The 82,294-nt window shown below is 70.0% G+C and carries 71 protein-coding genes and 1 pseudogene; 43 read left to right on the top strand and 29 right to left on the bottom strand.

Features of this window, described 5'->3' with window-relative positions:
• Positions 1 to 133: 133 nt before the first annotated feature.
• Entirely contained in the window at positions 134 to 541 is a 408-nt protein-coding gene (locus tag ACZ6YV_RS30445) for a Rid family hydrolase (RefSeq protein WP_465512871.1), read from the bottom strand.
• A 48-nt stretch (positions 542 to 589) separates the two neighbouring features.
• Between ACZ6YV_RS30445 and mtnA the strand changes: the two genes are divergently transcribed.
• On the top strand, positions 590 to 1,555 hold the full coding sequence (gene mtnA / locus ACZ6YV_RS30440; RefSeq protein WP_465512870.1) for an S-methyl-5-thioribose-1-phosphate isomerase: 966 nt from the start codon (positions 590 to 592) through the stop codon (positions 1,553 to 1,555).
• Here mtnA and ACZ6YV_RS30435 read toward each other — a convergent pair.
• Genes ACZ6YV_RS30435 through ACZ6YV_RS30425 form a run of 3 tightly spaced genes read right to left on the bottom strand, consistent with a single transcriptional unit; the run spans position 1,552 to position 4,235 of the window.
• Positions 1,552 to 2,772 (bottom strand): GNAT family N-acetyltransferase, encoded by a 1,221-nt coding sequence (locus ACZ6YV_RS30435; RefSeq protein ID WP_465512869.1) that lies wholly within the window; start codon positions 2,770 to 2,772, stop codon positions 1,552 to 1,554. The two genes, mtnA and ACZ6YV_RS30435, sit on opposite strands and share 4 nt — an antisense overlap.
• A 54-nt stretch (positions 2,773 to 2,826) precedes the next feature.
• Positions 2,827 to 3,042: a ferredoxin gene (locus tag ACZ6YV_RS30430; RefSeq protein ID WP_465512868.1), complete on the bottom strand. Its 216-nt coding sequence runs from the start codon at positions 3,040 to 3,042 to the stop codon at positions 2,827 to 2,829.
• Between the two features lie 2 nt (positions 3,043 to 3,044).
• A complete protein-coding gene (locus ACZ6YV_RS30425) occupies positions 3,045 to 4,235 on the bottom strand; it encodes a cytochrome P450 (protein ID WP_378241554.1) in 1,191 nt (396 codons plus the stop codon).
• A 127-nt stretch (positions 4,236 to 4,362) separates the two neighbouring features.
• Between ACZ6YV_RS30425 and ACZ6YV_RS30420 the strand changes: the two genes are divergently transcribed.
• On the top strand, positions 4,363 to 4,929 hold the full coding sequence (locus ACZ6YV_RS30420) for a TetR/AcrR family transcriptional regulator (RefSeq protein WP_378241555.1): 567 nt from the start codon (positions 4,363 to 4,365) through the stop codon (positions 4,927 to 4,929).
• Between the two features lie 41 nt (positions 4,930 to 4,970).
• Positions 4,971 to 5,885, top strand: coding sequence for a phosphotransferase (locus ACZ6YV_RS30415; RefSeq protein ID WP_465512867.1), 915 nt, complete (start codon positions 4,971 to 4,973; stop codon positions 5,883 to 5,885).
• 72 nt (positions 5,886 to 5,957) lie between these two features.
• Here the strand turns inward: ACZ6YV_RS30415 and ACZ6YV_RS30410 are convergent, their stop codons facing one another.
• A complete protein-coding gene (locus tag ACZ6YV_RS30410) occupies positions 5,958 to 8,747 on the bottom strand; it encodes an FAD-binding and (Fe-S)-binding domain-containing protein (RefSeq protein ID WP_465512866.1) in 2,790 nt (929 codons plus the stop codon).
• 309 nt (positions 8,748 to 9,056) lie between these two features.
• Here ACZ6YV_RS30410 and ACZ6YV_RS30405 point away from each other — a divergent pair, with 309 nt between their 5' ends.
• The 3 genes from ACZ6YV_RS30405 to ACZ6YV_RS30395 all read left to right on the top strand — a co-directional run bounded on the left by ACZ6YV_RS30405 (position 9,057) and on the right by ACZ6YV_RS30395 (position 10,544).
• The gene (locus tag ACZ6YV_RS30405; protein WP_465512865.1) at positions 9,057 to 9,536 is read left to right on the top strand and encodes an Lrp/AsnC family transcriptional regulator; all 480 of its coding nucleotides are present in this window, start codon (positions 9,057 to 9,059) and stop codon (positions 9,534 to 9,536) included.
• Between the two features lie 131 nt (positions 9,537 to 9,667).
• Positions 9,668 to 9,937, top strand: a complete 270-nt coding sequence (locus ACZ6YV_RS30400) for a hypothetical protein (protein ID WP_378241562.1) — start codon at positions 9,668 to 9,670, stop codon at positions 9,935 to 9,937.
• A 40-nt stretch (positions 9,938 to 9,977) separates the two neighbouring features.
• A complete protein-coding gene (locus ACZ6YV_RS30395) occupies positions 9,978 to 10,544 on the top strand; it encodes a GNAT family N-acetyltransferase (RefSeq protein WP_465512864.1) in 567 nt (188 codons plus the stop codon).
• A 125-nt stretch (positions 10,545 to 10,669) separates the two neighbouring features.
• On the opposite strand, the gene ACZ6YV_RS30390 is transcribed toward ACZ6YV_RS30395, so the two are convergent.
• Positions 10,670 to 11,338 carry a YigZ family protein gene (locus ACZ6YV_RS30390; RefSeq protein ID WP_465512863.1) on the bottom strand — a complete coding sequence of 223 codons (669 nt, stop codon included), beginning with the start codon at positions 11,336 to 11,338 and terminating at the stop codon, positions 10,670 to 10,672.
• Positions 11,339 to 11,897: 559 nt separating this feature from the next.
• Between ACZ6YV_RS30390 and gltB the strand changes: the two genes are divergently transcribed.
• The 4 genes from gltB to ACZ6YV_RS30370 all read left to right on the top strand — a co-directional run bounded on the left by gltB (position 11,898) and on the right by ACZ6YV_RS30370 (position 20,634).
• Positions 11,898 to 16,436: a glutamate synthase large subunit gene (gene gltB, locus ACZ6YV_RS30385; protein ID WP_465512862.1), complete on the top strand. Its 4,539-nt coding sequence runs from the start codon at positions 11,898 to 11,900 to the stop codon at positions 16,434 to 16,436.
• Entirely contained in the window at positions 16,429 to 17,880 is a 1,452-nt protein-coding gene (locus ACZ6YV_RS30380) for a glutamate synthase subunit beta (RefSeq protein WP_465512861.1), read from the top strand. Before gltB ends, ACZ6YV_RS30380 begins: the two co-directional genes overlap by 8 nt.
• Before the next feature lie 256 nt (positions 17,881 to 18,136).
• On the top strand, positions 18,137 to 19,549 hold the full coding sequence (locus ACZ6YV_RS30375) for a Dyp-type peroxidase (protein ID WP_465512860.1): 1,413 nt from the start codon (positions 18,137 to 18,139) through the stop codon (positions 19,547 to 19,549).
• Between the two features lie 299 nt (positions 19,550 to 19,848).
• Positions 19,849 to 20,634 carry a DeoR/GlpR family DNA-binding transcription regulator gene (locus ACZ6YV_RS30370; protein ID WP_465512859.1) on the top strand — a complete coding sequence of 262 codons (786 nt, stop codon included), beginning with the start codon at positions 19,849 to 19,851 and terminating at the stop codon, positions 20,632 to 20,634.
• Here ACZ6YV_RS30370 and ACZ6YV_RS30365 read toward each other — a convergent pair.
• On the bottom strand, positions 20,624 to 21,517 hold the full coding sequence (locus tag ACZ6YV_RS30365) for an ROK family protein (protein ID WP_378241595.1): 894 nt from the start codon (positions 21,515 to 21,517) through the stop codon (positions 20,624 to 20,626). The genes ACZ6YV_RS30370 and ACZ6YV_RS30365 overlap by 11 nt on opposite strands.
• 272 nt (positions 21,518 to 21,789) lie before the next feature.
• Between ACZ6YV_RS30365 and ACZ6YV_RS30360 the strand changes: the two genes are divergently transcribed.
• Together ACZ6YV_RS30360 and ACZ6YV_RS30355 are read left to right on the top strand one after the other, a co-directional pair.
• Positions 21,790 to 21,996 (top strand): CbtB domain-containing protein, encoded by a 207-nt coding sequence (locus ACZ6YV_RS30360; protein WP_005162643.1) that lies wholly within the window; start codon positions 21,790 to 21,792, stop codon positions 21,994 to 21,996.
• A 14-nt stretch (positions 21,997 to 22,010) separates the two neighbouring features.
• Entirely contained in the window at positions 22,011 to 22,793 is a 783-nt protein-coding gene (locus ACZ6YV_RS30355; protein WP_465512858.1) for a CbtA family protein, read from the top strand.
• Here the strand turns inward: ACZ6YV_RS30355 and ACZ6YV_RS30350 are convergent.
• The gene (locus ACZ6YV_RS30350) at positions 22,774 to 23,583 is read right to left on the bottom strand and encodes an SDR family NAD(P)-dependent oxidoreductase (protein ID WP_465512857.1); all 810 of its coding nucleotides are present in this window, start codon (positions 23,581 to 23,583) and stop codon (positions 22,774 to 22,776) included. The two genes, ACZ6YV_RS30355 and ACZ6YV_RS30350, sit on opposite strands and share 20 nt — an antisense overlap.
• A gap of 60 nt (positions 23,584 to 23,643) precedes the next feature.
• On the opposite strand from ACZ6YV_RS30350, the pseudogene ACZ6YV_RS30345 reads away from it, so the two are divergent.
• Positions 23,644 to 24,204: pseudogene (locus ACZ6YV_RS30345) on the top strand (TetR/AcrR family transcriptional regulator); the annotation flags it as partial.
• Between the two features lie 33 nt (positions 24,205 to 24,237).
• Here ACZ6YV_RS30345 and ACZ6YV_RS30340 read toward each other — a convergent pair.
• Positions 24,238 to 25,695: a cobyric acid synthase gene (locus ACZ6YV_RS30340; protein WP_465512856.1), complete on the bottom strand. Its 1,458-nt coding sequence runs from the start codon at positions 25,693 to 25,695 to the stop codon at positions 24,238 to 24,240.
• On the bottom strand, positions 25,692 to 26,624 hold the full coding sequence (locus tag ACZ6YV_RS30335) for a cobalamin biosynthesis protein (RefSeq protein WP_465512855.1): 933 nt from the start codon (positions 26,622 to 26,624) through the stop codon (positions 25,692 to 25,694). Before ACZ6YV_RS30335 ends, ACZ6YV_RS30340 begins: the two co-directional genes overlap by 4 nt.
• A gap of 36 nt (positions 26,625 to 26,660) precedes the next feature.
• Between ACZ6YV_RS30335 and ACZ6YV_RS30330 the strand changes: the two genes are divergently transcribed.
• Genes ACZ6YV_RS30330 through ACZ6YV_RS30320 form a run of 3 tightly spaced genes read left to right on the top strand, consistent with a single transcriptional unit; the run spans position 26,661 to position 29,032 of the window.
• Positions 26,661 to 27,266 carry a bifunctional adenosylcobinamide kinase/adenosylcobinamide-phosphate guanylyltransferase gene (locus ACZ6YV_RS30330; RefSeq protein ID WP_465512854.1) on the top strand — a complete coding sequence of 202 codons (606 nt, stop codon included), beginning with the start codon at positions 26,661 to 26,663 and terminating at the stop codon, positions 27,264 to 27,266.
• 9 nt (positions 27,267 to 27,275) lie between these two features.
• Positions 27,276 to 28,289, top strand: coding sequence for a nicotinate-nucleotide--dimethylbenzimidazole phosphoribosyltransferase (gene cobT / locus ACZ6YV_RS30325; protein ID WP_465512853.1), 1,014 nt, complete (start codon positions 27,276 to 27,278; stop codon positions 28,287 to 28,289).
• Positions 28,286 to 29,032 (top strand): adenosylcobinamide-GDP ribazoletransferase, encoded by a 747-nt coding sequence (locus ACZ6YV_RS30320; RefSeq protein ID WP_465512852.1) that lies wholly within the window; start codon positions 28,286 to 28,288, stop codon positions 29,030 to 29,032. Before cobT ends, ACZ6YV_RS30320 begins: the two co-directional genes overlap by 4 nt.
• 192 nt (positions 29,033 to 29,224) lie before the next feature.
• Here ACZ6YV_RS30320 and ACZ6YV_RS30315 read toward each other — a convergent pair whose 3' ends face one another.
• The 5 genes from ACZ6YV_RS30315 to ACZ6YV_RS30295 all read right to left on the bottom strand — a co-directional run bounded on the left by ACZ6YV_RS30315 (position 29,225) and on the right by ACZ6YV_RS30295 (position 34,844).
• Positions 29,225 to 29,857 carry a hypothetical protein gene (locus tag ACZ6YV_RS30315; protein ID WP_465512851.1) on the bottom strand — a complete coding sequence of 211 codons (633 nt, stop codon included), beginning with the start codon at positions 29,855 to 29,857 and terminating at the stop codon, positions 29,225 to 29,227.
• Between the two features lie 68 nt (positions 29,858 to 29,925).
• Positions 29,926 to 30,939 (bottom strand): Rv2231c family pyridoxal phosphate-dependent protein CobC, encoded by a 1,014-nt coding sequence (gene cobC / locus ACZ6YV_RS30310; RefSeq protein ID WP_465512850.1) that lies wholly within the window; start codon positions 30,937 to 30,939, stop codon positions 29,926 to 29,928.
• On the bottom strand, positions 30,932 to 32,266 hold the full coding sequence (locus ACZ6YV_RS30305) for a cobyrinate a,c-diamide synthase (RefSeq protein WP_465512849.1): 1,335 nt from the start codon (positions 32,264 to 32,266) through the stop codon (positions 30,932 to 30,934). The genes cobC and ACZ6YV_RS30305 overlap by 8 nt, the downstream gene beginning before the upstream one ends.
• The gene (cobO, locus tag ACZ6YV_RS30300; RefSeq protein WP_465512848.1) at positions 32,260 to 32,874 is read right to left on the bottom strand and encodes a cob(I)yrinic acid a,c-diamide adenosyltransferase; all 615 of its coding nucleotides are present in this window, start codon (positions 32,872 to 32,874) and stop codon (positions 32,260 to 32,262) included. The genes ACZ6YV_RS30305 and cobO overlap by 7 nt, the downstream gene beginning before the upstream one ends.
• Positions 32,874 to 34,844, bottom strand: a complete 1,971-nt coding sequence (locus ACZ6YV_RS30295) for a putative cobaltochelatase (protein ID WP_465512847.1) — start codon at positions 34,842 to 34,844, stop codon at positions 32,874 to 32,876. The genes cobO and ACZ6YV_RS30295 overlap by 1 nt, the downstream gene beginning before the upstream one ends.
• A gap of 60 nt (positions 34,845 to 34,904) precedes the next feature.
• On the opposite strand from ACZ6YV_RS30295, the gene cbiE reads away from it, so the two are divergent.
• Genes cbiE through ACZ6YV_RS30270 form a run of 5 tightly spaced genes read left to right on the top strand, consistent with a single transcriptional unit; the run spans position 34,905 to position 41,684 of the window.
• Positions 34,905 to 36,041 carry a precorrin-6y C5,15-methyltransferase (decarboxylating) subunit CbiE gene (cbiE, locus tag ACZ6YV_RS30290; RefSeq protein ID WP_465512846.1) on the top strand — a complete coding sequence of 379 codons (1,137 nt, stop codon included), beginning with the start codon at positions 34,905 to 34,907 and terminating at the stop codon, positions 36,039 to 36,041.
• Positions 36,038 to 36,799, top strand: a complete 762-nt coding sequence (gene cobM / locus ACZ6YV_RS30285; RefSeq protein WP_465512845.1) for a precorrin-4 C(11)-methyltransferase — start codon at positions 36,038 to 36,040, stop codon at positions 36,797 to 36,799. The genes cbiE and cobM overlap by 4 nt, the downstream gene beginning before the upstream one ends.
• Entirely contained in the window at positions 36,796 to 37,791 is a 996-nt protein-coding gene (locus tag ACZ6YV_RS30280) for a Gfo/Idh/MocA family protein (protein ID WP_465512844.1), read from the top strand. The genes cobM and ACZ6YV_RS30280 overlap by 4 nt, the downstream gene beginning before the upstream one ends.
• Positions 37,788 to 38,531: a cobalt-precorrin-6A reductase gene (locus ACZ6YV_RS30275; protein WP_465512961.1), complete on the top strand. Its 744-nt coding sequence runs from the start codon at positions 37,788 to 37,790 to the stop codon at positions 38,529 to 38,531. Before ACZ6YV_RS30280 ends, ACZ6YV_RS30275 begins: the two co-directional genes overlap by 4 nt.
• A gap of 33 nt (positions 38,532 to 38,564) precedes the next feature.
• A complete protein-coding gene (locus ACZ6YV_RS30270; protein ID WP_465512843.1) occupies positions 38,565 to 41,684 on the top strand; it encodes an arabinosyltransferase domain-containing protein in 3,120 nt (1,039 codons plus the stop codon).
• Positions 41,685 to 41,697: 13 nt separating this feature from the next.
• Here ACZ6YV_RS30270 and helR read toward each other — a convergent pair whose 3' ends face one another.
• Together helR and ACZ6YV_RS30260 are read right to left on the bottom strand one after the other, a co-directional pair.
• Positions 41,698 to 43,872, bottom strand: a complete 2,175-nt coding sequence (gene helR, locus ACZ6YV_RS30265; RefSeq protein WP_465512842.1) for an RNA polymerase recycling motor ATPase HelR — start codon at positions 43,870 to 43,872, stop codon at positions 41,698 to 41,700.
• A gap of 108 nt (positions 43,873 to 43,980) precedes the next feature.
• Entirely contained in the window at positions 43,981 to 47,649 is a 3,669-nt protein-coding gene (locus tag ACZ6YV_RS30260) for a WD40 repeat domain-containing protein (RefSeq protein WP_465512841.1), read from the bottom strand.
• A 93-nt stretch (positions 47,650 to 47,742) separates the two neighbouring features.
• On the opposite strand from ACZ6YV_RS30260, the gene ACZ6YV_RS30255 reads away from it, so the two are divergent.
• Positions 47,743 to 48,372: a LuxR C-terminal-related transcriptional regulator gene (locus ACZ6YV_RS30255; RefSeq protein WP_465512840.1), complete on the top strand. Its 630-nt coding sequence runs from the start codon at positions 47,743 to 47,745 to the stop codon at positions 48,370 to 48,372.
• Here the strand turns inward: ACZ6YV_RS30255 and ACZ6YV_RS30250 are convergent.
• Genes ACZ6YV_RS30250 through ACZ6YV_RS30240 form a run of 3 tightly spaced genes read right to left on the bottom strand, consistent with a single transcriptional unit; the run spans position 48,363 to position 51,573 of the window.
• A complete protein-coding gene (locus ACZ6YV_RS30250; protein ID WP_465512839.1) occupies positions 48,363 to 49,868 on the bottom strand; it encodes a precorrin-2 C(20)-methyltransferase in 1,506 nt (501 codons plus the stop codon). The two genes, ACZ6YV_RS30255 and ACZ6YV_RS30250, sit on opposite strands and share 10 nt — an antisense overlap.
• The gene (locus ACZ6YV_RS30245; RefSeq protein WP_378241590.1) at positions 49,865 to 50,488 is read right to left on the bottom strand and encodes a precorrin-8X methylmutase; all 624 of its coding nucleotides are present in this window, start codon (positions 50,486 to 50,488) and stop codon (positions 49,865 to 49,867) included. The genes ACZ6YV_RS30250 and ACZ6YV_RS30245 overlap by 4 nt, the downstream gene beginning before the upstream one ends.
• Positions 50,485 to 51,573, bottom strand: coding sequence for a precorrin-3B synthase (locus ACZ6YV_RS30240; RefSeq protein WP_465512838.1), 1,089 nt, complete (start codon positions 51,571 to 51,573; stop codon positions 50,485 to 50,487). Before ACZ6YV_RS30240 ends, ACZ6YV_RS30245 begins: the two co-directional genes overlap by 4 nt.
• Before the next feature lie 98 nt (positions 51,574 to 51,671).
• On the opposite strand from ACZ6YV_RS30240, the gene ACZ6YV_RS30235 reads away from it, so the two are divergent.
• The 5 genes from ACZ6YV_RS30235 to ACZ6YV_RS30215 all read left to right on the top strand — a co-directional run bounded on the left by ACZ6YV_RS30235 (position 51,672) and on the right by ACZ6YV_RS30215 (position 55,753).
• Positions 51,672 to 52,577, top strand: a complete 906-nt coding sequence (locus tag ACZ6YV_RS30235; protein ID WP_465512837.1) for an ABC transporter ATP-binding protein — start codon at positions 51,672 to 51,674, stop codon at positions 52,575 to 52,577.
• Positions 52,577 to 53,428: an ABC transporter permease gene (locus tag ACZ6YV_RS30230; RefSeq protein WP_465512836.1), complete on the top strand. Its 852-nt coding sequence runs from the start codon at positions 52,577 to 52,579 to the stop codon at positions 53,426 to 53,428. The genes ACZ6YV_RS30235 and ACZ6YV_RS30230 overlap by 1 nt, the downstream gene beginning before the upstream one ends.
• A 3-nt stretch (positions 53,429 to 53,431) precedes the next feature.
• Positions 53,432 to 53,674 carry a helix-turn-helix transcriptional regulator gene (locus ACZ6YV_RS30225; protein WP_465512835.1) on the top strand — a complete coding sequence of 81 codons (243 nt, stop codon included), beginning with the start codon at positions 53,432 to 53,434 and terminating at the stop codon, positions 53,672 to 53,674.
• Complete coding sequence (locus tag ACZ6YV_RS30220; RefSeq protein WP_465512834.1) at positions 53,671 to 54,342, top strand: hypothetical protein; 672 nt, start codon at positions 53,671 to 53,673, stop codon at positions 54,340 to 54,342. The genes ACZ6YV_RS30225 and ACZ6YV_RS30220 overlap by 4 nt, the downstream gene beginning before the upstream one ends.
• A 157-nt stretch (positions 54,343 to 54,499) precedes the next feature.
• A complete protein-coding gene (locus tag ACZ6YV_RS30215; protein ID WP_465512833.1) occupies positions 54,500 to 55,753 on the top strand; it encodes an HNH endonuclease signature motif containing protein in 1,254 nt (417 codons plus the stop codon).
• 738 nt (positions 55,754 to 56,491) lie between these two features.
• Here the strand turns inward: ACZ6YV_RS30215 and ACZ6YV_RS30210 are convergent.
• Genes ACZ6YV_RS30210 through ACZ6YV_RS30200 form a run of 3 tightly spaced genes read right to left on the bottom strand, consistent with a single transcriptional unit; the run spans position 56,492 to position 58,217 of the window.
• Positions 56,492 to 56,917, bottom strand: a complete 426-nt coding sequence (locus ACZ6YV_RS30210) for a hypothetical protein (protein WP_465512832.1) — start codon at positions 56,915 to 56,917, stop codon at positions 56,492 to 56,494.
• Positions 56,917 to 57,474 carry an RNA polymerase sigma factor gene (locus ACZ6YV_RS30205; protein ID WP_465512831.1) on the bottom strand — a complete coding sequence of 186 codons (558 nt, stop codon included), beginning with the start codon at positions 57,472 to 57,474 and terminating at the stop codon, positions 56,917 to 56,919. Before ACZ6YV_RS30205 ends, ACZ6YV_RS30210 begins: the two co-directional genes overlap by 1 nt.
• Positions 57,471 to 58,217 (bottom strand): pyrimidine reductase family protein, encoded by a 747-nt coding sequence (locus tag ACZ6YV_RS30200; RefSeq protein ID WP_465512830.1) that lies wholly within the window; start codon positions 58,215 to 58,217, stop codon positions 57,471 to 57,473. Before ACZ6YV_RS30200 ends, ACZ6YV_RS30205 begins: the two co-directional genes overlap by 4 nt.
• A gap of 98 nt (positions 58,218 to 58,315) precedes the next feature.
• Between ACZ6YV_RS30200 and zapE the strand changes: the two genes are divergently transcribed.
• Positions 58,316 to 59,350 carry a cell division protein ZapE gene (gene zapE / locus ACZ6YV_RS30195; protein ID WP_465512829.1) on the top strand — a complete coding sequence of 345 codons (1,035 nt, stop codon included), beginning with the start codon at positions 58,316 to 58,318 and terminating at the stop codon, positions 59,348 to 59,350.
• On the opposite strand, the gene ACZ6YV_RS30190 is transcribed toward zapE, so the two are convergent.
• Genes ACZ6YV_RS30190 through rocD form a run of 3 tightly spaced genes read right to left on the bottom strand, consistent with a single transcriptional unit; the run spans position 59,304 to position 62,539 of the window.
• Positions 59,304 to 59,912, bottom strand: a complete 609-nt coding sequence (locus tag ACZ6YV_RS30190; RefSeq protein ID WP_465512828.1) for a phosphatase PAP2 family protein — start codon at positions 59,910 to 59,912, stop codon at positions 59,304 to 59,306. The genes zapE and ACZ6YV_RS30190 overlap by 47 nt on opposite strands.
• Before the next feature lie 31 nt (positions 59,913 to 59,943).
• A complete protein-coding gene (locus tag ACZ6YV_RS30185) occupies positions 59,944 to 61,305 on the bottom strand; it encodes a DUF2252 domain-containing protein (RefSeq protein ID WP_465512827.1) in 1,362 nt (453 codons plus the stop codon).
• A 31-nt stretch (positions 61,306 to 61,336) separates the two neighbouring features.
• Positions 61,337 to 62,539: an ornithine--oxo-acid transaminase gene (rocD, locus tag ACZ6YV_RS30180; protein ID WP_465512826.1), complete on the bottom strand. Its 1,203-nt coding sequence runs from the start codon at positions 62,537 to 62,539 to the stop codon at positions 61,337 to 61,339.
• Positions 62,540 to 62,696: 157 nt separating this feature from the next.
• Here rocD and ACZ6YV_RS30175 point away from each other — a divergent pair, with 157 nt between their 5' ends.
• From ACZ6YV_RS30175 to ACZ6YV_RS30165, 3 genes are read left to right on the top strand one after another with little or no spacing between them, the layout of a single operon-like run.
• On the top strand, positions 62,697 to 63,551 hold the full coding sequence (locus ACZ6YV_RS30175) for a PPK2 family polyphosphate kinase (protein WP_465512825.1): 855 nt from the start codon (positions 62,697 to 62,699) through the stop codon (positions 63,549 to 63,551).
• Between the two features lie 20 nt (positions 63,552 to 63,571).
• Positions 63,572 to 65,686, top strand: a complete 2,115-nt coding sequence (locus ACZ6YV_RS30170) for a S9 family peptidase (RefSeq protein ID WP_465512824.1) — start codon at positions 63,572 to 63,574, stop codon at positions 65,684 to 65,686.
• A complete protein-coding gene (locus ACZ6YV_RS30165) occupies positions 65,683 to 66,633 on the top strand; it encodes an LLM class F420-dependent oxidoreductase (protein WP_465512823.1) in 951 nt (316 codons plus the stop codon). Before ACZ6YV_RS30170 ends, ACZ6YV_RS30165 begins: the two co-directional genes overlap by 4 nt.
• A 97-nt stretch (positions 66,634 to 66,730) precedes the next feature.
• On the opposite strand, the gene ACZ6YV_RS30160 is transcribed toward ACZ6YV_RS30165, so the two are convergent.
• Positions 66,731 to 67,816 (bottom strand): NAD(P)/FAD-dependent oxidoreductase, encoded by a 1,086-nt coding sequence (locus ACZ6YV_RS30160; RefSeq protein WP_465512822.1) that lies wholly within the window; start codon positions 67,814 to 67,816, stop codon positions 66,731 to 66,733.
• A gap of 86 nt (positions 67,817 to 67,902) precedes the next feature.
• Between ACZ6YV_RS30160 and ACZ6YV_RS30155 the strand changes: the two genes are divergently transcribed.
• A complete protein-coding gene (locus ACZ6YV_RS30155; protein ID WP_465512821.1) occupies positions 67,903 to 68,328 on the top strand; it encodes a MarR family winged helix-turn-helix transcriptional regulator in 426 nt (141 codons plus the stop codon).
• Position 68,329: 1 nt separating this feature from the next.
• Here ACZ6YV_RS30155 and crcB (ACZ6YV_RS30150) read toward each other — a convergent pair whose 3' ends face one another.
• Positions 68,330 to 68,704 carry a fluoride efflux transporter CrcB gene (gene crcB, locus ACZ6YV_RS30150; RefSeq protein ID WP_465512820.1) on the bottom strand — a complete coding sequence of 125 codons (375 nt, stop codon included), beginning with the start codon at positions 68,702 to 68,704 and terminating at the stop codon, positions 68,330 to 68,332.
• The gene (crcB, locus tag ACZ6YV_RS30145; protein WP_465512819.1) at positions 68,701 to 69,111 is read right to left on the bottom strand and encodes a fluoride efflux transporter CrcB; all 411 of its coding nucleotides are present in this window, start codon (positions 69,109 to 69,111) and stop codon (positions 68,701 to 68,703) included. Before crcB (ACZ6YV_RS30145) ends, crcB (ACZ6YV_RS30150) begins: the two co-directional genes overlap by 4 nt.
• 170 nt (positions 69,112 to 69,281) lie before the next feature.
• Here crcB (ACZ6YV_RS30145) and ACZ6YV_RS30140 point away from each other — a divergent pair, with 170 nt between their 5' ends.
• The 11 genes from ACZ6YV_RS30140 to ACZ6YV_RS30090 all read left to right on the top strand — a co-directional run bounded on the left by ACZ6YV_RS30140 (position 69,282) and on the right by ACZ6YV_RS30090 (position 82,107).
• Entirely contained in the window at positions 69,282 to 69,413 is a 132-nt protein-coding gene (locus ACZ6YV_RS30140) for a hypothetical protein (RefSeq protein ID WP_005157133.1), read from the top strand.
• The gene (locus ACZ6YV_RS30135; RefSeq protein ID WP_465512818.1) at positions 69,414 to 70,595 is read left to right on the top strand and encodes a cupin domain-containing protein; all 1,182 of its coding nucleotides are present in this window, start codon (positions 69,414 to 69,416) and stop codon (positions 70,593 to 70,595) included.
• Between the two features lie 85 nt (positions 70,596 to 70,680).
• Positions 70,681 to 71,643 carry a sucrase ferredoxin gene (locus ACZ6YV_RS30130; RefSeq protein ID WP_465512817.1) on the top strand — a complete coding sequence of 321 codons (963 nt, stop codon included), beginning with the start codon at positions 70,681 to 70,683 and terminating at the stop codon, positions 71,641 to 71,643.
• Between the two features lie 67 nt (positions 71,644 to 71,710).
• On the top strand, positions 71,711 to 73,621 hold the full coding sequence (locus ACZ6YV_RS30125) for an intein-containing Rv2578c family radical SAM protein (protein WP_465512816.1): 1,911 nt from the start codon (positions 71,711 to 71,713) through the stop codon (positions 73,619 to 73,621).
• A 213-nt stretch (positions 73,622 to 73,834) separates the two neighbouring features.
• On the top strand, positions 73,835 to 74,416 hold the full coding sequence (gene merB / locus ACZ6YV_RS30120; RefSeq protein WP_465512815.1) for an organomercurial lyase: 582 nt from the start codon (positions 73,835 to 73,837) through the stop codon (positions 74,414 to 74,416).
• A 130-nt stretch (positions 74,417 to 74,546) separates the two neighbouring features.
• Entirely contained in the window at positions 74,547 to 76,319 is a 1,773-nt protein-coding gene (gene aspS, locus ACZ6YV_RS30115) for an aspartate--tRNA ligase (RefSeq protein ID WP_465512814.1), read from the top strand.
• A complete protein-coding gene (locus ACZ6YV_RS30110) occupies positions 76,319 to 77,260 on the top strand; it encodes a DUF389 domain-containing protein (RefSeq protein ID WP_465512813.1) in 942 nt (313 codons plus the stop codon). The genes aspS and ACZ6YV_RS30110 overlap by 1 nt, the downstream gene beginning before the upstream one ends.
• 79 nt (positions 77,261 to 77,339) lie before the next feature.
• The gene (locus tag ACZ6YV_RS30105) at positions 77,340 to 78,527 is read left to right on the top strand and encodes a phosphotransferase (protein ID WP_465512812.1); all 1,188 of its coding nucleotides are present in this window, start codon (positions 77,340 to 77,342) and stop codon (positions 78,525 to 78,527) included.
• 75 nt (positions 78,528 to 78,602) lie between these two features.
• A complete protein-coding gene (locus ACZ6YV_RS30100) occupies positions 78,603 to 79,451 on the top strand; it encodes an SGNH/GDSL hydrolase family protein (RefSeq protein WP_465512811.1) in 849 nt (282 codons plus the stop codon).
• Between the two features lie 43 nt (positions 79,452 to 79,494).
• A complete protein-coding gene (locus tag ACZ6YV_RS30095) occupies positions 79,495 to 80,862 on the top strand; it encodes a replication-associated recombination protein A (protein WP_465512810.1) in 1,368 nt (455 codons plus the stop codon).
• A 168-nt stretch (positions 80,863 to 81,030) separates the two neighbouring features.
• The gene (locus ACZ6YV_RS30090) at positions 81,031 to 82,107 is read left to right on the top strand and encodes a hypothetical protein (RefSeq protein WP_465512809.1); all 1,077 of its coding nucleotides are present in this window, start codon (positions 81,031 to 81,033) and stop codon (positions 82,105 to 82,107) included.
• Positions 82,108 to 82,294: the final 187 nt, after the last annotated feature.

The following is an 82,294-nucleotide window of genomic DNA, read 5'->3' as shown; positions in this document are numbered from 1 at the left end:
CCCGGGGGCCCGCCGCCCCCCCCCCGCCCCGCGCGATCCCCCCACAACCCGCCGGGGGGGGGGGCCGGGGGGTCGGGTGGGGGGGCGGTGGGCCCCACCCCCCCCCCCCCCCCCCCCACGACCCACGGGACGGTCAGGCCGTGGCGGCGGTGACGTCGAGTTCGACGAGCTGCCCGGGGTAGCCGAGCTGCGCGACGCCGAGCAGGGTGCTCGCGGTCGTGAAGGCCTCCCCGATCTCCGACTCGACGAACCGGTCCCACACGGCCGAAAGCACGTCGGCGTCCGGCGTCACCACGTAGACCACCGTGCGCACGACGTCGGCCGGGGTCGCCTTGGCGAAGGCGAGCGCGGCGGCGGTGTTCGCGACGACCTGGTCGACCTGGGCGAGCACGTCACCCTCGACGACCTTGCCGTCTTCGGCGAGCGGGCACTGGCCGGCGAGGTGGACGTCCCGCCGCCCTTCGACGATGGTCACGTGGTGGTAGGTGGGCGTGGGGTGCAGTCCGGGCGGATGGTGGCGTTGAATGGTCACGAGCCGCATCCTGTCCGAGGCGGCCGCGGCCGGACAACCGGATTTCACGGGGGAGCCATGCGCAGGACGATCGACTGGACCGGCGACGCGGTCACGATCATCGACCAGACCGTGCTTCCCGCCGAGTATCGCGTACTCGAACTGCGCACGGTCGGCGAACTCGTCGGCGCCATCCAGCGGCTCGCGGTCCGCGGGGCACCGGCGCTCGGCGCGGCGGGCGCGCTCGGCGTGGTGCTCGCGACCCGCGCGAGAGGTGACGTCGAGGCCGAGGCGCACCGCGTCGCCCAGGCCCGCCCGACCGCGGTCAACCTGAGCTGGGGCGTCTCCCGTGCGCTCGCGAAGCTCCCGGAGGGGCCGGAAGCCGTCCTCGCCGAAGCGCTGGCGATCCTCGACGAGGACGAGCGGATCAACCACGAGGCTTCCCGGCTGGCGGCCGAAGTGGTGCTCGAACACTGCGAGCGGCGGCCGTTGCGGCTGCTCAGCCACTGCAACGCCGGCCACCTCGCGACGGTTTCCTGGGGCAGCGCGCTCGGCGTCGTCTGGCATCTGCAGACCCGCGGCCTGGTCGAATCCGTGCTGGTCGACGAGACCCGGCCGCTGCTGCAGGGGGCCCGCCTGACCGCCTGGGAACTGGCCGAAGCCGGTGTCCCGTACCGGATCCAGCCCGACGGCGCGGCCGCCGCCGCGATGAGTCGCGGCCTGGTCGACTGCGTGCTCGTCGGCGCCGACAGGATCGCCGCCAACGGCGACGTCGCCAACAAGATCGGCACCTACGGGCTGGCGATCGCGGCGAAGTACCACGGGGTCCCGTTCGTGGTCGTCGCCCCTTCGTCCACTGTGGACGCCGCGATGCCGGACGGCGCCGGGATCGTGATCGAGGAACGCGATCCCGGCGAGGTCCTGAGCTTCGGCGGTACGACGGTCGCCCCCGAAGGCGCCGAGGTGTTCAACCCGGCTTTCGACGTGACGCCGCACGAGCTGATCACCGCGGTGGTCACCGAGCAGGGAATCCTGAACGGCTAGAAGGATTCCAGGCAGGACGGCTCACGGTCGGTGGCGAAAGCCATCGTCGCCCGCGAAACCGCCCCCGCGGTCCGCTCCTTGATCCGGCCCGCCGCGGCCAGCGTGCTCGGCCGGGTGCCGCCGAGGAAGATCGCGCCGAGGTCGATCACGTCCAGTTCCAGATCCGGGGCGTCCTCCACCTTGGTCACCTCGGCGTTCCCGTCGGCGTCGGCGACGAGCCGCCAGTTCCCGGTGTTCCACGGGCAGAAGGCGTCGTGCACGCCGAACACCAGATCCACCGGAGCGCTGTAGCGGCGGGTGACCAGGGCGCGATCGACGTCGACGAGCCGCACCCACAGCGAGTCTCCGGCGGACCGGCTCATCTTGCGGGGATCGGCGAGGAGGTGGATGAGCGGTTCGTCGAGGGCGGCGAAAACCTCGATGGTGCCGATCAGGTCGTAGTCGAGCAGGAAGCGCCACAGAGTCGCGTACGCCTGAGGTGTGGTCGCGACGAGTTCTTGCAGGCTCAGCGTTCCGCGCGGACCTTCCTCGTCCCAGTCGCTCTTCACGCGATAGATCGCGTAACCGTCCGACAGCACGGCGAACTTCATCTCCGTCGCGCCGTCGCGCCGGATCTCCCGGTCGTCGAGGATGAACTCCCACGTCGATTCGGGCCGGTCGAGTGCGCCGACCCGCATCGGTGCCTCTTTGTCGTAGATCGCTTTGAGCAGCGGGATCGCCTCCTCCCGCCCGACTTCACGCACCCGCTCGGCCTCGAGTTCGACGCCGGGCCGGAACGCGGCCTTCGACCGGACCTTCGCCCGGTAGAACTGCGCCCCGAGGCCGTAGCCGAAGCGGGAGTAAATGACCGATTCGGACGCCCACAGCGCGGCGATCGCTTCACCGCCGTCCTCGTGCAGGCCGTGCAACTGCGCCCGCATGATCCGGGTGAGCACGCCCCGCCTGCGGTGGCCCGGGGCGACCCCGACCGAAGTCACCGCGGCGAGCGGCGTCTGCCCGGCGCCGGGAACGGTGATCTTGCGGGTGAGCAGTTCACCCGATCCGATGAGTTCGTCTCCGTCGAAGACGCCATGCGAACGCTCAGGCTCGAACACCAGCCCTTCGCGGTACTGCAGTCCTTCCGCGTTGTCCGAGAGGAACGCCCTCACGAGCACGGAGGAAAACGCGGGCAGGTCGTCGGTGGTCAGGGTTCGGATGGCCAAGCTGTCATCGCTCACCCCAGTCGTCCTACGCCGTTTCACCGACGACCGCCACGCATTAACGGGCGACGATCAGGGCCGCGGCCCGATCACCTCACCCTTTTCCAGCACCTCGATGGCCATGGCGGGGCAGGAGTCCGCCGCGTCCAGCACCATCTCGTCCGGACTCACCTCCCCCTCGGCCACCGTCGCCGTCGCGCCTTCGAGTTCGAAGACCTCCGGCATCAACGCGGCGCACATTCCCGAGCCGATGCACGTGTTGCCATCGACCTCGACTTTCCAGCTCATGCTCACCATCCGATCGGCATGGAGCGGGGCCCCCGCACCAGCATCTGCGTCTTCCACACGATATCGCCGTCAAGGCGCAGTCCGGGAAGATCTCGCAGCAAAGCCCGCAAGGCCTCCTGCAGTTCGAGCCTGGCGAGCGGGGCTCCGAGGCAGTGGTGCACACCGTGCCCGAAGCCGAGGTGGGGATTGGTTTCCCGGCCGAATTCGAGGGTTTCCGCCGAGGTGAACTGGAGCGCGTCCCGGTTGGCGGCACCGATCGCGACCATCACCGGCTCGCCTTCCTTCACCAGCACGTCACCCACCTGGATGTCTTCGGTGGCGTAGCGGGCGAACCCGGCTCCGGCGCCCAGCGGGATGAACCGCAGCAGTTCCTCGACCGCGGCCGGGATCAGGTCCAGGTCCGCGCGCAGGCGGGCGAGCTGCTCCGGCTGTTCGAGCAGGGCGTAGACGAAGTTGGGGATCTGACTGGCGGTGGTCTCGTGCCCGGCGACCAGGATGCCGATGCACATGTCGACCAGTTCCAGCTCGCTCAGCTTGTCGTGGACGTCGCGCGCTTCGATCAGCGCGGTCATCAGGTCGTCCTGAGGCTCGGCGCGGTGCTGCTCGACGAGCACGTGCATGTACGCCCGCAGCTCGTCCTGGTTGGCCATCATCTCTTCGGTGGTCAGCGGGCTGGTCGACAGCGCGGCGTCGCTCCACACGCGGAACTTCGGCCGGTCCTCGACGGGGACGCCGAGCAGTTCGCAGATCACCGCGACCGGGATCGGCAGCGCGTAGTCCTCGACCAGGTCGACAGGCTGCCCCTTGGCCTTCATGTCCTCGATCAGGCCGGCCGCCAGCTCGGCGACCCGCGGCCGCAGCGTTTCGACCCGGCGCATGGTGAACGCCTTCGCGACCAGCGTGCGCAGCCGGGTGTGATCGGGCGGGTCCATGCTCAGGATCCCGCCGGGCCGCCTGCCCGGCGCCATCCTCGGCTCGTCCTTGTCCACGGACATCGCGCGGGAGAAGCGCCGGTCGCCCAGCACGAGGCGCGCGTCGGCGTAGCGCACGGCGAGCCACGCCGGCTCACCGTGCGGGAGGCGGACACGGAGCATGCCCTCGGCGGCGCGGGCGGTGGCGTAGGCCGCGTCGAGTTCGAGTCCCGCGTCCTGGTTGAACGGATAGGTGACGAATTCGCTGTCAGTGGTGGTCATTTGTCCGGAAACCCCCCGGCTCGGCGGTTTGTAAGCAACTGCTTACAACGCTAACCATGATCACGGTGAGCGTCAATGCGCCTACCGTGCGACGTCCCGTTAGCCTGTGCGGACCCGGGGAGGCTCGATGACGGAAGAACCGCAGGTCCGCAAGCGCGACTCGGCCGCCACCAAGGCGGCCTTGCTCGACGCGGCGGCCTCCCTGTTCGCCGAGCGCGGCTTCGACCGGACGACGGTGCGAGACATCGCGAAGCTCGCCGGAGCCAACCAAGCGCTGCTGTTCCGCTACTTCGGCTCGAAGGACGCGCTCTTCGAAGAGGTCCTGGCGCGCGGCGGACGCGAGCAGATCGCCACCACACCACCGGACGAACTGCTCGGGACGGCGTTGCGCAGCATGCTGGAGTCCGACGCCAGGCGCGATCGCACCCTCGACGCCTACCTGCGCTCGACGGGGCACGACAGCGCCGCGGCCGCTGTCCGGCGGCAGCTCGGCGAGGAGTACGCGAAGGTGCTCGCCACGCTGACCGACTCCGACGACGCGGATCTGCGGGCCGACCTCATCCTGGCCTGGCTGCTCGGGATCGGCCTGGTCCGCGAGATCACCGGCAAGGAGCCGCTGGCCAGCGCGGATCCCGACGACGTCTGCCGCCTCGTGCTCGGCGCGGCGCGGACGCTGCTGGAGCGCAGCGGGTAATTGCGTCGCCGTCCCCGGCCCGCTGTTCTACGGTCGGTTCCGTGACCTCGTTCCCGCCCGCCGGCACCGAAGCCGAGTTCGACGCGCTGACCAGGCAAGACCTGCTTCCGGCGGTGACGTCGCTGACCGGGTCGCTCGGTCTCGGCGAGGTCGTCCCGTTCACCGAGGGCTCGCTGCCGGTGTACGCCGTCGGCGACGACCTGGTGCTCAAGCTGTTCCCGCCGGTGCACCTCGACGAACTCCCCACCGAACGGACGATGCTCGAGGTCCTGCACGGGAAGCTGCCGATCCCGACCCCCGCCGTGCACGGCGTCGGCGAGCGGGACGGCTGGGGCTACGTACTCATGGAACGCCTGCGCGGCGAAACGCTGAAGGACGCCTGGCCGAAACTGTCCACAGAGGACAAGACCCGGCTCGCTCCCGAGCTCGGCGAGGCGCTGGCCGCCCTGCACTCGCTGCGAGACCCGCGCCTGGACGTCCTCGATCCGCCGGACTGGGCCGCGTTCGTCGCCGAGCAGCGCGCGAACGTCGTCGAGCATCACCGCCGGACGGGTCTCGCCGAAAGCTGGATCGCACAGATCCCGGCGTTCCTCGACTCCGTCGAGCTGGGCAACCCACCCGTCGTCCCGCTGCACACCGAGTTCATGCGCGACCACGTCCTGGTCGCCCACGACGGCGAACGTCCGCGGCTGACCGGGCTCTTCGACTTCGAACCGGCGATGCGGGGCGCGGCCGAGTACGACTTCGTCGCCGTCGGCCTGTTCGTTTCCGGCGGGGACAAGGACTTCCTGCGGCGGCTGCTCGCCGGGTACGGCGCCGAACCGGACGAGGAGTTCTCCCGGCGCTGCCTGGCGTACGCGTTCTTGCACGTCTACAGCAATTTCACCTGGTATCTCAAGGTTCTTCCGGCGCCGGAAGAACCGACGCCGGAAGCCCTCGCTCGCGCTTGGTGGTGAGCTCACGCTGGTCGTGAGTGGTAAGTGTCGTTAGAACGACACTTACCACTCACGACCACCTCGACCGACGCCTCACTCGTCCCGCCAGTCAGGTAGCGCGCGTCGCAGCAGCTCGGCCAGGTGCAGTGCCCGCCGCCCGTCGAGCTGCTCGATCTGCGTCCGGCAGCTGAACCCGTCCGCGACCACTTCGGTGCCCTCGGCGGCGGCGCGGATCGCGGGCAGCATGCGATCTTCGGCGCAGGCGACGGAGACGTCGTAGTGCCCGCGTTCGAAACCGAAGTTTCCCGCCAGCCCACAGCAGCCGGAGTCCATTGTGGAATTGTGGACACCCGCGGCGCGCATCGCGGCCTCGTCGGCATCGAAGCCGAGCACGGCGTGCTGGTGGCAGTGCACCTGGCTGAGCGCTTCGACGTCCAGGGACCGGAATTCCAGCGGCGAGTCCTCGACGAGTTCGGCGAACGTGCGGGTGCGCTCGGCGAGCAGTGCCGCCACTGGGTCGCCAGGCAGGAGGGCCTCCAGGTCACCGCGGAAGAGCGCCGTGCAACTCGGCTCCAGCCCGGCCACCTGGTATCCCGCCCGCAGATACGGTTCGAGGACGGAAAGCGTGCGGCGCAACACGTTCTTCGCCACATCGAGCTGTCCGGTGGACACCCAGGTGAGGCCGCAGCAGACGCCTCGATCGGGCAGGACGACGTCGTAGCCCGCCGCGGTGAGCACCTCGGCGGCGGCGTCGAGGACATCCGGGGTGAGGTAGTTGTTGAAGGAGTCCGGCCACAGCACGACAGGCCGGGAACCGGTCGCCCAGCGCTTGAGATCCGCGCGGCGCCGCGTGAACGGCGTCTTCGCGAACGTCGGCAGGTCCCGCTCCGGCGCGATCCCGCCGAACTTCTTCAGCAGCCCGGAGAACCGGCGCGACATCGTGTTCGCCAGCCGCGGCGCCAGCGAGGCCGCGCGCAGCCACATCGGGAGCCAGCCCATCGAATAGTGCGAAGCCGGGCGCAGCCGCCCCTTGTGATGCTGGTGCAGGAATTCCGCCTTGTAGGTCGCCATGTCGACGTCGACCGGGCAATCGGACAGGCAGCCCTTGCACGACAGGCAGAGATCCAGCGCCTCGGCGACCTCCTCCGAGCGCCAGCCGTCGGTGATCAGCTCGCCGTTCACCATCTCGGCGAGCAGGTGCGCGCGGCCCCGCGTCGAGTGCTTCTCCTCGCGCGTGGCGCGGTAACTCGGGCACATCACGCCCGCTCCGGTGGTGTTGCGGCATTTCCCGACGCCGACGCAGCGCCGCATCGCCTGCCCGAAGCTCCCCTGATCCTCCGGGTACGCGAGCGCGGTGACGTCTTCGAGCTCCAGCGGCGCGCGCCGCACCCGGAGATCGGCGTCGACCGGCCGGGGGTTCACCAGGATGCCCGGGTTCATCATGCCCGCCGGATCGAAGATCCCCTTGAACCGCGCGAAAAGCGCGAGGATCTCGGGGCTGTACATCCGGGACAGCAGCTCCGAGCGGGCCTGGCCGTCACCGTGTTCGCCGGACAGTGAGCCGCCGTGCGCGGCGACCAGGTCGGCCGCTTCTTCAAGGAACGACCGGAACCCGGCGATCCCTTGCGGGGAAAGCAGATCGAAGTCCAATCGCAGGTGCAGGCAGCCTTCGCCGTAGTGGCCGTAGACCACGCTTTTGCGGCCGTGCTCGCGCATGAGCTGCTTGAATTCCCGCAAGTAGGCGCCCAAGCGCTCGGGCGGGACGGCCGCGTCCTCCCAGCCGGGCCAAGCCTCCTCGCCCCCGGCAAGCCGGGTCGCCAGGCCGGCGCCCTCTTCCCTGATCCGCCACAGCCGCTTCTGCGCGGCCGCGTCGTCCAGCAGCGCGGATCCGGTCAGCGCGCCGCGCAGTCCGTCGATCAGCCCGCGTGCCTGATCCGGATCGGCCATCTCGACGAACAACCAGGCACCGCCCGGCGGAAGCCCGTCGGCGCGGCCCGGCTCCAGCAGCGCGACGAGGTCCGCGTCGACCCCTTCCACGGTCAGCGGCGACCACGGCAGGATCGCCGGGACGGCGTCGGCGGCGGCGATGTCGGACTCGAAGCCGAGCACCGCGAGCACCTTGCGTTTCGGCATCTCGGCGAGGGAGACCGTCGCCTCCAGGATGGTGACGCAGGTGCCCTCGCTGCCGACCAGTGCCTTGGCGACGTCGAACCCGTTCTCCGGCAACAGGTGTTCCAGCCCGTACCCGGACACCCGCCTGCTGAAGGAGGACAGTTCGGTGCGCAGGAGCGCCAGGTTTTCGTGCACGAGAGCGCGGAGTTCCGAGAAGACGCGGCCTTCGGTTCCGGGCTTGGCCGCTCGTGCGTCCACTTCGGACGGTGAGGTCGGGCCGACGGTCATGCGGGTGCCGTCGTAGAGCAGCACGTCCAGCTCGCGGACGACGTCGACCGTGCGGCCGTAGGCGACCGAATGCGATCCGCAGGCGTTGTTGCCGATCATCCCGCCGATCGTGCAGCGCGAATGCGTCGACGGGTCGGGGCCGAACCGGAGCCCGTGCGGCGCGGCGAGCCCTTGGAGGTGGTCGAGGACGGTTCCGGGCTCGACCCTCGCCGTCCGCGCTTCGGGATCGAGGCCGAGGACGCCGCCGAGGTGACGCGACGTGTCGACCACGACGCCGGGCCCGCACGAGTTGCCCGCGACGCTGGTGCCGCCGCCGCGGGCGATCACCGGCAGCCCGGCCTCCCGGCAGGCGGCGACGGCCGCGATCACCTCGCCGGCACTCCTCGGCAGCACCACACCCTTCGGCACGTGCCGGTAGTTGGAGGCATCGGTCGTGTACAGCGCCAGTGTCGCGGCGTCGGCCAGGATCTCCACGGAGTCCATTCAAGACAACCGCGGGCCCCGCTGCATAGTCGCACCCTCTCCGGTCGGGTATGTCCGAAAGCCGCTCCGGTGTGCGATCGTGAGCGCGTGACGGCGAGATGGCAGGTCACCGAAGACCTCGCCGCCGAGCACAGCGCGGTGCTCGGCGGGCTTCTTCGCGACCGCGAAGAGCTGCTCGCGACCCTCCTGTACGGACATTTCGCTTCCTCCCACGCAATCTGTCGACTAATTGAGCTGAAGTTAGGCTGATCGTCAGGCTTGAAGGAGTCTTGCCGAACGATATTCGGCAGACCGGGGAAAGGGGTGGACATGGACGAACTCGATTCGGCGATCATCCGGGAACTCCAGGCGGATGCGCGGCAGTCGAACCGCGACATCGCCCGCAAGGTCGGCGTCGCGCCGTCGACCTGCCTGGAACGGACCCGGCTGCTGCGGGAACGCGGCGTCATCCGCGGGTATCACGCGGACATCGACCTGCGGAGCCTCAACCGTGGCGTGCAGGCGATGGTTTCGGCGCAGGTACGGCCGCTGAGCCGGGAGGTGATCGACTCCTTCCAGCGTTCGGTCTCCGAATTGCCGGAGGTCCTTTCGGTCTTCGTCACCGCCGGCAGCGACGATTTCCTGATCCACGTCGCCGCACAGGACGTCGAACAGCTCCACGCATTCCTGGTGGATCGTTTGTCGAAGCGCAAAGAGATCGTCGGTTTCCGGAGTTCGATCATTTTCCGGCATCTGCGCAAGACCGAGCTGGAACCGCTTCCGCGCCGAATACCAGGGGACAGCCCGTAGGGGGGCACCCCTGAATACGCGACTCGCCACCCCTAAGTCCGCCCGAAATCCAAGACTTCGCACCGGAGAAGACGGAAACTGTCGGGGGTGTGGGTTTGACTGTGAACAGCGAACCGGAAAGGAGGCGCGCCATGGACGTTCTGGCAGAGCTGAACCATCGTGAGCGGGCCACCCTGAGAGCCGTGGCCGAGGGCCACGCCGAGATCAGCTGCAGCTGCGAGCCGGACCTGTTCGTCGATGGTCTCGCCTGCTGCGACCAGCACACCGCGCACCGCCTCGCCCACCTCGGCCTGGTGGCGCCCGCCAGGGGTGGCAGGTGGGGCGAGCGTGTTCCCGCCCTGCTCACCGAGGCCGGAGTGGAGGCGCTGAAGGGTCTCACCAGCCCTGGGGTGGCCGCTTAAACAGGTTGCCCGGGCGTCCTCGCGGCGCCACGCTTTGGCGATGCGTGTCTTTCTGGAGACCGAGCGGCTCCTGTTGCGGCAGTTCACCGGCGCCGACGTCGACGACCTGTTCGCGCTCTATGACGACCCCGAAGTCATGCGCTATCTCAACGGGGGAGAACCAGCCGATCGGGTGGAGATCGAAAACCGTGACCTTCCCGCCTTTCTCGGTTACTACGAGCGTTTCCCCGGTTACGGGTTCTGGGCGGCGATCGAGAAATCCGGCGGGGCATTCCTGGGGTGGTTCCATTTCCGCCCGCTGCGCGGTCATCACACGGACGATCCCGAACTCGGGTACCGGCTGAACCGGTCTTCCTGGGGCAAGGGGTATGCGACAGAGGGGTCACTCGCGCTCTTGGAGAAGGGCTTCACCGAATTCGGGGCGACGCGGATCTGGGCGGCGACCATGGCGGTGAACCTGGGCTCCCGGCGGGTGATGGAGAAGATCGGGATGAGGCACGTCCGGACCTTCCACGAGCACTTCGACGACCCGATCCCCGGAACCGAGGAGGGCGAGGTCGAGTACGCCATCACCCTGGACGAGTGGCGGTCCCGCACTCGCCCGTGACCAGACACGTCACTCGCGTGATCAAGCACGTCACTCGCGTGATTGAAGCCGGAACTCACGTGTTCAGCGGCGTAACTCTCGAGTTCCGCCGCTGAACACGTGAGTTACGGCTCTGATCACGCGAGTCACGGGGTGGGGAGCCAGGTCTCGCCGATCTCCTCGGCGAGGGCCTCCCCGCCGGTCAGATCGGCGAGCCAGGCATGAAATGCCTCGCCCTGATCCGGCGCGAGCCCGACGTCGAAGTGCGCGACGTCCTCGAACCGCGTCGCGTGCAGCAGGTACGGCGACGAGCGGATGTCGTTCTCCAGCCGCCCGGCCCGGTCGTAGTCGACGACGACCTCCACCAGCCGCAGCCGCCGGTACTCCCGTACCCCGATCGCGTCGACGGCCTCCGAGACGGCCTGCCCGTACGCGCGGATCAGACCGCCGGCGCCGAGCAGGACCCCGCCGAAGTACCGGGTCACCACCGCGACGGTGTCGGTCAGCTCCCGGCGCCGGAGCACCTCCAGCATCGGGATACCCGCCGTCCCCGCCGGCTCGCCATCGTCACTGGACCGCTCGATTCGAGGCACTCTTTCCCGCCGAGAATCCATCGAGCCGGCGCGGCCGTCGGCGCCCAGCACGAACGCGTGACAGTGGTGCCGAGCCGCCGGATCGGCCTTCTTCCTGGCCGCGATCACCGCACGGGCGGCCTCCTCCGAGGTGACCGGGGCGAGCGCGCAGAGGAAGCGTGAACGCCGTATTTCGATCTCGTGGACCCCGGTGCCCGCCACGGTGAGATAACGATCCGCCATCGGCCAAGCCTCTCAAACCGGGCAGGTCGCTCTGCCGTTCGGGCGATACGACCGTCACCCCAGGTCACCGCGACACCGGTGAAACTCACCCCAATGCGCGATCCAGGTCACACTATCGGGCGAGGTGAGCGAGCGTTTACGCAGGTCAGCGCGCTAATGCACCACTCAGTGGACACATCATTCCAGCCAGTGGGCAGATGATGTTTGAAGTCAACGCCCGCGTGGCATTTCCCACCCCGACCAAGCGACGTATGTCGATAACAGCGATTTCACACTATCGTCATAAGACCGGCGAACCCGGGAGTAATACGTGCGCCCCGCCTGCCCTCCACCACAACGGTCCGGCGGCACCCGGCGCGCGGCAGTACACATGAGACACAAAAGCGCATCGGCCGCCCAGTGCAGTGCGGCTCTACGAGGCCTGTCCCCGTTTCGCGGGCAGGATCGTTCCCTCTCGACTGACCATCGCGGTCCCGGACCACTTCGTTAGCAGGTTCGCTTTCGAACCACTCGAACGGAGTGTTACCGGTCGCGCCGACGCCTTGGGAGGCGGCCAGCCGTGACCCACCATGCCAGCAACAAGGGCAGCAAGGCCCCCGAAGGCCTGTATGACCCGGAGTTCGAGCACGACGCCTGCGGTGTCGCGTTCGTCGCCGATCTCTCCGGGAAGCGCGATCACGGCATCGTCGCCAAAGCGCTGATAGCGCTGCGGAATCTGGAACATCGCGGAGCCCGCGGCGCGGATCCGGAAACCGGCGACGGCGCCGGGATCCTCATCCAGGTCCCCGACGAGTTCTATCGCGAGGTCGTCGACTTCGACCTGCCCGAGCCCGGCGCGTACGCCGTCGGCACGGCTTTCCTTCCGCAGGAGGAGATCCCGCGCGGCCGCGCGATGACGACCATCGAGCGCGTCGCCGCCGAAGAAGGCATGCGCGTGCTCGGCTGGCGCGACCTGCCCGTCCACACGGAACACGTCGGGACGGGCGCGGCTGAGACCATGCCGCACTTCAGCCAGCTGTTCCTGGCAGGACAGGACGCGCTGGAGGGCCTCACCCTGGAACGCGCCGCGTTCGTGGTGCGCAAACGCGCCGAGCACGAACTCGTCGAGGAAGACGTGTACTTCCCGAGCCTGTCGTCGCGGACGATCGTCTACAAAGGAATGCTCACCGAGCCGCAGGTCGAGAAGTTCTTCGCCGACCTCACCGACGAGCGCGTCACCAGCGCCATCGGCCTGGTGCACTCCCGCTTCTCCACCAACACCTTCCCGTCGTGGCCGCTGGCGCACCCGTACCGGTACGTCGCCCACAACGGCGAGATCAACACCCTGCGCGGCAACCGGAACTGGATGGACGCGCGTGAGGCGCTGCTCGAATCCGACCTGATCCCGGGTGACCTCAAGCGGGTCTACCCGATCATCACGCGCGGCGCGAGCGACTCGGCGTCCTTCGACGAGGTGCTGGAGCTGCTCCACCTCGGCGGCCGGTCGCTGCCGCACGCGGTACTGATGATGATCCCGGAGGCCTGGGAGAACCATCAGGAGATGGACCCCGCGCGCCGCGCGTTCTACGAGTTCCACTCGACGCTGATGGAACCGTGGGACGGCCCCGCGCTGGTCTCCTTCACCGACGGCACCCAGATCGGCGCGGTGCTCGACCGCAACGGCCTGCGCCCGGCGCGGTACTGGGTCACCGAAGACGGCCTCGTCGTCCTCGCCAGCGAGGTCGGCGTGTTGGAGCTGGAGCAGTCCACGATCGTCCGGAAAGGACGGCTGGAGCCGGGCCGCATGTTCCTCGTCGACACGGCCGCCGGCCGGATCGTCGAGGACGACGAGATCAAGAACCAGCTCGCCACCGAGCACCCGTACGACGAATGGGTCGAGGATGGCCTGCTCCCGCTCGAAGGGCTTCCCTCGCGGGAGCGCGAGATGCCGCCACACACGGCGCTCGTGCGCCGCCAGCAGGCTTTCGGCTACACCGAAGAGGAACTCGACGTCCTGCTCGAACCGATGGCCCGCACCGGTGCGGAGCCGATCGGCTCGATGGGCAACGACTCCCCCATCGCGTCGCTGTCCAGCCGCCCGCGGCTGCTCTTCGACTACTTCATCCAGCTCTTCGCCCAGGTGACCAACCCGCCGCTGGACGCGATCCGCGAGGAGCTGGTCACTTCGCTCGGCACCCAGCTGGGCGCGGAGCCGAACCTTCTGGAGGCCGGCGCGAAGTCGTGCCGCCGGATCGTGCTGCCGTTCCCGGTGCTGGACAACGACGAGTTCGCGAAGCTGGTGCACGTCAACGACGACGGCGACCTGCCGGAGTTCCAGGCGGTCACCGTTCAGGGCACCTACGACGTCCACGGCGGCGGCGAGGCGCTCGTGCGACGGCTCGCCGAGATCCGCGCCGAGGTGTCCGCGGCCATCGCCGAGGGCGCCCGGCTGCTCGTGCTGTCCGACCGCGGGATCGACGAAGACCACGCGGGCATCCCGTCGCTGCTGCTCACCGGCGCTGTCCACCACCACCTGGTGCGGGAGAAGACCCGCACGCAGGTCGGCCTCATCGTCGAGGCCGGTGACGCGCGCGAGGTGCACCACATCGCGCTGCTGATCGGCTACGGCGTCGCGGCGGTCAACCCGTACCTCGCGATGGCGACCGTCGAGGGGATGGCCGGCCGGGGCCTGTTCCCTGGTTCCACCGCCAAGCAGGCCACCGCGAACCTGATCAAGGCGCTGGGCAAGGGCGTCCGCAAGACGATGTCGAAGATGGGAGTGTCCACAGTGGCCTCCTACACCGGCGCGCAGATCTTCGAGGCGGTCGGGCTCGGCGACGAGGTCGTCCAGGACTGCTTCACCGGCACCACCTCCCGGCTCGGCGGCGTCGGCTTCGACACGCTGGCGCTGGAGGTCGCCGAGCGGCACCGCCGGGCGTTCCCGCGCGACGGGTTCCGCGCGAACCACCGTGAGCTGGAGACCGGCGCGGACTACCAGTGGCGTCGCGAGGGCGAGCCGCATCTGTTCAACCCGCAGACGGTGTTCAAGCTGCAGCACTCCACCCGCGCCGGGAAGTACGAGGTCTTCAAGGAGTACACGAAGTCCGTCGACGACCAGGCGCAGAAGCTGTACACGCTGCGTGGGCTGTTCGACTTCAAGGTCGGCAAGCGGCCCGCGGTGCCGATCGAAGAGGTCGAACCGGTCTCGGAGATCGTCAAGCGGTTCGCCACCGGCGCCATCTCCTACGGCTCGATCTCGTCGGAGATGCACGAAACCCTGGCCATCGCGATGAACCGGCTCGGCGGCAAGTCGAACACCGGTGAGGGCGGCGAGGATCCGGACCGGCTCTACGACCCCGAGCGCCGCAGCGCTGTCAAGCAGGTCGCGAGCGGCCGGTTCGGCGTCACCAGCGAATACCTGGTCAACGCCGACGACATCCAGATCAAGATGGCGCAGGGCGCGAAGCCCGGCGAGGGCGGCCAGCTGCCCGGCGCGAAGGTGTACCCGTGGATCGCGAAGACGCGGCACTCCACGCCGGGTGTCGGGCTCATCTCCCCGCCGCCGCACCACGACATCTACTCGATCGAGGATCTGGCGCAGCTGATCCACGACCTCAAGAACGCCAACCCGGCCGCGCGCATCCACGTGAAGCTCGTGTCCGAGGTCGGCGTCGGCACGGTCGCGGCCGGTGTCTCCAAGGCGCACGCGGACGTCGTGCTCATCTCCGGGCACGACGGCGGCACGGGCGCTTCCCCGCTGTCGTCGATCAAGCACGCGGGCGGACCGTGGGAACTCGGGCTCGCCGAGACGCAGCAGACGCTGCTGGCCAACCGGCTGCGCGACCGGATCGTCGTGCAGACCGACGGCCAGCTCAAGACCGGCCGTGACGTCGTCATCGCCGCGCTCCTCGGTGCCGAGGAGTTCGGTTTCGCGACCGCGCCGCTGGTGGTGTCGGGCTGCATCATGATGCGCGTGTGTCACCTCGACACCTGCCCGGTCGGCGTCGCGACGCAGAACCCCAAGCTGCGCGAGAAGTTCAGCGGCAAGGCCGAGTACGTGGTGAACTTCTTCGAGTTCATCGCCCAGGAGGTCCGGGAGTACCTGGCGGAGCTGGGTTTCCGGTCCATCGCCGAGGCCGTCGGCCACGCGGAGATGCTCGACAAGCGCAAGGCGATCGACCACTGGAAGGCCGCCGGTCTCGACCTGTCGCCGATCTTCCACGTGCCCGACTCGGCTCCCGCCGGGCTGCGCCATCAGCAGACTGTGCAGGACCACGGGCTGGAGAAGGCGCTGGACAACACGCTGATCCAGCTCGCCGAGGGCGCGCTGTCGTCCGGGGACAAGGTGCGGCTGGAGCTGCCTGTCCGCAACGTGAACCGGACCGTCGGCACCATGCTCGGCCACGAGCTCACCAAGCGGTGGGGCGGCGAGGGCCTGCCGGACAACACGATCGACGTCACCTTCACCGGGACCGCCGGTCAGTCGTTCGGCGCGTTCGTGCCCAAGGGCATCACCCTGCGGCTCTTCGGTGACGGCAACGACTACGTCGGCAAGGGCCTGTCCGGTGGACGGCTCGTCGTACGGCCGCCCGAGGTGGCGCGGTACAACGCCGAAGAGCACATCATCGCGGGCAACGTGATCGGTTACGGCGCGACCAGCGGCGAGATCTTCATCCGCGGCAAGGTCGGCGAGCGGTTCTGCGTGCGCAACTCGGGCGCGCTGGCCGTCGTCGAAGGCGTCGGCGACCACGGTTGCGAGTACATGACCGGCGGCCGCGTGGTCGTGCTCGGCAGCGTCGGCCGCAACTTCGCGGCCGGGATGTCGGGTGGCGTCGCCTACGTGCTGGATCTGCCGGCGCACCGGATGAACCCGGAGATGGTCGACATCGACCCGCTGGATTCGTCCGATGTGGACTTCCTGCGCGAGGCGCTCGAAAAGCATTACGACGAAACGGAGTCCGCGGTCGCGCGTGCGCTGCTCGCCGACTGGGACGCCGCCGTCGACCGGTTCGGCAAGGTCATGCCGAAGGACTACAAGCGGGTGCTCGCGGCGCAGGCTGAGGCCGAGCGCGACGGGCGTGACGTGAACGAGGCGATCATGGAGGCCGCACATGGCTGACCCCAAGGGCTTTCTGACCACCACCCGCGAGACGCCGACGAGCCGTCCCGTCGACCTGCGCCTGATGGACTGGCGCGAGGTGTACGAGGACTTCGCTACGTCGAAGCTGCAGAAGCAGGCCGGGCGCTGCATGGACTGCGGTATCCCGTTCTGCCATCAGGGCTGCCCGCTCGGGAACCTCATCCCCGAGTGGAACACCCTGACCTGGCGCGACGATTGGCGCGACGCGGCCGACCGGCTGCACGCGACCAACAACTTCCCGGAGTTCACCGGGACCCTTTGCCCGGCGCCGTGCGAGACGGCGTGTGTGCTCGGGATCAACGACGATCCCGTCACCATCAAGCGGGTCGAGATCTCGATCATCGACCGGGCCTTCGAAGAAGGCTGGGTCACGCCGCAGGAGCCGGTCACGCGGACCGGCAAGAAGGTGGCCGTGGTCGGGTCCGGGCCGTCGGGACTCGCCGCGGCGCAGCAGCTCACGCGCGCGGGCCACAGCGTCGTGGTCTTCGAGCGGGCCGACAAGATCGGCGGGCTGCTGCGCTACGGCATCCCCGAATTCAAGATGGAGAAGCACCGGCTCGACCGTCGTCTGGACCAGATGCGGGCCGAGGGCACGGAGTTCCGGACCTCGGTGAACGTCGGCGTCGATCTCACCGTCGAGGAGCTGAAGTCGTCCTACGACGCGGTGGTCCTCGCCGGCGGCGCGACGGCGTGGCGTGACCTGCCGATCGACGGCCGCGAGCACCGGGGCATCCACCAGGCGATGGAGTTCCTGCCGCCCGCCAACCGGGTCGCGGCCGGTGAGCTGGACGTGTCGCCGATCAGCGCCGAGGGCCTCGACGTCGTCGTCATCGGCGGTGGCGACACCGGCGCGGACTGCGTCGGGACCTCGCACCGCCAGGGCGCGAAGTCGGTCACGCAGCTGGAGATCATGCCGAAGCCGCCGCTTTCGCGGTCCGGCGCGCACCCGTGGCCGACGTACCCGATGATCTACCGCGTCTCGTCCGCGCACGAAGAGGGCGGCGAGCGGCTGTACTCGGTCAACACCCAGGAGTTCGCCGCCGACGCCGACGGCCGGGTGCGGGCCTTGAAACTCATCCAAGTACGCAATGAGGGCGGCAAGTTCGTCCCGGTCGAGGGCACCGAGAAGGAGCTTCCGGCGCAGCTGGTGCTGCTCGCGATGGGCTTCGTCGGCCCGGAGCGGGAAGGTCTGCTGGAGGCGCTCGGCGTCGAGCTGGACCAGCGCGGCAACGTGGCCCGGGACAAGGCGTTCAAGACCAGCGTCGACAACGTGTTCGTGGCGGGTGACATGGGCCGCGGCCAGTCGCTCATCGTGTGGGCGATCGCCGAAGGCCGCTCCGCCGCGGCCGGGGTGGACGCGTTCCTCACCGGACGGGACGTCCTGCCCGCTCCGATCGCTCCGACCGACCGGCCGCTCACGTAGGTCTCCCCTCTCACGCATTCAGTCCTCTGCTTGCGGTGGTTCGACGACGAACTATCGCAAGTAGAGGACTGATTGCGTTGCGTGATCGTTCACTGGTTCTTTCGGGTGATAAAAGCGCCGAAAGCGCATACTTGAGGGTGCTGTCAGCAGTCTTTCGGTATCGGTTGTATCAAGGAGTAAGCCCCGCCCGGCGGTGGGGACCGGCAAGACCTGCCGGGGCCGCCGGACAGGGTTCCCGAGGAGGGGGTTCCTTGTTATGCCCGTTGACCTGACTATTCCCTTGGAATGGAAGACGGCGTCCGGTGACGCCGCGAAGATGCTCGACGAACTTCAGCCGAATATCCTCAAAGCGCACGCCCGAGACCATTTCTCCGCGCTTTTCCTCCGTTTTTCGGAAGAAAAGACCGCGAAAAAGTTCCTCGCGTCGCTCGTCCCGCTGATGAAGTCGGCGAAGACCCACATGACCGAGATCGAGCGCTTCAAGGCAGAGGGGGTGAAGGGGTCTCCCTACGTCGGCGCCGGGCTGACCTCGGCAGGCTACCGATTCCTGAAAATCGAGGCACCGCAAGACGAATCCTTCCGCCGTGGCATGCGTACACAAGAGACCCGCGACAAGCTGGACGACCCGCCTCACTCCACGTTCGACAGTGGATACCACGACGAGATCCACGCCGTCGTCATCGTCGCCGACGGCGCCGACGCACCGATGACCGCGCGCCGGAACGCGGTTCTCGCGCTGGTTCCGTCGACGATTTCCGTCGTCGCCGAGGAAACCGGACTCGGCCGGGTTAATTCCCACGGCGAAGGCATCGAACATTTCGGCTACGTCGACGGGCGGAGCCAGCCGCTCTTCCTGGTCGAGGACATCCACGCGGAAAAGACGGCGACGGACGGAATCAGCGTCTGGGACCCGAGCGCGCCATTGAACCAGGTGCTCGTCCCCGATCGCGCCGCTCCCGATCCCGGGGTGCATTTCGGCAGCTACTTCGTTTTCCGCAAATTGGAACAGAATGTGCGGCGATTCAAGCAGGCCGAAGAGGCTCTGGCCGATCAACTGGGACTCTCCGGCGAAGACCGTGAACGCGCGGGGGCGATGATCGTCGGCCGGTTCGAGGACGGCACACCGCTGACCGCGCAACGGCAAGAAGGTGCGGAAAGCCCGGTACCGAACAACTTCGACTACGGAAGTGACATCTCCGGTGCCAAATGCCCGTTCCAGGCCCACATCCGGAAGACGAACCCGCGCGGCAGCGGCGGGGCGGAACTACCCCCGCGGGAACGCCTGCACCTGATGGCGCGGCGGGGCGTGCCCTACGGCGAGCGGGCCGACGACCCGAACGCCGATCTGCCGCCGTCGGCCCGGCCGAGCGGCGGGGTCGGCCTGCTGTTCATGGCGTTCAATTCGTCCCTGGGCAACCAGTTCGAGTTCACCCAGGAGACCTGGGCGAACAACCCGGGGTTCCCGATTCCCGCGGTCGGGGTCAAGCCGCCAGGTGTGGATCCGGTCATCGGACAGGGTCCGCGTCCGGAATCCGTCTACGCCAAGGACTGGGCGGGAACCCGGACGGTGACCGCGGATCCGTTCCCGCAGGCGGTGACACTGAAGGGCGGCGACTACTTCTTCATGCCGTCACTCGCGTTCCTGCGCGGACTGGGCGGCAGGGGCTGATTTCTCACGCACTGCGGCCGGTTCCGGTGATCGAATGGCGGGTTATCCGCTAAACGTCACCGGACCGGGCGCAATGCGGATATCAGCCCGGAACCCGCGGCGATAACCTCCGAAACAGGCCGGTCCTGGGCGTACCGGCCGTCGGGTGGGCGCCGATCACACTGGGGGTGACCGGCGCTCACTCTCCCGATTCCGCCTCCCCGGCGTCCCAAACCTGCCGCTTCCCGGCGACCGCATCGCGACGCGTAGTACTTTGTCCGGTGCGGTAAGCAACATCGCGCTTCGGGGAGGGAGCTCGGATGAACCGGCATGAACGGCTGACGGCTTTATTGGACATGGTGGGAGAGCGGGAAAAAGTCGACGTCGAGGTTTCGGCGGGCGAACTCGGTGTCTCCCCCGCGACGATCCGCCGGGACCTCGATCACCTGGCGGGTCGCAATCTCGTGGTCCGCACCCGCGGCGGCGCCGTCGCGAGCAACGTCGCCTACGACCTTCCGTTACGGCACAAAGCGGCGCGCAACGCGCCGGAACAGCAACGGATTTCCGCCGCCGCGGCCAAAATGGTCGACCCGGGCATGGTGGTCGGGCTCAACGGCGGCACCACGAGCACCGAGGTGGGCCGCGCGCTCGCGACCCGGCCGGACATGGGCGAGCCGAGCGGCGGGCCGTCGCTCACCGTGGTGACGAACGCACTCAACATCGCCCACGAACTCGCCGTCCGGCCCAACATCAAGATCGTGGTGACCGGCGGGGTCGCGCGGCAGCAGTCGTTCGACCTGTCCGGGCCGCTGTCGCATCTGTTCCTCGATCAGATCTCGCTGGATCTGGTGTTCCTCGGGGTGGACGCGTTCGACCCGGTGCACGGCGCGCAGGCGCACCACGAAGGCGACGCGAGCACGAACCGGCTGATGGCGGCCCGTGCCCGGCAGGTCGTCGTGCTGGCCGACAGCGGCAAGCTCGGCGGCCACGCCTTCGCGAAGATCTGCGCGACCGCCGACGTCGACGTTCTCGTCACCGACGGCCGCGCGGATCCCGAGCGGGTGCACGCCTTCGAAGAGGAAGGCGTGCGGGTGGTCAAGGCTTGAGCCGGTCCAGCGCCAGCAGGGCCGCGCCGAGCCTGCCCGCCTCGTCGCCGAGCTGCGCGATCCGCAGTTCCGGCATGCGCTGGAACTGCAGGTTCGCGCTCAGCCAGGCCCGCACCGGTTCGAGGACGTAGTCGCCCGCGGTGAACAGGCCGCCGCCGAGGACGACGACCTCGGGCGCGAGCAGGGTGACCAGGGTCTTGATGCCGTGGCCGAGCCCTTCGAGCGCGTCGTTGACCACGGAGATCGCGGCCTCGTCGCCGTGCCGCGCGGCGTCGACCACCTGCTCGGCGCCTTCGGCCGGGCGTCCGGTGTGCTCGCTGTAGCGGCGGGCGATGGCCGAAGCCGACGAGATCGCCTCGAGGCATCCTGTCGCGCCGCAACCGCACGGCAGCCGGTGGCCGACGTCGATATGCCCGATTTCGCCACCCTGCCCGCCTGCGGCGTACAGCTTCCCGTCGAGCTGGAGCGCGGCCGCGATCCCGGTACCGACCGGGATGAAGGCCGCGTCGGTGCAGCCCTTGCCCGCGCCGACGCGGAACTCCGCGAGCCCGCCCGCGCGGACGTCGTGCCCGAACGCGAACGGCAGCCCCAGCCGACTGTCGAGCATCTCGCCGAACGGGACGTTCCGGAAGTCGAGGTTCGCCGAGAACCGGGCCACTCGCTCGACGTCGTCGACGATGCCCGGGATGACCACGCCGACGGCGTCCGGCGTGCCGGTGCCTGCCTGCTTGCCCAGTGTCTCCACGATCCGCGCGACCTGGTCCGCGAGTGCCTCGCCGTCCGCTCCACGCGCCGTCGGCTCGCGCAAGCTGGCCAGGTCCTTCAGGTCCGCGTCGTACAAGGCCGCCTTGATGGACGTTCCGCCGACATCGAGTGCCGCCACCGCTGGAGTCATAGCTGGATTTTGGCATGCGCCCCGCCACCGACGGCAGGGATTCCGGCGGTAACGAGCCTGCGCCGACCGGTTCCGTCACATTGACCGGACGCTTCGCGGCGACCTACGCTCGACCGGCCAGACGACGGCACCCGGAACGCGGTGAGATTCCGCGCGGTCGCGCCACTGTGACCTCGAACCAGCCGGTTCGGGGAAGCCAGACCCGGAGCCGTCGTGTCACCCCTGAAGAGGCCGCGCTAGCCCGAGGAGGTCCCACCGCCATGTCCGAAGCGGTAGCCGCAGTACCCGTCCCCGTCCGGATCCCCGTCCGAGAGATCCTGCCCTGGGCGGTGCTCGTCATCCTCCTTTCGCTGATCACGCTGTACTTCATCAGCGCCGAGCAGGGTGCGGTGTCGGTGTTCGCGAACTCGTACGTCCACGAGTTCGTCCACGACGGCCGGCACCTGCTGGCCTTCCCCTGCCACTAGGCGGCACGCGCCCAATGATGAGGACCTTGCTGGTCCGCGGCATGCTCGCGGGCCTGGTCGCTGGTGTCTTGGCGACCCTTTTCGCCTACTTCCTCGGTGAGCCTTCGGTCGAGACCGCCATCGGTCTCGAAGGCACCTCCGCCCATTCGCACAGTGCTCCGGACGCGGCTCCGGGTGCCCACGAACACGCTCCCGCCGAGGCTGAGCCCGCGGAGGAAGAGCTCGTCACGCGCGGCGTGCAGAGCACAGTCGGCCTGCTGACCGGTGTGGGCCTGTACGGCGTCGCCGTCGGTGGGCTGTTCTCGCTCGCCTTCGCCTTCGTCTACGGGCGGCTCGGCACGCTGCGGCCGCGGATGACCGCGGCGCTTCTCGCCGGTGGCGCCTTCGTGGTCGTGTTCCTGGTGCCGTTCTTGAAGTACCCGGCGAATCCGCCCGCCGTCGGCCAGGCGGGCACGATCGGGAGCCGGACTTCGCTGTACTTCGGCTTCGTCGCGCTTTCGCTGCTGATCAGCCTCCTCGCGGCGGCGTTCGGCCGGAAGCTGGCCGACAAGCTCGGCGCCTGGCGCGGCGGCCTGATCGTCGCGGGCGGGTATGTCGTGCTGATCGGGGTGGCGGCGGCGCTGCTGCCCTCGATCGACGAAGTCCCCACCGGTTTCCCGGGTTCCACGCTGTGGACCTTCCGGCTGGCCTCTGTCGGCACCCAGCTGGTGCTCTGGACCGCGCTCGGCCTGACCTTCGGCGCCCTGGCCGAGAAGGCGTTGGCGCGCAAGGAAGTGGCTAGCCCGCAGCTCGGCTGACCGACTCCCACGAGCGCCATTCCGCGACGCGGTCCCGGTGCAGTTCCACGATGACGTCGAAGTCCCCGTCGCCGAGCAGCAGGCGGCGGGGCGGCGCCTCACTGGCCACCAGTTCGAGGACAGCCTCGGCGACCTTCACCGGGTCGCCGGGGACACCGTCGGCGTACTTCGCCATCAACGCCGCGCGCACCGGGTCGTAGGCCGGGCTCAGCGGTGACATCTTCAAGCTGGCACCCAGGAAGTCGGTGGCGTAGACCCGCGGCTCGACCAGTGTCACGTGGATTCCGAGACCCTCGACCTCTTGCGCGAGCGCGTCACTGAGTCCTTCGAGGGCGAACTTGCTCGCGTTGTAGAGGCCCATGGTCGGCACGGCCATCAGGCCGCTCACGCTCGACATCTGCAGGATCCGGCCCTCGCCCTGCTTCCGTAGCACGGGGAGCACGGCCTGGGTGACCCACAGCGCGCCGAAGAAGTTCGTCTCCATGATGGCCCGCGCGTCGGCCTCGCCGACCTCTTCGACCGCGCCCATCAGGCCGAAGCCCGCGTTGTTGACCACGACATCGATCCGCCCGAACACTTCGGCCGCCTTTTCGACCGTCGTGAAGACGGCGGGTCTCTCCGTGACGTCGAGAGGCAGGACGACCAATCTGCCCTCGCTCGCTTTGACGAGGTCTTCGAGGACCTCGGGGCGGCGGGCGGTGCCGACGACGTTGTCCCCCGCCCTCAGCGCGTGCTCGACGACGAGGCGGCCGAGGCCGCGACCTGCTCCGGTGATGAACCAAGTACGCATTCCGACTCCTTCGATTCAAGCGAGACGGACCGTCTCGTCTCGTGGTGCTACCATACCGGCATGGCTGGAAACGTCAAGTCCCCGGATCCGACCCGGCGCAGCGAACGCTCGCGGCAGGCGATCCTGACAGCGGCGACGGAACTGCTCGGGGAGGTGGGCTACCCGAAGCTGGCGGTGGAGGCGATCGCGTCACGGGCGGGAGTCGGGAAACAGACGATCTACCGCTGGTGGCCGGACAAGGGCGCGCTGGTGCTGGACGCGTATCTGACGCTGGTGGAGGGCGCCGGCGAACTGACGTTCCCGGACACCGGCGATTTCGAGGACGACCTGCGCACGGTGCTCCGGTCCACTGTGGACCCGCTGGCGGACAGCGGGTACGAGGCGTTCTACCGCGCGCTGCTGACAGCGATCCAGGGTGACGCGAAGTTGTCGGCGGAGCTGGACGAGCGGCTGATGCGGCCGTGGCTGGAGGCGACGAGGGCACGGTTCCGGCTGGCCGCGACGGCGGGGACGATCGACGGCACCGATCTCGAAACGGGGGTGGATCTGTTCTACGGGGCGGTGTACTACCGCTGGCTGCTGCGCACGGGCCCGCTCACCGCGGAGTTCGGCGAATCGGTGGTCCGGCTGGTGCTGCGCGCGCTGCGGCCGCGTTCAGGCGCCGGGCGGGACGAAGGGCAGGCCGGGCCGAGCGCCACCCTCGATCAGGTGCATGAGACCCACGGTGTCGACGTGGACCTCGACAGCGTCGGCGAGCCGTTCCAGCATGCTCTCCCGGAGCACGCCGAAACCCGGCGCACCGTCGACAGGTGACCAGTCCGCCACTTCGCCCAGCCAGGCGCGGCGGAACTCGTCGTTCTCGAAGGCGCCGTGCCACATCGTGCCCCACACCGCGCCCTGCCGGTAACCATCCAGAAAGGACTCGGCGGGGCCGGTGGCGGTCACGGCACCGTGGTGGATTTCGTACGCCTCGACGGGACGGCCGCGCCACTCCCCCGAGGGGCGCGCCAGCACCTTGTCCGCGCTGAACGAGACGCGCGTCGGCAGCAGGCCGAGACCGGGCACCGTCCCGGCGCCGGATTCGACGTCGTCCTCGATCTCGGCGGCCAGCATCTGGTAGCCGCCGCAGATCCCGAGTACCGGACGGCCCGCCTCGGCCCGCTCCCGGACGGCGTCGGCCAAGCCGCGGGCACGCAGCCATGCCAGGTCGTCCACGGTCGCGCGGGAACCGGGCAGGATCACCACGTCGGCGGACCGGACCGTGTCCGGATCGGCCGTCAGCGCGACCGAGACACCGGGCTCGGCGGCGAGCGCGTCGACGTCGGTCGCGTTCGAGGCGCGGGGAAACCGCACGACAGCGACGCGCAGGGATCCACCGGACGCTCCCCAGCCCGCGGCGGCCAGCGCGTCCTCCGAGTCGATCCACACCTGGTCGAGCCAGGGCAGCACCCCGAAGACCTCGCGGCCGGTGAGTTTCTCCAGCGTCTCCAGGCCGGGCCGCAGCAGGCCCACGTCACCGCGGAACTTGTTGACCAGCCAGCCCGAAACCAGCGCCTGGTCTTCGGCGGACAGGAGAGCGAGGGTGCCGAACATCGCGGCCATGACGCCGCCGCGGTCGATGTCGCCGACGACGACCACGGGCAGGCCGAAGCGTCGCGCCAGCCCCATGTTGACGTAGTCGCCCTCGCGCAGGTTGATCTCGGCGGGGCTGCCCGCACCCTCGCACAGCACGACGTCGAAGCGCTGTCGCAACGAAGAGAACGTGTCGAAGGCGATCTCCGCGAGCCCTGCCCGGCCCGTCGCGTACTCCCCCGCCTCCAGCGTGCCGAACGGTTTCCCGAGCGCGACGACGTGGCTGCGGCGGTCGCTCCCGGGTTTCAGCAGTACCGGGTTCATCGCGGCTTCGGGCTCGACCCTGGCCGCCCGCGCCTGCAGCCATTGCGCGCGGCCGATCTCGGCCCCGTCCGCGCACACCATCGAGTTGTTCGACATGTTCTGGGACTTGAACGGCGCCACCCGCACACCCTGTCGCGCGAGCCAGCGGCACAAGGCGGCCGTGACCAGGCTCTTGCCCGCGTCCGACGTCGTCCCCGCGACGAGCAGGCCGCTCACCGCGTGACCGCGACAGCGACGGCGAGCGCCGCGAGACCGACCGCTCGCGACAGCCGGACGGCGCGGCGCACGTCCACCGGCTCAGGCTCGCGGCCGTCGCCGAGGACGCCGCGGCGTTCGGTGCGACCGCCGTAGCTGTTCGTCCCGCCCAGCCGGACCCCGAGCGCGCCCGCGAAGGCGGCCTCGACCTGGCCGGCGTTGGGGCTCGGATGATGCTTCCCGTCCCGGCGCCAGATCCGGAACGCGGATTTGGCGAACCCGCCCGCGAGCGGGGCGGACACCACCGTCAGCGCCGCGCCGACACGGGAGGGCACCAGGTTGGCCAGGTCGTCCGTCCTGGCCGACGCCCAGCCGAAGTTGGCGTACTTCGGCGAGCGATAGCCGACCATCGCGTCGAGCGTGTTGAGCGCGCGGTAGCCCAGCAGACCGGGGATCCCGGCGACGGCTCCCCACAGCAACGGCGCGACGACGGCGTCCGAAGTGTTCTCGGCGATGGACTCGGTGGTCGCGCGCGCGAGCTGTTCGGTGTCGAGCCCGGTGGCGTCGCGGGCGCACAGATGCGACAGCCGCCGCCGCGCGCCGGGCAGATCGCCGTCGTCGAGCAGCCGGGCCATGCGAGTGCCCTCGGCCGCGAGCCCCTTGCCGCCCAAGACCACCCAAGTGGACGCCGCGGTGAGCGCGAACCGCGCGAACGGACGCTTCCGGGTCCAGAACTGGGCCGCGACCCCCAATCCGGTGACGGTGCCCGCGCAGACCGCGGTGTACGCCGCGCCCCGAACCTTCGAGTCGGCCCAAACCCGCTGTTCAAGGGCTTGCGCGGCGCGGCCGAAGCCCGCGACCGGATGCCTCTTTCGCGGATCTCCGAACACGGCGTCGGCGACGTAACCGGTAACGAGTCCGGCTGCGGTGGCGGCTTGTCGGAGTGGCACGTGGCGAACGGTAGCGCGTGCACGAGAATGCGGGGTATGACCAAGCTGACGCATCGCCTCGCGGGGGGTCTCGAGACCCTCGCGAGGGCACTTCGCCGCTATTCGCGCGACGACGGCAAGGTGCTGATACTGGGCGGCGTCCGCTCTGGGAAGTCACGCCACGCCGAGGGCCTCGCGTCCCGCCACCCGCACCTGACCTACGTCGCGCCCGGACTGCCGCCGAGCGCCGACGATCCCGAATGGGCCGCTCGCGTGGCCGCGCATCGCGCGCGGCGGCCGGCGAACTGGAAGACGATCGAGACCACCGACCTGGCCACGGTGCTGCGCACGGCGACGCATCCACTGCTCATCGACTGCCTCGGCACCTGGATCAGCCGGGTGCTCGACGAGGTCGGCGCCTGGGAGCAGCGCAAGGGCTGGGAACGGCGGCTCGACGACCGGCTGGAGGACTTCCTGGCGGCGTGGGCACAGGCCGACGTGCCGGTGATCGCGGTCAGCAACGAGGTCGGCAGCGGTGTGGTGCCCGCGACGGTGTCCGGACGCGTGTTCCGTGATGTGCTGGGCGCGTTGAACAACCGGGTGTCCGCCGAGTCCGACCGGACCGTGCTGGTCGTCGCCGGACGGATGCTCGACCTGCCTTAGGGAGCCGCCATGCGTATCGCCACCCCGGACGCCGCCGCCGAAGCCGCCGCGCGCGCCAGACTGGACGGTCTGGTCAAGCCGCTGGGTTCACTCGGGCGGCTCGAAGACCTGGCCGCCTGGCTCAGCGCGGCGCACGGCACCGTCCCGCCGCGGCCGCTCGACGACGTCCGGGTGGTCGTGTTCGCCGGGGACCACGGGGTTTCCGGGATGTCGGCGTATCCGCGCGAGGTCACCGCGGCGATGGTCCGCGTGTTCCTCGCCGGGAAGAGTGGTGTCGGTGTGCTGGCCGCGCTGGCCGGGGCGAAGGTGCGGGCGCTGGACATCGCCGTGGACTGGGACGGCGCGGACGTGCCCGCCGAGGTCACCGCGCACAAGGTCCGGCGGGGTTCCGGTTCGATCGATGTCGAGGACGCGCTCGCCGAGGGTGAGGCGCGGACGGCGTTCGAGCACGGGCTGGCGATCGCGGACGAGGAGATCGACGGCGGCGCGGATCTGCTCATCCCCGGCGACATGGGGATCGGCAACACGACGATCTGCGCGGCCGTGGTCGCTTCGGTGCTCGGCCTGGCGGCGGAAGAGGTCGTCGGCACAGGCACCGGCATCGACGAGGACGGGCGGGCGCGGAAGGTCGCCGTCGTCGAGGCCTCCTTGACCAGGGCCGGTGCGGTGAAGGACCCCTTCGCGGTGCTGACCGCTCTCGGCAGCGCTTGTCTCGCCGCGACGTCGGGCTTTCTCGTACAGGCCGCGGTCCGCGGGGTCCCGGTGCTGCTCGACGGCGTGTTCTCCGGTGCCGCGGCGCTCGTCGCGCGCGAGATCGCGCCGGGCGCCGAGCAGTGGTGGCTGGCCGGGCACCGGTCGACCGAACCGTCGCAGGCGTACGCGTTGAAGGCGCTCGGGCTGGAGCCGATCCTCGACCTCGGGCTGCGGCTCGGCGAGGGCAGCGGCGCGGTGCAGGCGGTGCCGACGCTGAGGGCCGCGCGGGCGATCCTCGCGGACATGGGCCTGCTGGCGGATCTGGCTTGATCTCCGACGCGCTGAAGATGGCCGTCGGAACCCTGACCACGGTCCGGGTTCCGGCTCCGTCGGTGATCGACCGGCGGGTGGCCGGTGGCGCGATGGTGCTCGCTCCGCCGGCCGTCTTGCCGCTCGCGGCCGTCGCCTCGGCGATCGTCTACCTGGGTGAACTGGTCGGCCTGCCCGCCTTCGCGTCGGCGGCGCTCGCACTGGGCGCGGTGGCGCTGGGCAGTCGAGGGCTCCATCTGGACGGACTCGCCGACACGGCCGACGGGCTCGGCGCTTCCTACGACCGCGCCCGCGCGCTGGAGGTCATGCGGCGCGGCGATTCCGGGCCGACCGGGATCGCGACCTTGGTGCTGGTGCTGCTCGTGCAGGTCGGCGCGCTGACCGGCGCGACCTCCGCCGGGCACGGAGTCGCCGCGGCCGCGATCGCCGTCGTCGCCGGACGCGGTGTGCTGTCCCTGTGCTGCGCGCGCGGGGTCCCCTCGGCCCGGCCGGAAGGCCTGGGCGCGACCGTCGCCGGTTCGGTGCCGGTGTGGACCGCCGCGGTGGTGTTCGCCGTGCTCGCGGGTGCGGCGGCGCTGGTGTTCCCGTGGCGGCAAGGGCTGATCGCGGTGGCGCTGGGGTATCTGGCCGCGTCGGCGCTGCTGGCGCGGTGCGTGCAGCGGCTGGGCGGGGTCACCGGGGACGTGCTCGGCGGCTGTGTCGAGGTGGCCGTGGCGGGGATTCTGCTCGGCTTGTCGTTCTGAGGGCTCGTGCTTCCACGCGGTCCGGTGCGTCGTGATGCCCCGAATGTGGCATTGGGGACATTGAACGTCCCCAATGCCACATTCGGGGCATCCCTTCCCGCTGGCCCATACGGTCCGGCGATGTCCTGAAGGCCCCCTTCAAGACGTTGATCGTCTCAAAGGGGTCCTTCAGGACATCCGGTGCATGTGGGGTCAGGAGGGTTCCGGGGCAGCCTCGTCCGCAGCCAGCTTCTCGTCGATTTCCGGGATCCAGAAGCACAGTTCGAGGGTCTTCATCCCGGCCCACAGGCTGAGCTTCCGGCCCTGCGAAACCAGCGTGAGCGACGCGAACAGGAGCAGCACCGCGAACCCTGCCGCGATGAACGGATGCTTCCCGGCGAAGATCTCGACGATCGCGGCGACGGCGCCGAACAGCAGCGGCGGCGCGCAGTTGCGCACCATGAGCCCGGACGCGCGCAGCCGCGTGATGTCGACCGCGACCTCCTTGTCGTGCAGTTGCAGCGCGCCGAGCAGGAGATGCGGGTTCTCCTTCAGGAACGCGCGGTCCTTGGCCGCGGGCGAGCGCTTGAGGAACACCTCGACCGGGTTCCGGTCCCGCCTCCGCGGCACGATCCGCTCCAGCGCGTCGCCTGCCGGATAGGCCAGGTAGCCCAGCAGGAAACTCAGCACCACGATCACGACGACCAGCACCACGGTCGGCACGCCGGCGACGCTCGCGGCCGTGAGGATGTGGAGTTTCGTCCCGAGGTAGCCGAAGAACGCGACGTACAGCGCGCCGGGGATGGTGTAGGCGAAGAGATCGAAGACGCCGATCACGAAGTTCACCGGCTCATCCAACCATCCCGGGGGGTGTGGTCGTGAGTGTTTTGGACGGTTCTAACCAGCCTTACCACTCACGACGACCTGACCTCGGCGAGCGCGGCCAGGAAACGGTCCACCGTCTCCCGATCCCGCACCGCGATCCGCAGGTACCGCGAGTCCAGCCCCGGGAACGTATCCCCACGCCGGACCGCGAAACCGTTCTCCCTCAACCGTTCCCGAACGCCGTCCGCACCGGGCAGCCGCACGAGCACGAACGGCCCTCGCGGCTCCCCCAGCACCTCGACACCCAGCGCCGTCAGCCCCGAAACCAGGTACTCCCGATCCGATTCCGCCGACACCGCGAGCTTCTCGGCCTCCTCCAGCGCCGACGGGCGGCAGCACGCCACCACGGCGACGGCGGCGAGGGAGGACACCGACCACGGCGGCTGGACCGCGCGCAGACTGTCCACAACGGACTCGTCCGCCAGCACGTATCCGGCGCGCAGCCCGGCGATCCCCCAGGTTTTCGTCAGGCTCCGGAGAACGGCGAACCCGGGTTGTCCCGCGACGCTTTCGGTCTCGCCGGGGACGGCGTCGAGGAAGGCCTCGTCGACGACGACCAGCCGGCCCGGGCGGCCCATGGCCAGCAGGTCCGCGGCCGGGTGCAGGACCGAAGTCGGGTTCGTGGGGTTCCCGACGAAGACCAGGTCCGCGTCGTCCGGAACGTCGCCCAGCCGGAAGCCGTCGTCGGCGGACAGCAGCACCCGGGTCACGGGATGCCCGGCCGCGCGCAAGGCGGCTTCGGGTTCGGTGAACTGCGGATGCACGACCACCGCGCGCGACGGCCGCAAAGCCGTGGCCAGCAGCGTGAAAGCCTCCGCCGCGCCCGAGGTCACCAGCACCTGGGACTCCGGTAGACCGTGCCGCCGGGCCACCGCCGCCGCAGCGGCGCGGACGTCCGGATAGGCGGCCAGATCGTCCAGGGCCGCCGCCAGTTCGGCGCGCAGCCAGGCGGGCGGCGCCGGGAGCCGGACGTTGACCGCCAGATCGACGAGCCCGTCGCCGACCTCGCGGTCTCCGTGGTGCCAGAGGTCGTAGTCAGCCATGGGCGCGTGCCGCGGCGGCGAACCGCTCGGCGAGTTCGGGGTAGCCCGCCCAGTGGACGTGCAGGTAGGACGCGTGCAGCGACGCCGACGCGAAGCCGTCGGGCGTGCGGTCCCAGCCCCAGGCCGGTGTCGGGCCGCTGCCGGGTTCGACGATCGTGCGGTGGAACTCGTGACCGGTGACGCGCTGCCCGGCGACGGTCAGCACGGTGTCCGCGGGTGAGAAAGCCTTGCGGTAGCCGAGTTTCCCGCGTTTGGTCATGGTGGCCGAGGCGTCGAGGACGCCGGTCATCGGCATCCCGTCGATGTCCTGGCAGAGATACAGCAGGCCCGCGCATTCGGCCACGACGGGCATTCCGTCGCCGATCGCCCGCGCCACCGCCGTCCGCAGCGGGACGTTCGCCGACAGCTCTTCGGCGTGCACCTCGGGAAAGCCGCCGCCGAAGTACAGTCCGGCGCAGCCTTCGGGAAGTTCCTTGTCCTGCAACGGGTCCACCTCGACGACGTCGATGCCGGCGGCGGCCAGCAGTTCGTCGGCCTCGGTGTAGCGGAAGGTGAATGCCGGACCGGCCGCGGCGGCGACCACCGTACGCGGGCCGTCATGGGAAAGCGGCGGCCGCCAAGGCTCGCCCGAAAGCCGGGAAGCCGATCGCGCGACCTGGACGACGGCGCCGAGATCTACTCCCTCGCTGATCCATCCGGCCAGTTCCGGCAGCAGCCGCTCCGACTCGCTCGCGCGTTCGGCAGCCGGGACAAGGCCGAGGTGACGGCTGGGCGCGTGGATCTCTTCGTTGCGGTACAACGTTCCCAGCAGCGGGACACCGGTCGCTTCCAGCGCGGTGACGATCTCGTCCGCGTGCCGTTGCGAGCCCAGCTTGTTGAGGATGACGCCGGCGAGCCGGACGCAAGTGTCGTACTGCGCGAACCCGAGCACGGTCGCGGCGACACTGCGCGACGCCGCCGAGGCGTCCACCACCAGCACGACCGGTGCGTCCAGCAGCCGCGCGACGTGCGCCGTCGACGCGTAGCCCTCGGTGCCCAGCGCGCCGTCGAACAGGCCCATCACGCCTTCGATGATCGCGATGTCGGCACCGGCGGAACCGTGCCGCAGCAACGGGATCAGCTGCTCCTCACCCTGCAGGAACGGGTCGAGGTTGCGCGGGGGCCGCCCGGTCGCGAGGGCGTGATAGCTCGGGTCGATGAAGTCGGGGCCGACCTTGTGCCCGGACACCCTCAGCCCCCGCGCGCGCAACGCCGCCATGAGGCCCGCGGCGATCGTGGTCTTGCCGTGCCCGGAACCGGGCGCGGCGATGACCACGCGATTCACCATTCGATGCCTCGCTGGCCTTTTTGCCCGGCGTCCATCGGATGCTTCACCTTGGTCATCTCGGTGACCAGGTCCGCCGCCTCGATCAGCTCCGGCGGCGCGTACCGGCCGGTGATCACCACGTGCTGGTGCCCGGGGCGCGACGTCAGCGTCGAGACGACGTCGTCGACTTCGAGCCAGCCCCATTTCAGCAGGTAGCTGAACTCGTCGAGGACGTAGAAGTCGTGGGTTTCGGCGGCGAGACGGCGTTTGATCTCGGCCCAGCCCTCGCGGGCGTTGACGGCGTGGTCCTCCTCGGACCCGGACTTGCGTGCCCAGCTCCAGCCCTCGCCCATCTTGTGCCACTCGACAGCGCCGCCCTGGCCGGTGTCTTCGTGCAGCTTGCCGAGCGCGCGGAACGCGGCTTCCTCCCCGACGCGCCATTTCGCCGACTTCACGAACTGGAACACGCCGATCGACCAGCCCTGGTTCCAGGCCCGCAACGCCATCCCGAACGCGGCCGTCGACTTCCCCTTCATCTCGCCGGTGTTCACGGCGAGCAGGGGCCGGTTGCGACGCTGGCGCGTGGTGAGCCCGTCGTTCGGCACCGTTTCCGGTTTGCCCTGTGGCATTACGCCGCCCTCCCGGAAATACGCGTGCGGACGGCGCCCGCGAGCGTGTCGGCGGCGACCTCGGTGACCGGAACATGTTCCGCGCCCAGGTGTTCCGCCAGTTCGGCGGCGAGCCCGAGGCGCATCTTGCCGCTCTCGCAGTCCATCACGATCGACGTCACGTTCCCGGCCAGCAGCCCGGCCGCCTGCCGCGCGCGCTGAACGGCGTCCGCGCCGCTGGTCGCGCGGCCGTCGGTGACGACGACGAGCAGCGGGCGCCGCTGCGGATCGCGGACCGCTTCGATCCGCAGAACCCGTACCGCTTCAAGGAGTCCCTCGGCCAGCGGCGTGCGGCCGCCGGTCGTGAGACCGTCCAAACGGGACGCGGCGGCGTCGACACTGATGGTCGGCGGAAGCGCGAGTTCGGCGCCGGAGGCACGGAAGGTCACCAGGCCCACCTTGTCGCGACGCTGGTAGGCGTCGAGCAGCAGCGACAGCACGGCCGTCTTGACCTCGCGCATCCGCTGGCGCGCGCCCATCGAGCCGGACGCGTCCACGCAGAACAGCACCAGATTGCCCTCGCGCCCTTCCCGCCGGGCGAACCGCAGATCCTGCGGCCGCACCACGAGTCCGGCGCCGCTGCGACCGCGGGACCGCTGATGCGGCGCGGCCGCGCGCACGGTCGCGAGCAGATGCGGATGCCCATCCTTGGTCCCGGCGGGCTGGACGCCGATGGTCCGCCCGTTGTCGGTGATCGCCCGCGACCGTCGTCCGGCGGCACCCTCTCCGGTGCCCTTCACCTCGAAACGCTTGGCACGAAAGGCTTCCCCGGCGCCGACCGGCTTCTGGTCGCCGCCGCTCTTGCCGCCGCCCGACGGCTCCTGGCCGCCTTCCTGCGGAGGCGCGTCGCCTTCCGCGGAAGGAGGCGGGGTGCCCGAACCGGGGCCGTCGTCGTCGGGGCCTTCCGGGCCGGGGTCTTCGGGCTGGGCGTCCTGGAGGGCCTGCTCCAGCTGTTCCTCGGAGATTCCGGGCGCGTCGAAGGGATTGCGGCGACGGCGGTGCGGCAGCGCGAGCCGGGCCGCGACCCGGACGTCCTCGGTGGTCACCTCGGTCCGCCCGGCCCAGGCGGCGTGCGCGACGGCGGTCCGCGCGGTCACGATGTCCGCGCGCATGCCGTCGACCTCGAACGAGGCGCAGACCTCGGCGATCTGCCGCAGCGCGTCGTCCGGCAGTTTGACCGAGGGCAGAAGTCGTTGCGCCGCCTCGATGTCGGCCGCCAGTTCGGCGTCGGCAGCGGCGTACTGGCCGGCGAAACCGTCGGGGTCCGCCTCGTAGGCGAGCCGCCGCCGGACGACCTCGACGCGCAGTTCGGGGTCCCGGCTGGACGCGACCTCGACGGTGAGCCCGAAGCGGTCCAGCAGCTGCGGCCGCAGTTCGCCTTCCTCGGGGTTCATCGTGCCGATCAGGACGAACCGGGCGGAGTGCGACACCGAGACGCCCTCGCGTTCGACGGTCGCGCGGCCCATGGCGGCGGCGTCGAGCAGCGTGTCGACCAGGTGATCGTGCAGGAGGTTGACCTCGTCCACGTACAGCAGGCCTCGATGCGCGGCCGCGAGCAGCCCGGGCTGGAAGTCGGTGACGCCGTCGGCGAGCGCGCGTTCCAGGTTCAGCGAGCCGATCACGCGGTCTTCGGCCGCGCCGACCGGCAGTTCCACCAGCCGCGCGGGACGGCGATGCGCGGCCGAGCCCTCGGCGTGCGGGCCGTCCGGGCAAGCGGCGTCGGGTTCGACGGGATCGCAGGAGAACCGGCACGCGTCCACGACGTCGACGCCCGGCAGCAGTCCGGCGAGCGCGCGCACCATGGTGGATTTCGCCGTGCCCTTCTCCCCGCGCACCAGCACTCCGCCGACGGCGGGCGAGATGGAGGAAAGCACCAGCGCCAGGCGCAGATCGGGCATCCCCACAACGGCGGTGAACGGGTACGGCTTCACAGCACTCCCTGTCGTAGACGACCTCTGGCCGATCATCGCACAGGAAATCCGTCGTCTAGCGTGACGAACGTGCGCGAAAAATCACCCCTGACCGTGGTCGGGATCGGGGCCGACGGCTGGCCCGGCCTGTCAGCGCAGGCCAGGGAAGCGGTGCTGCGCGCGGACGTCGTCGTCGGTGCTCCGCGCCAGCTCGCGTACCTGCCTGCCGGGGTGAAAACCGAGCCGTGGCCCAGCCCGCTCCTCCCTGCTCTGGACGACTTCCTAGCGGGCCGGAGCGGCGTCTGCGTCCTGGCCAGCGGTGACCCCTTGCTTTCCGGCATCGGCACGACGCTGATCCAGCGCGGCTACGACGTCGAGATCCTGCCCGCGCTCTCGTCCGTGACGCTCGCCCGCGCGAGGCTCGGCTGGTCGGCGGAGGAGACCGAGGTGGTCACGGTCGTCGGCCGCGCGATCGGCCGGGTGAGCCGGGCCCTGGCGCCCGGACGGAAGATCCTCGTCCTCGGAGCGAACGCCGAAGACCTGCTTGACCTGCTCAGAACCCGCCGGTACGAGAAGAGCCGCGTCACCGCGCTGTCCGACCTCGGCGGCCCCGACGAGCGGATCGGCCCCGGCTCGCTGACCGTGTTCGCCCTCGAGGCCGACGGACCCGCGCTGCCCCTCACCGGTCTGCCGGACGACGCCTTCGAGCACGACGGCCAGCTCACCAAACGCGACCTGCGCGCGTCCGCGCTGGCCAGGCTCGCGCCGTCGCCCGGCGAACTGCTGTGGGACGTCGGGGCGGGCGCGGGCAGCGTCGGGATCGAGTGGTCGCGGATGCATCCGCTGAACCGCGCGATCGCGATCGAACGTTCCCCGGAGCGAGCCGCCCGGATCACCCGGAACGCGCACGCGCTCGGCGTCCCCGAACTCGAAGTGGTGATCGGCGGCGCGCCAGACGCACTAGAAGGACTGACCAGGCCGCACGCGATCTTCATCGGCGGCGGGCTGACCGTGCCCGGTGTCCTGGACGCCTGCCTGTCGACCGGCGCGCGGATCGTCGCGCACGGCGTGACCCTCGAATCCGAGCAGGCCCTGGCCTGCGCGTACACCGAACACGGCGGCGAGCTGATCCGCGTCGGCGTCGAACAGGCGGCGCCGCTGGGTGGATTCACCGGCTGGACCCCGGCACGAGCCGTGACACAGTGGAGCAAACCTTGACAGTGCACTTCATCGGCGCCGGTCCCGGTGCCGCCGACCTCATCACCGTGCGAGGCCGTGACCAGCTGGGCCACTGCGGAACCTGCCTGTACCCCGGCAGCATGACGCCGACAGCCCTCCTGGAGTACTGCCCGGACGACGCGGTGCTCATCGACACCGCGAACCTCGACCTGCCCGCGATCGTCGAGCGCATGGTCGAGGCCCACGGGAACGGCCACGAGATCGCGCGGCTGTGCTCGGGCGATCCGTCGATCTACAGCGCTGTCGCCGAGCAGATGCGCCGCCTCGACGCGGCCGGTGTCCCCTACGACGTCACCCCCGGCGTCCCCGCGTTCGCCGCCGCGGCCGCGCTGCTCAACCGCGAGCTGACCGTGCCCGAGGTCGGCCAGAGCCTGGTCATCACGCGCGCCCAGGCGCGGTCCACGGCCATGCCGCCGGGTGAGACGCTGGCGAACTTCGCGCGGACCGGCACCACGCTCGCGCTGCACCTGGCGATCAACCGCATCGAGCAGGTAGTCGACGAACTGCGGCCGTTCTATCGGGAAGACTGCCCGGCGGCGGTCGTCGCGCTGGCGAGCCAGCCGGGTGAGCAGGTGCTGCGCGGCACGCTCGGCACCATCGCCGCGCGGTCGCGTGCGGCCGGGATCAGCCGCGCGGCGATGATCTTCGTCGGGGAAGTCCTTGCGGCCGAAGGATTTCCCGATAGCTTCTTGTATTCGGCCACCAGGGATCGCGCCAACCAACCGGAGTCCTTGTGAAGAACCTACGCTGGGGCCTGCTGGCCGCCGGGACCATCGCCGCCGAGTTCGCGGCGGGCGTCGAAGAGAGCAAGCACGGCGTGCTCGAAGCCGTCGCGGCGCGGTCCGGTGACCGGGCGGCCGAGTTCGCGAACCGCTTCGAGATCCCGAAATGCTATGGCTCCTATGAGGATCTGCTCGCCGATCCGGACGTCGACGCGGTCTACATCTCGACGCCGCATCCCCTGCACGGCGAGTGGGCGATCCGCGCGGCCGAGGCGGGCAAGCACATCCTGTGCGAGAAACCGCTGACCGTGTCGGTCAGCGAGGCCGAGAAGGTCATCGAAGCGGCCCGCGTCAACGACGTCTTCCTCATGGAGGCGTTCATGTACCGGCTGCACCCGCAGATCCGGCGGCTGGCCGAGCTGATCTCCTGCGGCGCCATCGGCGAGGTCCGCGCGGTGGACGTCGCCTTCAGCTACAACTTCGCCGTCCCCCGGCTCACCGATCCCGCGCTGGGCGGCGGCGGGATCTTCGACGTCGGCTGTTACTGCACCTCGCTCGCGCGGCTGGTCTCGCAGGCCGCGACCGGGCAGGACGTCGTCGAGCCCGACGAGGTGCTCGGGATGGCGAGGCTCGACCAGAACGGTGTCGACGAGTTCGCGTCCGGGCTGCTGCGGCTGCCCGGCGGGATCATCGCGCAGGTGTCCTGCGGGTTTCAGCTGACGCAGGACGACCACATCCGCGTGTACGGCTCGCAAGGACAGCTGTACGTGCCGAAACCGGCGTGGATCCACGAAATGCGCAAGCCGAAGACCTCGCAGATCGTCCTCACCCCGGAAGGTGGCGAGCCCGAGGTGATCGAGGTCGAAGCGACTCAAGGCCTCTTCGCTCGCGAGGCCGACCACGTCGCCACGCATCTCGCCGACCGGCAGGCACCCGAGCTCACCTGGGCCGAAACGCTCGCCAACCTGCGCACGCTGGAACGGTGGCGCGCGGCCGTGGCGCGATGACGCTGCTGATCCTGGGCGGCACCGGCGAAGCGCGAGAGCTCGCGAAGGAACTGGTGGCGCGCGGCGAGCAGGTCGTGTCGTCACTAGCGGGCCGCGTCGCGCGGCCGAAACTGCCGGACGGCGAAGTGCGCCTCGGCGGCTTCGGCGGCGCTGAAGGTCTCGCGCGCTGGCTGACCGAGAACGACGTCAAGGCGATGATCGACGCCACACACCCTTTCGCGGAACGCATCGGCGCCAACGCGGCCGAAGCCGCCCGCGCGACGGGCACACCGTTGCTGAGGCTGGCCAGGCCCGGCTGGACCGAACAGCCCGGCGACACCTGGCACTGGGCCGACGACCTCGACCACGCCGCGCGGCTGCTCCCGGCTCTCGGCGACCGCGTCTTCCTCACCAGCGGGCGTCAAGGTCTTGCCGCGTTCGCGGGACTCGATCTCTGGTTCCTGATCCGCTGCGTCGACCCACCCGAGGCGCCGCTCCCCCGGCGGCGCGAAGTCCTGCTCGACCGCGGGCCGTACACAGTGGAGAAGGAACGCGCGCTCATGGAGCGGCACGGCGTCCGGGTGCTCGTCACCAAGGACAGCGGCGGCGCGATGACCGCCGCGAAACTCGCCGCGGCCCGCGCGCTGGGCCTCCCCGTGGTCGTCGTCCGACGGCCGAAGCGACCCGAAACGGCCAGCGTAACGACAGTTCAGGACGCTATAACCTGGATCAGCGGCGCGACGAAGGGCAGCCCTGCGTAAGCCGTTCGGACCAGACCCGTTAGCGTTGCGCCGATGCGTTTGATCGCTGTCACGCTGGGGTTGCTCTCCGCCTTGTGCGCGTTGGCTTTCCCCTTCCTGCCGGTGGTGCAGGACACAGCGGAGGTCGTCTGGCCAACGGGCGGCGACACCCGCTCCGTCAACGCGCCCTTGACCGGGTACTGGGCCCAGGATCTGCGCGTCGATCTGCCGTGCACGACCGTCCGATCACTCGACGCGCGTTCGCAGGGCCAAGCACTCCTGTTCTCCACCGTTCCCGACGGCCGCACCGACCCGCGCGCGGGCAAGGGTGTCGGCCTGCAGCTGCGCATCGACAACGGCGTGCTGCTCGCGTCCAGCCAGGGACAGCAGATCGTGCAGCAGCCGCTGCCGCCTCAGTCAGCGGCACAGGACAAATGCGATATCAAGCTCCGTGCGGACGCGAACCAGATGACGCTTTCCGTCGCCGAGACCGTGGTCTTCCACGCGGAGGGCGATGTCCGGCCGCGGCTGGTCGGGATCTACTCGTCGCTCAACGCGGGCAAGGACCCGATCGACGGCCTGCACGTCTCCGTCGTCCCGGACACCCGCTACCAGACCTCGCCCACGGTGCTGAAGTGGATCATCGGCGTGATCGCGGCGCTGTCGTTCATCGGCTGCCTGATCGCGGTGTGGCGGATGGACTCCGGTTCCGCCCGCCGCGCGCCGCGCTGGGCGCCGGTCGGCTGGTGGCGGCTGACCGCCCGCGACGCGACGGTGATCATCGCGCTCGGCGCGTGGGTCTTCATCGGCCCGGTCACCTCCGACGACGGCTACATCCTCACGATGTCGAGAGTGGCCGAAGAGACCGGCTACCTCACGAACTACCACCGCTGGTTCGGCGTCGCCGAGGCGCCGTTCGGCTGGTTCTACCACGTGTACCAGCTGATGGCGCACGTCAGCACGGTGCCGCCGTGGATCCGGCTCCCGTCGTTCCTGCTCGGCGTGCTGAGCTGGCTGCTGATCAGCCGCGAGGTCATGCCGCGGCTCGGCACCCAGGTGCGGACGAGCCGCGCGGCCGGCTGGGCCGCCGCCGCGGTCTTCCTGGTCTGGTGGATGCCGTTCAACAACGGTGTCCGGCCGGAACCGGTCGCCGCGCTGGGCTCGCTGCTGGCGATCTGCGCCGTGGAGCGCGCGCTCGTGACACGCCGTCTGCTGCCGCTGGCCCTCGGTCTCACCGCGGCCGGGTTCACCTTGGCCGCGACGCCGACCGGGCTGATCGCGGTCGCGCCGTTCCTGGTCGCCGCCCGCCCGCTGTTCAAACTGGTCCGCCAGCGCGCCGAGAACGGCTGGCTGCCGGTGCTCGCGCCGGTGCTGGCCGCCGGCCTTCTGGTGCTGGTCGTGGTGTTCGCCGACCAGACCTTCGCCACCGTGCAGGAGGCGACCCGGATCCGCACCCAGGTCGGCCCGAACCTGTCGTGGTTCCAGGAACTCGCGCGCTACCAGTTGCTCTTCGAAAGCCTGCCGGACGGCTCCATGCCGCGCCGGTTCCCCGTGCTGCTCGTGTTGCTGTGCACCGGGACCTGCCTGGTGGTGCTGCTGCGCCGCGGCCGGATCCCCGGCGCCGCGCTCGGCCCCAGCCGCCGCCTGATCGGCACGGTCGCTCTGTTCTTCCTGCTGCTGGCGCTGACCCCGACCAAGTGGACGCACCACTTCGGCGCGTTCGCCGCCGTCGGCGCGGCCATGGCGGCGCTGACCGCGCTGGCGACCAGTTCGACGGTGCTGCGCTCGAGACGGAACCGGGCGGCGTTCCTCGCCGGGCTGCTCGTGGTCGGCGCGCTGGCCGCGACCGGCCCCAACTCCTTCTGGTTCGTTTCGAAGCTCGGCGTGCAGTGGACCGGGGTGGCGCCGTCGATCGGCGGGCTCCCGCTGTCGACGATCCTGCTGGTCGCGGCCGCGATCTCGGGGATCTACGCGTTCGTGGAGAACGTCCGCGCGCACCGGCCGGGACTGTCCGCGGGGCCGCAGGAAGGCCGGGGCCGGTCACTGCGGCTCGGGTCGCTCTCGCTGGTGGTCGTCTGTGGCCTCATGGCCGGGGGCGAGTTCGTCAGCATGGCGTGGGCCATCCACACCCAGGCCGGTTCCTACAGCCTCGGCGCCGCGAACTTCGGGCATCTGTCCGGCAAGAGCTGCAACCTCTCCGACCACGTGATGGTGGAACGCGACGCCGCGACCAGCATCCTGCGGGCCCAGCCCGAACAGCGGACCGTGCCGGTGAAGAAGGAGGAGCCGCCCGCCGGGCAGACCCCGCCTCCGCTGCCCGATCCGGAACAGGACAACGGCCGCGTGCAGACCGGGTTCCACACCCGCGCGATCGACGACAAGGACCCCCTCGCGGAACCTCCGCACGGTTTCAAACCCGACGAGGTGCCGATGTGGAGCAGCTTCCTCGACCCCGAAACGCGGGCCGGACGGCTGCGCAGCGACTGGTACGCCCTCGCCGAGAAGCCCGCGGACGGCCAGATCGTGGTCGCCACAGCGGGTGCGTCGCGGCGGCCGACGTCGGTCAGCCTCGACTACGGCGTGAACACCGGCGAAGGCGTGAAGGTCGTCCGGAGCCAGTTCGTGCTCCCGCCGGGCGCCGGGACCAACGGCTGGAACGACACCCGGATCAACCTGCGTGACCTTCCCGCCGAGACGACATCCGTGCGGATCAACATCGTCGACAACGACCTCACCGAGGACGGCTGGATCGCCGCCTCGGCTCCCCGCGTGCCGACGTTCACCACGCTGACCGAGAAGATCGCGGGCAAGCCGGTGTACGTCGACTGGCCGGCGTCGTTCGTCTACCCGTGCGTGGAGCCGGTGACGTCGCACGACGGCATCTCGAAGATGCCCGAGTACCGGATCACCGCGGGCGCCGTCGCCGACGAGGCGAACTGGGCGTCCAGCACCAACGGCGGCCCGATCGGCTGGCTCGAAGAGGTCGCCGCCGAACCCGAGGTGCCGAGTTACCTGATCGGCCAGCCCAGTCAGTCGTGGGGCCAGCTGCTGCAGGTCGAACCCTTCACCGAGGGGATCGCGCCGACGATCATCCACGGCGAGAAGGTCGTGCCCGGCTGGTGGTCGCCCGGTCCCGGGCCGCGGCAGCCGAACGGCAAGGACCCGACCCGCTAGGACAACTCGTGGGTTACGGGGCCAGCCCGGCCAAAGCGGGCGGCAAGGCGTCCTCGTGTAGGACGCCGAGCCGCTGCGTAGCGCGGGTAAGCGCGACGTAGAGCTCAGCCGCGCCGCGCGGGCCGTCGGCGAGGATCCGCGCCGGGTCCACGACGAGGACAGCGTCGAACTCGAGCCCCTTCGTCTCCGAAGCGGGCACGGTGCCCGGCACCCCCGGCGGCCCGATCACGACGCTGGTGCCTTCACGGCCGGCCTCGTCCTTGACGAACTCCTCGATGGCGCCGGCCAGCGAGTCCTCGGTGACCGGCCGCGCCCACGGCCGCACACCGTTGGACCGGACCGACTCCGGCGCCCGGACGTCCGGCGCGAATTCGGCCAGCACCGACGCCGCGACGGCCATGATCTCCGACGGCGTGCGGTAGTTCACCGTCAGCGACCGGTAGACCCAGCGGCCCGGCACGTACGGCTGCAGCATCGCGTCCCACGACCGTGCCCCGGCCTCGGACCGGCGCTGCGCCAGATCGCCGACGACGGTGAAGGACCGGTTGGGACAGCGCCGCATCAGCACCCGCCAGTCCATTTCGGACAGTTCCTGCGCCTCGTCGACCACGACGTGCCGGTACGTCCAGTCCCGGTCCGCAGAGGCGCGCTCGACGAGGCTGCGCGTGTCGTGCTCGACGAAGCGGTCGGCGAGTTCGTCGGCGAAGAGGAGGTTTTCGGCGGACAGCATGACGTCCTCGTCCATCTCCTCGCGGTCGAGTTTCATCGTGTCCAGCACACCTTCGGCGTACTCGGCCTCGGCCTTCTTCTCCCGCTCGACGGCCCGCTCCGCCGCCTGGTCCGCCCGCTTGTCACGGCCGAGCAGGTCGACGAGTTCGTCGAGCAGCGGTATGTCCGACACCGTCCAGGCTTCCCCGTCGGCGCGCAGCAACGCCTGGTCGGCACCCGCGGCGCGCAGCCTGTCCGCGGAAGAGAACAGCGACCCCAGCAGGCTTTCGGGCGTCAGGATCGGCCAAAGCTCGTCGAGCGCGGTGGTGAACGTCTCGCTCTCCGCCAGTTCCTTGAGCAGGTCCTTCCGCAGCCGCTCCCATTCGTCGCGGTCGTCCCGGCTGAGCCAGCCGCGGCCGATCCGCGCGATCGCCCGCTCGGTCAGGACGTAGGTGACGATCTCGGTGAACGTCACCCGCGCCTCGTTGTGCGGCAGACCGCTCTTGCGCGCCTCTTCCCTGGCCCATTCCGCGGTCTCGGCGTCGATCCGGACGGTGACGTCGGCCAGGTCGACCAGCACCGGCTCCGAAGGCAGCCGCTGACGGTCGGCGACGGCGGCTTTGAGGACGTCCAGCATCTTCAGCGAACCCTTGAGCCGCGTCGTCTCCGGGCCGTCCTCGGCGGTGACGTGCTTGCCTGGCACGAAATCGCCGGTGGTCATGAACACCACGTCGGTCTCGCCCAGCGACGGCAGGACCCGGCCGATGTGGTGCAGGAACGCCGGATTCGGCCCGACCACGAGTACGCCGTGGCGCTCCATCCGCTCGCGCTGGGTGTAGAGCAGGTAGGCGACACGGTGCAGCGCCACCACGGTCTTCCCGGTGCCCGGCCCGCCCTCGATCACCAGCACGCCGGGATGCTCGTGCCGGATGATCTCGTCCTGTTCGGACTGGATCGTCGCGACGATGTCGCGCATCCCCTCGCCCCGCGGCGCGTTGACGGCCGCGAGCAGCGCCGCGTCACCCTCCGCGTCGCCGCCGGGACGGCCGAACACCTCGTCGGTGAACCCGAGCACCTCGCGCCCGTGCGTGTGGAACTGGCGGCGACGGCGCATCTTCTCCGGCGTCGCCGCTGTCGCGGTGTAGAACGGGCGCGCCGCCGGGGCCCGCCAGTCGAGCAGCACCGGTTCGTAGTCGTTCTCCTCTTCGAAGAGACCGATCCGGCCGATGTAGGCCGTCTCCCCCGCGTCGCTGTCCAGCCTGCCGAAGCACAGGCCGTTGTCCACGACGTCCAGCCGCCGCGACTCCCTGCCCAGCGCGCGCACCTCGACGTCACGTTCCATGGCCGTCCCGCCGGTTCCCCCGAGCGCGGCCTGGAACTCCCCCTTCACCCGCGCGCGTTCGGCGTCCAGGCGCGTGTAGAGCCCGGCGACGTATTCGCGTTCGGTCCGGAGTTCTTCTTCATGACCCTGAGTTGACACAGACTCCCATTTCGCCAGGTTTCGGCTACGGCGAGTGAGTCTGAAGCATGACCGGGGTCTTGTGGCAAGTCCCCCTATGCGCTATATGTTTATTACGGAGGGAGTTACTCATCCGCACGGTGGCGCGTAGTCGAGCCCCGGAAAGTACCTCTCCCACTCTTCCCTGGTGATCCTCGGCGTCGCCAATCTGCAGATCTCCTCGCCCACTCGCGCGGTGTCCGTCTGCCACAGCTGCACGCCACTGCTCCCGATCGCGAGCGTATGCCCGTCGTCCCGGTACGCCAGCGAGTTGACCGTCGCGGCGAAGCCGGTGAGCTGCGCCGATTCGACCGGATTCCGCGGATCGGTCAAGTCCCAGACGCGCACCGTCCGGAACGCCGAGGCCGCCAGTTCCTTGCCTGTCGGGCCGAACGCGAGCGGCCCGACGCCCTCGGGATTGCCGCCCAGTTTCGCCAGCCGCACAGCGTGCGCGCGATCGGCGATGTCCCAGAGGTAGACGTTCCGGTCGCTGCTGCCCGCGGCGACCGTGCGGCCGTCGGGGCTGAGCGCCATCTTGAACAACGTGCCGCCGTCGGGCCGCAGCGTCGAGACGAGGCCCGGGCGGTGAGGGTCGGCGACGTCCCACAAGGTCACCGCGGACGAGTCGGGGCCTTGACCGGCCACGAGCGTCCGCCCGTCGGGGGTGAACGCGAGCGACCAGACGGTGCCATCGCCGACAGGCAGGACCCGCGGCTCGGCGAACCGCGTGGGATCGCCGACGTCCCAGAGCTGGATCGGCCCGTCGTCGTGGCCGGAGGCGAAGGTCTTCCCGTCCGGGCTGAACGCGAGCGAGTACGTCGGCCAGACCGTGGTCGACGCCGTCAGTTTCGGCGCCGTCGGATCACTGATGTCCCAGCGCTGGAGCACGAACTTCCCGCCGACACCGGCACCGTCGTGCGCCGCCAGCGCGAGACTTCGCCTGTCCGGGCTCAGCGCGACGGCGGTGACGGTGGCCGGGCCGAGGAGTTTCGCGAGCTGTCTCGGGGCGCGAAGGTCGTCCATCGCCCAGAGCCGCACGTCGTCGCCCGAGGTGACGAGGATCCGGCCCTGTTCGGTGAAGGTGCCCACGTTCCAGCCCGCGCTCGAAGCCAGCGCCAGCTCGCCGACGTCCTGCAGCCGGACGGTGCGGTCGGCGCTGGTGGACACGATGGTCTTGCCGTCCGGGGAGAACGCCGCCCACCAGATGGAGTTCGTGTGCCCGGACAGCGGCGGCAGTTCCTTCGCCGGTCCCGTGACGTCCCAGAGCCGGACGGACTGGTCGTCGCCCGCGGTCACCACGAGCCTGCCGCTCGGGCTGAACCCGGCCGCCCAGACCACGGCGGGCGTGGTCAACGTCGTGAGCCGGCGCGGCGCCGCCGGATCCGCGACGTCCCAGAGCTTCGCCGTGCGGTCCCAGCTGGTGGTGAGCAGCCGTTTGCCGTCCGGGCTCCACGACGGGGTGAGCTGCAGGTCCTGGTGTCCGGAAAGGACGGACCGCTTCAGCGGCGCGGACGGCGTGGTGACGTCCCAGAGTTCCGCCGTCCAGTTCGTGTTCGTGACCGCGAGCAGCTTGCCGTCCGGGCTGAACACGGCGCGTTCGAGCTGCTCGGCCCGGATCACTCCGAGCGGTTTCGGCGCGCCGAGGTCGCCGACGTCGGCGAGCCGGACGGTGTGATCCACGGAGCCGGTGACGAGGACACGGCCGTCGGGGCTGAAGTCGAGGGAGAGCAGGACGTCCCGGTGCCCGGTGACGTCCGCCTTCCGCACCGGATGCCGCGGATCGGTCAGGTCCCAGAGCCGGATCCGGTGATCCCGGGTGACAGTCGCCAGCGCCCGTCCGTCCCGGCTGAACGCGAGCGGCCCGCGGACCTCCTCCGAACCGGGCAGCGTCGACAGCAGCACCGGCTGCCGCGAATCGGCGATGGACCACACCCGCGTCGACCGGTAGGAGTCTGCGGTGATCATGAGCTGCCCGCTCAGCACGACGGTGACGTCGCCGGGGTCGAAGGGCATCCGGGTGGCGAACGGCGCCGCCATGGACGCGAGCAGGCCGTCGTGGGTCTCCTGGATCGGCGCGAGCCGGTACGCGGCGAGGCTGAGCTGCGTCGACAGCGCCGGATTCGACTCCCGCAACGTCTTCGCGTCGACGACGGCCTTGCGCGCGAGCGCGACGTTCCGTTCGTCGGTCGCGGTGTTCCTGGCATCGACGGCGTACACACCGGCCGCCACCGCCAGCACCAGCAACACGTGAAGGAGCGCGACGAGTCTTCGCAGCCTCCTGGTCCGCTTGCGGCCGGCGGCGGTCTCCTCGGCTTCGGCGTCGAGCCCGGCGCGCAGGAACTTCCGCTCACGCGTGCTCAGCGCGTCCGGTTCCCTGGCCGCCCATTCGGCCGCGAGACCCAGCCGTGTGCCGCGATAGAGGCTGCCCTTGTCGCGATCCAGCGACTCCCACAGCTCGGTCGCCTCGGCCAGCTGACGATGCAGGCGGTGCCCTTCGCGGTCCTCCGCGAGCCAGTCGCGCAGCCGGGGCCAGCTGCGGATCAGGGCCTCGTGGGCGATCTCGACGCCGTCGCGGTCGAGGACGAGCAGGCGTGCGTCGGCGAGTCGTTCGAGGACCTCCGTGGTCGCCGGATCGTCGTCGAGTTCGCGCCGATTGAGACGCCGCTTCGTGTCTTCGGTGCCTTCGCCGAGCGCGGTCAGCCGAAGGAAGATCTGCCGGACGACGCTCTGTCTGTCCGGCTCCAGATCCGTGTAGACGGCTTCCGCGGTCTGCGCGATCGCGTTCAGGATCCCGCCCGCCGCCTCGTACGCGGCGCTGGTCAGCGTGATCCCCTGGCGCCGCCGCCAGGTCTCCAGCAGCGCGTGCGAGACGAGCGGGAGCATCGCGGGCTGGCCGGTGGCGTCGGCGACGAGCGTCGTGACCAGCGCGGCCTCGACCCGGCAGCCCGCGCGGACGGCGGGTTCGACGATCGCGGTCCGGAGTTCGTCCGCGGTCATCGGGCCGACCATCACCTGCGCGTCGGTGAGCGCCTCGACCAGCCCGGCGTGACGGCAGAGGTGACCGTAGAAGTCCGCGCGGACGCCGAGGACGACCCGGGTCCCGTGCTCGTCGCGGGTGAGCGCGAGCAGCGTGTCGACGAACTTCTCCTGTTCGGCCTGGTCCCGGCAGAGGGTGTAGACCTCCTCGAACTGGTCGACGATCAGCAGCCGTCCCTCGGCGTCGAGATCCTCTTCGACGGGATGCGCCCCGGGCGTGCGAAGGACGACAGGGCGTTCGCTCGCCGCCGCCAGCCCGGCCCGCAGGACGGACGACTTCCCCGAGCCCGAAGCGCCGAAGACTCCGACGAGCCGTCGCTGGCCGAGCTTGCCGGTCAGCTCGGCGACCAGGCGCTCGCGGCCGAAGAACCGGGCGGCGTCGGCCGTCTGGAACGCGGCCAGTCCCAGGTACGGGAGTTCAGCGGCCTCACTGTCGTCACGTTCGCCCGAAGCCGCGGCGAGCCCCGCGGCGACAGCGCGCCAGCGTTCCTCCCACGCCTGGACGTCTCCACCGCACGCGGTGACGTACGCGACCGTCACCGCGAGCCCCGGCAGTTTCCGGCCGCCCGCCGCCTCGGACAACGCGGCCGCCGAGTACCCCGCGCGGGTCGAAAGCTCGCGGTACGTCGGCCCGCCGGCCGTTTCCCGGAGCAGGCGAAGATCCGCCGCGAACCTCACGACGACGTCGTCGCCCGGTCCCAGCGGGCGCTCACGTCTCGGCACCAGGCCCCCTGATCGTCGAAGCGTTATCGAATGGACATTGTTCACCGAAAACGGCCGGACACTGTACAAAAGTTCTGCGCTACAACCGATGGCGTGCCGATTCGAACCCCAGTGGTGAGCGTGGTCTTCGCCGGTGTCCCCGAGCCGCCCGTGTCCCCGGAGCTGGAGGTGGTCGCTCATACCCCCGACGAACGCGAAGCGGTCTGGTACGCCACCACGCTGCGCCCGGACGTCCTGGTCCTGTCCGTTCACCCACCCGCGCTCGACGGGCTCGCCATCACGCGCGAAGTGTCTTCCCGCGTACCGGGAACCGCCGTGCTCGTGCTGACCCCGCCCGGCGACGGGGAACTCGTGGTCGCCGCGATGCTCGCGGGCGCTCGCGGCGTACTGTCCCGGACCGCCGGCCACGACGACCTGGTCCGGTTCATCCGCGGGGTGGCGGCGGGCGCGGTCGTCTTCGGCGAGCGCGCCGCGGACCGGCTTTACGGCCTGCTGGCCGCGTCCCAGCCGATCCGGGTGTTCCCCCGGCTGACCTCACGCGAGCACGAGGTGCTCGACCTCCTGGCGGGCGGACTGGTGATCGCGCAGGTGGCTCGACAGCTGGGAGTCGCGCCCAAGACCGTGCGCAACGTCGTCTCGTCGATCCACGCCAAGGTCGGCACGGACGACCGGGAAGTGCTGCTCGGCCAGGCGCGCAACGCCGGGCTCGGCCGTCACTCGTAGGTGCGCGGCGTCCAGACCACCCCGTTCTCGGCGCGGGTCTTCGACGAACCCACGATCAGCAGGCAGCGCATGTCCACTTCCGACGGCTCCAGCGTGCCGAGGGTGACGACGCGGATGTCCTCCTCCGGCCCGCCGACGTCACGCGCGACGACCACCGGTGTCTCCGGCGCGCGGTGCCGCAGCAGGACTTCGCGAGCCTGCGCGAGCTGCGTGGTCCGGGTGCGGGACGCCGGGTTGTACAGCGCGAGCACGAGATCCGCCGCGCCCGCCGCGTCGAGCCGTCGTTCGATGATCTCCCACGGCTTGAGCCTGTCGGACAGCGAAAGCACGCAGTAGTCGTGGCCCAGCGGCGCGCCGACCCGGGACGCGGCCGCCTGCGCGGCGGTCACCCCCGGCACGATCCGCACCCGCGTGCCCGCGCCGTGCCCGGCGGCGACCTGCTCCAGCACCGCCGACGCCATCGCGAACACGCCGGGATCACCCGAAGACACGACCGCGACCTTGGCGCCGTTCGCGGCCAGTTCCAGCGCCTCGACGGCGCGTTCGGCCTCGACGCGGTTGCCCGACGCGTGCCGCTGCTGGCCCGCGCGCTGCGGAACCCGCGCGACGTACGGGCCGTAGCCGACGATGTGCTCCGCCGCGGCCAGCTCCTCGGTCGCTTCGGGCGTCAGCCAGCCAGGGCCCGCCGGGCCGAGGCCGACGACCACGACTTCGCCGCCAGTACGCGTTTCCGGCTTCTGGGCGGCTTCGGGTTCGTCGGCGAGCCTGGACGCGTACGCCGGGCTGGGCAGCAGCGCCAGCGAGAAGTACGGCACCGAGTCCGGGTCGACGTCGGCCAACGGCTCGACGCGCTGCGTCTGCCAGGTCGCGCGTTCGATGTAGAAGGCGTCGTCCAGCTTCCCGGCCTCGGCCAGCGCCTCACGGACGTTGCCGAACGTGCGGCCGAGTTTGAGCACCGCCGCGGCCTGTGTGTCGGCCAGGCGTCGCGCGAGCTCCGGCGCGGGCAGCGTGCCGGGCAGGATGGTGAGGACCTCGTCGCGCTGCACCAGCGGCCGCCCGAGCACCGACGACGCGGCGCTGACCGACGTCACGCCGGGCACCACGGTCGCCTCGTAGCGGTCGGCGAGCCGTTCGTGCATGTACATGTAGGAGCCGTAGAAGAACGGGTCGCCTTCGCAGAGCACGACCACGTCATGTCCGGCGTCGAGGTGTTCGGCGAGCCGCTTCGCGCTCAGCTCGTAGAAGTCGGCGATGGCGCCTTCGTAGCCGCCGGGGTGGTCGGTGGTCTCGGTCGTGACCGGGTAGACCAGCTTCTCTTCGAGCTGCCCCTCCCGCAGGTACGGCTCGGCGACCGAACGCGCGATGCTCCGGCCGTGCCGCGCGCTGTGATAGGCGACGACGTCGGCCTCGCCGATCAGTCGCGCGGCCTTGACCGTCATCAGTTCGGGGTCACCGGGCCCGAGCCCGACACCCCAGAGTTTCCCGGGCCCGCTCATTCGACCTCACTCGCCATCGCGTTGATCGCGGCGACGGCCATCGCGCTGCCGCCACGGCGTCCGTGCACCACCAGATACGGCGCGGGTGCCTGCTCGACGAGCTCCACTTTGGACTCGGCGGCGCCGACGAAACCCACCGGGACACCGATGATCGCCGCCGGGGCGCCGACACCCTCGTCGAGCAGTTCCAGCAGGCGGAACAACGCGGTGGGCGCGTTGCCGATCGCCACCACGGAACCGGGCAGCTTGTCGCGCCAGAGTTCCAGCGCGGCCGCGGAACGGGTGGTGCCCATCCGCTCGGCCAGCCCCGGCACCTTCGGATCGGACAGCGTGCACAGCACCTCGTTGGCCGAAGGCAAACGTTTGCGGGTCACGCCGGAGGCGATCATGTTGGCGTCGCAGAGGATCGGCGCGCCCGCTTCGAGGGCCGCGCGACCGGACTCCACGACGTCCAGGCTGTAGCGGAGGTCGTCGACCAGGTCGACCATCCCGCAGGCGTGGATCATCCGCACGGCCAGCACCGCGACGTCGTCGGGGAGGATCGCGAGATCCGCCTCCTCGCGGATGGTGGCGAACGAATGCCGGTAGATCTCGGCCCCGTCCCGGATGTAGTCGATCACTGTGTTCCTTTCTGCGCCAACGTCGCCAACGTCTCCGCTAGCTCGCCGACCGGGACGAACGCCCCGTCGACCAGATATCCGTCCTCGGTCGCGAGCACGTCGACGTGCTCGTGCGCGGGTTTCCCGCATCGTCGTTCACAACCGGCGAAATGGGCTCTCGGGGCCCGGCCGACCCGCGCCGCGTCGGCCCGGACGTCGGCGAGCGACTTCGCGCAGCCCGGCCGTCCGATGCAGGCGCTGATCCCGAGCGACGGCGCGGCCGGATCGGCGACCAGCCCCGTACCCGCCTCCAGGTGGCCGCGAACCAGGATCGACCGCCACGGGGTGACCACGGCGTCCCCGGCTTTCGCGATCGCTCGCGCTTGGGCCGAGGTCAGGCGGCCGAAGACCGGGGCGACGACGATCGCTTCGCCGATCGGCCCGATGGGCAAGCCCGGCCTCGTGGCGAAGACCTCGGGCTCGGTTCGTTGTCCCGGAATGCCGCTGACCAGCGGTTCCGTGTCGGAGAGTTCGCTGACGCGCCAGACCGTTCCCCTGATCCGGAGGAACGCGCGCGCGACCGAGATCAGCGCGTCGACGGCGTGCTCCGCGCTGACGCGCAGGCCGGTGTCGTCGCCGGCGAGCAGCACCGCGCCGTCACGCCAGCAGACGTCGGCGCCTTCTCCCGCGACGTCGCCTTGGCCGCAGTCGAGAGCGAAGAGGAAGCGCCCCGGGAGTCCGGCCAGTTCGGGGACGGCGCACAGGGCCGCGTCGAGCGCGGGGGCGAGTTCCTGGGCGACGTCGCTCAGAGGCGAGGCGAGGATGTTGCGGACACGTTCGTGTGACGGCGAAGGCAGGAGTCCCGCCGCTGAAAGCCTGGTCGCGAGGCCTGGACGGGTGACGCCGCGAAGCTGGACGTTGCCACGCGAAGTGAGATGGAGAGCGCCGTCGCCGAGGTCGTCGGCTGCGTCCGCGAGAGCCCTGAACCGGTCCGCGGTGATGGCGCCGCCGGGCAGCCGGACCCGGGCGAGCGGACCGTCGGCGGCGTCGTGCGTGGCGAAAACACCGGGGCACGCGTCGGCTCGGACACGTGCGCTCGTGGACATGCGCTCACTGTAGATGGCCCACTTCGAGGAGAGTAATCATCGGATCGAATGTAGTAGATGTGCTACATTCGATCGCAGCACTGAGATGGGGGTGACCTATGAGAGATCCACACGATGTGATGATCTCCGTCCAAGGTCTACGGATGCGGTACGGGACGAACGACGTCCTCCACGGCGTGGACTTCACCGCGCACCGGGGCGAGGTGATCTGCCTGCTGGGGCCGAACGGGGCGGGCAAGACCACGACGATCGAGATCCTCGAAGGCTTCCGGATTCGGTCGGAGGGCGAGGTCAGCGTGCTGGGCATCGATCCGGCGCACGCGGACGAGGACTGGAGGGCGCGGCTGGGGGTCGTCCTCCAGTCCTGGCGCGACCACGCGAAATGGCGGGTGCGGGAACTGCTGGAGCACCTGGGCGGCTACTACGCGCCGTACTCCACCGACCGCATCAGGCGGCCGTGGGATCCGGACGACCTGATCGCCGCGGTCGGGCTGACCGCGCACGCGGACAAGCGGGTCCGGATGCTGTCGGGCGGGCAGCGGCGCCGCCTCGACGTCGCGATCGGCATCGTCGGCCGCCCGGAACTGCTGTTCCTCGACGAGCCGACAGCCGGACTGGACCCGGAGGCGCGGCGCGAGTTCCACGAACTCGTGCACCGGCTGACCGATGACGACGACACGACGATCCTGCTCACCACGCACGACCTCGACGAGGCCGAGAAACTGGCCGACCGGATCCTGATCCTGAACCACGGCCGGATCGCGGCCGACGGTTCGGCCGACGCGCTGAGCAGGCAGATCGCCGGCGAGGCCGAGGTGCGCTGGACGCTGGACGGTCAGCGGTTCGTGCACTCGACGACGGAATCGACGAAGTACGTGCACGAACTGTTCAAGCAGCACGGGGACGCCATCGGCGACCTGGAGGTCCGGCGGGCGTCGCTCGAGGACACGTACATGACCCTGGTGCGCCAGGCGGAATCCCCGCTCGCGGAGGTGAGTGCGTGATGAACGCGGTTCAGCACAGTGTCCGGTTGGGCATCCGACGGGGCTGGCTAGAAGCCCGCCAGATGATGACCAACCGCGAAGACCTGTTCAACACCTTCCTCTTCCCGGCGATCTTCATCGTCGTCATGTTCTTCATGCGCGACGCGAAACTGCCGGGCATGGAGTTCTCACTCGGCGCCGCCACCGTGCCGAGCGTGCTGGGCGCGTCGATCGTGTTCAGCGGCATGCTCGGCATGGCGGGCGTCCTCGCCGTCGAACGCGAGGACGGCACCCTCCTGCGCGCCAAGGCGACCCCGAACGGCATGGTCGGCTACCTCGTCGGCAAGGTCGTCACGGTATCCCTCAACACGGTCATCGGGATGCTGCTGGTGCTGATCCCGAGCCTCATCCTGTTCGACGGCATCGCTCCGGGCGGGCTGACGTCCTGGCTGGGCCTGCTGTGGGTGCTGGTGCTCGGCCTGCTCGCCACCATGCCGCTCGGCGCGATCTTCGGCTCGCTGACCACCAACGCGCGCAGCATCGGGCTGATCATGCTGCCGACGCTGGGCATCGGCGCGATCTCCGGGATCTTCTACCCGATCACCGCGCTGCCGGAGTGGCTGCAAGGCATCGGCCAGGTGTTCCCGATGTACTGGCTCGGCCTCGGCATGCGCTCGGCGCTGCTGCCGGACTCGACGGTGATGATCGAGATCGGGCACTCCTGGCGACCATGGGAGACCCTCGGTGTCCTGACCGCATGGGCCGTGATCGGATTGACACTGGCCCCGGTGGTCCTGCGGCGCATGGCGCGCCGCGAATCCGGGTCCTCGGTGGCGGCACGACGGGATAAGGCGATGCAGCGAATTGGCTAGTTCATGAGCGAGGTCGTTTACAACCGGATCGCGATGCTGCGGGCGGAACGGGGCATCTCCCGCCGCGAGCTCGCCGATGCGCTGGGCGTGCACTACCAGACCATCGGCTACCTCGAACGCGGCGAGTACAGCCCGAGCCTCTACCTGGCGCTGCGGATCGCGGGATTCTTCGAGGTGGCGGTGGAGATCATCTTCTCCACCGCCCCTTTCCCGCGGATCGGTGAATCTTCGGAGTGGACAGCATGAGCCTGCTGGCGCGGGCGCACGCCCACGCGGTCCGACTGGGACGCGATCGGATCGGCGGGGAGGAGCTTCTGCTCGCCGTTTTGGATGATGGCGTCGGGTACGCACTTCCTGGCGTCTTGGGGATTTCTCGCGATGTCCTCGTCTGGCAACTGGAGAAAACACCTGCTTCCGACGTCGCCGCAGGCACCGAGTCGGGGTTCGCGGTCACCGCCGAAGTCCGCGAGGTGCTGCGGCATGACGGGTTCACCGAGATGATCGCCGCGTTGCTGTCGCCCGGAGGCGGGCCGGCTCGCATCCTGGCCGAACACGGCGTGACGGAGGAGCTGACACGGGAAGCCCTTGCCCGGATCTGGGCTCCTCTGCTCGACGAGAACGCCGCCTGGGGCGGGCCCGATCTCACCACCCCTGTCCGCGGCCCCGCCGATCCACCGCTCGAGATCGACCTGCTCAGCGCGCAGATCGCCGAGCACCGGCGACGCAAGGAAGCGGCCGTCGACGCGCAGGAGTACACCCAAGCGGCGATCGTGCGCGATGCGGAGAAAGAGGTCGTCCGCTTGCGGTCCGGACTCATCCGGGACTGGGCCGCGACGGTCGACCCAGTGGATCTCGCCGAGGCTGTCGTTTCGCTGCGGGAAGAGGTCGCCACACTTCGACGTTCTCGCAATTAGTCGCCTAATTGCGGCCTGACCGCCGGATTGGCCACTAGCGCCGTTCACATTGAGACGCAGCACTCGGGCGAATTCACTCTTCAGCATTAGATTCGCCGCTTCATTGTCACTTAAAATTACGAACACATGTTCGACTGAAGTGGCGTATTATGGAGGGGTGTCCGAGACTGTTCTTCCCGAGTTGCCGCAGGAGCTGTGGCGCGCCGGCAAGCTGGAGCTTGCGCATGGCGTGCAGCAGTTCCTGCAGGTGATGCGTGTCGCGTCCGCCGGGTTGGGGCAGTACTTGGCGGAAGTGGAGTCTCGGGGCGTCAAAGACTTGTATGGGTATGGGTCGACGGCGGCGTGGTTCGCTGATGTAGCACGGTTGTCGCGGGGTGAGGCGGGCCCGATCGTGAAGCGGGCGATCGCGGTGAACCCGACCCGCGCGTTGGACGGCACCGAGGTCCCGCCTGTCGCTCCCGCCACAGGTGCCGCAGCTGCTGACGGTGCGATCGGTGAGCACCGTATCGAGCAGATCCTGGAGATCCTGAAAAGGATCCCAGCCGACACCTCGACAGAGGACCGTCAGAGCGCGGAGAAGATCCTGGCCGACCTGGCCCGGGACGCGGGCCCCCGGCAACTGGCGAAGGCCGAGGAGGACATCCTCGGCTGGCTCGACCCCGACGGGAACGAACCGAAAGAACCCGAACCCAAACAGCCACGCCGGGAAGTCACCCTTCAACGCCGCCGGGACGGGTTCTGGAAACTCACCGGGCTGCTCGACGACGAACTGGGCGCCCGGACCGCGGCCGCCCTGGAGGCGTACGCGACACCGCGTCCGGTGGACGAGTTCGGGCAAGCCGACCTGCGCATGAAATGCGAACGCCTGGGTGACGCCTGGGCCGAACTCCTCGACCTCGCGATCGCCTGCCCGGACCAGCCCGGCACCAGCGGATACCGGACTTTGGTGCACGTCACCATCGGCCTGGAGGAGCTCAAGTCCGGGATCGGGAAGGCCTGCCTCGACTTCGTCGGGACCATGACCGCCCGCGAAGCACGGATGGCCGCCTGCGACTGCCTCATGCTCCCCGTCGTGCTCAACGCGACCGGTGAGCCCCTGGATGTGGGACGCCTACGACGGTTCGTCACCCCCGGCCAGCGACGGGCGTTGAACATCCGGGACCGGGGCTGCGCGTTCCCGGGCTGTCATCGACGGCCCAAGAACTGTCACGCCCACCATATTCATCACTGGGCAGACGGCGGACCCACAGACCTCCGCAACTTGGTGCTGGTGTGCGGTTTTCACCACCGGCTGATCCACCACGGTGACTGGGAAGTCCGGATGGCCGCCGACGGGTTACCGGAGTTCATCCCTCCCCAGTATCTGGATCCGTTACGAAGAACCCGGCGCAACACCCTCCAGCGCGCCTGAACCCCCGCATGACCCGAGGAGCCCGCCAGCCAACACGGCGACGGGCCCTTCGGCGTGCCCACGGACAGCACCAGGTCAAGTGGCGACCGGTCTTTGCCTCCCTACCGCTGACCCGCACATCCCAGCGGACGCCCGGATCGACGGTGAAGGAATCAGGACACGCAACGTCCCAAATCCTCCATCCCACCCAATCCCTGGACCCGCTACTGAACACGAAGAGCCCGACAGCCACACCGACGACGGGCCCCACAGACCGCGCCCAGCTCACCCGCCGCCTGGATCAAGGAGTCGTGAGCAGCAATTCGCGCTAACAACCCCCGGGATCGACGGTGGAGGATTCGGGACGTTGAATGCCCCAAATCCTCCACCGTCGCGAGCTCACCCCGCCCCGGACCGACGACCGAGCGGGCAGCTCCGCGCCACGCCGCGTCCGGAACCGCACCACCCCTCCCAACTCACCCGCCGCCCGGGTCGGGGGGGGGGGGGGGGGGGGGGGGGGGGGGTGGGGGGGGGGGGGGGGCGCGCCCCCCCCCCCCCCCCCCCCCCCCCCCCCCCCCCCCCCCCCACCCCGACCCACGCCTCACCGCCGCTTTGACTGCCTGAGGTACGTGAAGGACCCCTTCACTGCGTCTAGCGCAATGAAGGGGTCCTTCACGTACTTGGGCCCACCGTGAAGGGGGCCTTCACGCGCAGCTGCTGCCCCCAGGGCGAAAGTAGCGATCGCGACCGGACCGGGGCTCAGTCGGGATGCACGTCGACGACGTGGACGTTGATCGCCGGCGGCGCCGACCCGAGCTGTCCCGCCAACGCCACGCCGACCCGGTGCCGCACCAGCTCCGCGACCCCCGCTTCGACGCCGAACCGGATCGTCACCAGCACCTGGAGCACGTCGTCTTCGAGGGCGACGGCCGAGACGTGGACCCCGCCGAGCTCGCGGCCGATCTCGGCGACGAGCTTCCTGGTCATGAGCACCAGCGCCCGTTCCGACACCTGGGTCTTCCCGCCTGCCGAGGGCAGGTCGAGCGGGGCTGTGGTGTGCCGTCCGCGGACGCCGCCGACCGAGCGGAGCACGCGTTCGACGAGCCCGGGCGGAGTCGGCACCGGACGGCTCGCGGCGGCGCGTACTTGCTCCCACCGGGGGTCGTCGCGCGGATCCTCGCTCATCACCGTTCCCCGGGTCGGAAGTTGTCGCCGAGTTTCGCCAGCAGCGCCACCCTCGCGCGGTGCAGGCGGGCGCGTAAAGCGGGCACGCTGACCTCCAGCACCTCGGCCACCTCGTCGTAGGTCAACCCTTCGAATTCTCGCAGAATCAGCGGGATCCGCTGGCCGACGTCGAGTTCCGAGATCGCTCGCAGCACCGTGCCGACCTGCTCGGCGCTCACCACGTGCCCCTCCGGACCAGGCACGACACCCGCGTCGCCCTCGTCGAGCGGCACGGTCGGTTTCCGGCGCCGGACCTGGCCGAGCGCGCCGTTCGTCGTCACCCGGTAGAGCCAGGTGGACACCGCGGACTCGAACCGGAACCCGGGCAGCGCGCGCCACGCGGAGAGCCAGGCCTCCTGGACGACGTCCTCGGCTTCCGCCGCGCTGCCGGTGATCCGCAGCGCCACGCGGTACATCCTGGCCGTGTGCCGCCGCACCAAGGTGTCGAAGGCACCGTGGTCCCCGGCGGCGGCCCTGGCCGCCAGCTCCTCGTCCGGAACCGGCGCCGGCTCGCTCACCCGCCCTCCCGGCGGCGGTAGCGAAGCATGGTGAAGCCGTCCTCGAAGAGCACGGACGCGAGGTCCATCCGCCGGGGTTCCGGGGACGGGCGGCCGTGGGCGATCCGGCGCTCGCCCGCGCCCGCCAGCAGCGGGGCGACGGTCAGGCACAGCTGGTCGACGAGGTCTGCCGCGATCAGGTCGGCGAACAGCGCGGGCCCGCCCTCGCAGTCGACGCGCCGCAGCCCTCGTTCACCCAGCAGTTCGAGCGCCCGGTGGAGGTCGACGTCGTCGGTCCCCGCGACGAGCACCTCCGCCCCCGCGCGTTCCAGCGCGGCCCGCGGCGCCTTCTCGGTGGTGATGACGATCGGCGGGACCTTGGTGTCGGTGAACAACGGGCCCGCGGGGTCGAGTTCACCGGAACGGGTCACCACCGCGATCGGCGGGACCTCGGACAGCCCGAGCGCGACCCGGCGGGCGGCGCGTCCCGGAGTGATCCGCGCGCCGCGGTAGCCCTCGGCCCGGGCGGTACCGGCGCCGACCAGGATCACGTCGGACAGCAGCCGTCCCGCCAGGAAGATCCGCTTGTCGGCGGGGTGCGAAAGCCCTTCGGACAGCTCGTCGACCGCCACGGCGCCGTCGGCGGAACTGACGAAGTTGACCTGGACCCAGGGACGGGTCAGGCCTTCCGGATACCCGTAGAGCCGTTCGAGGTCGGTGTCGGAGACGGGATCCGCCGGTGTCGTTGGCCACAAAAGCTGCACACGACCATCCCAGCATGGGCCCGGCAGCACCGCTGAGCGGGGGATACGCCCGGTCAGGGAGGGTGAACGGGTGACGCCGGTGCCGTTACTCTCGGCGCATGCCCGCCCGCCTGATCGATCGCCGTCCGGAGCTGTCCGCGGACGAGCTGATCACCGCGCTCGTCCCGCCGCCCCGGTTCGACGCGGTCCGGTTCTCCACCTACGTGCCCAATCCGGACGAGCCGAGCCAGGCCGAGGCCGTCGTCGGCTGCGGCGCGTTCGCGAAGCGCGTGGCGGAGGCCGCGAACCGGAAGCCGAAGTCGAAGCTGCGCGCGCTGTTCGGCGGCGGGGACGAGACGCCGTCCGGGCCGAGCGGGCTCTACCTCGACGGCGGTTTCGGCGTCGGCAAGACGCACCTGCTCGCGTCGACATGGCACGAGACGCCGTCGCCCAAGGCGTACGGGACGTTCGTGGAGCTGACCCACCTCGTCGGCGCCCTGGGCTTCGCCGAGGCGGTCCGGCGGCTTTCCGAACACCGGTTCCTGGCGATCGACGAGTTCGAACTCGACGACCCCGGCGACACCATGCTCGTCACCCGCCTGCTGCAGGAGCTCATCTCGGCCGGGGTCTTCGTGGCGGCGACCTCCAACACGCTGCCGGACAAACTCGGCGAGGGCCGGTTCGCCGCCGCGGACTTCCTGCGCGAGATCCAGTCGCTGTCCGCCAAGTTCGGCGTCTGCCGGGTCGACGGCCCGGACTACCGTCACCGCGGCCTGCCGGACGCGCCGCCGCCCGCGAGCCCGGAGGAGCTGGAAGCCTCCGCCGCCGCACACCCCGAGTCCACTGTGGACGACTTCGACGCGTTGTGCGACCACCTCGGCGGGCTGCACCCTTCGCGCTACGGCCGGCTTCTCGACGGCGTGACCCGGGTGCATCTGCGCGACATCCACCCGGTGCCCGACCAGAACGTCGGACTGCGGATGGTCGCCTTCGCCGACCGGCTCTACGATCGCGCGATCCCGCTGGTGGTCTCGGGCGATCCGGTGCCGCTGCTGTTCACCGAGGAGATGGTGAACGGCGGCTACCGCAAGAAGTACCTGCGCGCTGTCAGCCGTCTGACGGCACTGGCGCGCGACGCCGTGCAGCCCAGCTGAGCAGCTCCCACGTCGCGCACACGGTCGCGATGGCGAACAGCGTGCCGCCCACGACGTCGGTCAGGTAGTGGTAGCCGAGGCCGATCATGCCGATCGTGACCCCGGCGAGCACCACCGCGCCCACGACCGAGATGACGGCCGTCGCGACCCCGGGGCGGACCAGCAGGACGAGCACGGTCAGCACCGCGACCAGCGCGACGGTATGCCCGCTGGGGTAGGCGAGGTAGGTGTACTTCCAGCGGTCGAAGAGCGGTTTGAGCACCCAGGTGTTCGCGAGGATCGCGACGAGCGGGCCCGCGACGGTCAGGGCCGCTTCGGGCTTGCGCCGTGCGGCCAGGCAGAGGGCGACGGTCACCGCCGCGACCGGGATGAGGACGTAGGCCTCGGTCGGCAGCACGAGCAGCTGCAGAAGGCCGGTGTCGGAGCCGAAGGCGCGCTCCACCCACTTGACGGCGAGCTCGTCGGGGCCGGAAACGCTCGTGCCCGACACCAGCATCCCGAGTACGACCATGATCACCGCGCAAGTCACCGCGACCAGCCCGTACGGCGCTCTTCCGCTCATCCGGCGAGATTACGTGATCACCGACGGGGCGTCAGAGGGCGGCGAAGGCCTCGTGGTCCGCTTCGGTCTGATCCGCGTACCGCACCGCGTACGCCCCGATCGCCTCGTCGAGGTCTTCGTCGTCCTCGAAGTACCCCGCGAGCATCTGCGGATGCAGCGACCGTGCGTGCGCCCGCGCCAGCAGCGCGCCCGCCAGACGGCCGTAGTCGTCGAGGTGGTCCTTCTTCAGCTCCGCCGGATCGATGTCGCCCTTGAGGTTCCGGAACTGCCGCACGATGTACGGCACGCCGTCGATGGTGGTCCAGCCGAGCAGGATGTCCGTCTCGGCCTGGACGAGCCGAGCGCCTTCGACGATCCGGCGGCCTTCGTGCTCCGGCGCGGCCAGGCCGAGGAACGGCGCGAGCGCCGACGGATTGGCCTGTTTCACCTGCAGTACAAGGTCTTCGCCGCTGTTTCCGTGCAGCAGCGCGACGTAACTGCGCAGCCCGACGCTGCCGGTGCCGACCACCCGGAAGGCCACGTCGGACACCCGGTAGCGCGAGATCAGCGTCCGCCGCGACTCTCGCAGGGTGTCCACATAGGACATCAGTCCGGTGATGACGGCTTCCGCCGTCGCGTCGTCGATGTGCGTGAGCACCGGCGGGTCTTCGACGAACCGGTGCCGTTCGAGGCCGGTCTCGCGGTCGTCGATCCGCCGGGTCCACTTCGCGGTGACCTTGGCGCTGGTGTTCTTCCGCGCCTTCTCGGCCGCTTCCTCGAAGTCGTCGATCAGGTCGTGCGCGCGGACCTTGCTCAGCACCGACGCGTCCGGCAGCGCGTTCCACGACCGCAGGAACGGCAGTTCCGCGAGCCCCCGGATGGTGCGCCGGTAGGACTTCGCCGCGTCTTCGGCGGCCTCACGGCAGCCCGATTCGCCGATGCCGCCCTCGCGTCCGGCCAGCACGAGACTCGCGGCGAGCCGTTTGAGGTCCCACTCCCACGGGCCCGGCACGGATTCGTCGAAGTCGTTGATGTCCATGACGATCCGGCCTTCGGGCGTGCCGTACAGCCCGAAATTCGCGGCGTGCGCGTCCCCGCACAGCTGCGTCGTCAGCCCGGACACCGGGGAGCCCGCGAGATCGGCGGCCATCAGCCCGGCGGCCCCGCGGAAGAAGGTGAACGGCGACGCGAGCATGCGCTCACGCCGCAGCTCCACCAGCTCCGGCAGGCGGCCTTCGTTGGTCCGCGCGAAGAACTCCGCCACGTCGGGACGGCCGTCGCCCGCCGCCGCGTGATCGTGCGCGGACGACGGCACCTTGTCCCGCAGTGCCTTGCCTTTCGCGAACCAGTCTTCCGGCGTCACCGTCTCGGTGCCGACCAGCGGCCGCTCCACCCACTCCCGCGCGTCTCCCATGGACAGCCAACGTACCGGCCGCCCGAAAGGTTCACCGGGTCCGGACGACCTCCGTGATCGCGTCGATACCCCGGTCGAGTTCCTCGCGGGTGATCACCAGCGGCGGCGCGATCCGCAGCGTGTGGTCGTGCGTCTCCTTGCACAGGACGCCGCGTTCGGCCAGCGCGGTGGACGCCTCCCGGCCGGTCGGCCCGCCGGGGGCGATGTCGATCCCCGCCCAGAGCCCGCGGCCGCGGACCTCGGCCAGCCCGTTCCCGACCAGTTCGCCGAGCCGCGAGTGCAGGTGGGCGCCCAGGTCCCGCGAGCGCTCCTGGAACTCGCCGGTCTTGAGCAGCCCGACCACGGCCCGGCCGATCGCGCAGGCGACCGGGTTCCCGCCGAAGGTGGAGCCGTGTTCACCCGGTCGCAGCACGCCGAGCACATCCTGGCTGCCGACGACGGCCGAGACCGGCATGATCCCGCCGCCGAGCGCCTTGCCCAGGGTGTAGACGTCGGCGCGGACGCCTTCGTGGTCGAGCGCGAGGACGGTGCCGGTGCGGGCGAGACCGGACTGGATCTCGTCGGCGATCAGCAGGACGTTGTGCTCGTCGCACAGCCGCCGCGCCTCGGCGAAGTAGCCGGACGGCGGCACGATCACGCCCGCCTCGCCCTGCACCGGCTCCAGCAGGATCGCGGCGGTGTGCTCGGTGATGGCGTCGCGCAGCGCTTCGGCGTCGCCGTACTTGACCGTGACGAAGCCCGGGGTGAACGGCCCGAAGTCGGCGCGCGCGGTCTCGTCGGTGGAGAAGGACACGATGGTCGTCGTGCGGCCGTGGAAGTTCGAGCCGGCGACGATGATCTCGGCTGTCCCGTCGGGAACGCCCTTGACCTGGTACGCCCACTTCCGGGCGATCTTCACCGCGGACTCGACGGCTTCCGCGCCCGAGTTCATCGGCAGGGTCATCTCGGTACCGGTCAGCTCGGCGAGCTCCCGGCAGAACAGCCCGAGCTGGTCGTGGTGGAAGGCGCGCGAGGTCAGCGTCACCCGGCCGAACTGCTCGACCGCGGCGGCGATGAGCCCGGGGTGGCGGTGCCCGAAGTTCAGCGCCGAGTAGCCGGAGAGGAAGTCGAGGTAGGTCTTGCCCTCCACGTCGGTGACCGAAGCGGCCTCGGCGGTGGCGATCACCACGGGCAGCGGGTGGTAGTTGTGCGTGCTCCACTGCTCGTCGAGCGCGATGAAGTCGGCGGTCGTCATGCGTTCAGGTTAGATGCCCCAGTGGTGGACTTCATCCGGGAAACGTTGCTTTGACCCGTTGTTCGTTGCGTATCGACTCCATTGGGTGGCGATATCGTGCAGACGAGTACTTGATCACCGTCAGGCGCGGGAGGCGGACCGCGGTTATCGTCGCCGGATGGCGAAAAAGGACACCGTCTCCGTCCGGGACGCGCTGAGGATCGGCAAGGGGACCGAGCGGCCCGGTCCGGGCGAGTTCCCGATCGGGCCGCGGAAGAAGCCCAAGGCGCTGGAAGATCTCGCCGATGCCGGGGCCAAGCTCGCGAAGCTGCAGGAGGCCCTCTACGCGGAGGGCGTCGGCGGGGGGAACCGCAGCCTCCTGCTGGTCCTGCAGGGGATGGACACCTCCGGCAAGGGCGGCACGGTGGGGCACGTCCTCGGCCTGGTCAACCCGATGGGCGTGCGGTACGCGGGGTTCAAGAAGCCGACCGCCGCCGAGGCGCGCCACCACTATCTGTGGCGGATCCGGAAACAGCTCCCTGTGCCGGGGCAGGTCGGCGTCTTCGACCGCTCCCACTACGAGGACATCCTGGTCCCGCGGGTGCAGAAGCTGGTGCCCGCCGCCGAGTGGCGCAAGCGCTACGCCGAGATCAACGAGTTCGAGAAGGAACTGGCCGACGCCGGCACGACGGTCGTGAAGGTCTTCCTCGACATCTCGCCCGAGGAGCAGCTGAAGCGGCTCAAGACCAGGCTGGAGACCCCGGCGAAGTGGTGGAAGTACAACCCGGCCGACCTCGACGCGCGCGCCCAGTGGGGCGACTACCAGAAGGCCTACGCCGACATCTTCGCCAAGACCTCCACGGCGGACGCGCCCTGGTACTCCGTCCCGGCCGACCACAAGTGGTACCGCAACTGGCTGGTCGCGCGGATCCTGATCGAGACGATCGAGGAGATGGACCCGAAGTTCCCCCAGGCCGACTTCGATCCCGAGGCGGAGCTGAAGAAGCTGGAAGGCGTTGGCGTCCCGGGTTGATCGTCTGAGAGAGTTCGGACGTGACCGACACCAGCTTCGAAGACCTCCCGTTCCTCCGTCGTCAGGCCCGTACCCAGCGCTTCACCCTCGGCGCGCCGAAAGAGTTCAAGGTCGCCCCGGACGGTGCCCGGGTGCTGTTCCTGCGGTCCGAGTCCGGTACGGATCCGCGGCACAGCCTGTGGTCGCTCGACGTCGCGTCGGGCGAGGAGACGAAGCTGGTCGACGCGGCCGAACTGCTGCCCGGTGAAGAGGACCTGCCGCCCGAGGAGCGTGCCCGCCGCGAGCGCAGCCGGGAGACCGGCGGTGGCGTGGTCGGCTACGCGGTCGACGACGCCTTCACCGTCGCCGCGTTCTCGCTCTCGGGCAAGCTCCACACCCTCGACCTGGTCACCGGCGAGGTGTCCGTGCTGGTCGAGGGGTCGGTCGTCGACCCGCGGCCCAGCCCGGACGGGTCCCGGGTCGCCTACGTCCGCGACCGGCGGCTGCGGGTGATCGACCGGGCCACCGGCGCGGACAGCGTGCTCGTCGAGGAAGACGGCGAAGACATCGCCTGGGGGCTCGCGGAGTTCATCGCGGCCGAGGAGATGGGCCGCACGCGGGGTTACTGGTGGGCCCCGGACGGGCAGAGCCTGCTGGCCGAGCGCTCTGACAGGGCGAACGTGCCGCGCTGGACGATCGCCGATCCGGCCAATCCGCAGTCGGCGGCCAACGTCGTCGCGTATCCGGCGGCGGGGACGACGAACGCGGACGTGACGCTGGCGATCCTCGGCCTCGACGGCTCGCGCGTCGACGTCGCGAAGACCGACTGGGAGTACCTGGCCGCGGTGCACTGGTCGGCGGCGGGCAAGCCGCTGCTGTCCGTGCAGTCGCGTGACCAGCGCACACTGGAGATCCAGGCGGTCGATCCGGCGACCGGTTCGGTCGAGGTGCTGCACACCGAGACCGACGAGCGCTGGGTCGAACTCGCCGCGGGCGTCCCGGCGTGGACCTCCGACGGCCGTCTGGTGCGCGAGAGCGCCGCCGACGGCGACCACAGGCTGGTCGTCGACGGGGTCGCGGTCACCCCGCCCGGACTGCAGGTGCGGTCGATCCTGCACGTCGGCGACGAGGTGCTGTTCAGTGCTTCGGAAGCCGACCCGACGCAGATCCACGTCTTCCGCACCGAAGGCGGCGAGCTCCGTCGTCTGTCCACTGAGGACGGTGTGCACGTCGGCTCCGGGAACGCTTCACTGACCGTGCTTTCGTCGTGGAGCCTGGACCGCAGCGGCCCGGTGGTGACCGTCGTCTCCGGCGAGAAGCCGGTGGCCCGCATCGGTTCCCGCACCGTGGACCCCGACGTCGTGCCGAACCTGACCTGGCTGACGCTGGGGGAGCGGGGCCTGCGCGCCGCGCTGGTGCTGCCGACCGGTTACGAGGAGAGCGAAGGCAAGCTCCCGGTGCTGCTCGACCCGTACGGCGGCCCGCACGCCCAGCGTGTCCTGCAGACCCGCAACGCCTTCCTGACCCCGCAGTGGCTGGCGGACCAGGGCTTCGCGGTGCTGGTCGCCGACGGTCGCGGGACGCCGGGCCGGGGTTCGGCGTGGGAGAAGGAGATCGCGGGCAAGCTCGCCGACGTCACCCTCGCCGACCAGGTCGACGCCCTGCACGCGGCGGCCGCGCTGCGTCCGGAACTGGACCTGGACCGGGTCGCGATCCGCGGCTGGTCCTACGGCGGCTACCTGTCCGCGCTGGCCGTGCTGCGCCGCCCCGACGTCTTCCACGCCGGTGTCGCGGGCGCCCCGGTGACCGACTGGTCCTTGTACGACACGCACTACACCGAGCGCTACCTCGGGCTTCCGCAGAAGGACACGGCCGCCTACGAGCACAACTCGCTGATCGCCGACGCCGGCGACCTCTCGCGGGCGCTGCTGATCGTCCACGGACTGGCCGACGACAACGTTTTCGTCGCCCACTCGTTGCGCCTTTCGTCGGCACTGCTGGCCAAGGGACGTCCGCACGTGTTCCTGCCGCTGGCCGGCGCGACGCATATGACGCCGCAAGCCGAAGAGGTCGCGGAGAACCTGATGCGCACGCAGGTGGACTGGATCGTGCGCGAGCTTTCCGGTGACGCGGCCAAGAGCGAGGAGAACGCATGAAACGGTGGGGCATCACCATTCCGCTGACCGGGGTGCCGCTCGCGGCGCACAAGGAAATGGTGCAGGAGCTGCCGGATCTCGGCTACACCGACGCGTGGTCGGCCGAGACGGCGGGCAACGACGCCTTCACCCCGCTGGTGCTGGCCTCGCAGTGGGCGCCGCAGCTGAGGCTGGGCACCGCGATCGTGCCGGTGTACACGCGCGGCCCCGGTCTGCTGGCGATGAGCGCGGCCACGGTCGCGGAACTGGCGCCCGGCCGGTTCGTGCTCGGTATCGGCGCGTCGTCGCCGGTGATCGTGAAGAACTGGAACGCCGCCGAGTTCGAAGCCCCGTTCGCGCGCTCCCGGGACACCCTGCGGTTCCTGCGGTCGGCGCTGGCGGGGGAGAAGGTCACCGAGACCTACGAGTCCTTCTCCGTCAGCAAGTTCCGGCTGGAACGGCCCGCCGACCCGCCGCCGTCGATCATGCTCGCCGCGCTGCGGCCGGGGATGCTGCGGCTGGCCGCGAAGGAGGCCGACGGCGCCATCACCAACTGGCTCGCCGCCACCGACGTGCCGAAGGTGCGCGCGGAGATCGGGCCGGACGCCGAACTGGCCGCGCGGATCTTCGTCTGCCCCACCGAGGACAAGGCCGCCGCGCGCGGGCTCGGCCGGATGCTCATCTCGAGCTACCTGACCGTGCCGGTGTACGCGGCCTTCCACGACTGGCTCGGCCGCGGCGAGGCGCTCGCGCCGATGCACGAGGCGTGGGCCGCGGGCGACCGGCAGAAGGCGAACCAGGTCATCCCGGACGAGGTCGTCGACGACCTGATCGTCCACGGCAGCCTCGATTCCTGCCGCGAGCAGGTGCGGTCCTATGTGGACAACGGGCTGACGACGCCGATCATCGCGCTGCTTCCGACGGGGGAGGATCCCTTCGCGCATGTGCGGGGTCTTGCTCCGCGGTAGTCGCTCTCCTTCATGTACTCCAGGAGAGAGGCGCGGCGGTGAGGTGTCGGTCGGGGTGGTCGTGAGTGACAAGTGTCGTTCTAACGCGACTTGCCACTCACGAGCCCTGCTCGCCCCCGAACAGCTCCTCGTATCGCGACACCATCATGTGCGACCCCTTGATCTCCGCGGTCGTCGCCGCGTCCAGGATCCCCACCTCCTCGGCGTAGGTCGCGCCCCCGGACGGCCCGAGCGGCAGCGAGATCATCGGCCCGCCCGGGGTGTGGGCCCGCAGCTCGCCGCCCTCGATCAGCGCCCGGATGTTGGCGACGACGACCTCCGCGTGGTCGCCGGCCACCTTCGCCAGTTTCCCCTCCGGCAGCGCGGTGATGTCGCCGAGCGCGAACACCCCCGGCTGTCCCGGCAGCCGCAGGTCGGCGGTCACCTCCACCTGGCCGTTCGGCTGCCGCGCGGAGGCGAGGGAGCCGTCGAGGTACGCGGTGTGCGGCGCGCCGCCGTAGCACTGGAACCACAGGTCGGCGGTCACCTCGCCGCCGCCGGTGAGACCCAGGGTGAACGTCTTCGCCTGCCCCGGTTCCGAGACCGGCGGCTCGGACAGCGAAGTGCCGAGCAGGAGTTCGACGCCCAGTTCGCCGAGCTGGCGGCGGATCTCCGCGCGGAACTCCTCTGGGAACCCAGGCAGGATCTCCTCCGCCGGGTCGACGATGGTCACGGCCTTCTCCGGCCACATCGCCTTGATCTCGCCCGCCAGTTCGAGGCCGACAGGGCCCGCGCCGAGTAGCAGTACCTTCTCCGCGCCCGCGAGTCCTTCCCGGGTGGCGCGGATCTTCGCCTTCGCCGAAGCGCTGTCCTGGAAGTCGATCTTCGCCGGGAACGGGTACGCCGAGCCTGTCGCCAGGACGACGTAATCCGGCGTAAGCCGTTCGCCCGACGCGAGCGTGACGCCGTCCTGGTCCACGCTCACGGCGCGGTCGCGCAGCACTCGTCCCCGCTCGAGAAGCCGGGCGTACGGGTAGAACAGCCGATCGGTCCACTCGGGATCGACGAGGCCACGCAACGCGGCGACGTGGTGGACGAAGTCCTCGCGCGGTTCGACGAGGACGACGTCGGTGAACGAGTCCAGTTCCTTGGCGACGGTCGTGCCGCCGTATCCCCCGCCGATGACGGCCACGGTCGTGCTCATGAGTTCCCCTAGTTCGTAGTACATAATGTTGGTACTACGAACTACAGTAGTTCGTAGTCCGAACCATCGTCAAGTAGGCTGCGGACATGACCACGGCCGAAGACCTCGGATTCGCGACGGCGCTGGTACGGCTTTCGCATCTGGTGCAGCGGGCTTTCATCGACGTAGGCCGGTCCCACGACCTCACGCCGCAGCAGGCGCAGCTGCTCTGCGTGCTGGCGCAGGGGGAGGCGGGCGTCGGGATGACCGAGCTCGGCAAGATGCTGAACCTGGAGAAGTCCAGTGTCACCGGCCTGGTGGACCGGGTGCAGCGGCGCGCGCTCGTCGAGCGGGTCGCGGATTCCTGCGATCGGCGCGCCCTCAAGATCACGCTGACGGAAGAGGGGCTCCGGCTCGCGAACGCCGCTCACGAAGGCGTCGTCGAGAAGCTGGAAGAGATGGCGGCCGGTCTTCCGGACGAGCAGCGTGAGGCGATCGCGGCGGCCGTGTGGCGGATGACGCCCGAAGACTGATTCAGTGCCAGACGGCGGCGGCGAGCAGGAGCCCGGCCGTCGCGGCGCCGATCCCGGCGACCATCGTGACGCCGACGTTCAGCACGGCGCGTGCTCGCGCCTTCTCGGTGAACAGGCGCAGCGTTTCGTACCCGAAGGTCGAGAACGTCGTGAGCCCGCCGCAGAACCCGACGGCCAGCAGTGAGCGAACACTGTCCGGCTCGCCGCCGTGCAGCGCCCAGCCGGTGAGCACCCCGAGGATCGCCGAGCCCACGATGTTGACCGTCAGCGTGCCCCACGGGAAGGCGGCGCCGCGCCACGCCCGCACCCGCAGATCGGTCACGAAGCGCAGGATCGCGCCGATGCCGCCACCGAGCGCGACGAAAAGGGCGGTCATTTCGTCACCGCCCGGGTGATCTCGTGCCCGGCGTAGACCGCTACCAGCGTGGCCGCCATCGTCCCGAAGGCGTACGCCAACCCGGTGAACGGACGCCCGTTCGTCACGAGATCGAGTGTGTCCGTCGCGTAGGTCGAGAACGTGGTGTAACCGCCCAGGATCCCGACCCCGAGGAACGGCCGCAGCAGCCGGTGCGGGTCGGCCGTAGCGCCCAGCACGGCCATCAGGACACCGATCAGCAGACAGCCGGAAACGTTGGTGGCGAAGGTCGAAAGCGCGAACTGGCCCCGGGAATGGGGGAGCGCGACGGACAGTCCGTAGCGCGCCAGACTGCCCCCTGCGCCACCCGCGCCGACGGCCGCGAGCACGTCCCATCGCGGGCGCGGGACGAATGCCGGTTCAGCCATGGATGGCAGCTTAGAACCGCTGTCCGGGTGAACTCGCGCCACGGTGTCGAAGATCGCTCACCAGGCCGTTTTTCCCTGCTGGACAGTGAATTTTCTCGAAACGTGTCGTAGGCTGGCGGCGCTCCAGGCCGATTTTCGGTCCGTCCGCTCGTCTGAGAAAAGGTGGCAGGATGGCACAGGAACAGTCAGGTACGCAGGCTCCCGACAGCGGTTTGCTGCTGGAGGTCGAAAAGATCCCGACCGCGGTGGATCGCGGGAAGGCCAACGGCGCGGCCGCCGACAACGACGGTAACGACGGCTGAGTGCCCGATACGCCGACACTGGCTGACCTCGTGGCTCCGCTCGGGGTCAGCCAGTTCTTCCAAGACGTCCAGGGCGAGACCTATCGCCGTTTCGAAGGCCCGGCGGGCCGGTTCGCCGACTTGCTGCCGTGGCCGGCGTTGAACGCGATCCTCCGGCAGCATCGCCTGGAGTTCCCGCGGCTGCGCCTGGCTCTCGACGGCACCCCGGTGCCCATGGAGAGCTACACCGATCTCGTCCCCACCCGCCGCAGTGGCACCGTCCCCCGCCTGCAGGCCGCTCCGTTCACCGAGCACCTGCGCGGCGGCGCGACGATGGTGCTCGACGCCATCCAGGAACTCAGCGACCCGATCGGCGATCTCGCCAGGGGTCTCGAACACGACCTCCGCGAGAGTGTGCAGGTCAACCTGTACGCGGGCTGGGGCGTGACCCACGGCTTCGACGTGCACTGGGACGACCACGACGCGTTCATCATCCAGGTCGCCGGCCGCAAACGCTGGCGGATGCACGGCCCGACCAGGCCCGCTCCGCTGCACCGCGACGTCGAACAGCCCGAGCGGCCCGGTGAGCCGATCGACGACTTCGTCCTCGAAGACGGCGACGTCCTCTATGTCCCGCGCGGGCACTGGCACGACGTCACCGCGGTGGGGGAGATGTCGCTGCACCTCACCCTCGGGTTCAGCCCGGCCACCGGGATCGACCTGGTGTCCTGGCTCGCCGACAAGCTGCGGGCGAGCACCGCGTTCCGCCAGGACCTCCCGAGGTTCGGGACGGAAGAGGAGCGCGCGGCCCGTGCCGCCGCCCTGCGCGCGGAACTGGACGCCGCGCTGACCAGCGACGTCGTCGACAGGTTCCTCGCCGAGCGCGACTCGTCGGCCCCGGCGCATCCGCGGGTCGGACTGCCGTGGGCGGCGACCCCCGGCCTGTTGCCGGACGGCGACGAGACCGAGGTCCGGTTCCTCGTCCCGAGGGCGGTGCTCGAAGAAGCCGACGGCCGGGTGACCCTGCTCGCGGACGGCAAGCGGTTCGTTTTCGCGGGCGCGGCGGCCCCGCTGCTGAAGGCGCTGCTCGACGGCACGCCGCAGGCGGTCAAGCGACTCGCCGAGCTGTCCGAACTCGATCGGGGGACCGTGCGGGCCTTCCTCGGTGAGCTCACCACGCAGGGGCTTCTCTCGATCGGCTGAATCTCACAGGGGAGGACAAGTGTGAAGGGAGTCCGGACGGGGTAAGCTAAGGCATGCCTAAGGTCAAGTCCGGAGGGGTCAGCCGATGACCGCTCAGCTCTCGGACACCTCTGCGTCCGATGGTTCGGCGCCGCCCGCCGCGTTGCCGGGCTGCGCGACCGTCGCCCGCATGCTGGGCGCGAGCCCCGCCGGCACCGCGGCCGACATGCGCTGCTGGCTGCTCATCGAGCAGCCGGGCCCCTGGCCCGCGGACGCGCTGGAGAACCTGCTCGACGAGGCCTTCCCCGCCGAGCGCCGCGAACTGCTCGAGAACTTGAGACGGTCCCACGGGCTCCGTCCGCTGCTGATCCGCCGCCCCGGCAAGCACCGGCGAGACCCGGGTAGCCCCCGCTCCGTGTACGTCGGCGGGGGCGAGCCGGGCAACCGCTGGCTGGAACGCCTGGAGATCCACGACCTGAGCGAACTGGCCGAGCTGGACCTCGAAGCGGTCGCGAACGGCGTCGGCGGGCTCGGCGAGCGAGTGGACGGGCCGCTGTTCCTGGTCTGCACACACGGGACCAAGGACATGTGCTGCGCGGTGCTCGGCCGTCCGCTGGCTTCGGCGCTCAACGCCAACCATCCGGGCCGCTCCTGGGAGGTCAGCCACGTCGGCGGCGACCGCTGGGCGGGAAACCTCCTCGTCGTCCCCGACGGCTTCCTCCACGGTCAGCTCAACCCGGCCGAGGCGGCGCTGGTCGCCAAGGCCGCCCTGCGCGGCCAGGTCGAGCCGGAGCAGCTTCGCGGCCGGACGTCCGCCCGGACGGCGTGGGCGCAGTTCGCGGAGATCGCGATCCGGCGGCAGCTCGATCTGTCCGGTTTGGACGACGTGCTCGCCGTCCAGGAGGAGCCGATGCTCGAATCCGACGCCAGGGTGGTCACCGTGCGCGGCGGCGAGGACTTCTACTCGGTGACGGTGCGCCGCCGGTCGGCGACGCCGCGCGGGGACAGCCGCTGCGCGGGTCTCATCCAGCCTGCCGGTTACGTCACTGACGAGATCGCGAAGCTTTAGCCTCGAAGATCACCCGCGTTCGAACACCTGTTTGACACTTGTCTAGAACATGTGTTCGACTGGCCGGGTGCGATGGGAACGACAGCGGGCGGACGGCGGCGAGCCGGTGCTGCCCGGAATGGACGGGTTGCCGCGCTCGGTGCGCACCCCCGGGTTCGACGGCGTCACCTTTCACGAGGTGCACGCCAAATCGGTGCTGAACAAGGTGCCCGAGGGGTCGGGTGTCCCGTTCGGATGGACCGTGAACCCGTACCGCGGCTGCTCGCACGCGTGTACGTACTGCCTCGAAGGCGCGACGCCGGTCCTGATGGCCGACGGCCGGACGAAGGCGCTGGCGGACCTGGCACCCGGCGACACGATCTACGGGACGCGCGGACGCGGCGCGGGCAGGCGCCTGGTGCCGACGGAGGTGCTGGCGCACTGGTCGACGCTGAAACCGGCCTACCGCGTGACCCTCGACGACGGAACGTCCATCGTGGCCAGTGGCGACCACCGGTTCCTGACCGGCCGCGGGTGGAAACACGTCACCGGCACCCGTTTCGGCGCGGCGCAGCGGCCGCATCTGGTCGGGGGCACCGAACTCGTCGGCGTCGGAAAACTGGCCCGCACCCCGGACGACACCCTCGGCTACCGCGCCGGGTTCCTTTGCGGGATGTTGCGCTCCGGCGGGTTCTCGGCCGAGAAGGACGCCGCGGACCGCGCGCTCAGGTACCTGCCGGACTTCGGCGCGTCGGTCGGCTTCGTCCAGGTGCCGCCCTCGCCGGATTCCCACTGGCAGCGCGGATTCCTGGCCGGGTTGTTCGACCTCGCCGGCAGCTACCGGCACGGCGCGCTGCGCGTCACCCACGACGAGCAGGATATCGTCTCGACCTTCTGTACCGCTCTCGACAACTTCGGCTTCCGCTACGTCAAAACCGAAAACGTCAAGTTCCGTCCGTTGTGGACGGTCCAGCTGCTCGGCGGGCCGTCGGAGGAGCTGCGGTTCTTCCATCTCGCGGATCCCGCCGTCGCCTGGAAACGGTCGCTCGACGGGCTCGCCATCGGCCGGACCAGGCGGAAGGTGTCGTCCATCGAAGCGCTCGGCATCGAGCTGCCGCTGTTCGACATCACCACCGGCACCGGCGACTTCATCGCCGACGGCATGGTCACGCACAACTGCTTCGCCCGGAACACCCACATGTATCTGGATTTCGACGCCGGACGCGATTTCGACACGCAGGTGATCGTCAAGGTCAACGCGCCCGAGGTGCTGGCCGCGCAGCTGCGGCGGCCGAGCTGGACTCGTGAGCGCGTCGCGATGGGCACGAACACCGACCCGTATCAGCGCGCCGAAGGCCGGTACGAGCTGATGCCGCGCATCATCACCGCGCTCGCGGATTCGGGCACGCCGCTGTCCATCCTGACCAAAGGGACCGTGCTGGCCAGGGATCTGCCGCTGCTGGAGTCGGTGTCGAAGGACGTGCCCGCCGGGCTGGCGATCTCGCTCGCGCTGCTGGACGAGGACCTGCGACACCGCCTCGAACCGGGGACGCCGAGCCCGCGGGCCAGGCTCGACCTGATCCGCAAGGCGCGGGACGCCGGGCTCCCTTGTTCGGTGCTGGTCGCCCCGGTGCTGCCGTACCTGACCGACTCGGTGGCGGCGCTCGACGCCCTGTTCTCGCGTCTGGCCGAGGCCGGCGCCACGCGGGTCACCGTCATCCCGTTGCATTTGCGGCCGGGCGCGCGGGAATGGTTCGCACGCTGGCTCGGCCGGGAACATCCGGAACTGGTGCCGAAATACCGCGAGCTGTACTCGCGCGGCGCCTATCTCCCGAAGTCCTATCGGGAGCGGCTGGGAGCCCGCGTCGGCCCGTTGTTGCGCCGTCACGGCTTCGGTTCCCGTGCCGATGACGAGGAACGAACGCAGGTGACGATGCCCGTGCAACGGTCGGAGGAGGAGGTGGTGATGCCTGCCGCGGAACAGCTCAAGCTGCTGTGAGCCGCTCACGACCACCTTGACCTGTTGCGTCACTTTTGCCTCATCCGACCAAAAGATCGTCTCTTTTCGTGCAACACGGAAAACGTCTTCCCGGTTCGCGGCGCGCAATGTGAATCTTCTTACCGCACAACGGATTCGGCCGTTCGGCTCAGTCACTTGGCGGAAATCCTTTTCATGCCTAATCTCGGAGTGACGAAGGCGAGGAGGTGCCTGTTGACCACCCGGACGGATCGCACCGCCGCTGTCCGCATCGCCTGGACCGCGACCAAGCTGACCAGAGCGGGCAGACACCCCATCGCCATCGGCAGGCTCGCCGCCACCGTCGGCATGGACCCCGCCGAGGCCCACCGGCTGATGGACCTGATGGGGTTCGCCATCCGGGACGGCCTGGTCGTGATGGACCGCGGCTCACGGCCTGGCCCGGTTGGCAAGGCGGCTTCCGACCGGTACCAGATGGACCTGTTCCTGCTGGCCGTCGCCACCGGTGAACCCGTGCACGCCGACTCGTTCTGCCCGGCGACCGGTGCACGCGTCCGTGTCCACTTCACTCGCGACAGGGTTTTGAGCGTCGACCCGCCGCACGCCGTCGTCGCCGCGTCGCGGCTGTCCGGCATCGATCTCACCCTCGGCCAGGACTACGTCGAGGCGCTGGTCTGCACGCAGTTCTTCGCCTCGAAGGAGGCGGCCGCGGGCTGGCTGCTGGAGAACATCGACGGCAGGGTCCTGTCGGTGCCCGATTACCTCGTCCACACGCGGCGGATGGCGGCGGCGCTGGAGGCCTGGCCGTCGATCTGAGCGGCGCCCGGTTCGTACCTGGTCGCGAGGCATCCGGGGCGGTTCGTTAGCCTTTGACGTCGGCGCAGAGCAGTCGAAACCGCAGCGCCGTCGAATCGCAGAATCGTGATGCCGAAGGAGAGCACCCGCAGTGCTTCGCACCCACAAAGCCGGCACCTTGCGTGCCGAGCACGCCGGTCAGACGGTCACCCTCACCGGATGGGTGGCCCGGCGGCGCGATCACGGCGGCGTCATCTTCATCGATCTGCGTGATGCCAGCGGCGTGAGCCAGATCGTCTTCCGCGAGGGCGAGATGGCCGAGCGCGCCCACCTGCTGCGCTCCGAGTACTGCGTCCGCGTCGTCGGCGAGGTCTCGAAGCGGCCGGACGGCAACGCCAACACCGAGATCCCCACCGGCGAGATCGAGGTGCTGGTCACCGAGCTCGAGGTGCTGTCCGAGGCCGCCGTGCTGCCGTTCCCGATCGACGACCGGGTCGACGTCGGCGAAGAGGTGCGCCTCAAGCACCGCTACCTCGACCTGCGCCGCAGCGGCCCCGCGGCCGCGATGCGCCTGCGCAGCGAGGTCAACCGCGCCGCCCGTGAGGTGCTGCACGCGCAGGAGTTCGTCGAGGTCGAGACCCCGACCATGACCCGCTCCACCCCCGAGGGCGCCCGCGACTTCGTGGTCCCGGCCCGGCTCAAGCCCGGCTCCTGGTACGCGCTCCCGCAGTCGCCGCAGCTGTTCAAGCAGCTGCTGATGGTCGGCGGGCTCGAGCGGTACTACCAGATCGCGCGCTGCTACCGGGACGAGGACTTCCGCGCCGACAGGCAGCCCGAGTTCACCCAGCTCGACATCGAGATGAGCTTCGTCGAGCAGGACGACGTCATCGCCCTCGGCGAGGACATCGTGACCTCGCTGTGGAAGCTGATCGGCGCCGAGATCCCCCGGCCATTCCAGCGCATCACCTACGCCGAGGCGATGGAGAAGTACGGCTCGGACAAGCCGGACCTGCGCTTCGACCTCGAGCTCACCGACATGACGGCGTTCTTCGCCGACACCCCGTTCCGGGTGTTCCAGGCGTCGTACGTCGGTGCCGTCGTCATGGCGGGCGGGGCCGACCAGCCGCGCCGCACCCTCGACGCCTGGCAGGACTTCGCCAAGCAGCGCGGGCACCGCGGGCTCGCCTACATCCTGGTGAACGAGGACGGCACGCTCGGCGGGCCGGTCGCGAAGAACCTGTCGGAGAAGGAGCGCGAGACGGTCGCCGAAGCCGTCGGCGCCAAGCCCGGTGACTGCGTCTTCTTCGCCGCCGGCAAGCCCGCCGACGCGCGTTCGCTGCTCGGCGCCACCCGGCTCGAAATCGGCAGCCGTCTCGGCCTGATCGACGAGAACGCCTGGTCGTTCGTCTGGGTCGTCGACTTCCCGATGTTCATCTCGGCCGAGGAGTCCGACGACGTCGCTGTCGGCGGTGGCAAGTGGAAGGCCCTGCACCACGCCTTCACCTCGCCGACCCCGGAGTGGATCGGCAAACTCGCCGACGACCCCGGCGGCGCGCTGGCCTACGCCTACGACATCGTCTGCAACGGCAACGAGATCGGCGGCGGCTCGATCCGTATCCACCAGCAGGAACTTCAGAAGCAGGTCTTCGAGCTGATGGGCCTCGGCGAGGAGGAGGCGCAGGAGAAGTTCGGCTTCCTGCTCGACGCCTTCGCCTTCGGCCCGCCGCCGCACGGCGGCATCGCGTTCGGCTGGGACCGGATCGTCATGCTGCTGGCCAAGGCCGACTCGCTGCGTGACGTGATCGCGTTCCCGAAGACCGGCGGCGGGTTCGACCCGCTGACCGCGGCCCCGGCGCCGATCACGCCGGAACAGCGCAAGGAGGCGGGCATCGACGCCAAGCCCGCGCCGCCCGCCAAGAACTGATGCTCCACCTCAGGGCCGTGTGCCCGCCGGACCGGACCGACGAAGCGATCCGGATCCTGCGGGCCCACCCCGGGACCGCGCACCTCGTCGTGCATCACGGGGTGGCTGTCGCGCCCGAGGGTGACCTGATCGAGGCGGACATCGCCCGCGAGGCGACCGACGAGATCATCGAGTCGCTGTGCGGGCTCGACCTCGACCACACCGGCGGGATCACGCTGGAAGCCCTCGACACAGCGGTGTCCGACGCCGCGGACAGGGCCGAGGAGGACGCGCCGGGTGAGGCCGCGGACGCGGTGGTGTGGCAGGAACTCGTCGGCCGCTCCGGGGAGGAGTCCCGGCTCACCTGGACGTTTCAAGCGTTCTTGACCATCGCGTGCCTGCTGGCGTCGGTCGGCGTGATCACGAACTCGGCGGTCACCATCGTCGGCGCGATGGTGGTGGGGCCGGAATTCGGTCCTCTGGCGGCGATGGCCGTCGGCCTGGTGCTGCGCCGCGGGGATCTCGTCCGGCAGGGCGGGATCGCGTTGCTCGGCGGCTTCCCGATCGCGATGGTGGTCACTCTCGGTGTGGTTCTGGTGGGCAACGCCACCGGAGTGCTCGAAGTCAGCAAACTCGCGGACAACCACGAGGTTGATTTCGTTTACCAGGTGGGAATCGCGTCACTGATAGTGGCACTGCTCGCCGGCGCGGCGGGAATGCTTTCCATGACCTCGGCCAAATCCGCCGCGCTCGTGGGGGTGTTCATCTCGGTGACCACGGTGCCCGCCGCCGGATACGCGGTGGTCGCCGGGGTTGCCGGTCAGTGGGACCGGTGCCTGTATTCGACCGGTCAGCTGCTGGTCAATCTCGTCGGAATCGTTGCAGCTGCGGCCATTGTGCTGACATTTCGCCGTCGTAAGCAACGATCGAGGATAACGGAACGTCCGCTTTCACGGGGATGAGTCCCAGATCGCGCCAGTGCGCGCGGTTGCCCGGATCTCAGTGGTCATGGTTGCTCAGTCACGAGTAGGGTCGGTGGTAATGACAGTCGATACCTCCTCTGCCGACGATTCAACCGTCGGAGCTGGAGCCGAAACCCTCGCCGTCGCGGCCGCGGTCGCTGCCGGTGAGTCAGTCCTTTCTCGCCGCTTCGGCAGCGCGATCACCCTCGTCGCCCCTGAAGACCTCGCCGGTAGTGGTCCGGCGACGGTCGTGCGGGCGCGGGTGGCGTCGTCGCCGTTCGCGCTGCCGCGCACCCTGGTCATCAAGCACTACCCCGATCCAGCAGAGCCGGGACGGCCCGATCCGTTCGCGCAGGAGGCGGTCAGCTACCAGCTGTTCACCGCGCTCGCGCCGGAGGACCGGATGTGTCCCGAGCTGCTGGCGCACGACGGCCGGGATCGTGTCCTCGTGATCGAGGACCTCGGCGGCGTCCCGACGCTGCACGACAAGCTCTACGCCCGTGACGCGCGCGGCGCCGAACGCGCGCTGTTGTCCTGGGCCCGGTCGCTGGGCAGGCTGCACGCGAGCACGGCGAGCCGGGAGCCCGACTTCAACGCGCTGCTGCGCCGTCTGGGTGGCCCGGTCAAGAACGAGGACGCGCCGCTGCCCGCGGTCTGCGCGCAGTTGCCGGGGCTGCTGGAGGAACTGCTCGACGTCGAGACTCCGGAGCCGGTGCAACGGCGGGTCATGGAGGTCGCCGAGCGGGCGGGGGCACCGTCCTACCGCGCGTTCAGCCCCGTCGATCTCAGCCCGGACAACAACCTCGTGACCAGCAGCGGGGTGCGGTTCCTCGATTTCGAACGCGGCCGGGTGCGCAGCACCCTGATGGACGCGGCGTACCTGCGGCTCCCGTTCGCGTCGAGCGCGGAAGCGATGGCGCTGCCGCCGGGGATGAGCGAGGCGATGATCGCCGCCTGGCGGTCCGAGGTCGTCTCGGTCTGGCCGGGGCTCGCGGACGAGGAAGCGCTGGCCGAGCACCTGATGGACGGTCAGCTGCTCCTGCTGTGGATCATCACCTGGGAGATCCTCCCGGAGCTGGACCTGGACAGGCACGCGACGCCGATCAGCCGGGAGGCCGCGCTGGTCACCTGGTGGCGGGAACTGGCCAAGCACTCGCTGCGTGCCCGCCTCACGGACATCTCCGAGCACGCCACCAGGGTCGCCGCGGCGCTCGGGGCCAGGCTGGGGCCGCACGCGGACCTCGCGTTCTACCCGGCGTTCCGGTAACCGCCGCACGGACTTTTCGCTCGACCGTCCTCGTCGCGTTACCCAGGCATCACCGCAGGTGAGTCTGCGTGGCCGATGGTGGCTACCGTGACCGTGATCAGTGTCGAAGTCACTCCGAGTCCCGAACCTCTCCTTCCTCCCGCCCCGGCCGTACCCCGGTCCGCTCGCAGACTGGTCGTGCTCGGCGATTCCACCGCCGTCGGCCTGGGCGACCCGCTGCCGGACCGGGGCGGCTGGCGCGGGGTCGGCCCGCTCGTCGCCGCGGCGCTGGGCGTCGAGCCGGACGGCTACTTGAACCCGTCGTTCGCGGGGGCGCGCGTGGGGTGCGTGCTGACGAAGCAGCTTCCCGCGGCCGTGGCACACCGCCCGGACGTCGCGCTGGTGGTGGCGGGCATGAACGACACGCTGCGCCCCGACTTCAGCGCCGGGAAGATCGCCGCGGACCTCACCGAGGTGATCCGTTCGCTCGCCGCCGTCGGCACCACCGTGGTGCCGGTGCGCTACCACGACCACGGCAAGGTGTTCCGCCTCCCGCGGTCGCTGCGGCGCGCGCTGAGCGAGCGGGTGGCCGAACTGAACGCCGCCATCGACGGCGTCGTCCAGCGTGAGGGCGTGCCGTGTCTCGACCTCGAACTGCTGCCCGGCGCCTACGACCTCACCTCGTGGAGCGTCGACCGGCTGCACCCGTCGGAACTCGGACACCGGATGCTGGCGACCGGGTTCACCGAACGGCTCGCCGAGGCCGGGTTCGCGGTACCGCGGCCGGTCAGCCTGACCTGCGCGGGAGGCGTCGAGCCGAGTACCGCCGGGCACCTCGGCTGGCTGGTGCTCAAGGGGGTGCCGTGGGTGTGGCGGCGAGGGCGCGAGTTCGTGCCGTACGCGGCCGTGATCATGTGGCACTCGTTCCGGGAGCGGCTGCGCTGACCTGTGGCCGGAACCGTCGGTGGCTACGGCTACCGTCGACACCGTGGCACAGGACGAACTCTTCACCGTGAACCCCGACCTCGGGCCGCCTCCGGAGCCGGCCGAGCCGAGGGAGGTCGCTGTACCCGCGGGCTCGCCGCTGGCGGTACGGATGCGGCCGCGGTCGCTCGGCGAGGTCGTCGGTCAGCAGCACCTGCTGCGCGAGGGCGCGCCGCTGCGGCGGCTCGTCGAAGGCGCGGCGCCCGCTTCCGTGCTGCTCTACGGCCCGCCGGGGACGGGCAAGACCACGCTGGCGAACCTCGTCTCGGCCGCGACCGGGCGCCGGTTCGTGGCGATGTCGGCGCTCTCGGCAGGCGTGAAGGAGGTGCGCGGGGTCATCGAAGAGGCCCGGCGCCGCCGGAACTACAACGCCGAGAACACCGTCCTGTTCATCGACGAGGTCCACCGGTTCTCCAAGACCCAGCAGGACGCCCTGCTCGGCGCCGTCGAGGACCGGACGGTGCTGCTGGTGGCGGCCACCACGGAGAACCCGTCGTTCTCCGTCGTCTCGCCCCTGCTTTCTCGGTCGCTGGTGCTGCAGTTGCGGCCGCTGACCGACGCCGACATCGTCGCGCTGATCGAGCGCGCGCTGGCCGACGAACGCGGTCTCGGCGGCGAACTCGCCCTGACCGAGGACGCGCAGGCCCATCTGGTGCGGCTGGCCTCCGGCGACGCACGGCGCGCGCTCACGGCGCTGGAAGCGGCTGCGGACGCGGCGGGCGCGACCGAGGCCAAGACGATCGATCTCGCCATCGTCGAGTCCACAGTGGACAAGGCGGCGGTGCGGTACGACCGGGACGGCGATCAGCACTACGACGTCATCAGCGCGTTCATCAAGTCGATCCGCGGGTCCGATGTGGACGCCGCGCTGCACTACCTGGCACGGATGATCGAAGCGGGGGAGGACCCGCGGTTCCTGGCTCGGCGCCTGGTCGTGCACGCGAGCGAGGACATCGGCATGGCCGATCCGACGGCGCTGCAATCGGCCGTCGCGGCGGCGCACGCGGTGCAGTTCATCGGCATGCCGGAAGGGCGTCTCGCGCTGGCGCAGGCGACCGTGCACCTGGCGACGGCGCCGAAGTCGAACGCCATCGTCACCTCGATCGACGCCGCGCTCAGCGACGTCCGGTCCGGGCGGATCGGGACGGTGCCGCCACATCTGCGCGACGGGCATTACGCGGGAGCGGAAAAGCTCGGCAACGCGAAGGGGTACCGGTACCCGCCCAACGCGCCGGAAGGCGTTCTCGCGCAACAGTATCCGCCGGACGAGCTGGTCGGGCGGGACTACTACGAACCGACGCAGCGCGGTGCGGAACGGACTCTGCACGAGCGGGTGCCGAAGCTGCGGCGCACGATCCGGGGCGAGCGTTAGTTCGCGCATTCGGAGCAATGCCGGGCCGATCGGTAACGTTCGTTGATCATGGGGCTATATCCCCTGTGGCTGGGGGATCACCGGGTTGTCACTCTGGGTGGGGTGTTCCCTCGTGCTCGACCATGTCGGCGAGCAGAACAAACCTGACAGCCAAAAAATATGGCAACTATGGGTAATTCCAAGGTCCGTGGCTTCGTGGCCTCCGTTTCTCTTCTCGCCGCGGTGACCGGGACGACCGGGGTTCTCGCCCCGGCGGTGGCGACCGCCGCGCCGGCCGGGGCTTCGGCCGCCGTGACACAGACGCCGGACGAGGTACGCACCAGCGCCGCCGCCGTCGTCGGACTCACGGTCACGCCGGAACTGCTGCGGCTCAGCGAACGCGACTTCGTCTACGAGATCTTCCGGGCGGCGAAGCTGCAAGGCGAGACCGCGCGGGAAGTTCAGTTCGCGGCGCTCGACGCCTACAACGGCGGGTGGAGCTCACTGTTCCTCAAGACCGGGATCTACGAGGCGCACCAGCGGGACCTGGACCGGGAAGCGCTCTACCAGGCCAGGCGCACTGAGCGGCAGCCCGCCGCCACGCTGCTCGGCTTCGAGCTGACCTCGATCCTGCTGGCCCAGGACGACAAGAACTTCGTCTTCGCGCTGTGGGAACGGGCCGCCCGGGGAACGTTCGTGAAGTCCGCCGCGGGCAAGGCTTTCAGCAGCACGCCTGCGGAGCAGAAGGAATTCATCGTTCACGGCATCTTCGTCGAGCACCAGCGTGACTTGGACGCGGCCGAGCAGGAAACCGCGGAAAAGAAGCTTCGCGACGCGCGGGTGAAGGCGGCCGCCGTCGTCGGCATGGACCCGGCACTGGCCGCGCAACTGACGGACGAGTACTTCGTGCAGCACATCTGGGCCCGTGACCTTGCGCCCCGAGACTCCGAGGTGTGGTACCAGGCCTACCGCAGCCGGACGCCGGAGCAGTGGCGAGCTTTCATCGACACCGGCATCTTCGAAGCCGCGGCCAAGGACAAGGTGGACGGCATCAAGGTCCGCGCCGCCGCCATCGTCGGTATCGAGGCCGGCTACGCCAGGTATCTCCAGGAAGGCCCTTTGGTCCGCGAGATCTGGACCAGGGCCAAGGCCGGCAGCCAGGTCCAGGCCGCCGCCTATCGCGCGATGCAGAGCGAATCCCCAGCGCAGTGGCGGATCTTCCTGGAAACGGACATCTTCATCGCCGCCGCGGCGGACAAGCCCTGAGTTTTCCCCAGCGGTCGCTTCGTCGTCGGCAAAGCGAGGGTGTTCTGGCGCGACAGTATTACGGGCCGACGCCGTGGCGCATGATCCGGGTTCTAGTAGTGCTTTGTTAGGTGTGTCGTTGTGGCTGGTCAGGGTGCTGGTGTGATCTGCTGCTGGAGTGAAACCGGTGGAGTTGGAGCAGGTCCGT

This window comes from Amycolatopsis sp. NPDC102522, assembly GCF_055584485.1.
Note: the sequence above shows the minus strand (reverse complement) of the source record. Positions and strands in the feature narration are given on the sequence as shown.

Excerpts from the sequence above, each read along its gene's own strand:
- ACZ6YV_RS30210 (WP_465512832.1), bottom strand. The coding sequence starts at position 56,917 with ATGAGCGAGGATCCGCGCGACGACCCCCGGTGGGAGCAAGTACGCGCC.
- ACZ6YV_RS30185 (WP_465512827.1), bottom strand. The coding sequence starts at position 61,305 with ATGGGAGACGCGCGGGAGTGGGTGGAGCGGCCGCTGGTCGGCACCGAG.
- ACZ6YV_RS30410 (WP_465512866.1), bottom strand. The coding sequence starts at position 8,747 with ATGGACTCCGTGGAGATCCTGGCCGACGCCGCGACACTGGCGCTGTAC.
- ACZ6YV_RS30275 (WP_465512961.1), top strand. The coding sequence starts at position 37,788 with ATGACGCTGCTGATCCTGGGCGGCACCGGCGAAGCGCGAGAGCTCGCG.
- ACZ6YV_RS30230 (WP_465512836.1), top strand. The coding sequence starts at position 52,577 with ATGAACGCGGTTCAGCACAGTGTCCGGTTGGGCATCCGACGGGGCTGG.
- mtnA (WP_465512870.1), top strand. The coding sequence starts at position 590 with ATGCGCAGGACGATCGACTGGACCGGCGACGCGGTCACGATCATCGAC.
- ACZ6YV_RS30425 (WP_378241554.1), bottom strand. The coding sequence starts at position 4,235 with ATGACCACCACTGACAGCGAATTCGTCACCTATCCGTTCAACCAGGAC.
- ACZ6YV_RS30240 (WP_465512838.1), bottom strand. The coding sequence starts at position 51,573 with ATGTCCACGAGCGCACGTGTCCGAGCCGACGCGTGCCCCGGTGTTTTC.
- ACZ6YV_RS30140 (WP_005157133.1), top strand. The coding sequence starts at position 69,282 with ATGGCACAGGAACAGTCAGGTACGCAGGCTCCCGACAGCGGTTTGCTG.
- ACZ6YV_RS30375 (WP_465512860.1), top strand. The coding sequence starts at position 18,137 with ATGCCCGTTGACCTGACTATTCCCTTGGAATGGAAGACGGCGTCCGGT.
- zapE (WP_465512829.1), top strand. The coding sequence starts at position 58,316 with ATGCCCGCCCGCCTGATCGATCGCCGTCCGGAGCTGTCCGCGGACGAG.
- crcB (WP_465512820.1), bottom strand. The coding sequence starts at position 68,704 with ATGACCGCCCTTTTCGTCGCGCTCGGTGGCGGCATCGGCGCGATCCTG.
- cobT (WP_465512853.1), top strand. The coding sequence starts at position 27,276 with ATGCGTATCGCCACCCCGGACGCCGCCGCCGAAGCCGCCGCGCGCGCC.
- ACZ6YV_RS30360 (WP_005162643.1), top strand. The coding sequence starts at position 21,790 with ATGTCCGAAGCGGTAGCCGCAGTACCCGTCCCCGTCCGGATCCCCGTC.
- ACZ6YV_RS30190 (WP_465512828.1), bottom strand. The coding sequence starts at position 59,912 with ATGAGCGGAAGAGCGCCGTACGGGCTGGTCGCGGTGACTTGCGCGGTG.
- cobC (WP_465512850.1), bottom strand. The coding sequence starts at position 30,939 with ATGGCTGACTACGACCTCTGGCACCACGGAGACCGCGAGGTCGGCGAC.
- ACZ6YV_RS30350 (WP_465512857.1), bottom strand. The coding sequence starts at position 23,583 with ATGCGTACTTGGTTCATCACCGGAGCAGGTCGCGGCCTCGGCCGCCTC.
- ACZ6YV_RS30235 (WP_465512837.1), top strand. The coding sequence starts at position 51,672 with ATGAGAGATCCACACGATGTGATGATCTCCGTCCAAGGTCTACGGATG.
- ACZ6YV_RS30400 (WP_378241562.1), top strand. The coding sequence starts at position 9,668 with ATGGACGTTCTGGCAGAGCTGAACCATCGTGAGCGGGCCACCCTGAGA.
- ACZ6YV_RS30165 (WP_465512823.1), top strand. The coding sequence starts at position 65,683 with ATGAAACGGTGGGGCATCACCATTCCGCTGACCGGGGTGCCGCTCGCG.
- crcB (WP_465512819.1), bottom strand. The coding sequence starts at position 69,111 with ATGGCTGAACCGGCATTCGTCCCGCGCCCGCGATGGGACGTGCTCGCG.
- ACZ6YV_RS30405 (WP_465512865.1), top strand. The coding sequence starts at position 9,057 with ATGGACGAACTCGATTCGGCGATCATCCGGGAACTCCAGGCGGATGCG.
- rocD (WP_465512826.1), bottom strand. The coding sequence starts at position 62,539 with ATGACGACCGCCGACTTCATCGCGCTCGACGAGCAGTGGAGCACGCAC.
- ACZ6YV_RS30380 (WP_465512861.1), top strand. The coding sequence starts at position 16,429 with ATGGCTGACCCCAAGGGCTTTCTGACCACCACCCGCGAGACGCCGACG.
- ACZ6YV_RS30305 (WP_465512849.1), bottom strand. The coding sequence starts at position 32,266 with ATGGTGAATCGCGTGGTCATCGCCGCGCCCGGTTCCGGGCACGGCAAG.
- ACZ6YV_RS30430 (WP_465512868.1), bottom strand. The coding sequence starts at position 3,042 with ATGAGCTGGAAAGTCGAGGTCGATGGCAACACGTGCATCGGCTCGGGA.
- ACZ6YV_RS30270 (WP_465512843.1), top strand. The coding sequence starts at position 38,565 with ATGCGTTTGATCGCTGTCACGCTGGGGTTGCTCTCCGCCTTGTGCGCG.
- cobO (WP_465512848.1), bottom strand. The coding sequence starts at position 32,874 with ATGCCACAGGGCAAACCGGAAACGGTGCCGAACGACGGGCTCACCACG.
- ACZ6YV_RS30220 (WP_465512834.1), top strand. The coding sequence starts at position 53,671 with ATGAGCCTGCTGGCGCGGGCGCACGCCCACGCGGTCCGACTGGGACGC.
- ACZ6YV_RS30370 (WP_465512859.1), top strand. The coding sequence starts at position 19,849 with ATGAACCGGCATGAACGGCTGACGGCTTTATTGGACATGGTGGGAGAG.
- ACZ6YV_RS30155 (WP_465512821.1), top strand. The coding sequence starts at position 67,903 with ATGACCACGGCCGAAGACCTCGGATTCGCGACGGCGCTGGTACGGCTT.
- ACZ6YV_RS30175 (WP_465512825.1), top strand. The coding sequence starts at position 62,697 with ATGGCGAAAAAGGACACCGTCTCCGTCCGGGACGCGCTGAGGATCGGC.
- ACZ6YV_RS30445 (WP_465512871.1), bottom strand. The coding sequence starts at position 541 with ATGCGGCTCGTGACCATTCAACGCCACCATCCGCCCGGACTGCACCCC.
- ACZ6YV_RS30395 (WP_465512864.1), top strand. The coding sequence starts at position 9,978 with ATGCGTGTCTTTCTGGAGACCGAGCGGCTCCTGTTGCGGCAGTTCACC.
- ACZ6YV_RS30390 (WP_465512863.1), bottom strand. The coding sequence starts at position 11,338 with ATGGCGGATCGTTATCTCACCGTGGCGGGCACCGGGGTCCACGAGATC.
- ACZ6YV_RS30105 (WP_465512812.1), top strand. The coding sequence starts at position 77,340 with ATGACAGTCGATACCTCCTCTGCCGACGATTCAACCGTCGGAGCTGGA.
- ACZ6YV_RS30420 (WP_378241555.1), top strand. The coding sequence starts at position 4,363 with ATGACGGAAGAACCGCAGGTCCGCAAGCGCGACTCGGCCGCCACCAAG.
- ACZ6YV_RS30225 (WP_465512835.1), top strand. The coding sequence starts at position 53,432 with ATGAGCGAGGTCGTTTACAACCGGATCGCGATGCTGCGGGCGGAACGG.
- ACZ6YV_RS30110 (WP_465512813.1), top strand. The coding sequence starts at position 76,319 with ATGCTCCACCTCAGGGCCGTGTGCCCGCCGGACCGGACCGACGAAGCG.
- ACZ6YV_RS30160 (WP_465512822.1), bottom strand. The coding sequence starts at position 67,816 with ATGAGCACGACCGTGGCCGTCATCGGCGGGGGATACGGCGGCACGACC.
- ACZ6YV_RS30355 (WP_465512858.1), top strand. The coding sequence starts at position 22,011 with ATGATGAGGACCTTGCTGGTCCGCGGCATGCTCGCGGGCCTGGTCGCT.
- ACZ6YV_RS30250 (WP_465512839.1), bottom strand. The coding sequence starts at position 49,868 with ATGAGCGGGCCCGGGAAACTCTGGGGTGTCGGGCTCGGGCCCGGTGAC.
- ACZ6YV_RS30130 (WP_465512817.1), top strand. The coding sequence starts at position 70,681 with ATGACCGCTCAGCTCTCGGACACCTCTGCGTCCGATGGTTCGGCGCCG.
- ACZ6YV_RS30100 (WP_465512811.1), top strand. The coding sequence starts at position 78,603 with ATGGTGGCTACCGTGACCGTGATCAGTGTCGAAGTCACTCCGAGTCCC.
- ACZ6YV_RS30090 (WP_465512809.1), top strand. The coding sequence starts at position 81,031 with ATGGGTAATTCCAAGGTCCGTGGCTTCGTGGCCTCCGTTTCTCTTCTC.
- ACZ6YV_RS30330 (WP_465512854.1), top strand. The coding sequence starts at position 26,661 with ATGACCAAGCTGACGCATCGCCTCGCGGGGGGTCTCGAGACCCTCGCG.